The sequence below is a fragment of the Undibacterium sp. JH2W genome (genome assembly GCF_049340425.1).
Taxonomy (GTDB): domain Bacteria; phylum Pseudomonadota; class Gammaproteobacteria; order Burkholderiales; family Burkholderiaceae_D; genus Undibacterium.
The window spans coordinates 83,558-167,567 of the sequence record NZ_JBMPOT010000015.1; the positions used below are offsets into that span (position 1 = coordinate 83,558).

Genomic DNA, 84,010 nt, shown 5'->3' on the forward strand with positions numbered 1-84,010 from the left:
TATTATATTCAACCACCTTCTTGGCCCAGCCCTGACCCGTGAGCAATGAGCTGAGAGAAAAGTGCCTGCCCTCATGCCAGTCCAGCGAACCAAACACGCCTATCACTTCTCCCGTATTGCGCCCCAGTGGCCCCAGGCCACCATTACCGCCCAGGCCATTCCACTGCACATAATCATGCTGGGCAATATCCCATAAGAAGGGATAGCTGACAGGTGCATCTGCCTTGATGAATAATTCCTGCCTGAGCTTGACGATATTCTTGGCCGAGGTCGCCACTCTTTCTATGATCTTGTCGCGATCGGCAGAACTGATGTCCTGGCCTATACCTGCCAGTGCCGTATTCATTTCATCCTCGGTCAATATTTTACCCAGCACTTCTTCGATTTGCTTGCGGTTCAGCAGATGTTCCAGCGTGCGGTTATAGATGCGGCCAAAAGCATCCAGCCGGGCATAGCCATAATCGACAGGACTGTGATTGATGACGTTATAACTGGTCAGGCGCAGGGTATAGGTTTTAATATCGGCAATGATATCCGCTTCGCTGCTGTAGGCACCCAGCGCCATGACAGCCTTCACGAAACGTTTTTGCACGTCCGGTTTGTCCCTGACAGCCACCATCGCCGCAGTCAGGCCATTGAGGAAACCCTGCATGTCAGCGCTGGCCGGGCCACCATCAATGCGCATGCCTGTACCCTTGAAATTGACTTGCGCAGTATGGCAAGCCGCACAGGTAAAACCCATGTAATTTTTGCTCAGGTAATTGTCTTTGACAAAGCCTACGGGCAAGGCATCAGGGTTGCTTGAGGTTTTTTTCTGAGGCAGGTAACGGTAGCGATTGATGTTTTCATCACTGCGAAACAACTCTGGCTTATCAGCCTGTTCCAGCACCAGGAAAAAATCATAAGGTAGTAAATCTGAGCCCTGGGTGGTGGTATAGAACCACAGGCTTTGCTCAGGTTTCCAGTTTTGTTTCAGGTACACAATCTTGCTGGCACTGTCGCCGAACACATCCTGCTTCACCGTCACTGCTCCGCGATCAGGATCGCTGTCAGACACTTCCCAGTGCTGGGTCAGCACGATGATCAAAGGTGGAAGGACGAACAACAAGATCAACAGCAAAAAGCCATGCCGTATTTTCAGTTTTATTTTTGGGATTTTCATTTAGCCCTCGCTAATCAGCAATGATTGTTGCTGTTGTCAGAATTCCGTCAATAAATTGCAAATTTGATATTTGTTGTCATTATAGATGCTTTCTTTGATGTGATTTGTATTTGTGTAAAATTAGCAACAATTTGATTGTTTACTTTCTCGCTCTGGATTTGCTCACGAATCAGGAGTAAACGATGGGCATGACAAACGCAAAACGTCGGCATGCCGAGAAGGGGATGCCCGGAACCAACCGGGTATCCCATACATTCTGTAGGAGCGGCTTCAGCCGCGAAAAAACGAGGGCAATATCTGCAACCTAGCCAAATACAGCTGCTGACACCTTAGGGTAAGCTAGTTGCCAAGCGCAATTACTCAATTACTCAGCTTGCACAGAGCCTTTCTTGCGCAGCCCATCTACATAGATTCCCAAACCCAGCAGGCTGCCACCCACCAGCAATAAATGGAAAAACCAGAGTGATAGACTTTTACTGACAAGGAACTGGAAGTAGAAGGTATATAAATTAATCATTAAAAAAGTGTAGGCATAGCCACGCAACAGTTGCAGATTGAAATGCAGGCTGGCCCATACCGAGCCGCCGGCCACTGCCGCCCACAAGACTGAAAACGCCAGGCGTTCGCCCTCGGTATCGTCCCAGCGCACATCATGGTTCTCGTAATAACCAAACACACTTAAAAACCATAAGGACAGATTAATCAGCAGCAAGCCATAATGAAAATATACCCGGGCAAACGGCACCAGACGGCCGCGCAAAAATTCCATATGTAGCCAGCCCAGGCCCAGCACGCCAGCGCCTATGGCAAGAAAACGTGTCGGATAGGTCATGCCCAGGTAATAAGCTCCCCAGCCAGAGATGTAGCCCGTTTCCGCCCCATAAAAGAAGAAGAACAGCGCGAGCGAATACCATAGCAGCAAGCGGTTGGCCAGTGCATAAGCCAGCGCCAACAACAGGGCCGCATCAACACCCAGCAGTGCAGGCCAGTTTTTGCTGCCACTGGAATGATGCAGGGCCAGCACGATACTCAAGCCCTGCAAGGCCATACCGCTTGCCAATTCCAGCGCTTCTGCCAGGATGGGCATATTGCGGTGGGTTTTAAGCCAGTACGCCAAAGCCAGCCCACCCACAAAAGCGCCTGCCAGGGTGGCCTCACCCAGCAGCCACCAGTTCATATGTTCACGCAGCAAAATGAGTATGCCAGCCACGCAGGTCAACACGCCCAGTACCGTGAATGAACGCACCAGTGCCAGCATATTCCAGGCTTCGGTCGGATAGCGCAGCTTGATTTGTTCTACTTGTTTTGCCTCAATGATCTTGAGTGCGACCAGATCATCGAGTTCATTGTGTACGGCACGGTTGAGGCTGCGCTGGTTCATGCCGCACCTCCGTCGGTGTTTTGAACACTGTTGCCAGTCTGGTTCAGGCTACGTGAAATGACTTCCATCAACGTACCGGTGACTAGCAGCAGCAAGCCGCCAGCAGCCAGATAACTGCCCAAATCAAGCTGGTTCCAGAAATGTTCATGAAAACGGGTAAACAGATTGATGCCGAAAAAAGTAATACCAAAGCCACGCAGCAAACCACTGTGCAGACGTGCACCTGCCACTATCTGGGCAACGGTAGCGATGCTGAACGCAAAGACCCAGAAGACAGTCTCAGCTTGATCGTGATGCCAGACCGATAAAATCAGCAGCGACATGTTCAGGTATATCAGCCCGACTGCCTGCCAGGCCTGATAAAACCGTCCCGTGGCGGGGTAAGCCGTGCGCTCATGCGCGTAACCTATGGCAATAGCGATGAGGGCGACCACACTCATCATCTTTGGATCCTGGATTTCCAGTGCATAAGTGGAACGACCAAACATGGCCGACCACGAGCCTACCCAGTGAAACAGCACCAGCAAGGCCTGAATCAGCAAATAGGTGTTGTGGCGCTGGTAAGCCAGGTAAAAGGCCAGTGGGATGGTCAGCAATCCGGTCAGTATCAGCACCACACCGTAGTCCAGGTGCAGCACTTCACTCAAAAACGCTCCCACTGTACTGGCCCAAAAAGCGATGCCCAGAGTGACGATAAACTTCGAGGAGGTGGCATAGCGTTGCTGCACATCGTCAGCCAGGCGCAAGCCACCCCAGCTTAAAGCGATGCTGATGGCTGCACCAAGCAAGGCCGCGAACGCCACTGATTGTGAGAGGGCACTGATTAAGCCCATCAAGCCAAGAAAAGCGCAAAATCCACCAAAAATGCCGCAATACTTCACTACCCCGACCAGGCCGAACTTGCTTACTTCATAGCGTAGGGAAAGGAGTTCATACGCAGATTTTTCAATCAGACCATCGGCACGCCAAAGCGCGAGGTCTTGCTGTAATTGTTGTTTGACTTGTTTGCTGGTCATAAATATTTTTTTGGGGGGATCTAAGGTCAAGTATTGGCGAACAGGCAGTGAATGAATTTTCCAGCCATCGCTGGCTTCCACCACACGTCCAGCCATGTGAACTCAATGAGATTTTTGTGCTTTAGACATGCAACTTCAAAAAACAAAGTATCGCACATTAGATCATGACAAATCGACACATTTCAATCGCAACAAATTGAATCGACTGAAAACCAGAAAATCAGGAGGCTGCAATATCGTCATGAACTATGCGTCAAGCGTGCTCCTGTGAGACCTTTATAAGCTGAGATTGGCAATGTTTTTGATCTTTAGGACTTACGCAAAACCGCCCCAACTGCGTTGCAGCTCCTGCATTTAGCAAATTAGGTACTAAAGTACTGTGTTCGTCGCTACGGTGTTTTGGGAGTTTCAGACAACATATTGTCTGCCAACGAAACAAACATCCCCTGCAAGGAATGTTTCCCACAGTGATAGCCTTGCTGGGACAATTTTGCGTAAGTCCTAATCTTGAAGATTATCCTGATTTTTAATGATCCTGATCCTGGCCTTGCAAACTTCTTGGATCTTGTGCTTGTCGTGATAAAGACACATGTCTATGTCACATGAGAAACATCAGGGATCGCTTTGCCCCACGAGTATGAAATTGTTAAATTCATATAAAAAAGCAATTGTTTGCCAAGTTTTTTTTAAAAAAATTGTCATAATGCGAAGGGCTTATTTTTATACTAACGAGTGATGCAAAATGAAAGAATTTAAATTAATTGGTTTGAGTGTAATGACTGCTGTGCTATTGGTTGCCTGTGGTGGTGGTTCGGGTGGTGGTAGCACGAGCGCAGTGACACCGGCTGACGCCAGTAGCGGCCCCCTGAGCAAATATGTGGGTGTCTGGAATCAAGGTTGCCAGAATCACGAAATTTTTACCACAACGATTAGCGCAACCAGTGCTGGCACAGCCTTATCTGTCTCTCAAAAAATGGAATACTATGAGAACGCCAATTGCACGGGTGCCATCGTCGCCACGGGCACTTACGCATCACCTTTCCTGGTCGCGCAACATGTCAGGACAGAAGCCAATGCCAGCGTCAAAATGCTGACCGGCGAAACCGTCGCCTCTTCAGTCGATGTCGTCAATGCGACTGCCAGTGGCGGCGCGATCAACTTTGTCGGTAGTGCCGTATCTTCCTCCGTGGTCAATGGTAAAACCGTATGGAAATTTGTCTTCAAGGACACTACCCTGACCCAGACCATAGACGTTTCATCCGGCAGCAGCCAGGGCGCCTTCATGCTGCGCAATGGTGAACTGTTCACCATACAAGCTATAGGCAGCTCATCCACCACCTTCGCAGTTGAGAGCAGATATGTGCGTGCCTGATTGCACATGCTTGTGACAGCTTTATCTGTAAATAAGCCACCATGAGGTGGCTTATTTTTTTGTGAAGTATTTTATTTGGCTGCGTATTTGGCTACTTAATTGTGTGATAAAGACTAATCTTTGTTCTCGCCGGATTGATTTTGACAAGCACTGGACTTATGGCTATCGTTCGAGGATATGCTGATTCAAACATGATCAATGCTTGATTTTTTGCAGCAAAAATCTTTATGGATCTGGAATAATTATGAAACATGTTTTCCTTTTACTCAGCCTGGCGACTGCTTGCTCAATGGTTTCCCATGCGCAGACCTTCAGCGCAAGCAGTAAAAATAATATGACGCCGGTTGCGGTAAACAACGCAGCCGCGACAAATTCTTTGACCATCACACTGACGGCAAAGGGTGAATATATACTCAGCTCTGAAAAGGATAAAAATCTCAAAAAATCAGGCAAGCTGGGTAGTTCAGGCGATGTCGATGCATTGAACAAAAAAATGCAGGAAATGAAGAGCGTGGCAAGTGAGATAAGAGTCAATATCAAAGCGGAGCAAGCTGCCAGATTCCAATATCTGGTAGACATTGCATCCACGCAGTTCATGCAAGCGCAGAATAAATTTACGATCACTACAGAAACGAGTCTGTGTACGGTACAGGCACCCACAGCCAGCTTGGCCACAAACGCTGCACACATCACCGTCCAGATTTCTACGACTGGCGATTATGCCTTGCAACTGAGTGATAAAGCGGGAAAGCCAAAGGGTGGGAGCGTAAGTTACAGGCGCGAAAAAAAGACCAACCTGGCTGAGGCAATTGTACTAGCCAAAAAGACCGATGCTGGTATCTATGCACTGATTGATGCTGACAAAGATGCACCAGTTCAAGCCTACGTAGATCTGGTCAATATACTCAACTCGGCATCTGTTGACAGGCAAATGATAATAGTCGAGAGTGCGGGAAAATCGACACAATCTGGACCAGAAAAAACATCGGCCAGGACACAACAAGTTCGCATTGAAGAGCTGGAGGCGCAGCAAAAGCAGATGCTGGAACAATTGAAGAAGGTGAAGTAATTCTTATTTTTTGCTTGTTTGACCTCAGGTTTTATTGCCAAGAAAAGACTGGGCAGCTTAGACGCAATTCCATGAAAATCAATGTATGCCTCGCTTCAGCGTTTTTCCAGGTGCTTATGGTTTTCTTTGATGCCATTATTTCTCTAAAGGGAGTTATTTTAGTCATGGCATATTAGTAGTGAAAAGCCTAACATCTGATGGCTGGCACCTGCCAGATATTATGGGAGCTGGCTGCGATTCCAAGGCTAGTCTTTTCTTGTCTACTATCACTGAAATGGTTTTAATTGGTCATGCATGCAAATGCATGGGGTAGAAGTCGTGCAGGCTTACATGATCCTGATTTTCTGAAATAAGTTTCTGGTCAACGCGAACGTCATCAACGAACACCTTGTTAAGGCATAGCTCATGTCACTCACACTATACGGTCACCCCTTTTCTTCCTACACCCAAAAGGTACTCATCGCACTGTACGAGAATGCCACGCCCTTTGAATTCCGCTGCATAGGGCCAGATACACCTGCCTACACAGCAGAGTGGCTGCAACGCTGGCCCCTGGGCAAATTCCCCCTGCTGGTCGATGGTGAGCGTAACGTCGTCGAGACCAGCATCATCATCGAGTACCTGCAACTAGCCCACCCTGACCCAGTGCGTCTTCTGCCCGCAGACCCCATGCAGGCACTGGACGTACGCTTTCTTGACCGCTACCTCGACCTGCACGTCATGACCCCGGTCCAGCATGCGGTTGGCGCCGCACTGACAGGTGACACCGTAAAAAGACAGGAAGGGCTGGCCCACGCCGCCAGCAAACTCGACCTCGCCTATGCATGGCTGGAGAGTCATCCCGACATCGGCACATGGGCAAGCGGCGAAAATTTCACACTGGCAGACTGCGCCGCCGCACCTTCACTTTTCTATGCAGACTGGACCCAGCAGATCACAGAAAAATATCCAAGACTGCGCGCCTACCGCAGCCGCCTGCTGACCCGCCCATCATTCGCAAGGGCAGTGGAAGAGGCACGGCCTTATCGGCAGTTATTTCCGCTTGGGACACCGGATAGGGATTAGTCTGGAATTGATTTTCTCGCAAATTGAATTGGTAGCCTGCAAGCTATTTGGATTTTACGGTGGATGCTAGGCAACAACATAACCCCAACAAACAGTTGGCGGTGCCTTCTTATCTTTCTTTAGCAATGGCAGAGCTGCTTGGGATTCGTCTTGTCAATTATGTTGATACCAGTTATGCAATTGATTGTTGTGTATATCTGTTGTCATTACGAGGAGCTTAGTCATGCGCGCTGCTGCAATTAATATCCTTGCTTTTCCAGAGCAAAGAGATCTCATTGATCAGGCTGCGAACTTGCTGGGTAAAAACCGTTCAGATTTTATACTTGAAGTTGCCTGCGAACGTGCCCAGGCTTTCTTGTTGAATCCGATTTTCTTCGATCTTGATGATGAAAAGTTCCACCAATTTAATGCCATGCTTGATGCTCCTTCAGGGCTTAATCCTGGATTGGAACGATTAATGGCAGTTGATGCGGTTTGGGGGAAGAAGGAATGAGTACATGCTGTTTGCGTGTTTGTCCTTTCTGCGAAATACATTAAGGTCGAGACATTCTTTTAAAATGTATGAATGTAAAATTTGACCCTGGCCTTTTTGTCGCTATCTCAACGAATCATCGTTATATGAACTGCGTGCACCATTTGCTTGATGTTGTTGTAAGAATGCAAAATGAGAAGTGCAAAGAGCGTCGACAGATAACTCGATTTTATTTGATTCGAAGCTCCGATGTGTCTAATGTGAATTCGTCGTCCATGCCAAGCTTCTTCATTATGGCGGGTAAGACCTGATGAATCATCCTCATGCCGCACAGGAGTTCATTCATGTAAATGTCGGGATGTAACCGTGAGGAGTTAAGCCCTAGACTTTCTGATTCCGCGTTATTGCCAAGTTCTTCATCGGTACCGTACACCATGCTCAAAAGTTCAGCTCGTAGTGGAACACCACCGCGGAATGCTCTTTCTTTAACGACGTTGAGCCATTCCTCATAGTTTTTTGTGGTGAGGTGTTTGAATTCTTGGAAATTAGTCGCTAACTCCTTAATCCCCTCAATATCAATTTTGGCGGCGGCAAGTTCCAGCAGACAGGAATCAATGTCACAACCTACTGCCTCCCATAGCTCTAGCTCGTCGTCAAAAACCACCTCATAAACGTATGCGATGTAGAAACCATACACATTCGTGAACGATTTGTAGATCTTGTAGATTAATGACGAATATGGATTTTTCTCAATCAGGTCCCACAGCTTATCTGGGTCTTCTTCGTAATCAATGTCCAAATCGTTGGGAAACGTTTTTGGCAAATCAACGCCCATCTTTCTTAGGGTATAGAAAGTATGCCAGCACAATAGGTCCAAGTCATCCCTTAATGGATCAGTGTTGTAACCAGTTTCTGCAGCGTCATCTGCGACTTCAGCCAGAAAGTGAATTAGCTTTTCCCATTTGATGGCTGCTTCGAGAGAGCCTGCCCACACCACGAATGAAGGGTCTTTATGACCTATGTTGGCTATCGCACTAATCTTGTCCGCCATGTCATAGGACATATGTTCGCCTTTTTTCCATTTGCTAATCTGAGTCGGTGATACTCCGAGGCGAATAGCGAGGTCCTTTTGACTGCACGATAAAGTTTCCAGCGCAAGTTGCACCAGAGCTTCACTATCCATGTTTAGTCTCCTTTATGGCTTCGGCAAGATTTATTTGGGAATGTGAATATAGCATATTCAGTAAAGTAAAATTTTATTTACTAAATTTTTTCTTGGAGGCTATTGTTGTGATTCCCCAGATCATCAAGATGATGAAGCGATCGGATTCAAACAGGAATTTATGCCTATATAAAGTTGGTAGGATGAGCGAGGACGGGTCATGATCCAGCGCAAACTAACAATTTAATACCATACTTAATACTCCTTCAGGGTTTAATCCTGGGTAGAGCGATTAATGGCAGTTGAAGCGGTTTGGGGTAAGAGTGAATGAATACAATCTTTTTTCACTTGAGCACTTAGCTATTACTTCCCATCATCCCATTCATTCAGAAAGTCGGCCAACACATCGCCGTGGCAGGCATCGGGTTTGCAAAAGCAACCCAGCCTTTTCCCTACCAATTTGAAAACTTCTGATTTACTTTTGTTGGGGAATTTTTCATAGTCGAAGTCGTATTTAAACTTGCGAATTACCTCCTCGCGCGTGTCCCCTTCTGCAAACATTGAATAGGGATTACCCCAATAAGAACCGCGTCCTATATATTCATATTCAGAGGTGCGGCGTAAATCCGCGTATTTTGTTTCCTTTTTAATATTTACTACGCGAGTGATATTTATCTCTATTAAGCGCATGGCGACATTTCGTTTTCGTAATTCGTCGCCTTCCTTAATAAATTCCTCTCCATCATCGAAAACAATGGAATGAGTAATTTCATGTATTCCCCAAGCTTTGTCTTCAATTAAAGGAGCTTGTAACGATCCCTCAAGAGATAATCCACCACGTCGACGTGTGCGAGGAGAGTTTTCCGTGCTTGGAATACGGCATCTGGTTTCGGTAACTGATCCAGAGATCGAAGAGTATTACCTTGCTCAACATAACGGCGATTATATCGTGGGAGAGGCAGTCCTTTGCATTAGCTTAGTTGAGCCTTGGAATGGATACGCGTTCCGCGTCATTGCCTCGGTCATTACGCCCAACCGCTTTACTACTTAAGTCGGGGGGGCAGAAGGTCCCGCTTAAGTGGTATAAACAAAAACAATGAGCTAATGCTCACCGTTTTCTTGCAGCTCGAAACCCTTGCTCTTACATCGCAGCTTGCAAGCTGCTTAGATTCGTGAGGCAGGTAACAGCACACAGGTGCTGTTACCTGTTGCACTAATCCACGCGGCCCTCGGATTCAATTCACGCAGATCGTTAAAATAAAAAAGCTGCCCAATAAATTGGATGGCTTTGTATTCTGGTGGAGTCGGCGGGAATCGGCCATCCTGGCCAGCCATATCGCTTGCAAGCGATATGTCGCTCGTGGGCTCGCTGCATGCAGCTCGAATTCCCCACTCTCCACTTCGCAGCTTGCAAGCTGCTCAGATTCGTGAGGCAGATGAAAGCACGCAGGTGCTTTCATCTGTCCACACTCATCCCCGCGTCCCGCGGGTTCAATTCCACAGATCGTCAAAATAAAAAAGCCACCCAATAAATTGGATGGCTTTTAATATTTTGGTGGAGACGGCGGGAATCGAACCCGCGTCCAGAAGCACTCTACAGACAGTTCTACATACTTAGTGCTGCCATTTGATTTAATCCTGACGACGCGGACGCACACGCTGCGGCAGGACGAGTTACCTATTATTTAATCAAGAGCCAAGTAACCCGGCTCAAGACGATTCCATATGAATGTCCTTACTGCTGTTGCCAGCCCACCCTATGGACGAAGTGGTGTAAGGTTAGCCGGTATTAAGCGGCTAATGCGTACGAGTTATCGTTTGCAGTTATATAGTTCAGATTGTATTTACGAGGTAGTCTGGCCTCGGTATGCCCTGCGCTGCTTTGCAACCCCTGTCGAAACCAGGTCGTCCCCAAAGTCGTATCAGTATACCCCATTTAGGGATGGTCTTGCATTAATCAAGAGCCAACGGCTTGTAAATGTTTGGCACGTACCAGTTCCAGCAGTTCCAGCGGGCTGTCGATGATGGCGTCGGCTTTCCAGTGTTTGGGTTCGGTCGCGCCGCAATAGCCCCAGGCGGCGGCGATGCTGGTCATGCCTGCTGCTTCGGCGGCTTGTATGTCGCGCAGGTCGTCGCCTACGTACCAGCAGTTTTCGGATCTTATGCCCAACTGCCTTGCTGCTTCCAGCAAGGGGGCAGGGTGGGGCTTGGCATGCGGGGTGGTGTCGCCAGCAATGACGCAACGCGCTTCTTGCAAATCTAATAAGGGGATCAGCGGGCGGGTAAAGCGCATGGCCTTGTTGGTGACGATGCCCCAGGAAACGCCCATGACATCCAGACCGCGCAAGAGGTCTGGCACTTGCTTGAACAATTTGCTTTGCTCGGCGATGGCGGATTCATACTGGTTCAGGAATTCAACACGCATGGCTTCGTAATCGGGGTGTTCTGGTGTGATGCCAAAACCTGCGCCGAGCAAGCCACGTGCCCCGGCGGATGCATGGGGGCGCAAGCTATGATAGTGAACAGGTGCCAGTTGGCGGTTGGTGCGCATGACATTGACTGCTGCCGCCAGGTCGGGGGCTGTGTCTGCCAGGGTGCCGTCCAAGTCAAACAGAATTGCTTGTGGAGTTTGCATAATAAAGGATCAAAGAGATCAAAAGCTGGCCTTCATGTTTGATGAAGGCGTGGTGTTGTTCAAGCTAAATCGTTATTCATATTGGGCGTGTACAGGCAACCATGTAGTTGACGCTGGTATCGGCATTCAGTGAATAGATTTGGGTGAGGGGGTTATAACTCAAGCCCTTCATCGCATGTAATTCTAGCCCTGCATTGCGTATATCTTGCGACAGTTCTGCCGGGGTAATGAACTTGGCATAGTCATGCGTGCCCTTGGGCAGCATTTGCAGCAGGTATTCTGCACCGATGACGGCGAACAGATAGGCCTTGGCATTGCGGTTCAGGGTGGAAAAGAAAACATGGCCACCGGGTTTGACCATCTTGGCGCAAGCCTTGATGATGGATGCCGGGTCAGGCACGTGTTCCAGCATTTCCATGCAGGTGACGACATCGAACTGTCCAGCTTCTGCTTCTGCCATATCTTCGGCGGCGATCTTTTTATAACGTACGCTCACGCCAGATTCCAGGCCATGCAAGTCGGCTACCTTGAGTGCTTTGTCGGACAAATCTATGCCGGTGACGGTTGCGCCTTTTTTTGCCATGGATTCAGCCAGGATGCCACCACCGCAACCAACGTCGATGACTTGCTTGCCTGCCAATGGTACACGCTGGTTGATCCATTCCAGGCGCAAAGGATTGATTTCATGCAGGGGCTTGAATTCGGAAGTCGGGTCCCACCAGCGATGGGCAAGTTCACTAAATTTCTGGATTTCTGCGGGGTCAGCGTTCAAGGTCGACATGATGTGGTTTGAAGTGCCGGGTCAGGGCATAAGCTGCAAAACCGCTATTGTAGGCGATTAAGGCTGATATCGCATTGGTGAAGAACAAACATGAAGTGGAAATGATCTAGGCTTGAATAGTGCCAGCACAAATAAAAAAACCCGCCGAAGCGGGTTTTTCAGAAGCCAGGCTTCAATTACAGAATTACTTAACGTTGCGTGTACCAACAACTTCGATTTCAACGCGACGGTTTTTGGCGCGACCATCAGCTGTTTTGTTGTCAGCTACTGGTTGTTTTTTGCCTTTGCCTTCGGTGTAAACACGGTTGGCTTCGATACCTTTGCTTACCAAGTAAGCTTTGACTGCTTCAGCGCGACGGATAGACAATTTTTGGTTGTATTCGTCAGAGCCTACAGAGTCAGTGTGACCAACAGCAATCACAACTTCCAGATTGATGGATTTCAATTTGGATGCCATGTCGTCGAGTTTGACTTTAGCTTCTGGTTTCAGAACTGCTTTGTCAAAATCAAAGAATGCATCAGCTGCGAACGTTACTTTTTCAGAAGTAGGTGCAGGAGCCGCAACTACTTTTGGTGGTTCAGGTTTAACTTCTGGCTTGGCTGGCTCTACTACAACTGCCGGTGCTGGTTGTACCAGTGGTGCATCGCAACCTGGAACTGCGTCAGCAGGTGTCCAGTAGCCAGTGCGCCAGCACAGACCAAATGGGTCACGTGCAATTACACCGCGGCCATCTTGTACATAGGCGCTGTATGGCTTGTTAGCCATGATGTCTGTGATTTGTTGTGCGGAAGCAGAAAAGGATGCTACTGCGGACGCTGCGATAACGAGCTTGACTAAATTTTTCATATTTCTCCTCTCGGGTGAGATTATTACCGCAGATGAACTGCGCGAAATTACTGCATAAAACCAGATATTAACACGGCGATGATGACATTACTATTTCGTCAAACATCATCAGGCCATTTATCAACATTGACGCTATTTTGCCATATTTAGCTAGTTTAAGACGAAAATTGTTAAATCGGCAAAGTTACACTTAGTTAAATATGTCTCATTTTGACAACGAAATACCTATGTGGCAAGCTAATACCAGTTCCATAAAAGAAATGTTTTGCTTTTATCCGTTCGTATGGAGCTTTTGCTTCAGGCTTACTTGGCGAGGCCCCGACCCTCTATGACAATGCGGCGATTGGGGGCCAGGCATTCTGCCAGTTTGGCTTTTGTTAACTTGTCGTCACAAGCCTTGATCTGTTGTGTTTTACCCATGCCCATGGTATCCATGGGAGCATCCAGGCCCTTGCTGCCCAGGTAGGCCACCACGGCATCTGCATTCTTTTCAGACAATTTCTGGGCTTGCTGGTGGTTGCCAGTCAAGTCAGTGTGGCCACTGACGACGATCAGATCGACTTTTGCGCAGTTGGCTAGCTTGGCCATGACTTCATTGTCTATGCGCTCTTTGCCTTTGCTATTAAGTGTAGATAACTGCGTTAATTTGCTGTGTTCAAAAATTTCATCACTTTGTAGCGTGAGTGCAAAGTCGCAGCGCTTGGGTGGGGCTGGAGGTGTTGGGGGTGCAGAGGGAGTCTGGGGTACTGCTGCTACGGAGGCGGGGGCTTCCGCATTTTGTGCTGCCGGTGCTGATGCGCTGGTTTGGGCTAATGCGAATGAGACAGGCAGGGTAAGGGCGGCAAGCACGCAAAGTGCTGTCAATTTTTTCAACATTGTTGTCTCCGTGGATTTTTAGGGTATTTTTTATTATGTTTTGATTAAATCATAAAAATTTGCCACGAAGCTGTCATTTAAATGACAGTGTTGTAGTCCACACTAGCGCTAATCACCGAGTTTGACTGACTTAATTGCTATAAATGGAATTCGGCATAGCAGGCATGTTAGAATCAAGAGTTAAACGTCAGTCTTTAATAGTCTTGATAAGATGTTATTGAGGACGTAGTTAAAGACTTTATTAAGACGTTATTAATTAACCAAGCTCTAATTCGCCGGCCGCCAATGGATCAATTCGCAAAAGAAACACTCCCGATTTCCCTTGAAGAAGAAATGCGCAAAAGCTATCTCGATTACGCGATGAGCGTTATCGTAGGTCGCGCTTTGCCGGATGTGCGTGATGGCTTAAAGCCTGTGCATCGTCGTGTATTGTTCGCGATGCACGAAATGAACAATGTCTATAACCGCCCCTTCGTCAAATGTGCACGTGTGGTGGGTGAAGTCATGGGTAAGTACCATCCCCATGGAGATGCCTCCATTTACGACACGCTGGTGCGTATGGCGCAAGACTTTTCCCTGCGTTATACCCTGGTCGATGGCCAGGGTAACTTCGGTTCCATCGACGGCGATAATGCTGCGGCGATGCGTTATACCGAGTGTCGCCTGGACAAGATCGCCAATGAAATCCTGGCGGATATCGAAAAAGAAACTGTCGATTTCGTCCCCAACTATGACGGTAAAGAGAAAGAACCTTCGGTTCTGCCTGCCCGCATCCCGAATCTGCTGATCAATGGCTCATCAGGTATTGCTGTGGGTATGGCGACGAATATCCCGCCTCATAATATTACCGAGACCATCAATGGCGCCCTGCACGTCTTGCGCAATCCCGAATGTACGATAGATGAACTGATAGAGATCATCCCTGCGCCAGATTTTCCTACCGGCGGCATTATCTATGGTGTATCAGGTGTGCGCGATGGTTACCGCACTGGCCGTGGCCGCGTTGTTATGCGCGCCAAGACCCACTTTGAAGAGTTTGGCAAAGAAAACCGCACGGCACTGATTGTTGACGAATTGCCTTTCCAGGTGAATAAGAAGTCCTTGCTGGAACGTATCGCCGAGCTGGTGCGTGATAAAAAGCTCGATGGTATTTCTGATATCCGCGATGAATCCGATAAGTCGGGCATGCGTGTGGTCATCGAACTCAAGCGCGGCGAAGTACCTGATGTGGTACTGAATAATCTGTATAAGCAGACGCAGTTGCAAGACACTTTCGGTATGAATATGGTGGCCCTGATGAATGGCCAGCCTAAATTATTGAACCTGAAGGAGATGCTGTCCTGCTTCCTGTCGCACCGCCGTGAAGTAGTGACACGCCGCACCCTGTTTGAACTGCGTAAAGCGCGTGAACGTGGCCATGTACTGGAAGGTCTGGCAGTTGCGCTGGCAAATATCGATGACTTTATCGCCATCATCCGTGCTGCGCCTACGCCACCGATTGCGAAACAGGAATTGATGACCCGTGCCTGGGATAGCTCCATGGTACGCGAGATGCTGACGCGTACTGCGGCTGATAATTCTGGTGGCATCGATGCTTTCCGCCCTGAGAATTTGCCCAAGCATTACGGCATACAGCCTGATGGCCTGTATAAATTGTCTGACGACCAGGCGCAAGAAATCCTGCAAATGCGTTTGCAACGATTGACTGGTCTGGAACAAGACAAGATCGTCAATGAATACAAAGACGTCATGGCTGAGATCGCCGATTTGCTCGACATCCTGTCTAAGCCAGAACGCGTCACCGTCATCATCACCGATGAACTGACCCTGGCCCGCAATGAATACGGCGAAGGCAATAAAGACGTACGCCGTTCAGAAATCACCCATAATGCCACTGACCTGGGTACAGAAGACCTGATCACACCGCAAGACATGGTCGTGACCCTGTCGCACACCGGCTATATGAAGTCGCAACCCCTGTCTGAATACCGTGCGCAAAAACGCGGTGGCCGCGGCAAACAGGCGACAGCGACCAAGGATGATGACTGGATCGAGCAACTCTTCGTGGCCAATACCCATGATTACATCCTGTGCTTCAGTAACCGTGGCCGCATGTACTGGCTGAAGGTATGGGAAGTGCCACAAGGCTCGCGTACTTCACGCGGCAAGCCTATCGTGAATATGTTCCCATTGCAGGACGGTGAAAAAATTACAGTCATCCTACCTTTGTCTGGCGATAACCGTACTTTCCCTGAAGACCATTATGTCTTCATGTCCACCAGCCTGGGCACAGTCAAGAAAACACCTTTGACTGACTTCAGCAACCCACGTAAAGCCGGCATTATCGCGGTTGATCTGGATGAAGGCGATTTCCTCATCGGCGCGGCACTGACCGATGGCAAGCATGATGTCATGCTGTTCTCTGATTCCGGCAAGGCAGTGCGCTTTGATGAAAACGATGTACGTCCTATGGGCCGTACAGCCCGTGGCGTACGTGGTATGAACCTGGATGAAGGCCAACAGGTCATTGCCTTGCTGGTAGCTGAAAATGAACAGCAATCTGTGTTGACAGCGACTGAAAACGGCTACGGCAAACGTACACCTATCACTGAATACACCCGTCATGGCCGTGGTACCAAGGGCATGATCGCGATCCAGACTTCCGAGCGTAACGGCAAGGTTGTAGCAGCTACCCTGGTAGAAACAACGGATGAAATCATGTTGATCACTACCGGTGGCATCCTGATACGTACCCGCGTTTCTGAAATCCGTGAAATGGGCCGTGCAACCCAGGGCGTGACCCTGATTGCAGTAGAAGACGGCACCAAGCTGTCTGGCCTGCAACGTATCGTGGAAACAGATGCAGACGTAGATGCAGCTCTGGAGGCTGGTGGTGCTGATACTGGTGCAAATGAAGCAGAAGGCAGCGCACCAGAAGCCGACGCAGCGGAGTAAACCATCTATGACGACGATCTACAATTTCTCTGCAGGCCCGGCAGTATTGCCGAAAGAGGTATTGCAGCAAGCCGCTGCCGAAATGCTGGACTGGCATGGCAGTGGCATGTCCGTCATGGAAATGAGTCACCGCGGGCCAGAGTTTATGTCCATCCTCGCTGCCGCGCAAAGCGATTTGCGCGAGCTGCTGGCGGTACCGGACAATTATAAAATCCTGTTCCTGCAAGGCGGTGGCCTGGGCGAAAACGCCATCGTCCCCATGAACCTCATGGGGCGCAAGCCGCAGCCTGCAACGGCAGATTTTGTGCATACCGGCTCCTGGACGGGCAAGTCCATCAAGGAAGCAAAAAAATACGGTAACGTCAATATCGCAGCCTCAGGTGAGGCCGGCGGCTATACCAGCGTGCCTGCACGCGATAGCTGGAAGCTGACACCAGATGCTGCCTATGTGCATCTGTGTACCAATGAAACCATCGATGGTGTTGAATACCATTTTGCCCCTGATGTAGCGGCAGAAACAGGTGATGCGCCGATTGTTGCCGACATGTCTTCGCACATTTTGTCGCGCGTCATTGATATCTCCAAATACGGCGTCATCTTTGGTGGTGCGCAAAAGAATATCGGCCCGGCAGGTTTGACCATCGTCATCGTGCGTGAAGATTTGCTCGGTCATGCCTTGCCCATCTGCCCATCGGCTTTTGACTGGAAAATCGTTGCCGACAATGATTCCATGTACAACACTCCGCCTACTTATGCGATTTATATCGCGGGTCTGGTGTTCCAGTGGCTCAAGCAACAAGGCGGCGTGGCGGCGATGGAGCAAAAGAATATTGCCAAGTCCAGCCTGCTGTATGACTACCTCGATTCCACAGATTTTTATGAAAACCGGGTAGAAAAAGGCAGCCGTTCACGTATGAATGTGCCTTTTTACCTGAAAGATGAAAACCTGAATGCTGCATTTTTGGCGGAAGCCAAGGCAAATGGTCTGTTGCAGTTGAAAGGCCATAAATCAGTAGGCGGCATGCGTGCCTCGATTTATAACGCCATGCCTATAGAAGGTGTACAGGCTTTGGTCAGCTTCATGCAAGAGTTTGCCCGCAATCATACGTAAATACTTGAGCCAGTGGCTTGAGCACATGGCGTCTGTTTTGTTTACACTATAGACAGACGCCGCTAATTATTTTCATCATCAGCCCTTTCTGAGCATGGCACTCACCATCACCTGGAAACCGTGGCGCTGATGAACCAGGTCAAAAGCCTGGCGAAAAAAGCATATCCGGCAAGGCAGCCATGCGCTACAGTATTGCTGCCTGCCCACACCCTATCAAACACGGTTTTTAGGTCATTATGAGCGACAATAAATTACTCCCCCTGCGCATCAAGATCGATGCCATCGATGCACAAATCCTGGATTTGCTGAACCAGCGCGCCCGCGTGGCCGAAGAAGTTGGTCATGTCAAGGCAGAAACCAATGCGCCCGTATTTCGCCCTGAACGTGAGGCGCAAGTCTTGCGTGGCGTGGCTGAACGCAATCCCGGCCCCCTGCTGAGTGACGATATACAACTGATCTTCCGTGAAATCATGTCGGCCTGCCGTGCGCTAGAGCGCCGCGTGGTCGTGGCTTTCCTGGGGCCGGTAGGGACTTTCAGTGAGCAGGCTGTCTATAAGCAGTTTGGTCATGCTATCCAGCCTTTGGCTTGTGTATCCATTGATGAAGTTTTCCGTGCGACCGAAGCTGGTACGGCCGATTTTGGTGTCGTGCCTATCGAGAATTCATCTGAAGGAGCGATCAACCGCACCCTTGATTTGCTGCTGCAAACCAGCCTGGCCATTAGTGGTGAGCTGGCAATCCCTGTGCAGCATAGCCTGATGAGCAAGTCTGGCAATATGGAAGGCATCAGCCGCATCTGCGCCCACTCACAAGCCTTGGCACAATGCCAGGCCTGGCTGAACCAGCATTTCCCGCATGTGGAAAGACATGCCGTGGCATCGAATGCAGAGGCAGCACGCATGGCCAGCGGTGACTATACTGTGGCGGCGATTGCCAGCGAGATTGCTGGTCATCAGTACAATCTGGGCATAGTCTCTGCACACATCCAGGATGATCCGCATAACCGTACGCGTTTTGCAGTCATAGGCCGCCTGCGCACCACACCTAGCGGCAAGGACCAGACTTCCATCGTGCTGGCTACGCCCAACAAGGCAGGTGCTGTCTACAACCTGCTGGCTCCGCTTGAAAAACATGGCGTCTCCATGACGCGTTTTGAGTCGCGTCCTGCAAGAACTGGCAATTGGGAATATTATTTCTATGTCGATGTAGAGGGCCATGTCATGGATACCAAAGTGGCAGATGCCATGGCGGAGTTGAATGACAAGGCGGCCTTCTTCAAAGTGCTGGGTTCTTACCCTTGTACGGTGTGAGTGCCTGATGCAAAAAGCTTTTCAACGCATAGCGATTTTTGGCGTAGGTTTGATAGGTGGCTCATTTGCCCTGGCTTTGAAAAAGACAGGGGTAGTTGAGCAGATAGTCGGGGTAGGGCGCAGCCAGGCTTCGCTGGAAAAAGCGAAGCAACTCGGCATCATTGATGAAATCGCCTTGAATGCTGAGCAGGCATTACGCAACTGTGACCTGGTGCTGATAGCTGCACCCGTGGCACAGACTGGCGCGATATTGACAGCGATTTATCCTCACTTGCAGCCAGGGACGATAGTCACGGATGCTGGTAGCACCAAGGCTGATGTGGTGGCAGCAGCACGCGAGAGCCTGGCTGAAAAGATCGCACAATTTGTACCTGCGCATCCTATAGCCGGGCGTGAATTGAATGGGCCTGAGGCAGCACTGGTGGATTTGTATGTCGGCAAAAAAGCCGTCATCACCCGCCTGCCAGAAAATAGCGATGCTGACGTTGCCAGAGTGGCATGGGCCTGGCAGCAATGCGGTGCCATCATCCATCATCTGGACCCGGCATCACATGACGCTGTGTTTGCCGCAGTCAGCCATTTGCCACATTTGCTGGCTTATGCCCTGGTCGATGATATCGCCCGCAAGCCGCATGCAGATACCTTGTTCCAGTATGCTGCCAGTGGCTTTCGCGACTTTACCCGCATTGCCGGTTCATCGCCAGAAATGTGGCGTGACATCAGTCTGGCGAACCGTGCCGCGATGTTGCAGGAACTGGATTCCTACACTGCCAGACTGTCCATCTTGCGCCAGCATCTGGTGGATGCCGACAGCGAAGGCATAGCGGGTATTTACGCCAATGCCCAGCGTGCGCGCCATAACTGGATCAGCGCGATTGAGGCAGCCGAAAAACAGCAGCGTGAAGGTGGGGATTGAAAGAGATTAGCTCTGCTCTACATCGACAAACTCAGAATTGAAAACGACCATGACACAAGCAAGCAAACATTATCCGCATTACCTTGATCTGCAACCCGTTATGCAGGTGCAGGGTACGGTCAAATTACCAGGTTCAAAAAGTATTTCCAACCGCACACTTTTGCTGGCAGCACTGGCTGAAGGCAAGACCCAGATCATGGACTTGCTGGCATCCGATGACACCCTAGTCATGCTGAACGCCCTGACGCAACTGGGCGTGCACTGGGAGCAGGATGGCGATAGCCAGAATTACACGGTAGAGGGCGTCAAAGGACAGTTCCCCAAACACCAGGCAGACCTGTTCATGGGTAATGCCGGTACGGCGATACGCCCGCTGGTGGGCGCATTGGCCGTATTGGGTGGTGACTATACCATCCACGGCGTGCACCGCATGCATGAGCGTCCTATCGGTGACCTGGTTGATGCTTTGAATGAAGCTGGTGCACAGATAGAATATACCGCCAACCCAGGTTACCCACCCCTGCATATACACCGTGGTCATATTCATGCCCAGAGATTGCAGGTCAAAGGCAATGTCTCCAGCCAGTTCTTGACGGCCTTGCTGATGGCCGCACCTTTGATGGCGCGTGAACATGATGTGACGATAGAAGTAGTCGGTGAGCTGATCTCCAAACCCTATATAGAGATCACCCTGAACCTCATGCAAAAATTTGGCGTGACGGTAGAGCGTGATGGCTGGCAGGCATTCACAGTCACAAAAGGCCAGCATTATGTGTCGCCCGGCGTTATTCATGTCGAAGGTGATGCCTCATCTGCCTCCTACTTCCTGGCTGCAGGTGCCATCGCTGGTGGCCCTATCCGTGTAGAAGGTGTAGGCAAGTCAAGCATACAGGGCGATGTGCGTTTTGCCGAGGCATTGGAAAAGATGGGGGCAAGCATCACTCGTGGTGATAACTGGATAGAAGCCACTTCGAAAGGTGTCTTGCAAGCCATAGACATGGACTTTAACCATATCCCCGATGCAGCCATGACGATCGCGGTAGCCGCTCTGTATGCCAATGGCACCACGACCCTGCGCAATATCGCCAGCTGGCGCGTCAAGGAAACCGACCGCCTGTCTGCCATGGCAACAGAATTGCGCAAACTGGGGGCGATAGTGGAAGAGGGCGCAGACTATATGACGGTGACGCCGCCCGAGCATATCCTGCCTGCGACTATCGACACCTATGACGATCACCGCATGGCCATGTGCTTCTCTTTGGCCAGCCTCGATGGTCGCGCCCGCAGAGGTGCTACTATGCGCATCAACGATCCAAAATGCGTGGCCAAGACTTTCCCTGATTATTTTGAAGTCTTTGCCAAGATTAATCACCAAGATTTGTTTTAAAGGTTTTTATAGTTATCTATGACTGTACCTAGTCCTGTTATCACGATAGACGGCCCTACCGCATCCGGTAAGGGTACGGTAGCGCACAGGGTCGCCAAGCATCTGGGTTTTCATTACCTGGATTCTGGTGCCCTGTACCGCCTGACTGCCCTGATGGCTACCCGCCATGGCATCGTGCTTGAAGATGAAGCCACCATTGCCAGCATGGCAAGAACCCTGCCTTGTCGTTTTGTTCACGGCCATGTGTTTCTGGAAGACGCCGATGTCACCGACGCCGTAAGAGCAGAAGAAGTCGGCGTGGCAGCTTCCCGTATTGCTGTTTTGCCAGCAGTACGCCAGGCCCTGGTTGATTTGCAGGTGGCTTTTCGCTATACGCCCGGCCTGGTGGCTGACGGGCGCGATATGGGGACGGTCATCTTCCCCGATGCCAGCTTAAAAGTTTTCTTAACAGCAAGTGCTGAGGCGCGCGCAAGCCGTCGATATAAGCAATTGATTGAAAAGGGAATTTCTGCTAATATGGAAAACTTGGTAAAAGATTTGATGGAACGTGATGCGAGAGATAGTGCCCGCAGCACAGCGCCGCTCAAGCCCGCGCCAGACGCGATCATCCTGGATACATCTGAATTAACTGCTGAAGAAGCGGTCAATAAAGTACTGGTCTGGTATGCGCAAACACAGGCAAACAACGCCATATAAGTAAGTATTTTAGTATCTGGTGAAGTTTGCAGGTGTCGTTTCAAGTGCCTTTATTGACGCAAGGTTAATAAAGGGATGTTCAACCTAACCCGGTAAATAGTGTCTTTTGCACCGTTCCGGCTAACTTGTAAATACTATGTCTACTGTTTTCATGTCCCAAGATTTCGCAACCGGTGCAGATAGCTTCGCAGCTTTGTTCGAAGAATCCCTGTCACGTCAGGATATGCGTTCCGGTGAAGTGATTTCTGCTGAAGTCGTCCGTATCGACCACAACTTCGTGATCGTTAACGCTGGCTTGAAGTCTGAAGCCTTTATCCCTGTTGAAGAATTCAAAAACGACCAGGGCGACCTGGAAGTTAATATCGGCGATTTCGTTTCCGTAGCGATTGATTCGCTGGAAAACGGTTTCGGCGACACAATTTTGTCCCGTGACAAAGCTAAACGTCTGGCCTCCTGGCTCGCGCTGGAAAAAGCGCTGGAGTCTGGCGAGATCGTTACTGGTACAGTAAATGGCAAAGTCAAAGGTGGTTTGACTGTTCTGACGAACGGCATCCGCGCTTTCTTGCCAGGTTCTTTGGTTGATACACGCCCAGTTAAGGATACAACTCCTTACGAAGGCAAAACCATGGAATTCAAAGTTATCAAGCTCGACCGCAAGCGTAACAACGTTGTGCTGTCCCGCCGCGCTGTTGTTGAAGCGTCCATGGGCGAAGAGCGTCAAAAACTGATGGAAACCCTGAAAGAAGGCACAGTGGTTACTGGTGTTGTTAAAAACATCACTGACTACGGCGCGTTCGTTGATCTGGGTGGCATCGATGGCTTGTTGCACATCACCGACCTGGCATGGCGTCGTGTACGTCACCCTTCCGAGGTGTTGACAGTTGGTCAGGAAATCACTGCAAAAGTATTGAAATTCGACCAAGAGAAAAACCGTGTTTCCCTGGGCGTAAAACAACTGGGCGACGACCCATGGACAGGTTTGTCCCGTCGTTACCCAGCGAACACACGTCTGTTCGGTAAAGTAACGAACCTGACTGACTACGGCGCGTTCGTTGAAGTCGAGCAAGGTATCGAAGGTCTGGTTCACGTTTCCGAAATGGACTGGACTAACAAAAACGTTGCACCAAACAAAGTTGTTCAATTGGGCGACGAAGTTGAAGTCATGGTTCTGGAAATCGACGAAGAACGTCGTCGTATCAGCCTGGGCATGAAACAGTGCAAAGCCAATCCTTGGGATGATTTCGCGATCAACCACAAGAAAGGGGACAAAGTTCGCGGCGCGATCAAGTCCATCACTGATTTCGGCGTATTTATCGGTTTGTCTGGCAACATCGACGGTCTGGTACATTTGTCTGATCTGTCCTGGAATGAAACAGGCGAAGAAGCAGTACGTCGCTTCAAGAAAGGTGACGAACTGGAAGCCATCGTTCTGGCAATCGACGTTGAGCGTGAGCGTGTTTCCCTGGGTGTTAAGCAACTGGAAGGCGACCCATTCAATAACTACTGCGCAATGAACGACAAAGGTGCAGTTGTTACTGGTACAGTTAAATCTGTTGAAGCCAAAGGCGCAGTAATCCAGTTGGCAGACGACGTTGAAGGCTACCTGCGTGCATCCGAAATCTCCCGCGACCGCGTGGAAGATGCTGGTACACACCTGAAAGTCGGCGACACAGTTGAAGCCCTGGTATTGAACATCGACCGCAAAGCTCGTGGTATCCAATTGTCTATCAAAGCTAAAGATAGCGTTGAAACACAAGAAGCTATGCAAAAAATGTCCGTTACTGATTCCAACGCAGCATCCGGCACAACCAGCCTGGGCGCTTTGTTGAAAGCCAAGCTCGACAATAAAAACTAAGCTTAAGTCATAAGGTTTTCACTATGACTAAGTCGGAGCTGATAGCTCGTCTGGCAGAGCGATATCCGCAGCTGGTAGCTAAAGATGTGGATATTGCTGTTAAAACCATACTGGATGCAATGTCGGATGCCCTGGCAACGGGGCAACGCATAGAAATTCGCGGTTTTGGCAGCTTTGCACTGAACAGTCGTCCACCACGGATAGGTCGTAACCCCAAGTCTGGTGACAAGGTGATGGTCCCTGAAAAACGGGTGCCGCACTTCAAGCCAGGTAAGGAATTGCGCGAACGTGTTGATGCCATGGTGGGGCAACCGATACACGATGACTAAGTCAGGTTGACTGGTCAAAGTTCGGGCTTCGACAGCGATGTAAAAATAAAAACGGCATATCGGTTTTCCGATATGCCGTTTTTTTTCAGTACAATGCTCTTTTCGGGATAAATTGCTTAATTAACGATTTTTCCGCTTATCCATCAAGGATGCATACATGAAATATATTTCAAGATTTTTAGCCATCGTGCTGTTTATCCTGTTCTTTGGCTTTGCCTTGAAAAACGACCAGATAGTCACGCTGCAATACTTTTGGGGCTACCATCAGTCTGCGCCGCTGGTCATCATGCTGCTGGCTTTTTTTGCCGGTGGCGCCACGCTGGGTGCGCTGGCCATGGTGCCCATGGTGTTCCGTCACAGACGCGACCTGCACAAGCATAAAAAGACTCTTGCAGAAATTGAAAAAGAACGTGAAGCAGCGCAAAGGGCCAGCACACAAGCCCCCCAGCCTGATAGCATTCGCAATACCTGAAAACACAATAAGAAAAAACGCACATGGAATTTGAAATCTGGTGGTTACTAGGTATCCCCCTATTCTTTACCTTGGGCTGGGCTGCTGCGCGCATAGATATACGCCAGTTGATCTCGGAATCCCGCAGCCTGCCGCGTGGCTATTTCAAGGGCTTGAATTTCTTGCTCAATGATCAACCGGACAAGGCCATTGATGCCTTCATCGACATCGTCAGGCTCGATCCTGAGGCAGTGGACCTGCATTTCGCCCTCGGTAACTTGTTTCGCCGCCGCGGTGAGACTGAGCGCGCGATCCGCGTCCATCAAAACCTGCTGGCCAGGCCAGACCTGCCTACCGAACAAAAAACCCAGGCCATGTATGAACTGGGCCAGGATTATCTGAAAGCCGGTTTGCTTGACCGTGCCGAAGAAACTTATAACCTGCTCGTCAACAGCCCGTTTGAAGCCCAGGCCAGGCGCGCCCTGCTGGAAATCTACCAGCGTGAAAAAGAATGGGCGCGCGCTATAGAAGCGGCCAATGCCCTGCAGGAATGCGGCGCTGGTGGCCGTCAAAAAGAAATTGCCCAGTTCTATTGTGAAATTGCCCAGGATGAACTGGTGCATACCAATGCCGACGCAGCCCTGGCTAACCTGGAAAAAGCACTGGCAGCAGACCGCAATAATGTCCGTGCCATTATCCTCATGGGTGATGTGTATATGGCCAATGGCGATACTGAGAAAGCCCTGGCTACCTGGCGCAGAGTGGAGCAGCAAAGCGTGCCCCATGTGGCACTGGTGGCGCAGCGCCTCATGGATGCTTACCGCAAGCTCGATAAGCCACAAGAGGGCTTGAATTTGCTCAAAAATTATCTGGCGGATGCGCCATCCATCGACTTACTGGAAGTCGCCTTCAAGGCCACGCTGGAGCTGGAGGGTGTGGAAGCCGTCAATAGCCTGGTCAGCGAAGAATTGCGCCGCACACCGACACTGCTGGGTCTGGATAAATTGCTGGATGGCCGCATCATGGTAGTGCCGCCAGAAGTCCGGCCTGAGCTGGCCATTATCAAGAACCTGGTACATGGTTATGCGCAAAAACTCGCGCGCTATCAATGTTCCAATTGCGGTTTCAAGGCCAGGCAGTTTTATTGGCATTGCCCAGGCTGCAGTAAATGGGAAACTTACCCGCCGCGTCGTACAGAAGAACTCAATGTTATGAACTAGATCCGCATTCATCCAGCCTTGAACAGGATATATGTTCCCAAGCTAGCCCAGATATGGCAAGCAGTGTCAGGTTTGATGTCGCGTCTTCTTATTAAATTTGGTGATCAAAAAATGAAAATCACAATTATTGGTACAGGTTATGTCGGTCTTGTCACAGGTGCCTGCCTGGCTGAATTGGGCAATGATGTATTTTGCCTGGACGTCGATCAGCGCAAGATTGATATCCTCAATAATGGCGGCATCCCTATCCATGAGCCTGGCCTGGAAGAAATCGTCGCACGCAACCGCGCTGCAGGTCGCATACAGTTTTCTACCGATGTCGAAGCCAGCGTCAAGCACGGTGATGTGCAGTTTATCGCTGTCGGCACGCCACCGGATGAAGATGGTTCTGCTGATTTGCAATACGTTGTGGCTGCGGCAAAAAACATAGGCAAGTACATGACGAACTTCAAGGTCGTCGTTGATAAATCTACTGTGCCTGTTGGTACGGCTGACCGTGTCAGCGCCGCCATCTCGGCTGAATTGGCAACGCGCTCTGCAACTGTGGAATTCTCGGTAGTTTCCAATCCAGAATTCTTGAAAGAAGGTGCAGCAGTAGAAGATTTCATGCGCCCTGACCGCATCGTCATTGGTTGCGACCAGACACCGCAAGGCGAAAAAGCACGCAGCCAGATGAAGAAGCTGTATGCGCCTTTCAACCGCAATCATGAGCGTACTTACTGGATGGATGTACGCTCGGCAGAGTTCACCAAATATGCCGCGAACGCCATGCTGGCGACCCGTATCTCTTTCATGAATGAGCTGGCCAATCTGGCTGACCATGTCGGTGCCGATATTGAAGCCGTGCGTCATGGCATAGGTTCTGACCCGCGCATAGGCCACAGCTTTTTGTATGCCGGTTGCGGCTATGGTGGTTCCTGCTTCCCCAAAGATGTACAGGCGCTGGAACGCACAGCCCAGGACTATGGCTTGAATCTCCTGATCCTGCAGGCAGTGGAAGCCGTCAATGCGCGGCAAAAGCAAGTACTGGGTAACAAAATACAGCAGCGCTTTGGTGAAAACCTTAGTGGCCGTCATTTCGCCATCTGGGGCCTGGCATTCAAACCCAATACCGATGATATGCGTGCGGCGTCTTCACGTGTCTTGCTGGGCGAGCTATTGCGCGCAGGTGCGACTGTAGCTGTATATGATCCGGTCTCCATGCAAGAAGCCAAACGCGTGCTGGAACTGGATTTCTATGATGCGCCAGAATTGCTGGCATCCATACGCTATGCCGCTAACCCTATGGATGCGCTGGTTGAGGCGGATGCGCTGGCGATTGTCACCGAATGGAAGGCCTTCCGCAGCCCTGACTTTGATGAAGTCAAGGCCCGCCTGAGGCAGCCTGTGGTCTTTGATGGTCGCAACCTGTTTGAGCCCACGGTCATGACCGAACTGGGCATTGAATACCACGGCATAGGCCGCTCCGTATTAACGAGTAAATGACGAACAAATAATGCAGAATATGGATGCAAGGAAAGATGCAAGGAAAGATATAGCGGCGAAGCGTATTCTGGTCGCAGGCGATGTCATGCTCGACAGATACTGGTTTGGCGAAGTCAATCGCATATCGCCCGAAGCCCCGGTGCCTATCGTGCGTGTGGAAAAAAGTGAAGAGCGCCTTGGCGGTGCAGCCAATGTGGCACGCAATGCCGTCGCCCTGGGTGTGCAGGCTGCCTTGATGGGTGTCATCGGTGACGATGATGCTGGCAATAGCATGGAGCGTTTGTTGAAGTCTTCCGGGATAGAAGCTTACTTGAGTCGCGACCAGCAAATCTCCACCATCATCAAATTGCGCGTTATCGGCAGGCAGCAGCAATTGCTGCGCATCGATTTTGAAGAACGCCCGACGGAACATGTCCTGCGTGACAAGCTGAATCGCTTCAATTCCTTGCTGACTGGCTATGATGTCGTGGTTTTATCCGACTATGCCAAGGGTAGCCTGGTGAACGTCAGCGCCATGATCGCTGCGGCAAAGGCGGCGGGTAAGATCGTGCTGGTCGACCCCAAGGGCAGCGACTTCAAACGCTATGCCGGTGCCAGCCTGCTGACACCGAATAAATCAGAATTAAAGCAAATCATCGGTGACTGGCCAAATGAAGAAGAGCTGACATCCAGAGCCCAGCAGTTACGCACAGATTTACAGATCGATGGCTTGCTGCTGACCCGCTCAGAAGAAGGCATGACCCTGTTCACGGCCGAAGGCGTGACCCATGTGCCAGCTATGGCAAGGGAAGTATTTGATGTCTCTGGTGCTGGTGACACTGTCATTGCTACCATGGCCGTCATGCTGGCGCAGGGCAAGTCCATGCAAGAGGCCGTTGTCATCGCCAATCGTGCCGGTGGTATTGTGGTTGGCAAGCTGGGTACGGCGACTGTGACAAGGGAAGAGCTCTTCCCGGAGTTCTTCCCCATTAAGTAATAAGTAATAAGTAATAAGTAATGCTTGTGCTGGCTTAAAGGAATCAAGCCAGCATTCTCATTCCTACAGTGTCAGGCAATTGCCCCAAAACGAAAGCTCGAAGCCACCACGCCGCCAAAGATGTTTTCTTCATGATAAACACAACTGGCGACTTCATCTGCTGCAGCACCGACTGCGACCATCAGCGGCAATAAATGCTCTTCTCTGGGATGGGCTACCCGTGCTGCCGGAGCATCTTCCCAATTGATCAGGCGGGCGACTCTTTCCGTCGTGCTGCTGGCGATCAGGCTGTCCTGCAGCCAGTCATCAAAACTTGACGATGGCTCCTTGGCCAGCGGGCCAAAGCGACGCAGGTTGTGGTAGCTGAGGCCGCTGCCTATGATGAGCACACCTTCGGCACGCAAGGGGAGGAGGGCGCGTCCCAGCGCCAGATGTTCGGCCGGGTCCAGTCCTGCGCGCAGTGATAATTGCACTACAGGCATATCAGCTTGGGGATACATCACGGCCAATGGTACAAATGCGCCATGGTCAAAACCACGCTGCTCATCAGCCAGGACTGGCAAGCCTGCGTCCTGTATCAAGCCTGTGACCCGTGCTGCCAGTTCGGGCGAACCCGGGGCCGGATAGCGTACTTTATAGGTATGCTCAGGGAAGCCGCCATAGTCATACAACATGCCAGGTGCTGGATTGCTCATGACACGGAAAACAGTGTCTTCCCAGTGTGCCGAGATCATGAGGATGGCCTTGGGCTTATATGGCAGTTGCCTGGGTATGTCGACCAGCGATGCTTCCAGCACATGCATGGCTTTGCGCATGTCTTCCATATATGGCCAGGGGCCGCCGCCATGCGAGATAAAGTAGGTGGGCAAGTTCATATATACATTTCCTTGATAGTCATTCCATGCCTGGGCTTATCCCCTGCAAATCATAGGGGCTTGATGTTATTCATCATAATGTTTCCCGTTACGGAAATCGATGGTGGTAAAGTAATTGTATTGTTTCCAAAAGTGGAAACATTGCACAAAAGGCAGATCATGGATGAACTTGATATCAACGGCATCAGGGTGTTTCGCGAAATCGTTGAGTCTGGCAGTTTTACTGCTGCGGCAGATCGTCTTGGCATGGCAGCGCCCATGGTCAGCAAGCATATCGCCAGGCTGGAGCGCAAGCTCGGGGCGCGGCTCTTGAACCGCAGCAGCCGCAGCATGAGCCTGACGGAAGCAGGCAAGGATTTTTTTGCGCAAGGCAGGCAGGCGCTGGATATTCTCGATGCTGCGGTTGCTTCAGTCGCCCAAGCCAGTGGGCCACCTCGCGGTGAATTAAAAATCAGCGCCCCTGTCTGGTGTGCCAACTCCGGCTTTGCCCGCTTGCTGGCAGATTTTCGGCTAGACTATCCCGAAATCAGGCTGGACCTGCATCTTGATAATCATATGGTGGACCTGGTGGCGGATGGTTTTGACCTGGCCTTGCGGGCAACCGATGAGCCTTCTGCTGCCTTGATCGCCAGGCGTCTGTGCAAGGTCGAATTTCATCTGGTGGCCACGCCCGCTTATTTGCACGAGCTGACATTGGGCATAAAAGCAGGCCAGGGCGTAGAGCAACACTCCATGGCAGTCATCTTGCCCAATTATGTGCAATCAGAACGCTTCCGCTTGCCCCTGCAAACAGTAGACCCACCATTGAAACTCGATGCCATCATGAAATGCAGCGATACCACGCTCAGTTATCACTGTGTGCTGGCTGGCATGGGAGCCGCATTTTTGCCAGCCTGGCTGGTGGATGGTGATCTTGCTTCGGGCCGCTTGCAACTGGTTGCTGGTAATGAGCCGGGTTTTGCCGGTAATTTATATGCAGTCTATGCCAGCAGGCGGCAGATGCCACCCAAGCTGCGTTGCTTCATTGATTTTTTGATAGACAGATTAGGTGATTAAATAAAGTTGACATATATCTACAGGGATTTTGTGGAATACTTGTCAACGGAATCATGTTTGGTTCCGTTGATAGCGATATAGAACAGTGAGAAACAAAAAAACTGAACTATACCGCTGAGAAAATGTTCACTTATTGAGGGAGTATTCGCATGTTGAAGAAATTAGTGTTTGGCTTGATGGCTTTGTTGGCTGCTACAGGATTTGCATTTGCTGATGTCGATGTCAATAAGGGCGACCAGGCTGCATTGGATGGTATCAAGGGTATAGGTCCAGCTAAATCCAAGGCCATCATAGAAGAGCGCACCAAGAATGGTGCCTTCAAGGATTGGGCTGATTTTGAAAGTCGCGTCAAAGGCGTTGGTGCCAAGAGTGCGGTGAAGTTGTCTGAGGCAGGTTTGACTGTCAATGGCGAGGCGAAGCCAGGTGCTGCTGCTAAGCCAGCTGCCAGCGCACCTGCCAAGGCAGAGAAAGCAGAAAAGCCAGCTAAAGCTGAAAAACCTGCTCCTGCCGCATCAGCGGCGCCGGCAGCCCCGGCAGCTGCCAAGGCTCCAGCGGCTGCATCTGCTGCATCTGCTGCATCGGCGGCTTCCAAGGCCAGCGCCAAATAAGCACATTTGCGATTGGCTTCAGGCGCAAAACAAGAACCTCAGGATCCGTCCTGAGGTTTTTTATTAGCTTATTCAAAATCTGTATAAGCCTCAAGAGGGGGCGATAACAGATGAGGAAGTTCTTGATCTGTCTGGGAAATCTGGCATTTCTTTACAAGGAAAGCCGCTTTCTGCTGTGAGGCAACTAGCTTATGCGGCAAGCGTCTAAGGGTAACTGCGATTAGAATGAGAGTTTGTCTTTTTCAAGCTGCTTACCATGACTTATCTGACCATCGAAGATACCATAGGCAATACCCCGCTCGTTAGATTGCAGCGCATACCTGGTGTTGAAAATCTGCGCCGTAATAATGTCATCCTGGGGAAATTGGAAGGGAATAATCCAGCTGGTTCAGTGAAGGACAGGCCCGCCTTGTCCATGATAAAAAGGGCAGAAGAGCGAGGTCAGATCAAGCCGGGCGATACGCTGATTGAGGCCACCAGCGGCAACACCGGCATTGCTCTGGCCATGGCAGCTGCCATGCGTGGTTACAAAATGGTGTTGCTGATGCCGGAAAACCTCAGCATAGAACGTCGCCAAAGCATGGCAGCCTATGGTGCCCAAATCATGCTGACCCCTAAAACTGGCGGCATGGAATATGCGCGTGACCTGGCTGAGCAAATGCAGGCAGAGGGGCGTGGTGTGATACTCGACCAGTTCGCCAACCCGGATAATCCTCTGGCGCATTATGAAGGTACAGGGCCAGAAATCTGGCGCGATACCAGGGGGCAGGTGACGCACTTCGTCAGCGCCATGGGAACTACCGGCACCATCATGGGGGTGTCTGCTTATCTGAAAGAACAGAACCCGCAGATACACATCATCGGTGCGCAACCTGAAGAAGGTTCGCAAATCCCCGGCATACGTAAATGGCCAGAGGCATATATGCCCAGGATTTATGACAAGGCCAGGGTAGACCAGGTCGAATCTGTGACACAGGCAGATGCCGAACATATGGCCCGCAGGCTGGCAGTGGAGGAAGGTATATTCTGTGGTATTTCTGCCGCAGGTGCTTGTGAAATTGCTTTGCGCATCGCGCAAACGCTAGAAAACGCCACTATCGTCTTTATTGTTTGCGACCGTGGTGACCGTTATTTATCGACCGGCGTCTTTCCCGCCTGAACATCAAACTGAGGTGAGCGCAAGCAAGGCGCTCGCTGGGTTTGCATCTCCCTGACAGTTTTGCAGCATCATCATCCTGTCATAAATCCAGAGCACAATAAATATACAAAAAAGCGCTGAAAAAACGCGATAAAGCAGCGCAAAAATTCAAACAAAAAAATACCGAAATCACGCTTGTGGCGTGTTTTCGGTATTTTTCAAAGAAGCAGTCTTCCTGAAAATCTGCAGATTTACCAGGTAGCGAGCAACGATCAAATAAAAGACTTATGCTGCGTCTTTTGGTTTGAATTGTTTGTCGCTGATGCGGAACTTTGCACGACGGTCGCCCATCAATTCGCGCAGTTCTTTAATGCTGACATCGCTGATTTCATGCATGCGTATCAGCAGTGAAGCGCCGACAGGCAGGCGACGATGCCTGATTTTACTAATTACTGGTGGTGCCACTTCCAATGCTCTGGAGAGTGCTGCATCATTTTTCAAATGCAATTGCTTGATCAGAGTATCCAACAGATTGTTTGGATCATAGTCGATTTCATCGGATTCAAGCTGGGTCAGGTTTGCCATAATTACCTCGCTGTTTAGTTTATTGATGCTAAATTTTGTTGCTTCAATAAAAAATTAATCAAACGGTAATATTGTATCTTTAAAATATAATTTGCTTGTCAGAAAAATAGCAAACCATTGTTAAATCTCTTGACACATTGCTTACTTCATACGCAAATGTGTCAACTAGATAACAACACTTTAGTTTAGAAAATACTGAATGGCAATGTTTATTCCAGTAATTAGTTACTAGAATAACATAAATTAACAATTTTATTTGGTTCTATAAAATCTGTTAAATCCTTTACTTCCCCTTGCTACATGCTTCAACAGTGTTTAACCCTAATTATTTTTGCCTGGCGATTGCAATTGCTCTACCCAGGTCAAAGACCGACATTGCGTAAAAATAGCTACGGTTGTACAAGGTGATGGCAAAAAAGTTTTCTGTTGCAAACCAGTACTCTGTTGCATCGTTGCCATTTTGCAGATCGACAAGACCATATTGAATATTTGTTGGCGCTTCGCTACTAGCTGTTGTCGCTATGGCTTTTAAATCCTGCAATTGATAACTGGCTTGTAAACCTTTCCCCAGAACAGCAGGTAGCTGCTCACTTTTTTCAGAAACGACCAGGGTGGCCGGAAAGGCAATGGGTAGGTTGCGCTTCCAGCCATGCATGGCCAGATAATGGGCGACACTGCCTATGGCGTCGACAGGTGAATCGGTCAGGTTGATCTTGCCATCGCCATCAAAGTCCACCGCATATTTCCTGATACTGCCAGGCATGAATTGCGGCCAGCCTATGGCGCCGGCATAAGAACCCTTGAATAGAAATGGGTCTAGCGAAGCTTCCTTGGCCATCAACAACATATTTTCCAGTTCAGCACGGAAAAATTGCATGCGCACTTCACGGGTAGGGGTATCGGGATAATCAAAGGCTAGTGTGGTCAACACATCCATGACGCGGAAACCACCGGTTTGTTTGCCGAAGATGGTTTCGACACCGATCAGACCAACGATGATTTCTGGTGGCACGCCATATTCCTGCTCGGCCCTGGCCAGTGCATCAGCATATTTGTCCCAGAAGGCGATACCTGCTTCTATGCGGTAAGGTTCGACAAAGCGGGCGCGATAGGCTTTCCAGTTCTTGGGTTTTCCTGGAGGTGCCGGGCGCATCAATTGCCTGGCGGACTCTATGTATTTGACTTGCTTGAAAATGGTTTTTAGTTCAGCTTCGCTAAAACCATGCTTGCTCACCATGCTGGAGATAAAGCTGGATACTTCCCTGGACTGTTCAAAATGGCCCTCGGCTTTCTGGGCTTTGACAGTGCTGGCGTTGGCGGCGGGCTTTTTTACATGTTTTTTCTCTACAGCATTTGCTTGCCCCGTTGTGAGCAGGGCAGTGGCGATGATGAGGGAGGAAATGCAGCTCAGCAGTGAGCCTGGCTGGTTTGTTGCGGTTGTCGTGAAAGAGATCAAAATACGTCAATAAAAAATTAGCGGCATGCAGCCAACAAGGTTTTTAAACGCCGGATCAGCGTGCTTTCCGGACCTGGGTCTTTGCCATAGCGGGCACTTGCATACAGTGTCAGAAAACGCTCGGCGTCTTCAAACTCAGCTGTGGGCAGGCTGGTACGCAATCTTTCCAGATAGGCTTTGGGCCCCTCATGCAAGGCGCGCGCTGCGGTCTTTTTTTCCATCTTGCGACAGAAAGAAAAGTATACCTTATCGAGCGCAGTAATACGTGGCCGGTTGCGTATCAGGGGCAGGGCCATCAAGCCGATGACCAGGCTGGCGACGATAAAAAACAGCAAGGCAATTTGCGCCCAGTCCACCTTCATGAAACCCAGGGAATTCAAGAAACTTCTTTGTGCACTAGGGCTGTAATTCAAAACCCATTGATTCCATGAGTTATTGACGGCGCTCCATTGCATGCGTACTTGATGGAAAAAAGAAACGCTGGCCGGGCTCAGGTTCATCAGTCCTGCCAGACCCTGGCGCGGTACGGCATAGTTTAGTGAACGTTCTACCCGTTCTGGTGCAACAGCGGCAGTGGGGTCTACCCTGAGCCAGCCTTTGCCTTCCAGCCAGACTTCCGTCCAGGCATGGGCATCGGATTGCCGTATTTCCAGAAAACCGTCTACGGAATTCAATTCCCCCCCCTGGTAACCAGTGACGACGCGCGCCGGGATGCCCGCCGCCCGCATCAACAATACAAAGGCGCTGGCGTAGTGTTCGCAAAAGCCCGCCTTGGTATCGAACAGGAATTCATCGGCACTATTCCGGCCCAGTCGCGGTGGTTCCAGTGTGTATACATAGGACTCGCGCCGGAAATACTTCAATACGGCCAGGATCAGTTGCTGATCATCCTGGTATTGCGCACGCAAACTATTGGCAAAGGCTTGCGTGCGCGGATTATAGCTTTCCGGCAGGGCCAGTGAGCTGGCCTGTGCTTCTTTGCTGCTATCGGCATCGAGGCTGTAGTTGGTGTAAGAAGCGACGCTGTATTTGATTCGTTCATTGGTGGCCTGATCGCGTCGGGTTTCCATCAGCCTGCTAATGAAGGCCGCACTTCCTGCTGCCCCTTCGATTTCAGGATTGCTACCCGGCATGTCCAGTGCGAATAGCCAGTTTTGGCCATTTGCTTCCAGGGTAATTTCCTGGCGTATGGGCTGGCCGCGATATGTGATCCTGTCGGCATTTTGTGCGGAACTATAGGCTGAGCGCCTTTCTTCCTGAGACCAGTTGCGGCCATCAAATTGATTCATGACAATACCGCGCCAATACAACAAGGACTTGGCAGGTATCGCCTGGTCAAATCTGACGCGAAAGGCAATTTCCTCAGACTGGGCCAGTTCACTGATATTACCTGGCGACATGGAGCCTGAGAGCCCGCTGCGACCGGATTGTGCATCTCCCGGCAAGCCCCAGAGTGGTCCCTGTATGCGCGGGAACAACAGGAAGGCGATAATGGTCAGGGGGATCGCCATACCCAGTATGCCAGCACCGAATTTCAACCTTTGCCAAAGAGGGGGAACAACACCGGTGTAATGAAAGGATAATTGCGCCGTCAGCAGCAGACACAGACCCGTCAGTGTGAGTATCGCAGCAAAGATGGTTTGCTGATAAAAGAAACTGGTGAGCAATAAAAAGAAACCCAGGAAAATCACCACGAACAGGTCACGTTTGGCGTGCATTTCCAGCAGCTTGCAAGTCAGCAGCAACACCAGCATGGTGACGCCGGCTTCCCTGCCTAAAAAAGTCCTGTGTGTCAGGTATACCCCTGCCATCATCAGTATTGCTACTGGTAGTAATAACAGCGCAGGAGGCAAGCGGCGGCCACTCAGGGTCAACCAGCCTCGCCATGTCAGCAGCAAGACACAGGATGTGTTGACCCACCATTTGACGTGCTCTGCATGCGGCAGTAGTACAAATAAGCAGGCAAAGATCAGCAGCAGGGTGTCTGCCTTGTCACGCGAAAGTATGGTGCGAAATAGTGGCATTCTCATTTGGCGCATGGCTGGTTCACAGGTCGTAGAGGGCTAAGGCACGCAGGCAGGCATGGCAATGTTCAGGCCCGCTGGCTGGATCATATTCCGTTTGCCCCAGGCGAAACCCATAGGTGAGCCCACGCTGATCGGCTTCCAGCACCCAACTGGTCATGCGTGACAATTTAAATTCCGTGTCCATATTTCCTGACATGGTCCGAAAGTCCAGCATCACATCGCTGCCAGAGCCGCCAGCAAACTGTTTGGTGACCAGATTTCCCCCCAGCGAGGGATCGACTTTGGCGATCTGTTTCCAGGCCAGGTGCTTCATCGCATCCCCCGCCTGGTAGGCGCGCACACCAGCAAAGTCTTCGTCGCCCGCATGTCCTGGAACTTCTGTTTTTTTTCCTTGCCCAGACAAGGGCAAGGGTGGCGGATTTGCTTCCGGCTGGGGATAGACCAGGGCAAGGCTATCTGGCAGCCAGGTGCTCCACGCACGCAACAGGCCCAGAGGGTAATGGGTTTGCAAGCGTATTCTGGGTATGGCCTGCAAGCCCCTGGTTGTCGTGGGGTAGCTGAGTAGCACCGCCACGCGGCTATCGGCGGCAACATCGACAAATTTTTCAGGGTGGCCTTTTTCAGCAAAGCCCACACTGATGGCATAACGGGCATACGCACGGCGATTGATCAGATAGACCGTATACTCAGTTTCTTCACCGGCAAAGACCGCCCTGGCTGAGCCAGGTAATAGATGCAGATAAGCCAGATTGCGGAAGGCATAAAATACATTGACCAGGGCAACGCCGCCGAGTACATAAGTCAGGCCAAAGCCCAGGTTCAGGCTGTAATTGGTGGCGGCCAAAAACATCAGTAACAAGAGTACGACGAATACCAGGCCGGGTTTGCTGGGCAGGGTGAATACCCGCCTCTGGTTGAGGAATACTTCACCGCTTTCTGGCTTGTGTTCCAGAAAAACGATCTTGCGCAGTCTTTTCTTCATTGATGTGAACATGCCGTTTTTACTTTGTGGCCGCAGCTTCAGACGCTGACGCGTTTCATCAATTGCGCCAGCAATTCACTGCTGGCACTGACTTTGCCTGTCATGGATTTCAATGGGCGCATCCTGTGCGCAATGACGGGTATCAAGACTGCTTGCACATCTTCAGGCAAGACATGGTCACGGCCTTCCATGGCGGCCCAGGCTCGGGCCGCTTGCAGCAAGGCGATAGAGGCGCGCGGGCTCATGCCTTCGGCAAATAAATCTCCCTGGCGTGTGGCATGGGCCAGTGCCTGCACATAGTCTATCAGTGAAGCCGAGGTATGGATTTTCTTGAGTTGCTGCTGGGCTTCCATCAATTCTTCGGCCTGCATGACGGCTGGCAGTTGTGCCAGCAGGCTGCGCCGGTCTTCGCCCATTAACAGCGCACGTTCAGCTGCAGCATCCGGATAACCCAGTGACAGGCACATCAAAAACCGGTCCAGTTGCGATTCAGGCAAGGCGAAGGTGCCGACTTGATGGGCAGGGTTTTGGGTGGCGATGACGAAGAAAGGCCGGGGCAGGTTGCGTGTCTGCCCTTCCACGGAAACTTGCCTTTCCTCCATCGCTTCCAGCAGGGACGACTGGGTCTTTGGGGTGGCACGGTTGATTTCATCGGCCAGCAAGACTTGGGCAAAGATGGGGCCGGGATGGAAAATAAATTGTGACTTTTCCCTGTCAAAAATCGAGATGCCAACCACGTCTGCAGGCAGCAAGTCACTGGTAAATTGCAGGCGATTGAACTTCAGCCCCAGTGAAATTGCCAGGGCATGCGCCAGCGTGGTCTTGCCCACGCCTGGCAAGTCTTCTATCAACAAATGCCCGCCTGCCAGCAAACAGACCAGAGCCTGCCGGATTTGCTGCTCCTTGCCTATGATGACACTATTGACCTGTTTAGCTACTTTGTGTACTTTGGAAAACATGTTTTTCCTTGCTTATCAATGTGGGTGCTTGCCTGAAATTCATGGCGCAGGGGATAGTTCATCAAACTGGCCCGGCACAGGAATTGTCAAATCTCTGTGTTCACAGTGTAAACCGAAATATCAAAAACTGTTGCCCATAGTGAAAAGTTTCAGACAGACGGATTTGCAAAACCGGGCAAATAGGGTGAAACTAATTCATTTTATTAATAAGACAGATAAGCAGAACAGGTTTCATAAGCCCTGAGCAGGTGTGCACCTGACTAGCAGGGTTTGTGGCGGTTCTGGCACAGAGACATGACAACTGCGTACTATACCCATGCTGACTGCAAACGCCATGAAATGGGCTCATGGCACCCTGAATCACCAGATCGCCTGCAGGCCATCGATGATCAATTGATCGCCAGTCGCATCAGCACCTTGCTTGATCATCGTGATGCGCCACTAGCCGCAGAGGCCGATCTGGCCAGGGTACATACTGCCGATGCCATCTACAGAATAAGAGAAAATTGCCCATCCGAAAAGTCGGAATACAGCCATTTTCCACTGGATGCCGACACCTCCCTGAATGCCTATACCTGGCGTGCCTCGCTGCGTGCCGCCGGTGCTGCCGTGGCAGCGACCGATGCCGTGCTCGATGGTGAAGTGGAAAATGCCTTTTGCGCCATACGCCCGCCTGGCCACCATGCCACCCCAAGCGAAGCCATGGGTTTTTGCATGTTCAATAATATTGCCGTGGCGGCCAAACATGCGCTGGAAGTGCGCGGTTTGCACCGCATTGCCATCGTTGACTTTGACGTTCATCATGGCAATGGCACGGAAGAAGCCTTTCGCGATGATGAGAGGGTGCTGATGGTCAGCTTCTTCCAGCATCCATATTATCCCTATACGGGTACCGAGCATCCGGCCAATAATATGGTGAATATCCCCGTGCCGGCACATAGCTATGGCGACGTGGTGCGCCAACTGATTACCGAACAATGGTTGCCTGCCCTGTGCAAGTTTGCGCCAGAAATGATTTTCATCTCCGCCGGTTTTGATGCTCACCGCGAAGATGACATGGGGCAGTTGGGTCTGGTTGAGGCTGACTATGCCTGGATCACCAGGGAAATCATGAAGATAGCCCAAGAATTTTCCCAAAAGCGCATCGTCAGTTGCCTGGAGGGTGGCTATAACCTGTCTGCACTGGGGCGTAGCGTGGTGGCCCATCTCAAAGTTTTGGCTGACCTGGATTGAGCATGATTAGTTACAGCAGCCTTAGTCCGCTAAAGACGGAACGCCTATTATTACGCAAGCTGGAACGCAGCGATCTCGACAGTGCAGCCCTCATCCATGGCGACCCTGCAACGAATATCTACAACCCTACCGGGCCCAGGTCACGTGAAACCACCCGCACTTTGCTGGATGCCTGGGCCGGTGCCTGGGAATGCCAGCATTTCGGTTATTGGACAGTTTGCCCCATTGATGACCCCGATCAGGTATTGGGCTTTGGCGGTGTCATGCGCAAGCAGATAGGTGACTTCAGCGGTTTGAATATGTATTTTCGCTTTGCCGCCCATACCTGGGGCAAGGGCTATGCGACAGAAATGGCCAGGGCCGCCTTGCATGCTGCATTTGTGATTTTGCAAGAAGATGCCGTGTATGGTCTGGTGCGTCCGGGAAATGCTGCTTCGCGCCGTACCCTGGAAAAAATCGGCATGCAATTGTGGTCTGACGTCGATGATGTACCGGGCGAGGCTGCCAGCCTGATTTATCGTATTACACAAGATGAATACCTGCACCGTAAGAGCTAATCCTTCATCAAACAGGATATGGACATGAAAAAAATACTGACCACTTTATTGGCGGCACTGGCAATGCAAGCCACTCAGGCCCATGCCGGTGATGATGTGGCTGCCGTCGCAAGTAAGGTCGCTCAATTCATTGATGAATGGCATGACGATGCCGCCCATGCACGCCTTCAATATTTTGACAAGATGGCAAAAGACGGCATCTACATAGGTACGGACAAGACTGAACGCTGGAGCAGGGACGAATTCAAAATCTGGGCCAGGCGTTTTTTTGAGCGACCATCGGCCTGGGCGTTCACGTCCTTTAACCGCCACATCAATATGTCGGACGACCGTCAGTGGATATGGTTCGATGAGCAACTGCAAACCCAGATGGGTATTTGCCAGGCAACAGGTGTGATACGCCAGACCGCGCAAGGTTTTGAAATCAAGCACTATCAGTTGTCCTTGACAGTCCCGAATGAATTGACGGATTACCTGGCAGCGGGCGTCAAAAAATTGGATGAAAAACAGGCTGAACAAGTACCAAAAAAATAGCCAGAGGGAATGAGGGCGTCGTCAGGTCAGGCTCAAGGCGACTCTAGTGGCAACTTTACATTGACATAAAACCAGTCTATTTTGGACCATTCCTGCCTTTGCCTGATCAAGTTTTCACCTGTCCCCATGCTGATGCTGTAATTGAATTCAGTATCGCTGTTTAGCTGGCCTTTACCACTGTGCAGAGGGCGATGGCGGTTTTCCCAGATGCAGCATACCCGCTGTAGTGGTGACATCCTGGTCTGTCTTATCAGGTAGCGCTCTATTTGTGCTGCCTCACTCCCCCTGACTTTGTAACTTGCCAGCAGGGTGTGGATTTGTGCATCCATGGCCGGTTTGCATTCTATAAAAATCAGGGCACCTGGCTTTTTACCAAGTTTTTGTAAGAAGTCAGCGCATTCTGGCGCATTGCTGCTTACATGGGACGCCAGCTCTCCCGCCTGGATTGAGCTTGTCACTAATGTAGTCAGGGCAGTCAGCAAGAAGCGTTTGTACAAAATTTTGTTCATTCTATGTATTCCAAGGCTAGTCTGCATAGTAAGCTGGAGCTTGTCATCCAATTATCTATGTTGATTAAAATCATCGTTAACTGCAATACGCAGGATGCCAATTTGGCAAAATAGACGCTTAAATGGGCTGGTTTTAAGCTGTAGAAAGCAAAATCCGGCGCAAGCAGGGCAGAGTTCCGTACAATATCGCTTTGTTTTTGCTAAAAAGAAGAATAAGCATGTCCATACAATGGTTCCCCGGCCACATGAACGCCGCCCGCAAGAAGGCGGCGGAAACCATGGAAAACACCGATCTGGTGATAGAAGTGCAAGATGCCCGCATTCCACAAGCCTCTTGCAACCCCATGGTAGAGTCGCTGCGCACCTTCCGCCAACGTCCTTGCCTGAAGATCTTGAACAAGGCTGATCTGGCCGACCCAAATGCCACCAAGGCCTGGCTGGATTTTTATAATGCCCAAAAAGGCGTGTTCGCCGTCGCCCTGAGTTGCAAAAAACCATCTGATGTTGCCAAAGTACCTGGCCTGGCCCTGAAGCTGGCACCGCATCGCGGCGTGCCGACCAAGCCTTTGCGCATGATGATCATGGGCATACCCAACGTCGGTAAATCGACCTTGATGAATGCCTTGCTCAAAAAGCGTGTCGCCAATGTGGGTGATGAGCCTGCCGTGACCAAGACCCAGCAACGCCTGTACCTGGGCAAGAACATGATCCTGACTGACACCCCAGGCATGCTGTGGCCCAAGATAGAACATCCTACTGACGGTCTGATGCTGGCAGCCAGCCATGCGGTAGGCGTGAACGCGCTGATCGAAGAAGAAATCGCAACTTTCCTGGCTGAGCAATTGCTGATTCATTATCCAAAATTCATCACAGCACGCTATGGCTTTCCAGTCGAAGGCATAGATGCTGTTTCTGTCATAGAAGGCGTGGCCAAGAAACGTGGTTATAAGCTCAAAGGCGGTGACTGGGATTATGAGAAAGCCTCGCATACCCTGTTGCTCGATTATCGCAGCGGTGCCCTGGGACGTGTCAGCCTGGAAACCCCGGCCAGCCGCGAACATTTGTTGGCGACCTATGTGCCCCCTATCTTGCTGGGGCAGGGCAAGAGCGTGCAAACCGGCATGGAACCAGAAGAAGCGGACGACATAGAATGAGTGTAGTGGCACAAGCACCTTTTGTCTTGCGCAGCGATGCAGCCGGTGTCACCACCCTGACGCTGAACCGTGGTGAGCGCTTCAACCCACTTTCAGAGGAAATGCTGGCGGCCTTGCAGGCTGAATTCAAAGCCATCGCGCTGGATGAAGCTGTACGTGTCGTCGTACTGGCTGCCGCTGGCAAGGCGTTTTGTGCTGGACATGACCTCAGGCAAATGCAGGCCAGTCCCTCAGAGGCGTATTACAAGAACTTGTTCCAGCAATGCAGCAAGCTCATGCTGGCTATCCAGAAATTGCCTCAGCCTGTCATCGCCCGTGTACAGGGCCTGACGACGGCGGCAGGTTGCCAGCTGGTGGGCATGTGTGATCTGGCGGTTGCCAGCGATAATGCCAGTTTTGCGGTATCAGGAGTCAACGTGGGTCTGTTTTGTTCGACGCCTGCAGTCGCCTTGTCGCGCAATGTCTCGCGCAAACAAGCCATGGAAATGCTGCTGACGGGGGACTTTATTGATGCCCAAACAGCCATGCAGCGCGGCCTCATCAATCGTGTCGTTAGCGCTGAACAACTCGATGCCTGCGTGGCAGAACTGGCAGCCAGCATCATTGCCAAGCCTGCACTGGCGATCAGCATGGGCAAGCAATTATTCTACAAGCAACTGGAAATGGGTGTCGAAGCGGCCTATCAACTGGCAGGACAAACCATGGCATGCAATATGCTGGATGATACTGCACAAGAAGGTGTGCAGGCTTTTCTGGAAAAGCGCAGGCCCAGCTGGTCCTGATTATTCTTCCGTTTCCTGATTGCTGACATGGTCGGCGATGACCGCACCAAGTGAGCACCAGACACCTGCCACGAAGCAGGTATACAAGATGGTATAAGAGCTGGGCAACTGCGCAGGCGTGTCGCTATAGGCAAAACTGGCATAGGCATACACCATGACTGTGGTAGCAATGCCTAACAGGTAGCCATGCATCATCGGCGATTTTTTTGCCAGATAACCCACCAGTAATCCTGGCAATACATATTGCGCAAGACCGCAAATGGTCATGAAAAATCGATTACTCCAAAGCCCGCTGTCCATCATCACCAAAGTAGGCTGGGGCATGGATGCTCTCAGCGTGGCAATAAAAATCATATACAGCAAGCCATAGACCACAGTGGCCAGGGCTACTGCCTGGATATTGGGTTTGGAAATAAAAGGTTGGAATGCCATAGGGGCAAGATTATACCCTTAGCTGCTGAAGAATTGGGCACAATTGAAAGTGTTTTTATTCCATACTTTTGGGGATATTTAAGAGGATGGCTTGCGACTGCTGAGTCCAACATGGCCGGCAGTCTTAGTAACGTTGTTCCAACATGCTTTTGGCTGGAATCCACCGGGCTGGCGCTCCAGTGGCGTTCTTGGCATATCGTTAAGCACATTAACTTCTGAATCATAGTGTTTTGGACGATTTGATTTTCCAATACTTGCGCTCGCAATTTACGATTGCAGGCCGGTGGTAGACCGGCGGCTACCCACCTTTTTGCTTCGCCAAAAAGGTGGGCCAAAAAGGCGACCCAGGCGTCGCTGCCCCCTAAAGGGGGTTCCCTTTGCTGCAAAGCAAAAAATGGGAAAGCCCGAAAACTCGCTACGCTCAGACATCGGTCTTTCTTTTTCCATTTTCTGCTTTGCATCAAAGGCATCGACACATGGGAACTGCGGAAAGTCAAAATCAACTGAAACGTCAAAATCAACCCCAGCGTTGCTGCGGCCTTGAGTGAGCATACTTCGGTTAAATGGGGTTTGCTAAACTCCAAACATAGCTACCCAATCACCTTACGCGCAAACGACTCCAGGTAATCCATCAAGCCATCAGCAGCTTTGGCGGCCTGTTCTTCATTACCTTTGGCAATTGCCTTGGCGACCAGCATGTGGCAGCGGGCGCCTTCTTCTATGTCGCCTTCGTGCTGGAAGGCATACCAGAAGCGGCGGCATTTGATGATGAGGGGAATGACGGCGGCCACGGCAGAGGGGTTGCGGCAGGATTCGTGGACGACGTGGTCCAGGGCCTGGTCGGCAGCCATGTAGTCGTTAAGGTCATTGCGCTTGGCGGCGACCAGCATTTTATCGGCGCATTCGACGATGTCTTTGCGATGCTGGGGCGTGGCGCGGCGGGCGGCGCTGGAGGCGATCAGTCTTTCGATGACACGGCGGGTTTCTATCAGCGTCATGTGCTCGGCGGCTTCGATGTCGCTGATGATCAGGCCACGCCTGGGCATTTGCTGTATCAGGCCATTTGAGGACATACGCATCAGGGCTTCACGCAATGGGGTGCGGCCCAGGCCGGTTCTTTCCACCAGTTCAGATTCGACGACTGGTGAGCCAGGCTTTAACTGCAGCGTGACTATCATGCTTTCTATGGCGTCATAAGCGACGTCAGCAGCCCGCAGTTTTGGGGTGAAGGTGAGTATTTTTTCAGGAGTAGCAAGCATCAGATATCCATGTTCTGTATTTTGTATGGATTTTACCTATTCGTGTACGAATTTTACCTTGTAAAAGTACGTACTTATCAAATTCTACGTGTTTTTCTATCGTTATCGCTGTTTTTTGACTTAAAGCAATATATTCCTCTGTACGATTTTGCCATGGACTGTCCTTATTTGCTGATGATTTACGCAGAAATCGGCATAGGTGTAGATTTTAAACCGGATTTTAAGTTAAGCTAGGCATTATAAATATAATTTAAATATATTTATAAATTACCTTATTTGCAACAATTATTTGCAATGATTAATTGCAATACTTATTTCTGGATTGCCACTTGCTTACGGAGTTGATCAATTGACCTTACCCTCATCCCCTTTCCCTGCTCAGGAAAAACGCCAGCAAATGGCCAGCCAGATGGCCAATGTATTTTTTTCTGAAAGCTTGTTCGATGCCATGTCGGACATCGTTTTTTTCGTCAAGGATCACGAGGGGCGCTATCTGGTAGTCAATCACACCCTGGTCCGCCGCTGCGGTGCCAGGGACAAGGATGCGCTGTTAGGTAAAAAGGCAGAGGAGGTATTCCCCACTTCGCTGGCGACCAGTTATGCCGCACAGGATGCCCTGGTCTTGAGTGGAAAAAAAGAAATCCATGATCAGCTGGAATTGCATCTCTATCCCAATCGCTCCCCCGGCTGGTGCCTGACGCAAAAAATCCCTTTGCGTGATACCCGTCATCACATCATAGGCATGGCTGGTATCTCACGTGACCTGGCCATGCCAGACCAGCGCCACCCTGTGTATGCCAAGATTGCGGCTGCCGTAAAACATCTGCATCAGAACTACACACAAACCATCGCCATGGCAGACCTGGTCAAATTGACTGGGCTCTCGGTGGCGCAACTGGAACGTAACTTCCACAAGATATTTTCCCTGACCCCGCGGCAGATGATGGTCAAAATCCGGCTTGATGCAGCTTCTTCGCTGTTGGCGGAGTCGCAACTAAGCATCACCGATATTGCCGTTGCCTGTGGCTATCAAGACCACAGCGCGTTTTCCCGTATCTTTAAGGCCACAGTCGGTATGACGCCGAGTGAATACCGTGACGCAGTAGTGCGCAGTTGAAAAGCAGGGGAAATATATTTTTGGAAACAAGATAGTCATTCAGATGACAATCTTTAACAAAGATGTGTTTTATTCTTTGTTCAATGCCTTGGGGAAATAATTCCGGAAGCAGAAAGCTAAAACACCGTCTGGCATCTTGCACGGACGGGAAGAAAAACTGGAGACAATATGTTTGTAAAATTGAATCGCTGTAAAGCGATGGCTAGGCTTTTGCTCGTCAATTTGATGTTGTGCTGTAGTGTCAGTGCCCATGCAGAGGCAAATGACATTGTGATCGGTCAGTCCACTGCATTGACTGGCATACTGGCTGAACTAGGTGTTGCTCACTCCACCGGGGCGAAAGCGTATTTCGACTACGTCAATTCCCAGGGCGGCGTGAATGGCCGCAAGATAAGGCTGGTGATCCTTGATGATGCTTATGATGCGACCAAGTCCATCGCCAATGCGAAACAATTAATAGAAAAAGAAAAAGCGATTGCCCTGTTTGGCATGCTGGGCACACCAGCCAATACCGCGTTGACCCCTTTGCTGGATGAGGCGGGCATACTCAGTTTTGCACCAGTTACCGGGGCCGAGGTGGTGCGCAAGCCTTTTAATCGTCGTATCTTTAATATCCGTGCCGGTTATGTCATGGAGACAGAAAAAATCATCGACCACCTGAACGTGCGCGGTATCAAGAAGGTCGGAGTGGTGGTTCAGAATAATGCTTTTGGCAAGGAAGGTCTGGCAGGCATAGAACAGGCAGCCGCCAGGCGTCAGTTGAAACTGGCGAATGTCGTCAGCATCAATAGCGATTCATCGGATCTGGACAAGGCAGTCAGTGCCATGGAAGCCGCCGATGTGCAATCCATCATCCTGATTACGGCAGGTAAGGCCTCCAGTGATTTTATACAGGCCTATAACAAGAAGGTCAAAGGCATGCAGTACTTTGCCTTGTCTGTGTTAGCTTCGCAGGCTGGCATCAATGCGCTGGGCAAGGATGGTGTGGGAGTGATTATTTCCCAGGTCTTGCCTTTCCCGTTTTCTGCCACCACGACACTGGTGCGCGAATACCAGAAAGTCATGAGCAAGATGGGCATCAAGGAGTATTCTTACCTGGGCATAGAAGGCTTTTTGGATGCCAAGGTGTTTGTCGAAGCCATCAAGCGGGCCGGTAAGGATGTCAATAGTGAACGCCTCATCACCGCACTGGAAGGCATGGGCCGCACCGACTTTGATGGCTTCATCGTCACCTTTGGCAAGAACAATCACCAGGGTTCTGATTATGCCGAGCTGACCGTGGTATCGAAAGACGGTCGCTTTTTGCGTTAATTTGCATTAATTTGCGTTAGTCTTTGCTAAGCCGGTTGATATGAAGGACGATCAACCGGCTACGCTTTAGCGTATGCCCCAGATAAAAGGATCATCTTCATCCAGCAATAACTGCGCGACTGCATTCACAAAGGCACTGCCCCGCAAGCTGGGCAAGACCTTGCCATCTTCTGTATGGCGATAACTGGCTACAAAGACACTGCCCAGTATGCTTTCTTGCCGCCAGTCCTGGCCTTCTGCCAGCTTGCCATCCGCTGCCAGGCAAGCCAGTTTGGCACTGGTGCCTGTACCGCAAGGCGATCTGTCATAGGCTTTGCCTGGGCACAGCACAAAATTCTGGCTATGGTTATCGGTGGACATCGGTGCGCCAAATAATTCCACATGATCGATCAGTGCGCCGTCTTCACCGGTAAGGCCTTGCTCCTCAAGGGCCTTTCTGACACGCCAGCTAAAATCGGTCAATTGCTCTACATTCGACAAGCGTAAATCCTGCCCATGCTGGTTAATCAAAAAGAACCAGTTACCACCCCAGGCAATATCGCCAATGACTTGTCCATGTCCGGCGACATCAATTTGCACGGCCTGGCGATAGCGGTAGGAGGGGACATTGTGCACAGTCACTGTGTTGTCGGCATGCAGCTCTGCTTCTACGACGCCTACCGGGGTTTCTATTCGGTGTTTGCCTGCCGTGATCCTGCCCTGATAGGCGAGGGTGACAATGAAACCTATCATGCCATGACCACACATACCGAGGTAGCCTACATTATTGAAAAAAATCACACCGGCTGTGCAGCTTGGGTCATGCGGAGTGCAAGCCAGCGCGCCGACGATGACATCCGAGCCACGTGGTTCGCAGACGGTGGCAGAGCGGTAGTGGTCGAATTTGTCACGAAACACTTGCAAGCGCGTGGCCAGGTCACCAGTGCCCAGGTTGGGGCCGCCATCAATAATAATACGCGTAGGTTCACCACCAGTATGTGAATCAATAACCGAGATTTTTTTCATGTTTTTGCCAGTGTGGGATTAGTTTGCTGCATCAGACAGACCAGTTCCTGGTGCCGCCTGCTACATCGTCAATACAATACTGGCGCTAGCTTAGGTAAAACCGTCGTTTTTGTCTTGACACAAATTTTGCTGGCATGCGACGAAATCAGCATAGCAATACTGGCAATGCTGTTCTGCATTCAGAGTCTGAAACAGGCTTTAATCGACCTTGCCGGTATTCGCCAGGTTTTTGTAGCGCGTGATTTGCTCCGCTAGCATGGCATTGACCATGGGAGCCATTTTCTCAAAACCACCGGGCATATAACCACCAACGCTATAGGTCAGCACCAGCTTGCTCAGGGCCTGATTATTATCTGCCGGTTTTTGCGCAATGAAATCCCAGCCCATGCTGCCAGCCAGTCCATGAGCCTGCAAAGGGCCCAGTGCACCTGTCATGCGCAAGGCTTTGCCTGGCGCCGCATGCACTACACTCATGTGCTGGACACCGCCACCATGCGGATATTTCTCGCAAAAACAGCCACCTGGCCTGGCATCAATACTCAGGTTTTTGGTATTCAAGGTATAAGTATGAGAAGGATTCCACCAACTGCTGACATTGACCAGCAATTCATAGGCTTCTTCTGGCGGGATATTCAGTTGCACTTCATGCCTGACCTGAAAGCCATTGCTGGTGACATTGATAATTTCTGCCATGGCTGGCGTGCCCAGACAAAGCAGGGGGAATACGAGACTGATGCTCAGGCGGCTTAGTCTACTGCTTAATTGGCTGCTGCGGTATGGGCGCATATATCGCTCCTTTTTAATGACTCATTAAGTGTAGGCGATGAATTTCTTAGCTTGAAGCACTTTTTTGATGCATACAGATGGTAAAGTACGTTTCGCATTTTGGCCATGCGATAATATTTGCAATGAGTTATTGTAATGCGTCATTGCAATATGTCACTGCCATATGCCATCGCAAGACCTGAGGAACCATTAAACCTGTTGCATGAATTTGTATCCAAACCAAACTGAACATGAAATACCCAAAGAGATCAAGCAACGTCTGATTGGCGGCTTGCTCATCTCTATCGCAGTGCATGCATTTATTCTTTGCTTGCAGTTTGGTTTGCCCGGCCTGGGTGTGCCTGGCCTGGAGGCCCCATGGGCCAAGCGCCGTGCCGAATCGCCACAAATCAGCATACAGATTGCCAATGCAACATCGGCCAGTGGTGCCAGTAATGCAAGCTCAGCCAGCGCTGCTGCGGCGAGCGACTCGTCTGCACCCATTACACCAGTCAAAGAAGTCACACCCAAACCGGATGCTACACCTGCCTCAGTACCTGTCTCGACAGCAGCGTCAGCCAGGTTGACACCAAAAACCGCCGCCACCGAGCGCAATGAGAGCAAGGCGGCCAATGCTGGCATACGCCTGGTGGCGCCGCAAAAGGCGGCACCGGTACCTGCACCGCAACTGGCTAAGTCCCTCAGCAAACCACGTGCAGCACACAAAGCCAAGCAAGATGCGACCCCACCTGCTGCTCAGCAACGCAAGACGCAAGCTCCCGACGTGACCAGAGTGATTGCCCAGGACATGCCACGTGACGATAGTTTTTCCATGGCAGTGCCCAATCCTGACGATATACCCAAAAAAGCCGAGACTGAGCCTGATCCCAAGAAGCAATATGACACTGTGACACAGGAAGGTGTAGAGCAAGAGACTCCACAGGAGCAGGCCGCCAAAGCCCAGGAAAAAGAACAAAAGCGTAAAAAACGTGAAGAACTGATGCGCAAGCAAGCCGAAGAACTGGCGCAACAGGCCAGCACTGATGGTAAGGCCCAGCTCAAACAAATGAGCAAGCAACTCGATGAAGAAAATCGCAAGGATGCCGATGAAGCCAATCGCAAACAAGCGGCAGCATTAGCCCTGCAAAAACAACTGGAAGCCGAAGAACAAAACCGCCGCGCCCAGCGCGAAGCAGCGCAAGCTGAAGAAGTCAAACTGGCCGAGCAAAAACGCCAGGATGAAAGCAAGCGCCAGGAAGAAGAAAAACAACGCGCCCAGCAACTGGCCCAGGCACAACAGCAAGCAAAAGAGCAACAGGCGAAAGAACAGCAAATCGCAGTTGAGGCAGAAAAACGCAAACAGGAAGAGCAGCGCCAGCAAGCAGCAGCAAAGCAAAAGCAGCAAGAAGAATTAGTCGCCAAACAAAAGAATGAAGAACTGTTGGCGAAACAAAAGTCCGAAGAACTGGCGTCCAGGCAAAAAGCGGAAGAACAGGCAGCACGCCAGCGCGCAGAACAAGTCGCGGCTGAGCAACGTGCACAAGCACAAGCCTCTGCCAAAGCTGCTGCAGCGCAGGCCGCTGCCAACAACCAGACTGCCAACACGGGCGTTAACCCTGGCCAGAGCAACGGGCAACAAAATAATACAGGTGCCAATACACCAGGTAATGGCAGCAGCCAGGGTAACAAATCTGATCCCTTTGCTTTGCCTAAAAATACCCTGGGCGGTGACCTGGCCAGCAAGGCCAGAGATCAGGCACGTGGCCTGGATTTATTGCGCGGCACACCGCCCGTGGTGCGTAGCGATACGGAAGAAAAACCGCGTCGTCGCAGCCTGTTTGGCAGCCAGGACAAGGATGTACCTTTGCGCCTCTATATCGATAGCTGGAAACAAAAAATCGAGCGCAATGGCAGCCTGAATTATTCGCAGCTGGCCAAAGACCGGGCGCGTGGCGATCCTGTCGTCGTGGTTTCCATACGTAGCGATGGCAGTGTAGAAGATATCACCATCGTGCGTTCCAGCGGCCGTGCTGACATCGATGAGGCAGTACGCCGCATCGTGCGCATCAATGCCAAATACTCAGCCTTCCCGCCCAATATCGCGGCACAGTACGACGTCATAGAAATACGCCGTATCTGGAACTTTGAAGATAATCTGCGATTGGTTGAAGAGCTGCATTAATCCAGTTATTACCCATACATATCTTGCAGGAGCGGCTTCAGCCGCGAATGCCGTACGCAAACGAGAGGCAGTCACGCAAAGCGTTCGCGGCTGAAGCCGCTCCTACGAAAGGATGCAGGCTTTGCTTGAATCCTGTATGTAAAACTGATGAGTTTCGCTGCATCATAGATACCCTGATAATCACCAATGAGAAAATTAAAACCATATTCCTATGTGTCCATCGCGTTGATCGCATTGAGTGCCCTGGTCGCCTTGCTCTCCAGCTTTGGCACATCCATGCAAGAATTGCGCCCCCTGTTCATTTCAGACCCGGATCAAACCGGGTTTACCAGCATCTTGTCAGGCCAGATCTGGCGGGCAGTGACGCCAGCTTTCATCCATTTCGGTCCCATGCATCTGATCTTCAATCTGCTGTGGGTATGGGATCTTGGAGTCGTGATCGAAAACAGGAAGGGTCCGGGTTTTTATCTGGGGTTTTTCCTGGTCGCAGCAGTGATCTCCAATATTTTTCAATACCTGTTGTCGGGCAACCTTTATTTTGGCGGCATGTCTGGCGTTGTCTACGGCTTGTTTGCCTATGTGTGGATACGTGGCCGCTACGACCCCGCTTTCAAAGGCATCATGCGCCAGGCAACTGTCAACATGATGTTGATCTGGTTTGTCCTGTGCTGGACAGGTTTGCTCGGCCCCATCGCCAATTGGGCGCACAGCATGGGCTTGCTGGTAGGCGCTGTCTGGGCCTACCTGGAATGCAAGAATTTACGTCCCGATCAGTTATCCGGGCCGCTACCGGCCAACAAGATGCAAAACCTGCAGTACTTTTCTACCGCAGATATCTTGAAAGCCGAAGCACAAAGGAGCTGGGTCAGGGAGCAATACCTGCCAGAAGCAAGAGAGCAGTTTGTCAGCATAGAAGGTAAGTTAAAAATCATTGCTGCGATACTGCAGCAAAAAGGTTTGGAGGGACGATCATTGCATGAAGTGCAAGCACTGGAGATCGTATTTGCTGATGCTTTGGTGTTGGAGACAGGTTTGAAATGGGCAGTGGTGGATGACGACGATCAAAGGGTGCCAGTACTACTTAAACAGGAAACGTCAAGCAAGGTTTTTAGTCTGGTTCCTGCCAGCATCATCATGCAGGCCGTGACGAATGGCAAACTCCATGAATTATTTGATGGCAGTGTGCTAGCCATACGCGAAAACCAGTCTGGGCAACATGGGTAGTTTGTGAGAGGACTGAGTAACATATCTTTCAAGTCTCTTGTATCAAGAAAAAATGCCAGCTAAGTTCAGTAGTTGGCATTTTTTATTTCAGGGCAAGGCCACCGGCTTAGCCAGATAACTGGATGAATATGTCTTGAACTGTCCACCATCGGTATTGATGGAAGTCTGGTTCACTTCGCCTGTGCTGAACACTGCACCCAAGCCACCTACGGCCACCATTTCCGAGGCATGCGTGAGGAAATAACGGACCTTGTTATCGCGGTATTTACCGGTTGAGCCTATTTGTGTTGAAGGTACGCCCAGCGGGGTTTGCCACCACAAGACAGGTAATTGCAGACCCTGGTAATAGGTCTTGGCCAACGCAAAATGGTCTTTGAAATTAGGTGAAGTCAGATTCGATTCATCCCAGTACCAGCCTGTGCCTGCACGTGTACAGTAAGACACTTGCGGTACGGTTTCAAAACAGCCAGCATCCCTGTCCAGGGTTTGCATGACGATAAAATCTGCCTTGTCCGCACCCAGCTTTAACATGTAAGACATGGCAGTTGAGTGCAGGTCTTCAAACAGGGCAGGGGGGAAGCCTACATAGGCATTTGGCGCTATGGCCCTCGCCATTTGCATCAGACACTGGCTGATACCAGCAACGCTGTTGGACTGGTTGCTGCAATCGGGGTTGCTGTTGACTTGGGCGGGCACAGTGGCAGGGTCGGCATTATTTGAGATCCTTTGCGTATAGCCCCAAAAGTCTGGCTCAAAATTGACCAGCACGGGTTTGCCATAGGCTTTGATTTGCTGGAACATCAGGCGCACATTGTCCCAATAGCCTTTCATAAAAGTCGTATTGGTCAAGCCACTCAAATTACCATCACCATTGCTGGCCATCTGGTACAGGGTGAACATCGGTACTGCACCCAGTTTGTCGGCATTCTGCGCAACGATTTGCACATAGGCACCGGAAGGGCTATTCCAGGTTGGCCACGAGCCTGCGCCTACGCCAACCAGGTATTGATCATAAATGTCAGGGGTAATGCCCTGTTTTTGGACATCGGCCAGATCGGCACTGCCCAGGCCAACTAAAAAGCGGCTGGACTTGCCCAGCTTGGCGGCCAGTGCAGCAGCTTTTTTCTCCAGCGTGACAACGGTACTCCCGGTCCCGGTGCCCGTCCCCGTCGTGGTGCCTGTGCCAGTACCAGTAGTTGTTCCGGTTCCTGTTCCTGTAGTTGTTCCAGTAGTCGTACCCGTCCCTGTGCCGGTAGTGGTGCCTGTTCCCGTCGTTGTCCCAGTGCTGGTTCCTGTACCAGTCCCCGTGCCTGTTGTTGTACCCGTAGTTGTACCAATGGTAGTGCCCGTCGTTGTGCCAGTGGTAGTTGCAGCAGTGGAGCCACCACCGCCACCACAGGCACTGGTTGCCAGCAGCAGGCTAGTCGCAAGGATAGTCGGAAGTTTCATAAGACAAATTGAGGCGTGAAAGTATCTGTTCATGATAGACGATGCCGCCTGCGCTTGCTCATTCACAGGCAAAGCTTGCCGCTTAAATAACAATCCTTCACAATGTCGGCATGTCAGATCCCAAACCCAAAAGAACATCCTGCCCACTATGTCAGCGCCCATCCACTGCATGTATTTGTCGCTGGGTAAACAATGTCGACAATGCAACTGAGGTAGTGGTCTTGCAACACCCCTTGGAAGTGAATAATGCCAAGGGCAGCGCACGCCTGCTGGACTTGTGCCTGCAAACTTCACAGCTCGTTGAAGGCGAACAGTTTGACCCGCAATGCTTGCTCAGTCTGCTGCAAGCCGATGGCAAGCAAGCCATATTGCTCTATCCGGCGACGACGCAAAATGAAGCTGCTGACCTGCAATTCCAGCCACCAGAATTTGTGGTGCAAGACCATGCCCTGGCGAATATACGTCTGGTGATTATCGACGCCACCTGGCGCAAAAGCCGCAAGATGCTTTACCTGAATCCTGCCTTGCAACAACTGCCACGTCTGAATCTGCAAAACATGCCAGCCTCCCACTACCGCATACGCAAAGCCCATGCGCCTGACCAGCTATCAACTCTGGAAGCGGCTTGCTATGCACTCATGCAGCTAGAGCAGGATGAGGAAAAATATTTACCCTTGTTGCAGGCCTTTGATGCGTTTGTGAGGCAGCAGATGGGGTTTAGGCCTGTATAAATAAAGTACACTTTGTGCAGTATGTTGGTTTAAAGACGATTGGAGTGATATGGGAACCTGGGGAGCTGCGCTATACGATGATGATGTTGCCAGTGATTTGAAAAATACACTGGCACTGCTTTGCAAGGTTCCAGCAGATGGCGATGGCTTGCTGAAATATCTCAAGCAGTTGCATGGCGAACCTGACCCTGCCGAGGGTGATGAAGCGTATTTCTGGCTTGTTACGGCGGATCAATTTGAAAAGCGTGGCATAGCCTGTGTCGAGGTGAGTACGAATGCCCTGGCTATCATTGAAAATGATGTGGACCTGGAAAGTGCGAGAGACAAAGGTGCGGACGAAAAATTTCTCAAGAAGCGCGCTGCCGTATTGGATGAACTGGCCAGCAGATTGAATGCTCCGCGCCCTGTACGCGACAGGAAAACTGCAGCAAAACCACCCGATATGATGCTGCAAACGGGTGAGGTTTATGCATTTCCGACCATGCAAGGACTGGGCTGGAATCCTTACAGTCATTTGGGCCCCGAATCATTTGTCCCGGATGGATGGGGTGCCCTGATAGTGCTGGAAACGGGCAGGATGTTTGACTGGCTGCCATGGTGTGCGCTGGCTTCACTTGCCGTCAATCCTGTAGTCAAGCCTACACTGCTTGATGCTATGCATGGGCAAATGATTTTTCACTTGCAAACGCAGGGAGCGGGCCGATTTGTTCCAAAGAAAAAACATGTACAAGGGCTGGGACTGGAGCTGCTTGGCCATGTCACGCTAGACCCGGCGCTGGTCGCGCCGCATTTGTCCAAATGGCCTGTTGCTGCTGCGATTGAATGTGATTGGACTATATCTTACGCGGCATATTCAGGGAGCTACAAAGGCCTTCCCAGAGCTTGCGAACTTGAAGCATTACTCAAGATCAATTGAGCGAAAGCATAAAAGAAGACGATATAAGATAAAAAAAGCCCCGCACAAAAGCGGGGCCAGTCGTTTCGGTGTATATCAAATCAAGACATTAATAATCGCATTACCTATCCCTATCAAAGCCGCCCCAGAAATCAAGCCGGCGCAGATAGGTTCGCAGCCTTCCACCCAGAAATCATGGCCTTTGCTGCCAGGCTGGCTGTGGCGATTACCCATCCACCAGAATATCGCTGCACCTATCCACATCGCCAGGCAAGACTCGGGTGGCAGGATCACGCCCAGGCCTATGGAAACGGCGGACAAGGGGAAGCGACCCTTGGTGAAGATGCGTGCGCATTCAATCAGGGTGGCGGCAACTGCGGCCACGATGATGGCGGTGATGGCGGATGATGGCAGGCTGCCAAAGCCCTTGGCGATCAGCTCGGCTACGCCTTTCCATTGCATGGCACCGGGGAAGGCGAATTTGTCGGAGACTATAGTCGCGGTAGAGCGCACGCCATTGGCATCCGGAGGCAGGAACAGCAGGAAGTACAGCGGCACGCAAGCCAGTGCGCCAGAGAAAATGCCGATGATATGGCCTATCGCCTGCTGTCTTGGTTTTGCACCCAGCATATAGCCAGGTTTGATGTCGGACAGCAGATTGGATGCATTCGATGCCACTTCAGCCGTCATGCCAGCTGGTATCAAATTATTGGCTGGATTGGCACTATCAATCGCACCCATGCTGAACTGGGTGATTTTTGACAAGGTACTGGTCGGTGTCCATGAGGTCAGTGCCATCGCATTGGCGCAGATGATAGTCAGTATGAAGACCAGGGGCAGGGTGATGATGGACATCAACCAGGGAACACCAAAGAATTCATGGGTAGTCCAGGCTGCCAGGATACTGAAGATAGGGATGCCTATGTAGGAAATGATCAACGGTACTTCAATATGGTCAAGTATCGTGCTGGTCTTGTCGGCGGCTTTATTTTTATCTGCTTTCTTGAAGATGCTGGTGAACAGTTCTGGTTTTGCTGCCAGGCTGATGAAAGATGCCACCACCATCATGGATACCGCCCACCACAGGCTCCATTGATTGACGATCTCTGTGCGTGAGATAGGCACGATCTTGCCGCTGGGGGCTATCCGTTCGACGATATCGCCACGCTGTATCATCCACGGTGCCAGGAAGACGAAGTTGATGATAGCACCCAGCAAGACACTGCTGGCAACGCGTATTCCCATCAGGCCGCCTACACCCAGCATGGCGGCATCGAGGGTAAACCGCAGGCCCAGTGCACGGAAATCAGTGCCCAGGATTTTGGGGATCAGCAAATCATATTTGACGGCGGCAGTATAATAATAATGATCGACACGCTCCTGGAAATGCCAGGCTTCTGTCATGTCTGCCCATTTATCCATGCGCAGGATCTTGAACTGTATGAGCTTCATCCAGCCATCGCTGGTGATCATCTGGTAAATCGCTGTCCACATGGCGGTAAAGGCCATCAGGCGTGCCTTGTACATGCCGCTGGCAGCTTCGCCGGTATAGACCGCATCGAGCACCACGCCGCAGGCGCGGCCTTCGGGGAAGGGCAGTTGGTCTTCATTGATGAAGCGACGTTTCATGGGGAAGGCCACCAGCACACCGAGGATGGAACAAATACTCATCCACACCACCAGATGCCACCAGGTCACGACCGCACCGCTGATCAGCATATAGGCCGACAGCACGGTGTTGAGCGGCATGGTCATGTAACCGGCGGCGGTCGCGATGGATTGAGTACAATTGTTTTCGAGTATGGTGAAGTCTTTGGCAATACCCAGGTTGGCGAGTATCTTGAAAATCGCAAATGCCAGGATGACCGAGGTCAGACCGACACCAATAGTGATACCGGTCTTGGCACCTATATACAAAGCAGTGGCCGATAAAATGCCACCCAGCAAAAAGCCGGTAAATGCCGAGCGTATGGTCAGCTGTGCCATGTCGCCACGGTAGATATTGGCAAACCACCACTCGTCCTTTTGGGCACGGGTCCAGGTTCGTATTTGCTCGTCGCTTAATTGTTGCAGCGCCATATTTTCTCCAACGCGGGTTGTCTTGCTTGATGGTGATGATCAGCGGGTTTTAGATTGGCAAGATCATTGCAAATATGAAACATGTCGCTGGAAATATGAAAATTTTCTTTCAAGTGCGGCAGTATCCAAGCGAGGGATGTTTTCTGTCAAGCGGGCTGATGGAAAAAAACCACCTGCTGACACTCTACTTGCTTTACATCGTCCTGATCGACATGAGCTGGACGATGCTCCTGGCATGCAAGCAGGCTATTGCGAGTGCAGGTTCAAATCGAGTGCCGCCTTGCGAACAGCCGCAGCGATATCCTTGCTGATGGCGGGATCATTGACTGCCCTGGCAAGAGTGACGCCGCCAACCATGAGCGCCAGCAGGGCAATTGCTTCTTCGCGTTTGGCATCAGCTTGTCCATCCAGGCCAGCAGCCACTGTTTCTATGATGGCTTGCAATTCGGTTTCATAGGCTATACGCGTATCTTCTGTGGCCCGTGCCACTTCAGCCGAAAGACTTTGCAATGCGCAGCTATCGGCTAAGTCGCAAGTGCGACGCTCGCCCAGGTAAAAATCGATAAATGCCGTGCGCCAGTTGTTCCCTAATTGCTCGCGTGCCTGGCTGACACCCAGTTTCAGGTCTTGCAGGCCAGCTACGACCGCCTCGCGGAAAGCATCTGCCTTCGACTTGAAGTGGGCATAGAAGGCACCCGAAGTCACTTCTGCATCTTTTGCCAACCCGTCAACACCTGAGCCACCAAAGCCCCGGCTGCGAAATCCACGGCCTGCGCTTTTGAGTATCTTTGCTTTGCTTTCTTCTTTTTGTCCTGCCCGGTGTGCCATGTAAAAAATCTCCAAAATAAAAATGCTATTAAAACTTTACAAAATAACGATCGTTATGTAATGATGCTCAACATCACGACCGTTATATAACGTCCGTGATGCGGGAGTCAAGAGCTAGTCTTTGACTCGGCCATTCATTTTGATCAAGGAGTTATTGCCATGCCTATCTCAGTTCAAGTCACTACCGGTCTTCTCACTATTGACGGCGAGCGTGAAGTGCTGCCTCTCGTCGCAGATGCCTTGTTACGCGTGCACGGTTTGACTGGCAACAAGTTCATGACGCCTAATGTCGTCGGCCACCTGGTCGTCAGCCCGGAGGCGCACAGCTATGTTGGCGGCCAGCAGCAATCGCTGGCAGTTATTGAAGTGAAGGTTCCTTCAGTCACTTTCCCGAATGCCGAAGTCAAGCAGGCTTTTGTCAGCGAGGCCACGGACATCATAGACAGGCTCAAGCAGGGCCAGCATCCGCGGGAGAGAACGTATGTCAACGGTAAACCGATTCAGGAGTCAGCACTATGCAGCAATCAAATTACCTGTTTTTTACGACGCAATGCGAGCAGGCGCTGGATTTTTATACGCAATGTGGTTTGGGACGTGTGACCGACATCCTGCGTCATGGCGAGGGCGGGACGCCGCTGAAGAACGAAGCCATGCGTGGCAAGATCATGCATGCCAGATTTGAGGGGCTAGGTGTGCTTTTTTATGCTTCCGACAATGATGATGCAGAGCCTATGCGGGGTTCAGCCCACATCATGATGATGGATAGCCGTGAGCAAACCGATCAACTGTTTGCGCTCATGAGCCATGGGGCAAATGTGACTACGCCGCTGGCAGTGCAAATCTGGGGGGATTATTTTGGCAAGCTGACTGACCAGTTTGGTGTGCAATGGATGTTCAACTGCGCTGCCTGAATGAAATGCTGCCGAGGTGGGTAAATGGTGAGGCACAACAAAAAACCCCGCAACTTGCGTTGCGGGGTTTTTTTGAGCAATGCTACTTTCAGTGAGTTCAATGAGCTCAGTGATAGTCGCTTAGCAGCTATTACATCATGCCGCCCATACCACCCATGCCGCCCATACCACCCATATCACCACCACCCATGCCGCCTGCTTTGTCATCAGACAATTCAGCAACCAGCGCATCAGTAGTCAGGATCAGGCCAGCAACAGACGCTGCATTTTGCAATGCAGAGCGAGTTACTTTAGCTGGGTCCAGGATACCCATTTCTATCATGTCGCCATATGTGTCATTGGCAGCATTGAAACCATAGTTGCCTTTGCCATTGATGATGGCGTTCACAACAACGCTAGGCTCGCCACCGGCGTTAGCAACGATTTCACGCAGAGGTGCTTCGATAGCTTTCAGAACCAGTTTGATACCTGCTTCTTGATCTGGATTGTCGCCTTTGATGTCGCCAGCAGCTTGACGTGCGCGCAGCAGGGCAACGCCACCGCCAGGAACAACGCCTTCTTCTACGGCAGCGCGAGTTGCGTGCAGAGCATCTTCAACGCGTGCTTTTTTCTCTTTCATTTCAACTTCAGTTGCAGCACCAACCTTGATCACAGCAACGCCGCCTGCCAGTTTGGCAACGCGTTCTTGCAGTTTTTCACGGTCGTAGTCAGAAGTTGCTTCTTCGATTTGCGCGCGGATTTGTTTAACGCGTGCTTCGATACCTACAGCCTGGCCAGCGCCATCGATAACGGTGGTGTTTTCTTTACCGATTTCGATACGTTTAGCTTGACCCAGATCAGCCAGAGTTGCTTTTTCCAGTGTCAGACCAACTTCTTCAGCAATCACTTGACCACCGGTCAGGATAGCGATGTCTTCCAGCATGGCTTTGCGACGGTCACCGAAGCCTGGCGCTTTAACAGCTGCAGTTTTCAGGATGCCACGGATGTTGTTCACAACCAGAGTTGCCAGCGCTTCGCCATCGACATCTTCAGCGATGATCAGCAGTGGGCGGCCGGATTTTGCAACTTGTTCCAGTACTGGCAGCAGGTCACGGATGTTCGAGATTTTTTTGTCGAACAACAGGATGAACGGGTTTTCCAGGATAACGGATTGTTTTTCTGGATTGTTGATGAAGTAGGGTGACAGGTAGCCACGGTCAAACTGCATACCTTCAACGATGTCGAGTTCGTTGTCCAGGGATTTGCCGTCTTCAACAGTGATCACGCCTTCTTTGCCGACTTTGTCCATTGCTTTGGCAATGATGTCGCCGATGTTTGCATCGGAGTTAGCAGAGATGGAACCAACTTGAGCGATTTCTTTGTTGGTTGTTGTAGGCTTGGACAGAGTTTTGATTTCAGCAACGATAGCTGTAACCGCTTTGTCGATACCGCGTTTCAAGTCAGTTGGGTTGAAGCCAGCTGCTACATATTTGAAGCCTTCGCGAACGATGGCTTGTGCCAGAACTGTCGCTGTCGTTGTACCGTCACCAGCGTTGTCAGAAGTGCGGGAAGCCACTTCTTTCACCAGTTGTGCACCCATGTTTTCCAGCTTGTCTTTCAATTCGATTTCTTTAGCAACAGAAACACCGTCTTTAGTAACGGTAGGAGCGCCGAAAGAGCGTTCCAGGACTACGTTACGGCCTTTAGGGCCCAGTGTTACTTTAACTGCGTTCGCCAGGATGTTGACGCCATTAACGATCTTCGCACGTGCGTCATCGCCAAAAATTACTTGTTTAGCTGCCATATTAATTCTCCGAATTCTTTAATTGATATCGTGGATGCCGATTACTTCTGTACGACCGCGAAGATATCTTCTTCACGCATCACCAGAACTTCGTTGCCGTCAACTTTGACAGCCTGACCAGAATATTTACCGAACAAAACGCGGTCGCCAACTTTAACGTCCAGGGCGCGAACTGTACCGTTGTCCAGCAATTTGCCAGGACCAACTGCCAGTACTTCACCTTGATCTGGCTTTTCAGCAGCAGCGTCAGGCAGAACGATACCGGATGCAGTTTTTGTTTCTTGATCCAGGCGTTTCACGATCAGGCGATCGTGCAGGGGACGAAGGTTCATACAAGCTCCTTTAAATTTGCGAGTAATTACTATTGGAATTCAATTAAGCTGGAGAGGGACTTGTTAGCACTCTCTCTCAACGAGTGCTAAGTATATGGGCGAGGGATATGCTTTTCAAGAGCTAAAAAATGAGTAAACTAATATTTCTTTAATAATCAGTGACTTAGTTGTGGTTTTGTATTGATGTTTGAACGATTTTTTTAAGCATGGCCCAGTTTTGTGTTGTTTGAAATGCATTTATTTTGATGTCGCGGTGAGAAACTGAGTAAGTCTTATAAATATCAATTTACTCAGTTTCTCACTATCAAACATGGTTGAATGCTACACAATCGTTAACGCCACTGGCCCCGCCAGAACTGAGTAGCTGTCATTGTACAAATACCAGAGCGCATAATTGCCTGCCGCCAGGCTGGCAGTATTGAGCGCCACGCTACCCTGAGGATTGCCAGCGTATTGCCACGTCAGCGAATTTACTGTGCCTGGTACGGCACCAGCAGCGTAGACACCTATCCAGTTTTTGGCATTGACTTGTGCCGGTAAGGCTGAATAAGAGGCCACGACATTACTGCCACGCGATATGCTGGGTGTAGTGGTACTCAGGCGGGCATCGTTACGTTTGCCGCCTATCAAGGGGTCGGTGCGATTGTTGTTGCTATTGCTGGCCGTTGCTTCCACATGGCCCGCTATCCTGCGCAAAAATTGCGTGTCGACATTGCTGGTGATGCTAAAGTCATACCAGCCAAAGCTGCTGATCAAGGGATATTCTAGGCGCAAACTCTGTCCACCTGCCAGCGCATAAGTGCTTGCCAGGCTGCCATAGGCATTGTCGCTGACAGTGAAATTGCAGGGCTGGACATTGTCGACATTGGACAGGGTCAGCACCAGTTTGCCACTGCTGCTATCGTGGACTGCCTGCACTTCAGGCTTGACGGTGGCTGCGGTGCTGCCGCGCCACTCACGCAAATAGCCATTCGGGCCATAGGCGCTGAGCTGGTAAGTATCGCCACTCCAGTTCCAGATTTCTTTCTGGATTTGCTTGCCAGCTTCGACGGTGTAATACCAGGGGCCGTCAGTGCGAACGTTGGAATACACAATAAAAGCAGCCCCGGCCGTGCCGGTGTTGCTGAAGCTGACTTCCAGTTGCTTGCTGATGTTGAGCCTGGCTTGCGCCATCAGCAGGTAGGGCAGGCAGCAGGCAGGGCGCGGGCCCTGTGCCTGCAAATAAGCTTCCTGGCGGGGCAGGCTCTGGTTGAGTGGTGGTACGGGATAGGGCTTGCCACTGACAGGGACGTAAGAAGCAGTTTTTGGGACAGTGCCTGGCCAGTTTTGATCCGGGGATTTGAAATCAAATGCCGAAGTCAAATCACCGCAGACCGTACGTCGCCATGGCGATATCTGCTTGCAACTAACGGCGGCCCTGTCCTTGCCCAGGCCATTGACCAGCCATTCTTCAAGAAAGCGCAATTTCGAAGTATGGTCAAAAACCTGGGAACATACCTTGCCGCCTTTGCTCCATGGCGAGATCACCAGCATGGGGACGCGCGGCCCCAGACCGACAGGTTCACTGCCGTACTTTTCATAAGCTCCATTATCGGCCAGGGTAGAGCGGCCCATGGCGGAGGTGATAGGCGGGATATTTGGAGGAACATGATCGAAGAAACCATCGTTTTCATCATACATCAGCAAAAACACAGTCTTTGCCCAGACTTCAGGTTCAGCCACCAGGGTGGCCAGCAATCTTGCTGTCAGGTTTTCACCTGCATTGGGCGAATTGGGCGCATGTTCGGTGTAATCGTTTGGTGCGCATATCCAGGATACTTGTGGCAGGCGTTTGTTACGCACATCATTGGCAAAGGCACTGACGAGGCCATCGCCCTTGCTGCCGCCCACACTGGCACCTGGTGCCAGGCTGCGCGCTTTCTGGTAGAGCGGCGAGCTGCTGCTTAATTTGCTACCATCGGCATTGACACGGAAGTTCTTGAAGTAGGCGAGATAATTGTCACCGTAATTATCCCATTCCTGATAAACCTTCCAGCTGACCTGATTGGCTTCCAGTACTTCTGCATAAGTTTGCCAGTTGGGCGCACTCGCTGTGACAGTCGCAGTGACATTGTCATTGGCCGGGTCAGCATTGTAATACCCCTTGGCATCAATGTTATACAAGCTACCCATTGCGCCTAGCCAGCCCTGGCTGGTGCCGGTTAACGAATACATGCGGTTGGGGTCGGTCGCGCCAAAGACTGAGCAATGATAGGCATCGCAAATAGTGAATGCATCTGCCAGCGCGTAGTAAAACGGCAGGTCACCACGGTCAAAATAACCCATGGTTTGCACGGTTTTTTGACTGACCCAGACATTCCAGCCTTGCCAGGTTTGTTGCGAACCTTTCCAGGAATGATTGGTGCCTACTGATAATGCACTGGTATTCCTGGCATCAAAATGGAAGGGTAAAACACTGCCACCTGCGGGATTGGGTTGCTGCCAGACGGGAGCGCCATTTGGCAAGCTAATCGCACGCGGATCATCAAAGCCACGCACGCCAGCCAGGGTACCAAAGTAATGATCGAAAGAGCGATTTTCTTGCATGAAGATGACCACATGACCCACATCTGCCAGTGTGCCGGTGACATTATTCGCCGGTACGGCGAGCGCCTGTTGTATAACGCCAGGCAAGAGGCTGGCACCAGCACTCGCGGCTGAAAATTGCAAAAACTTTCTCCGGCTATCAGAGATCATGGCTTATCCTTTTTTTGTGTGAAATAGAGGGCGGTTGGCAATACATTCACATTCATAATATATTTTAAATATGTCAATGACATGACGGTGACGCGCCAATCCGGCTCCGGATAAGTTGCTGCAGTATTCCCCAAGACTAGCCTGGTTTGCGTCCTATTTTTGCTTGCTTCCAAATTATTTGGTTGATTAACCAAAATAATCTTGAGATTTGCGATTGAATTTGCTAAGCTTTGTATATTGGTTGATTGACCAAATATGATTGTCTGATATTGAAAGCTTAAAATGTTCCCTATATCTGCCTCACTAGCAAGCACCAGGCATGCTCGCGTGGTGTTGTTGACGGGCGGCATAGGTAGCGGCAAGTCACAGGCAGCAGCCGGGTTTTCCCGTCTGGGTGTGCCTGTGATTGGGGTTGACATGGTGGCGCGGGCTATTCATCAAGACAATCAGCATCCGGCAATGACAGAAATTGACCGGGTACTGCCACAATTGATGACGGCAGATGGATGCCTGCGGCGCGGTATTTTGCATACTGTCCTGGCCAGTGATATACAAAGCAATCGCCGCTTGCGGCATTTGCTCAAACCCTATGTGCTGCAAGCCATGTGGCAATGGACAAGGCAACAAACTGCCAATTATGTAATATGGGAGTCAGCATTGTTGCCGGATGAAGAGAGTAGCTTCATGTACGATAGCGTTTTATGGATGCATGCAGATGATGCGACGCGTTTGCAGCGACTGCGCCTGCGTAATCCCGACTGGACAGAGGCTGAAGTCAGGCAGATTTTCCAAATGCAGGCATCAGAAAATGTTTTCCGGGAACAAGACTATGTATTGATGGTCAATCAAGGCAGCATCATGGTGCTGGAACAGCAAGTTTTGCAGCAACATCTTATTTACATGTCACACTGGGGTAATGAATGAAAAAAATCGCTTTCTCTGGCACGCTTGATCCTATTACCAATGGCCACCTGTGGGTCATACAAGAGGCACGCGCCCTGGCCGATGAAGTCGTGGTTTTCATTTCTGAAAACCCGGTCAAGAAGCCGCAGTTTGGCGCACTGGAGCGCAAGGACATCATCGAGCGCAGCGTGGCAGAATGTGGCTGGGATAATGTCAGCGTCGTCATCGTCAAGGGTGACTATACGGCCCGTGCCGCCAAGCGCCATGGCATAGAGTATCTGGTGCGTGGCATACGCAATACCTCGGACTTTGATTACGAAAACCTGATACAGCAAACCAATGTGGATGTGCTGGGTGGTGCCAAGACCATATTCGTGATGCCACCGCGCGACCTCGGTTCTGTCAGTTCCAGTTTTGTGCGCGCCTTGCAGGGGCCGGTGGGCTGGCACTGGACAGTCAAAAAATTCATGCCCATGCCTGCCTATATCGCCTGGATCAAAAGCTGGTTGCGCAGTGACTGGCAAAAGTTGTGGGAAACTGAGGCAGGTATTGATAGCGCCAAACTTGATCACTGGTTTGATTACCTTACTGGTGAAGATGCTTATGGCGCGGCACGTCGCCCTTATCATAATCTTGATCACCTGGTGCATGGTCTCAGTGAAATCTCGGCCTGGGCCAGCAATACCGGGGCCAGCAATACGGACGTAGCGATACTGAAAAAAGCTTTCTGGTTCCATGATGCAGTGTACGGCGGCAAGGCGGCAGATATCTCGAACGAAGAACAGAGTGCGCGCATGTGGCTGGCTGCCGGTTTGGGGTCACAACATTTGCAGGAAGTGGCAGACCTGATACGGGTGACAGACCACTTCCAGAGTGCCAGCCTGGTGCATCCCTTGAAAGATGCCATGTTGAGCGTGGACCTGGCCATTCTGGGGCAGGCGGCAGATACCTATGATGCCTATGCTGCAGCGGTACGCATGGAATACCGTGATGTCGATGATGCAGCTTATCGTGCAGGCCGGGGCCGGGTACTGGATTATTTTCAGGGTCTGGCAGATACCGGTAAGTTATACGCTGATGCCTGGTTTGCCGATCTCTACACCAGCCAGGCCATCATTAACCTCAAGCGTGAAAAAAGCAAAGAGGAAACTTCTGTCTAAGTGTGGACGGCTGCGCTGCCCTGATTTTGTAGGAGCGGCTTTAGCCGCGAAAATTTCACCGTGTAGTCTGTTTCTGCTTGGGCTGAACATTCGCGGCTGAAGCCGCTCCTACAAGACCCAGATGGCCCGCTCTTTTCATTTCAAGCCCATGCTCATAAATGTGAGTTTTTGTGAATGAGCAACTTTTTTTCCTGAAAACAGCCAAAATAGAGTCTGAATAAAAACCTGCTTTGTCCGCAAATTCCTTGATTTGCCGGCAGGCCAGGACTTGTGCGATCTGCGTTGTTCACTGCGGCATGATCGAATGCCCGGAGGCGGATATGTGGATTTATCGTTTCACCCTAAGCTTGTTGGCAGGCTGCTTCTTGCTCGTGCCTGCCGCAGTGATGGCCATGACTGTCACCTTCCTCAATCCTGGTAAATCGGATGAAGTTTATTGGGTCACGGCCAGTAATTGCATGATGACCGCTGCCCGCAATCTGGGTGTGCAACTAGAAGTCATCTATGCTGAGCGCGATCATTTAAAAACCCTGGAACTAGCCAGACAAATTGCCGCCCGGCCCGTGAGTGCCCGACCCGATTATGTGATCCTGTCTAACGATTACGCCGTCGGTGCCGAGGCCCTGCGCATACTCGATGGCGCGCACATCAAAACTTTTTTTGCCTATAGCGGGTTTAGTGATGCTGGCGAGCGCGAAAAAGTTGGTGCGCCCAGGCAGCTATACAAGGGCTGGCTGGGTGGTCTGGAACCACGTGCAGAGGATGCTGGTTATCTGACTGCAAGCGCTCTGATACAGCGTGGCAGGGCAGAGAAACTGATCGGTACTGACGGTAAACTGCATATGCTGGCAATCGCCGGCGACAGATCAACTACCACTTCCTACAAACGCAATGAAGGTATGCGCAAAGCTGTAGCTGAAGCAAAAAATGTCGTGCTTGACCAGGTCATCTATGGCGACTGGAATCGCGCCAAGGCGCAAGAACAAAGTGCCTGGTTATACCAACGCTATCCACATACCAGGCTGATCTGGACAGGCAATGACTTAATGGCCTTTGGTGCCATGGAGAGCTGGCGTGCCCGTGGCGGCAAGCCGGGGCGCGATGCTTTTTTCAGTGCCATCAATACCTCGGCCGAAGCCTTCACTGCACTGGAGTCGGGCAGCCTGAGCGCCCTGGCGGGTGGCCACTTTATTGCTGGTGCATTCAGCCTGGTGATGCTGTATGACTATCATCATGGCCGGGACTTTATTGATGAGGGACTGGAGTTGGACAGGTCCATGTTTATCTTGTTTACGCCGGAAGAAAGCAGGAACTTCCAATCATTATTTGGCGCACAGAATTTTAACAGGCTAGACTTCAGGAAATTCAGCAAAGTCCTCCATCCCGCTATCAAAAAATATGATTTTAGTTTTCGTCAAATATTGAACCAGGCAGAAGTGCGAAAATGAATAAGCAGGCTTTACAATCCATCGCCAGTTTGCTGATACGCCGTGTCTTCAAATGGGTCATCTTGTGCGTGGTCTGCATCAGCAGCTTGCAAGCCTGGCTGAATTACCGCGCCATAGAAGAAAACTTTGAGATGACAGTGAATGATGTGGCCCATGCGCATCTTCCCTTATTATCGGTGGCGATATGGGACATAGAAGCACAAACCATACAAAAGCAAATCAGCCTGATGTTGAAAAACCCCAGTATTGCCTATGTCTCCATCAAGGCCAGTACCGGGCAGCAATTTACCGGTGGGAATATCAATCATCTGTCTGGTGGCCAGCACATGGTATTTGATATACCTGCCCCGGCAGATGCCCGGATGTCCATAGGAAAAGTTGAATTCGTGGTCGACAAGACCGTCTTGCGCAAGGAGTTGTTGCGCAGCTTTGTCATTGTCATTATCGAAGTCGTGGTCTTGTCAGTGTTTATCTTTGTAGCGGTGGTGGCGATCTTGCGGCAGGATCTGGAAAGACCCATGCGTGAACTGGCAGACTTTGTCAAAAACCTGCAAGCCAACCAGTTATCCAGCAAGCTCGAATTAAGGCGCAAACCAGGCAACGGCTATAACGAAATTGACCTGGTTGTCGATGGCTTTCACACTATGCAAGACAGCCTGCAAAAGCATATCGCCAACCAGGATGCCCTGGTCGCAGAAAGAACCAGCCAGCTGGAAGCGGCTATGAAAAGCCTGAAGCAACTGTCCATTACCGATAGCCTGACTGCCTGCTATAACCGCTTATTGTTCAACGAGCGCATGCCTGCAGAAATACAAAGGGCAGCGCGCTATCAGCGCCATTTGTCCCTGGTGTTTTGCGATATCGATTTTTTCAAAAAAGTGAATGATGAATATGGTCATGCCATAGGTGACCATGTACTGCTTGCCTTTGCCCAAAGTCTGGCAAAAGAATTGCGTGTCGATGTCGATTGGGTGGTCCGTTATGGTGGCGAGGAATTCATCCTGGTCTTGCCTGAGACGAATCTGCATGCTGCATGGGAGGTGGCAGAAAGAATACGTCAACAAGTGGCGCAACATCTCTACATCCGCATGCAGGATGGCAACATATTACGTGTCACCGCCAGTTTTGGCGTAGCCGAATTGCAAGTGACAGATACCATGGAAAGTCTGGTGCAACGTGCCGATGAATGGCTGTATTTTGCCAAGTCACATGGCCGCAATCAGGTGCAACCGATTGTTGATTCGACTACCTAACTTAAGGTTTGACTTGTCGTAAGCTGGCGCGTGCTTGTTTCACCAGGGTGTTCGTCAAGCGCGCCAGTCTGGGTGTCTGCACTTTCCAGTGATGCCAGTATAGGGGCACATCGACAGGGTGGTCTGGCATGATCATGAGCAGCTTGTCTTTTTCCAGATGATCCAGCATCAGATCAGGAATCACCCCCCAGCCCAGGCCCAGCAAAATCGCGCGATTATAAGGTGTGGTTGCCGGGACATGGTGGGTGGGATAGGCATGCTCAGGCAAGCCAAAGTGTTCCAGCAAGATTTGCGCTTGCAATTTGTCTTTGCGATTGAAGGTCAGTACCGGTGCCAGCCTGGCTGCCTCACGCGTCATGCCTTGCGGGAACCAGCGCTGGCAATAGGCCAGGCTGGCAACCGGGTGGTAACGCATGAAGCCTAGCGGCACAGCCTGGCAACCACGCATGGCATTTTTTTCCGCAGAGAGACAGCCCAGCACCATGCCGCTTTCCAGCAAATCATGGGTGTGATCCTGATCGTCGATGGCGACGTCAAGCAGGATATTTTCAGCGATCAGGAATTCTGCCAGCGCAGGTAGCAACCAGCTGTCCAGGCTATCGGCATTGACACCGATGGCGATACGGATGGCAGCACTTTGCTGGCCTGCAAACTCACTCTGTAAATCCTGTTCAAGTTCTGCCACGCGACGCAAATGCTGCACCAGTTTTTGCCCGGCGGTTGTGGCACGGCAGGGGCGGCTGCGTATCAGCAGGGTATTGCCCAATTCCATTTCCAGTGCTTTGATGCGCTGGGAAATGGCTGAGCTGGTCAGGTTCAGGGCTTGCGCAGCCTGTTCCAGGCTGCCATGGTCTATGACACTGAGGAAGGCTTCGCATTGGCGGCTATCTAGTCTGGTTTGCATATTGGGTCGCTGGATATTTCCTTAGCCTGGCTTGTTTTGGGTAAAGACCTCTCAACACAGAGGCACAGAGACACAGAGGTTTAAAAGAAAAAGAGAAAATTGTTGATAAAACATTGCTTTGGAAAACAAAAGAGTTTATTAAGAAATTTTAATGAGTTCGTAAATATTTTAATTTAACTTCATATTAAACCCTTTTTTGCCCAAAATCCCTCTATCGACAAACGGGAGACAGATGATGTTGGCTTTTATACTTAAGGGCATGGGCATGAGTGCGGGTTTGATAGTGGCGATTGGTTCGCAGAATGCGCATGTCTTGCGCATGGGTTTGCGCAAGCAACATGTGGCATTGACGGTGATGATCTGTATCGCTTGTGAAATGCTGCTGATACTGGCTGGTGTCGCAGGTGTAGGCGGTGCGATTAATAGCCAGCCAGCCTTGCTGGCAGTTGCCCGTTGGGGCGGGGCGGCGTTTTTGATCTGGTATGGCTTGCGTTCTTTACGTGCCGCTTTCGGCCAGCAGAGTCTGCAGGCCACTGCAGGAGATTTGGGTTTGAGCGCTGGCAAAGCGGCTCTGGCAGTGTTGGGGGCGACTTTGCTCAATCCCCATACTTATCTGGATACCGTGGTCTTGCTGGGTGCCATAGGTGGGCAGCAACCCGGTGACGGCAAATACTGGTTTGCTTTGGGTGCTGTCTTGAATGCCACCATCTGGTTTGCGGCTTTGGGCTTTGGTGCGCGCTTGCTGGCCCCCTGGTTTGCCAAGCCCATGGCCTGGCGCATACTGGATAGCCTGGTGGGCCTGGTGATGCTCATGCTGGCGCTGAACTTGCTGCTAGGCTGATCTTGTCTGATGCGCGGGTTTGTTGAAAAGCCTGAATTGTGATAAGTTCAGCGCATGAAAAAATCCTGGCGTTTCCTGATTGCTTGCTGTTTGCTGGTACTGCTGCCCTTGCAGGGCTTTGCAGTCGCCGGTAAACTGGGTTGCGTCATGGAGATGCCTGCTCAGGCTGATGTTTCTGCTGGCAGTAGCAATGAACACTGCCAGCCAGCCGCTGAAGTTGACGATGCCAGCGCCGATGCTGTTAAGGCTAAAGTGGGCGGTCACTGCAAGTCTTCTTCCCCTTGCTGCATGGGCATCGCCCTGATGCCTGCTGCCTCAATTTCTACATTTACTCCCATACATGATGAAGCCCAGGTGTTGTCGGTCTTGCTGCCAGCATCCGTGCCTGCGCGCATGCTGGAGCGTCCTCCCAGGGCTGTGTTCGCCTGAATCGGTTTAAAGTCGTAGGTTGGGTTGGGGTTGTAGGTTGGGCTACGCTTTACCAGCCCAACACTGGGCGGTTAAATGACGTTTACATTTGTTGAGGCCGAGTGTTGGGCTGGTAAGACGTAGCCCAACCTACGGACCGACTCAACCTACGAGATAGCCCAAGCTACGACAATTGCATGTCCCCAAATTTGGTGGAATCACACTTCATATCGCGAGGACTTCATGTCGCACATTCATTACCGATATCTGTTGCCAGCATTGCTGGCGCTGACTGGTTGTGCCAGTTTTGATATCGGTCAAAGTACGCAAAAAATCAATCAGGAATATCCGGCTTATACCCAGGGGAAACTGGCGCTGGCCAGCACGCCAGCACAGCAAAAAGACATGCAGGCCAAGGCTGCTGTCCTATTAAAAGAGCCCTTGTCGCAAGACGCCGCCGTGCAAATTGCCTTGCTCAATAGTCCGGCCTTGCAAGCCATGCTGGCGCAACACCAGGCGGATGGGGCGAATACTGCACAAGAGGCGCGCATCCAGAATCCGCTCTTTAATTTTGAACGCAACCGTCAATCCGGCGAGCTGGAAATTGCTCGCATGCTGAGCTTTGGTCTGCTCGATTTGCTGAGCCTGCCACAACGCCAGACCATGGCGCAACATGGTTTGGCACGAGGGCAGACGCAATTAAGCCTGGATGTCATAGACAGTATCAGCCAGGTGAGGGGGGCCTGGGTCAAGGCAGTCGCCGCACAACAAAGCCTGGAATATGCAGGGCAAGTCAGTGAAGCTGCTGACGCCAGTGCCATATTGGCAGAGCGCATGCAAAAAGCTGGCAATTTCAATAAATTGCAGGCAGCACGCCAGCAGGCTTTCAAGGCTGATGCGGTGGCACAACTGAGCTTTGCCCGGCATGCCAGTCTGGCCACGCGGGAAGAGCTGGTACGTTTACTGGGCTTGAATGAGGAGCAGGAAAAAATCCTCAACTTACCAGCACGTCTGCCGGATTTGCCAGACACACCCATGACGGCAGAAAGCATAGGCCCGCAAGCCACAAAAAATCGTCTCGACATACAACTGGCAAAGCAGGAACTGGATGCTGCGGCAGCGCGCCAGGGTTTGAGCCTGGTCAGCAGTTTTACGGATATAGAGCTGGGTATCAGACACGATACTAATTTTGATGCAGCAGGACATAGTGACATCAAGCGTGGCTTTGAAGTCAGTCTCAGGTTACCTGTTTTTGATTGGGGTGATGCACAAAGAACCGCCATGAATGCCCGTACCCTGGCCGCCAGCTATCGCCTGCAAGCGACGTTGAACAATGCAGGCTCGCACCTGCGCACCAGTTATTCTGCTTATCGCAGCATGTACGATATTGCCAGGCAATACCGGGACGAGATACTGCCACTGCGCAAACGCATCTCCGCAGAAAACCAGTTACGTTATAACGGCATGTTCATCAGCGTATTTGAATTACTGGCCGATAGCCGTGAGCAAATCAATAGTGTGCTGGCGGCTATCAATGCAGAGCAACAGTTCTGGCTGGCAGATGCTGCCTTGCAGGCTGAACTGCTGGGACGTCCATCAACAAATAATCTGTATCCCGTTAAATCAACTACCACGGCAGATGCCGCGCATTGATCACCAGATTTGTGAAAGAAATACGATGAGTACAAGAAGAGATTTTTTTAAACTGGCAGGCATAGCAAGCGGCGCACTGGCAGCCAGCACGGTCAGCAAAGTGGCGCTGGCAGCCTTGCCAGAAGCAGTCATGCAAGTCAGCCCGGATACCATGCCACCGCTGCTGCCACAAAATGGCCGCCCGTATAATCCGGTGGTCACCCTGAATGGCTGGACCCTGCCATGGCGCATGAATAATGGCGTCAAGGAATTCCACCTTGTGGCCGAGCCGGTAGTGCGTGAAATGGCCCCTGGCATGAAAGCCCATCTGTGGGGTTATAACGGCCAAAGCCCGGGGCCGACGATAGAAGTGGTGGAAGGTGACCGCGTGCGCATCTTCGTTACCAACCGTTTGCCAGAACACACCAGCATGCACTGGCACGGCCAGCGTTTGCCAAATGGCATGGATGGCGTCTCTGGCCTGACCCAGCCAGCGATACAGCCGGGCAAGACCTTTGTCTATGAATTCGCGGCACGTCGCCCAGGCACCTTCATGTACCACCCGCATGCCGATGAAATGACGCAAATGGCCATGGGAATGATGGGTTCATGGGTTACCCATCCAAAAAACAGGCATCCACAGATAGATGAAGTAGACAGGGATTTTATTTTTTTGCTCAATGCCTATGACATAGAACCGGGTGCCTATAAACCGAATATCATGACCATGACAGACTTTAATTTATGGTCATGGAATAGCCGCATCTTCCCCGGCATTGATACCCTGAATGTGCGCAAGAATGACAGGGTCAGGATACGCGTGGGTAATCTGACGATGACCAACCACCCCATCCATATCCACGGTCATGAATTTACAGTGACAGGCACCGATGGTGGCCCGGTGCCGAGAACTGCGCGCTGGCCTGAGGTGACCGTGGATATTGCCGTCGGTCAGATGCGCCAGCTGGAATTTGCCGCCGATGAAGAAGGTGACTGGTCCTTCCATTGCCACAAGAGCCATCACACCATGAATGCCATGGGCCACAATGTCCCGTCCATGATAGGTGTCGATCATAAGGATGTGGCTGACAAGATCAATAAGCTTATCCCTGCTTATATGAGCATGGGTGACAAGGGCATGGCCGACATGGGGGCGATGGAAATGCCGCTACCAGATAACACCTTACCCATGATGATGGGAGAAGGGCCTTATGGCGGGCTGGAAATGGGCGGCATGTTCAGCGTCGTCAAAGTGCGCAAAGACCAGAAGCCTGGCGATTATAAAGACCCGGGCTGGTACAGACAGCCCAAAGGCACGCAAGCTTATGAATATACCGGGCCTGCTGTCGATACCTCGGGGGCCGCTGCCTCGCGCCAGACTCAAGATGCGCATGCTGGCATGCAGCACCATGGGCATGTAATTCCCGAAGTTGAAGTGCAAGTCAGGAAGCCGCAAGGGCACGGTGGACATTAAAATTTTGTAGCAAAAAAAAAGAGGCGGGATCATCTCATTGATACCGCCTCTTTTACTTCTTTCTTTATTTTACTTATTTCGCATTAATGGTGATTGGCACATTGGCCGTGGCAGTCCTGCCCGCATTGTCGGTGACCGTGATTTTCAGCGTATAGCTGCCAGTTACCGGGCTGGCCCAACTGGTGCTGATATTCAAGCCATTCATGGCAAAGCCCAGGCCCAGAGGTGCACCGGCAATGGTAACTGATACCGAAGTCGCACCAGGATCGCTGATACTGATAGAACCGCTCAATGCTTTGCCAGCTACACCTGTCATTGCCGGTGCATTGATGCTGATGCCCGAGGCCGTGATAGTGATGCCTATCGTTGCTTGCCCGCTCAAGCCTGTCTTGCTGTCTTTGGCGACGACGCTGACAGAATAATTACCTGCAACTGGGCTGGCCCAGTTGATCGTACCCGCAGCATTGATGCTCATGCCTGCAGGAGCACCGGTCAAGGTATAAGTGACCGGATTGGATGCCTTGACAGTGACTGTGTAAGACAATGCTGTGCCTACCAGGCCATTGATGTTGGCGGCAGTCAGGGCAGGTGCAGGTTGCTGGGCGATGACGACGGTATAAGTAGCTTTGCCAGTCAATCCAGTTTTACTGTCAGTGGCATTGACGCTCACCAGGTAAGTACCAATGACGGGTGAGGCCCAGGTGACGACACCGCTGCTGCTGATGCTCATACCGGATGGTGCACCTGCCAGGTTAAAGCTCATCGCATTGGCCGATGTTGCCGTTACATTGAAAGACAGGGCAGTGCCTACGATGCCATTGATCGTGCTGGCTGTGACGACAGGTGGCACGGGAGCGGCAATGATCACGGTATATACACCCTTGCCACTCAAGCCGGTTTTCGCGTCAAGCGCGGTGACAGTCACGGCGTAAGTTCCTGCCAGCGGCGCGGTCCATGTCACGATGCCTATGTTGCTGATACTCATGCCTGCAGGATTGCCGCTCAGGGTATACGTCAAAGGATTATTTGCCGTGGCTGACACCGTAAAACTCAGGGCGGTACCAACCTGGCCATTAATGGTGGCGGGGCTGACGACAGGTTCAGTTGCGACGATGGTGCCACTCAGGGTGCTGAGCAAGTTGCTGACATTCGGTGTGCCCAGGCCGGTGAGTTGATCATATCCGGTTTTTGCTGCGCAGTTAGTGCATGTGCCATTGCTGCCTTTGGCGATATCTGCAAAGTTGGCAGCATAGGTGCCAGGTACGCTGGCGATTTTGTTATACAGCGTTGCATGTGGCGCGCCTAATACAGGTTTGCCTGCTTGCACCAGGGTCGCATTGGCGACTGCAATAATGCCAGCCCATTGTGGCGTTGCCAGACTGGTGCCGCCGGCACTGACCCAGTTCACGGTACTGCTACCTGGCGTCATGACGGCGACATACTGGCCGGTATTGGGATCGGCATTCAAAGACACATCAGCAACCACCCTGTGAGCAGGTGTACCCAGGCCAGGTATGCTATTGGTTTGATAGCTGGGTGTTGCGGTATAAGCGCTGACGCCACCACCAGTACTCGACCAGGCAGTCTCTGTTCTGCTGCCGCCAGTGTATGTCAGGCTGGTGCCGCCTACAGCCAGCACATTCGGTGAAACTGCGGGCCATTCCACCTCCGGACCAGAGTCACCGGAAGCAGCAAGATAAGTCATTTTGGCCGTTGTGAAAGTGCTTTCCACGCCTGCGGTCCAGCTACCCTCGGTAGAGCCAAAACTCATAGACACCACACCTGGTCCCATGGCATTTGCCAACTTGATGCCGCCTACCATATTGCTCATGGAAGAATCAAAGGCTTCAATCAAAATGAGGCGAGCCAACGGTGCCGTTGCATGGGCCCACTGCACATCGAGCGCGATTTCTGTCGCCCAGCCCGAATCAAATGCTGGCGCCGTAGCGTTCATGCCACCGCTGCTAGTGCTATACACTACGTAGAACTCGCAGGCGTTGGCAGATGCTGCAGCCAATGGCAATGTCGTTGTTGCTGGAATACTTTTTACTGTACATGCAGGCAGGCCAAATTTCGTATTGAAGGCATTCAACTCTGCAGCGATGTTGGGATCATGTTTGGCATTGACGAGGTAGATAGTCTGGCCTGCACCCAATTGGGCAGCCTGGCTGGCTGTCAGGCTGCTCATATTGGCAGGCAGCGCAGGCAAACCATAGGCTGCCCGGATTTGCGCCGGTGTATAGGTCGATACAGCACTCGTTCCTGCCAGGGGTTGTGCATTTTCTCCAGCTGGTGGTGGTGCGACATGTTCATGTGGCAGAGAACGAATTGCCGAAACGGTCAGGCCATGGCCACGCACGCCCAGCAAGTCGCGGGGTATGGCTTGCATTGCCGCAGGCATATGAGCAGATCTGCTACCACCCATGACATCTATGTCTGCTGGTGCATCCAGTAAAACCGGTGCTAGATGAAAGGTGGGGCGAGTCATTTGCGCAGCTACTTCAGGTGGCAAATCAATGGCCTGGGCAGGTAAGGTCACACTCAGCGTGGTTGTGCTGCCAGCCACTTCAGCCGGTGGCAAGGCGATGCTGGATTGACTGAGCTGGGGGCTGTCGCCACCGCATGCACTGAGCACGCATGTGCTGATAATGAGGCTCAGCCAGGTACGTGGCTTGAGGGCGGGGAAAGAACTCTTTTTTGTCATCACTATGCACTCCGATGTGGGCAGAGGGCGGTGATCTGACAGTTAATGATATCTGCAAGCGCTACTATGCTTTTGCAATAACGTCACCGGCAACCCCGCTGCCATGGCGCGTTAGCGCTGTAGGCCGGTGGCTTTGCGTCGCCGTCTTTCAACGGGTTTGCCCTCAAGTTTTGGAAATTAAAAATTACAGTTTTAGGGTACGAATAATTCTCTTCAAAATAAAGCAGAAAAATGTCAAGAATTGTTGAAAGCATGCAGCTAAAACAAGCTTCGATTTCGCTTTGATAACAGAAGCTGGTGAAAGTTGTTTTGATGGCTTTTGAATAAAACAAAAGTGTTAATTTGTAAAATCATTTCCCCTATTATTTTCGTCATGGCAGCATGGCCGCAATTGAGATTGGGCTCAGCCTTGTATTTTTTATTGAAAGAAACAAACTATTTATGAAAATTTCTCCAAAAATTTCGCAACTCGGTTTTCTGATTTGTATGGTGCTCAATAGTGCAAGTTCGCAAGCTGCCAAAATCAGTCTCGATGATTGTGATTTGATTACCGCAAAACCTTTGCGCGCAGATTTCCAGACGTGGCTGAACAAGAACCGCAAACTGGCAGGTGAAGGCAATGTGGAAGCATTGACCATGGTCGCTGCTGAAGCCAATAATCGTCTGGCCTGCCTGGAAGAAAAAGTGACTGAAAAATCAGGCTGGTCGATGACCATGACCAGTGCTGACGGCACGAGTGAAACTACGTCGAATCCTGGTATTCCCAATATCAAAAAAAATCCCGATGCCTATGCTGCATTGAAGGACGCTGTCAAATACACACATCTGGCAGGTGCGAGTGATCCTGCTTACCGCGGCATGTCGGCACAATTGGTATTGCGTTATCAAACGACCCTGCCAGAAGCCCTGGAAACTGCTTACGAAGACGTGGCTGGTGCCAATCAGCTTGAATGTGTACTCAAGCGTAAATTCGGCAAGCGTGATGCCCAATATGCCTGCGCATCTCACAGAAGCACATTGGCACAATTGACCACAAAGATTCCGGCAGAGCGCCGCGCAGCACTGGATCAAAAGGCGCAGCAATGGGCAGCAGATTTCCCGGCCAAGTGATTGCCAGGCTGCGCATTCTAGTTCGAGAAAATACATGCTGTGCTGAGGGAGTTGACTATTCATGGAATTGAAAAATATCAATTGTTTGCCCTGGGACCGGATTGCTCATTGGTATGGTCGTGGCGGGAACTTACCCGAGATAATCCGTGATTTAGGTAATGGTAACCATGCGTGGGCTGTCCGCGAGCTCGAGCTGAAACTTGAGCATCAGGATGGTTTACATCAGGCAACGCCATTTGCCGTGTTTTTCATCATTGAAATGCTGCAGAAAAATACTGTGCGGGATCATGCAGCAGTTTGGGAAATATTGTGCAAATTTGATGAAACCGCAGCTTTTCAAATGCGTAGTGATAAACCCGTCCCTGTATTGCTTGACTGGAATCAATTGCTGGAAGAGCGTAGACTTTTGCCAGTTTATATTGATGAATACAACGATGAAATTCTATGGGAAGAATGGGATCCCTCTTACGAGGAGTGGTACTCATGGTGTGCACTCACACGACAATTAATTCGTAGCGCATACCCTGATTTTCCTGAAAAACAAAGTGCCTGACGATATGCTTTGATATGACAGACATGGTTTTTGTGTTGGCTAACGCACAGAACCTTTACGCTTGAGCGGCTAGAATATTTTCAACTGAAGTCAACAGATAGGCCGTACAAACGTTATAGATGGTAAGCACAGTAAGTGATTCTGTGAGTGAGTATCAAAAGGAGTAGGCAATGAAAACCATGACATGCAGCAAAGTATTGCTGGCAGGCGCTGCTTGTGCAGCAATATTCATGACGACCCAGGCGCAGGCGCAAAATGTGGGCGTCTCTGTACAATTTGGGCAGCCAGGTTTTTATGGCCATGTGGATATAGGAAATTTTCCGCAACCTCAGGTAATTTATAGTGAACCGCGCATCGTGCAAAGGGTGAACATAGTTCAGCCTCCTGTGTATCTGGTCGTGCCACCAGGACACAGAAATAAATGGGAAAAGCATTGCTATCGCTATAATGCCTGTGACCGTCAGGTGTATTTTGTCCAGGAAAGCTGGTATAACACGCAGGTAGTGCCACGTTATCAAGATGGCTATTACCGTGATCATGATTACAGACATGATCCTTATCGACGCGACGAGTATCAACGTGATGGCAGACGTAACGAACGCGCTTATGATGACCATGACCATGATCGTCATGGACATGGGCGTGGCAGGGAATATTCCGAGCGCTAGTTGCCAGGCAGACTTGATAGACAAAGCAACAAAGGCTGCATGGCAGCCTTTGTTTTTTTACGGTCAGGGCAATGTTGAAAATCCCGCAAGCATAAACGTTCAGGAATGAATGATCTTTACTCATAGGCTCATATTTTGAGCCATGAATCTTATAAGTGATCTCTTATCCAATCTCCACCAGGCAAGCGCTGGCGCTTGCTATCAAGACGCCACTCATTTTTTTTAAAGATGACAATGTAGCTAAATTCGCGATCCAGCTCACGGGTTTGCAATTCTTTTTTCTGCTTGCTGAGGTCGGTGATACTGAGCAAGCTTTCAGTTGGCTGGTAGCCAGGTGGCACGCTGAAGCTCCCACCATTCCTGCCATAAGGTCGATCTTTTAATGTGCAGTAACGTTCAAAGATAATGCTCATCTCCGCTTGCATGGCTGGCCAGTCATGCTCTTTGTTGCCGTTGATGACTTTGGCGTGTTTGCTTGCAGCATCTTTTTCCCATTGATGCATGGCCAGTATGAAGTGATGCAGCACGGATGCTGCATTGCTGCTATCTGCCTCCCCGTCACTGGTGCCGGCTGGCCATGGCAAAAATACTGGCCTTACTGGTGGCGGGGGTAAAGCTGCTCCTGCATGCGCAAGTACGTCGGCAATATGTTGATGCCTGTTTTTTAAGGCCATGTCGTAGGCATTGCGACTGTCGCTGCTGAGTGCGCCAATATCGAGCCCCAGAGCTAAAAGGAATTGCACGACTTCTATATGTGCATTTGCTGCAGCCAGCATCAAAGCCGTCCAGCCATGTGGTTTGCTGGCAAATTTGACATTGGCACCATGCTCTGCGAGCAGACGCGCCACGGACAAGTGTCCTTGTGCACATGCCCATAAAAATGGCGTGTAGCCCAAGGCTTTGTCAGGTTCGTCGAATTTTGCACCCAGCGTCAACAAATGCCCGACGATTTCTGCATGGCCATTCAACGCGGCTTCTGCCAATGCCGATCTGCCCGTGCCTTTGTGCAGGGTTTCTAAATCGTCGCCCTGTTCCAGGCGGGTAATCAGCTTATCGAATTTGCCTGCACTGGCAGCATTAATGAGGTGATGTGACATGCGTATGAATTTATTTTTTCGTGTTGTCGAGTTAGTTTTTCCATGCCAGAGTTGCCCTGGTCCAAAACTCTTCTTTGCTGATGATGCTTCCTGTCAGTTGTAAACCTAAAAATCTTGCAGCTGGTATCAAGGCATCGTGCAATATATCATTATCACCTTGATCAAATGCCAGTGCCCCGGTTTGTTTGGACAGTTTTTCACCATTTGCATTGGTCACTACCGGTACATGCAGATAATGCGGTGTGGGCAAGTCCAGCAATTCTTGCAGATAGATCTGCCTTGCCGTGGAATCTAACAAATCAGCACCACGCACTACATGGGTGATGCCTTGTGCTGCATCATCGACTACCACCGCCAATTGATAGGCCCAGAAACCATCAGCGCGCTTCAATACAAAGTCTCCAACCTCGGTTGCCAGGTTTTGCTGCTGCATGCCAGCCAGTCTGTCTTCAAAGCGATAGATTTGATCTGGCACGCGCAAACGCCAGGCACGCGCTGTCTTGCCTGCTGCCAGGCCATGACGGCAAGTGCCCGGGTAAATCTGGCTGGCTGTGTCACCCAGGCGCAGGCGAGAATCTGCGATCTCCTTGCGTGAACAGGCGCAGGGGTAGAGATGGGCGCCCAGTTCTTGCAAAGCAGCTTCATACAGATGCTGGCGCTGGCTTTGCCAAGTGATGTCGCCATCCCAGAGCATGCCGCAACGTTGCAGCGAATTGATGATATGCTGGTCTGCACCTTTGACATTGCGGTCAAAATCCAGGTCTTCCATACGCAATAGCCATAGCCCATCATGGGCTTGGGCATCGAGATAGCTGGCCATGGCGGCCACTAGTGAACCCATATGCAGGGGGCCAGTCGGCGAGGGGGCGAAACGTCCTATATATTTTTGCGTCATCTGTTTTGTTGGCGTGGATGTTCTTCAATTACCTAATTACCTATCAACATGCGTTGCACGACAGGGTCTTGCAACTTTTGTAAAAACCACAGCAAAGCCTTGCCCTTGTTGGCATTGCGCCAGACCAGGCGGTTATCTTCTGGCGGGCGGTGGGCACTGGTCTTCTTTTCTATCAGCGCACCGCTGCGCAAATGTGCTAGCGCCAGGCGACGTGGCAAATGGCCGCAACCCAGGCCTGCCAGTTGTGCCGCCAGCTTGGCCTGCATGGTTGGCACGGTCAGAGTGTCCTGGCCGCTCAGTAAGCCTGCTGTCATGGATGGCAGGGTCAGGCCAGTGTCACCGATGGCGATAGCCCTGTGGGCCTGCAAAATCGCCGGTGTCAGCGGTTCTGCCGCCTGTGCCAGCGGGTGTTGTGGTGCTACCGCAAACACCCATTCCACACTGCCTAGCAAACGGGTCTGGAATTCACCCTGCATGCGTATGGCGTCCGGCCCATAATAGGCAGCGCCTATGGCCAGGTCGGCGCGGCCAGATACCATGGTTTCCCAGACGCCTGACAAAATCTCCTGGCTGATACGTATGCGTGTGCCGCAAGCCTGTTGTTCAAATTCCTTGATCAAGGGGATGATATCGTCGAATTGTATAATGCCATCAATGACAATGCGTAGCTCCGCCTCCCAGCCGCTGGCGGCGCGTTTCACGCGGTTTTCCAGCTCCTGGGCGGCATTCAGCAAATGCCTGCCCTGCATCAATAACTCTTCCCCGGCGATAGTCAGCTTGGCCCTGTGGCCACGCCTGTCATAGAGCAGCACATCGAGGTCTTCTTCCAGCTTGCGTATGCTGTAAGTGATGGCCGAGGGCACTTTATCCAGGGCCGCAGCCGCCGCAGCAAAGCTGCCTTTGCGGTCTATGGCATCGAGGATTTGCAGGGCTTCCAGAGTCAGGTTCACGATTGTTCAAATAATTTGAATGAGTTGTATGAAATTCTACCCTTATGTCAAAGAATTTGCATGTATATAGTGTGTACATCGCCTGAACACATTCTTCAGGAAATTTGAAAGGGACTTATATGATTACGCTCAGACCATCACAAGAACGCGGCCATGCCGAGCACGGCTGGCTGAAATCACATCACAGCTTTTCATTTGCAGAATATTATGATCCACAACACATGGGTTTTGGCCCCCTGCGTGTGATTAATGATGACTGGATCGCGCCTGCCATGGGTTTTGGTACGCATCCGCACCAGAACATGGAGATTATTACTTATGTGCTCGAAGGTGCGATTGCGCACAAAGACAGCATGGGTAATGGCAGTACGATACGTCCAGGCAATGTGCAATATATGAGTGCAGGTACTGGTGTGCGCCATTCGGAATTCAATCCTGCGAATAACGAGCACACACGTTTGCTGCAAATCTGGATACAGCCAGACCAACTGGGTGGCGAGCCGCTCTACGGCGAAAAAGAATTTAGCCGCGAAGAAAAACAGGGCCGCCTGCGTTTGGTGATCTCTGGTGACGGTGCCGATGGCTCCATCAAAATCCGCCAGAATGCAAGGCTGCAAATTGGTTTGTTTGATGCAGAAGAAAGGCAGGAAGTGGCTCTGGCAGCAGACCGCCTGACCTATGTCCATGTAGCACGTGGTGAATTGCAGGTAAATGGCATGTCCCTCAAAGAGGGCGATGCCGTGATGATGTCAGCCGAAGAAAAACTCGTGCTGGAGCAGGGAAAACAGGCAGAAGTACTGGTATTTGATCTGCCACATTGAGCTGGAAAGACAGGCAAATCACCGACGAAAAACACGTCAGTGATTTGTCTTTTTGCGTAGAAACTCAAATCCACACTGGAGTAAAACATGTCTAAAGTCGCGATTATTTATCACTCAGGTTATGGCCACACTACCAAGGCCGCAGAAGCAGTACACGCAGGTGCCGCCGCTGCCGGTGCAGATGCAGAACTCATCAAGATTGATGCCGAAGGCAATATCACCGATGCCCAATGGGAAACTTTGGCTGCCGCTGACGCCATCGTCTTTGGTTCACCAACCTATATGGGCACAGTCTCATGGCAATTCAAAAAATTCGCCGATGCTTCTTCCAAACCCTGGTATAGCCAGGTCTGGAAAGACAAGATCGCCGCAGGTTTCACCAATTCTGCCACCATGAACGGTGACAAATTGTCGACCCTGCATTACCTGTTCACGCTGTCCCAGCAACACTCCATGATCTGGGTAGGCACAGGCCTGATGCCAGCCAACAGCAAGGCTGCAACGCGCAATGACATCAACTATGTCGGCAGCTTCAGCGGCCTGATGACACAATCCCCATCTGATTCTTCACCAGAAGAAGGCCCATTGCCAGGTGATCTGGAAACGGCAAAATTGTTTGGTAAGCGGATTGCGGAAGTGGCTAAGAAGTTTAAGTGAGATGAGTTGTTGAAGGAAACAGACCCGTCAGATTGGCGGGTTTTTTTCGTGATTCCGGAATCTTGATTAGTCACGAGCTTAAAGAATATGACGGCAGGTCGTGTTGACGTTGCGGTTGTTTTTGACTTTCTGCCGTTCCCATGTGTAGACGCCGTTTGTGCTGTACAGAAAATGGATTAAGAAGAGCCGCTGTCTGAGGTGTAGCTGGGGTTTCGAGATGCATGCATCTCGCCAGCGTAACGGCAATCGCTTGCAAGCGATTGTGCGCCCTGCAAGGGAAGCGAGTTTCGGATCTTCCCATTTTTTGTACTGCACAAACGGGAACCCCTTTAGGGGCGGCTATGCCTGGGTCGCCTTCTTTGGCATACCTTTCTTGGCGACGTGTATAGAACAGAGACATGGGTAACACCTGTATCAGGACATAGGTAACACCTTTAGGTGATCATAAAGATACCTAAAGGGAGTCGCCAACATGACTTGGAAAACAGTAAATATCATGGATCTACGCT

78 protein-coding genes, 1 other RNA gene and 1 riboswitch (1 of these 80 only partly in view) are annotated in these 84,010 nt (G+C 50.9%); of the genes, 46 read left to right on the forward strand and 33 right to left on the reverse strand.

From position 1 onward, the window contains the following. The 3 genes from ACO0LC_RS21640 to ACO0LC_RS21650 all read right to left on the reverse strand — a co-directional run. Positions 1-1,162, reverse strand: the 5' portion of a protein-coding gene (locus tag ACO0LC_RS21640; RefSeq protein ID WP_423006976.1) for a di-heme-cytochrome C peroxidase. It extends 875 nt beyond the left edge of the window; only the first 1,162 of its 2,037 coding nucleotides appear in the window; it begins with the start codon at positions 1,160-1,162; the stop codon falls past the left edge of the window. 364 nt (positions 1,163-1,526) lie between these two features. Next, positions 1,527-2,543 (reverse strand): hypothetical protein, encoded by a 1,017-nt coding sequence (locus ACO0LC_RS21645; RefSeq protein ID WP_423006978.1) that lies wholly within the window; start codon positions 2,541-2,543, stop codon positions 1,527-1,529. Next, on the reverse strand, positions 2,540-3,559 hold the full coding sequence (locus ACO0LC_RS21650; RefSeq protein ID WP_423006980.1) for a hypothetical protein: 1,020 nt from the start codon (positions 3,557-3,559) through the stop codon (positions 2,540-2,542). The genes ACO0LC_RS21645 and ACO0LC_RS21650 overlap by 4 nt, the downstream gene beginning before the upstream one ends. A 742-nt stretch (positions 3,560-4,301) precedes the next feature. On the opposite strand from ACO0LC_RS21650, the gene ACO0LC_RS21655 reads away from it, so the two are divergent. The 4 genes from ACO0LC_RS21655 to ACO0LC_RS21670 all read left to right on the forward strand — a co-directional run bounded on the left by ACO0LC_RS21655 (position 4,302) and on the right by ACO0LC_RS21670 (position 7,558). Continuing rightward, positions 4,302-4,931, forward strand: coding sequence for a hypothetical protein (locus tag ACO0LC_RS21655; RefSeq protein WP_423006982.1), 630 nt, complete (start codon positions 4,302-4,304; stop codon positions 4,929-4,931). Between the two features lie 202 nt (positions 4,932-5,133). After that, on the forward strand, positions 5,134-6,000 hold the full coding sequence (locus tag ACO0LC_RS21660) for a hypothetical protein (protein WP_423006984.1): 867 nt from the start codon (positions 5,134-5,136) through the stop codon (positions 5,998-6,000). Positions 6,001-6,405: 405 nt separating this feature from the next. Further along, positions 6,406-7,065 carry a glutathione S-transferase family protein gene (locus tag ACO0LC_RS21665; protein WP_423006986.1) on the forward strand — a complete coding sequence of 220 codons (660 nt, stop codon included), beginning with the start codon at positions 6,406-6,408 and terminating at the stop codon, positions 7,063-7,065. A gap of 223 nt (positions 7,066-7,288) precedes the next feature. Beyond that, complete coding sequence (locus ACO0LC_RS21670) at positions 7,289-7,558, forward strand: DUF1778 domain-containing protein (RefSeq protein ID WP_423006988.1); 270 nt, start codon at positions 7,289-7,291, stop codon at positions 7,556-7,558. Between the two features lie 208 nt (positions 7,559-7,766). Here ACO0LC_RS21670 and ACO0LC_RS21675 read toward each other — a convergent pair whose 3' ends face one another. Both ACO0LC_RS21675 and ACO0LC_RS21680 read right to left on the reverse strand, forming a co-directional pair. Further along, positions 7,767-8,720 carry a helix-turn-helix domain-containing protein gene (locus tag ACO0LC_RS21675; RefSeq protein ID WP_423006990.1) on the reverse strand — a complete coding sequence of 318 codons (954 nt, stop codon included), beginning with the start codon at positions 8,718-8,720 and terminating at the stop codon, positions 7,767-7,769. Between the two features lie 342 nt (positions 8,721-9,062). Beyond that, entirely contained in the window at positions 9,063-9,575 is a 513-nt protein-coding gene (locus ACO0LC_RS21680) for a DUF4326 domain-containing protein (protein ID WP_423007124.1), read from the reverse strand. On the opposite strand from ACO0LC_RS21680, the gene ACO0LC_RS21685 reads away from it, so the two are divergent. Next, positions 9,487-9,750, forward strand: coding sequence for a dual OB domain-containing protein (locus tag ACO0LC_RS21685; RefSeq protein ID WP_423006992.1), 264 nt, complete (start codon positions 9,487-9,489; stop codon positions 9,748-9,750). The genes ACO0LC_RS21680 and ACO0LC_RS21685 overlap by 89 nt on opposite strands. Before the next feature lie 502 nt (positions 9,751-10,252). Here ACO0LC_RS21685 and ssrA read toward each other — a convergent pair. The 5 genes from ssrA to ACO0LC_RS21710 all read right to left on the reverse strand — a co-directional run bounded on the left by ssrA (position 10,253) and on the right by ACO0LC_RS21710 (position 13,838). Further along, positions 10,253-10,612: a transfer-messenger RNA gene (gene ssrA / locus ACO0LC_RS21690) on the reverse strand. 44 nt (positions 10,613-10,656) lie between these two features. After that, positions 10,657-11,334 (reverse strand): HAD family hydrolase, encoded by a 678-nt coding sequence (locus ACO0LC_RS21695; RefSeq protein ID WP_423006994.1) that lies wholly within the window; start codon positions 11,332-11,334, stop codon positions 10,657-10,659. A 76-nt stretch (positions 11,335-11,410) separates the two neighbouring features. Next, positions 11,411-12,115 carry a bifunctional 2-polyprenyl-6-hydroxyphenol methylase/3-demethylubiquinol 3-O-methyltransferase UbiG gene (ubiG, locus tag ACO0LC_RS21700; protein ID WP_423006996.1) on the reverse strand — a complete coding sequence of 235 codons (705 nt, stop codon included), beginning with the start codon at positions 12,113-12,115 and terminating at the stop codon, positions 11,411-11,413. Positions 12,116-12,299: 184 nt separating this feature from the next. After that, positions 12,300-12,962: an outer membrane protein OmpA gene (ompA, locus tag ACO0LC_RS21705; RefSeq protein ID WP_423006998.1), complete on the reverse strand. Its 663-nt coding sequence runs from the start codon at positions 12,960-12,962 to the stop codon at positions 12,300-12,302. Positions 12,963-13,265: 303 nt separating this feature from the next. Beyond that, complete coding sequence (locus ACO0LC_RS21710; RefSeq protein WP_423007000.1) at positions 13,266-13,838, reverse strand: OmpA family protein; 573 nt, start codon at positions 13,836-13,838, stop codon at positions 13,266-13,268. Positions 13,839-14,123: 285 nt separating this feature from the next. Between ACO0LC_RS21710 and gyrA the strand changes: the two genes are divergently transcribed. From gyrA to rfaE1, 12 genes are all read left to right on the forward strand, one after another. Then, the gene (gene gyrA, locus ACO0LC_RS21715) at positions 14,124-16,793 is read left to right on the forward strand and encodes a DNA gyrase subunit A (RefSeq protein ID WP_423007002.1); all 2,670 of its coding nucleotides are present in this window, start codon (positions 14,124-14,126) and stop codon (positions 16,791-16,793) included. Positions 16,794-16,800: 7 nt separating this feature from the next. Further along, positions 16,801-17,904: a 3-phosphoserine/phosphohydroxythreonine transaminase gene (gene serC / locus ACO0LC_RS21720; protein WP_423007004.1), complete on the forward strand. Its 1,104-nt coding sequence runs from the start codon at positions 16,801-16,803 to the stop codon at positions 17,902-17,904. A gap of 236 nt (positions 17,905-18,140) precedes the next feature. After that, positions 18,141-19,214, forward strand: coding sequence for a prephenate dehydratase (pheA, locus tag ACO0LC_RS21725; RefSeq protein WP_423007006.1), 1,074 nt, complete (start codon positions 18,141-18,143; stop codon positions 19,212-19,214). 7 nt (positions 19,215-19,221) lie between these two features. After that, positions 19,222-20,130 (forward strand): prephenate dehydrogenase, encoded by a 909-nt coding sequence (locus tag ACO0LC_RS21730; RefSeq protein ID WP_423007008.1) that lies wholly within the window; start codon positions 19,222-19,224, stop codon positions 20,128-20,130. A gap of 49 nt (positions 20,131-20,179) precedes the next feature. Then, complete coding sequence (gene aroA / locus ACO0LC_RS21735) at positions 20,180-21,517, forward strand: 3-phosphoshikimate 1-carboxyvinyltransferase (protein WP_423007010.1); 1,338 nt, start codon at positions 20,180-20,182, stop codon at positions 21,515-21,517. Between the two features lie 18 nt (positions 21,518-21,535). Further along, positions 21,536-22,213: a (d)CMP kinase gene (gene cmk / locus ACO0LC_RS21740; protein WP_423007012.1), complete on the forward strand. Its 678-nt coding sequence runs from the start codon at positions 21,536-21,538 to the stop codon at positions 22,211-22,213. A 151-nt stretch (positions 22,214-22,364) separates the two neighbouring features. Then, positions 22,365-24,068 carry a 30S ribosomal protein S1 gene (gene rpsA, locus ACO0LC_RS21745; RefSeq protein ID WP_423007014.1) on the forward strand — a complete coding sequence of 568 codons (1,704 nt, stop codon included), beginning with the start codon at positions 22,365-22,367 and terminating at the stop codon, positions 24,066-24,068. A 23-nt stretch (positions 24,069-24,091) separates the two neighbouring features. After that, positions 24,092-24,397, forward strand: a complete 306-nt coding sequence (locus ACO0LC_RS21750) for an integration host factor subunit beta (RefSeq protein WP_110256992.1) — start codon at positions 24,092-24,094, stop codon at positions 24,395-24,397. 157 nt (positions 24,398-24,554) lie between these two features. Beyond that, the gene (locus tag ACO0LC_RS21755; RefSeq protein ID WP_423007016.1) at positions 24,555-24,869 is read left to right on the forward strand and encodes a LapA family protein; all 315 of its coding nucleotides are present in this window, start codon (positions 24,555-24,557) and stop codon (positions 24,867-24,869) included. Between the two features lie 23 nt (positions 24,870-24,892). Continuing rightward, positions 24,893-26,068, forward strand: a complete 1,176-nt coding sequence (lapB, locus tag ACO0LC_RS21760) for a lipopolysaccharide assembly protein LapB (RefSeq protein WP_423007018.1) — start codon at positions 24,893-24,895, stop codon at positions 26,066-26,068. A gap of 111 nt (positions 26,069-26,179) precedes the next feature. Further along, a complete protein-coding gene (locus tag ACO0LC_RS21765) occupies positions 26,180-27,553 on the forward strand; it encodes a UDP-glucose dehydrogenase family protein (RefSeq protein WP_423007020.1) in 1,374 nt (457 codons plus the stop codon). 19 nt (positions 27,554-27,572) lie between these two features. Continuing rightward, on the forward strand, positions 27,573-28,529 hold the full coding sequence (gene rfaE1, locus ACO0LC_RS21770; RefSeq protein ID WP_423007022.1) for a D-glycero-beta-D-manno-heptose-7-phosphate kinase: 957 nt from the start codon (positions 27,573-27,575) through the stop codon (positions 28,527-28,529). 71 nt (positions 28,530-28,600) lie between these two features. Here rfaE1 and ACO0LC_RS21775 read toward each other — a convergent pair whose 3' ends face one another. Beyond that, positions 28,601-29,404 (reverse strand): DODA-type extradiol aromatic ring-opening family dioxygenase, encoded by an 804-nt coding sequence (locus ACO0LC_RS21775; RefSeq protein ID WP_423007024.1) that lies wholly within the window; start codon positions 29,402-29,404, stop codon positions 28,601-28,603. A gap of 159 nt (positions 29,405-29,563) precedes the next feature. On the opposite strand from ACO0LC_RS21775, the gene ACO0LC_RS21780 reads away from it, so the two are divergent. The 3 genes from ACO0LC_RS21780 to cysM all read left to right on the forward strand — a co-directional run bounded on the left by ACO0LC_RS21780 (position 29,564) and on the right by cysM (position 32,227). Beyond that, a complete protein-coding gene (locus ACO0LC_RS21780) occupies positions 29,564-30,460 on the forward strand; it encodes a LysR family transcriptional regulator (protein WP_423007026.1) in 897 nt (298 codons plus the stop codon). Between the two features lie 149 nt (positions 30,461-30,609). Continuing rightward, complete coding sequence (locus ACO0LC_RS21785) at positions 30,610-31,068, forward strand: ComEA family DNA-binding protein (protein WP_423007028.1); 459 nt, start codon at positions 30,610-30,612, stop codon at positions 31,066-31,068. A gap of 256 nt (positions 31,069-31,324) precedes the next feature. Further along, a complete protein-coding gene (gene cysM, locus ACO0LC_RS21790) occupies positions 31,325-32,227 on the forward strand; it encodes a cysteine synthase CysM (protein ID WP_423007030.1) in 903 nt (300 codons plus the stop codon). Positions 32,228-32,491: 264 nt separating this feature from the next. Here cysM and ACO0LC_RS21795 read toward each other — a convergent pair whose 3' ends face one another. From ACO0LC_RS21795 to ACO0LC_RS21815, 5 genes are all read right to left on the reverse strand, one after another. Continuing rightward, positions 32,492-32,791 carry a hypothetical protein gene (locus ACO0LC_RS21795; RefSeq protein ID WP_110257001.1) on the reverse strand — a complete coding sequence of 100 codons (300 nt, stop codon included), beginning with the start codon at positions 32,789-32,791 and terminating at the stop codon, positions 32,492-32,494. A gap of 325 nt (positions 32,792-33,116) precedes the next feature. After that, a complete protein-coding gene (gene mltB / locus ACO0LC_RS21800) occupies positions 33,117-34,244 on the reverse strand; it encodes a lytic murein transglycosylase B (protein WP_423007126.1) in 1,128 nt (375 codons plus the stop codon). A gap of 20 nt (positions 34,245-34,264) precedes the next feature. Continuing rightward, positions 34,265-36,286 carry a transglutaminase TgpA family protein gene (locus ACO0LC_RS21805; RefSeq protein WP_423007032.1) on the reverse strand — a complete coding sequence of 674 codons (2,022 nt, stop codon included), beginning with the start codon at positions 36,284-36,286 and terminating at the stop codon, positions 34,265-34,267. 7 nt (positions 36,287-36,293) lie between these two features. Next, positions 36,294-37,268 carry a DUF58 domain-containing protein gene (locus ACO0LC_RS21810; RefSeq protein ID WP_423007034.1) on the reverse strand — a complete coding sequence of 325 codons (975 nt, stop codon included), beginning with the start codon at positions 37,266-37,268 and terminating at the stop codon, positions 36,294-36,296. A gap of 26 nt (positions 37,269-37,294) precedes the next feature. Next, positions 37,295-38,215: an AAA family ATPase gene (locus ACO0LC_RS21815; RefSeq protein WP_423007036.1), complete on the reverse strand. Its 921-nt coding sequence runs from the start codon at positions 38,213-38,215 to the stop codon at positions 37,295-37,297. A 294-nt stretch (positions 38,216-38,509) separates the two neighbouring features. Between ACO0LC_RS21815 and ACO0LC_RS21820 the strand changes: the two genes are divergently transcribed. From ACO0LC_RS21820 to ACO0LC_RS21830, 3 genes are read left to right on the forward strand one after another with little or no spacing between them, the layout of a single operon-like run. Then, positions 38,510-39,448, forward strand: coding sequence for a histone deacetylase family protein (locus ACO0LC_RS21820; RefSeq protein ID WP_423007038.1), 939 nt, complete (start codon positions 38,510-38,512; stop codon positions 39,446-39,448). Between the two features lie 2 nt (positions 39,449-39,450). Further along, positions 39,451-40,005, forward strand: coding sequence for a GNAT family N-acetyltransferase (locus tag ACO0LC_RS21825; protein WP_423007040.1), 555 nt, complete (start codon positions 39,451-39,453; stop codon positions 40,003-40,005). Positions 40,006-40,029: 24 nt separating this feature from the next. Further along, a complete protein-coding gene (locus tag ACO0LC_RS21830) occupies positions 40,030-40,539 on the forward strand; it encodes a nuclear transport factor 2 family protein (protein WP_423007042.1) in 510 nt (169 codons plus the stop codon). A gap of 32 nt (positions 40,540-40,571) precedes the next feature. Here ACO0LC_RS21830 and ACO0LC_RS21835 read toward each other — a convergent pair whose 3' ends face one another. Further along, positions 40,572-41,048: a DUF4952 domain-containing protein gene (locus ACO0LC_RS21835; RefSeq protein WP_423007044.1), complete on the reverse strand. Its 477-nt coding sequence runs from the start codon at positions 41,046-41,048 to the stop codon at positions 40,572-40,574. Positions 41,049-41,266: 218 nt separating this feature from the next. On the opposite strand from ACO0LC_RS21835, the gene ylqF reads away from it, so the two are divergent. Both ylqF and ACO0LC_RS21845 read left to right on the forward strand, forming a co-directional pair. Beyond that, a complete protein-coding gene (gene ylqF / locus ACO0LC_RS21840; RefSeq protein WP_423007046.1) occupies positions 41,267-42,202 on the forward strand; it encodes a ribosome biogenesis GTPase YlqF in 936 nt (311 codons plus the stop codon). Further along, a complete protein-coding gene (locus ACO0LC_RS21845; protein WP_423007048.1) occupies positions 42,199-42,984 on the forward strand; it encodes an enoyl-CoA hydratase in 786 nt (261 codons plus the stop codon). Before ylqF ends, ACO0LC_RS21845 begins: the two co-directional genes overlap by 4 nt. On the opposite strand, the gene ACO0LC_RS21850 is transcribed toward ACO0LC_RS21845, so the two are convergent. The 3 genes from ACO0LC_RS21850 to ACO0LC_RS21860 form a co-directional block, all read right to left on the reverse strand. Further along, entirely contained in the window at positions 42,985-43,416 is a 432-nt protein-coding gene (locus ACO0LC_RS21850; RefSeq protein ID WP_423007050.1) for a hypothetical protein, read from the reverse strand. Positions 43,417-43,683: 267 nt separating this feature from the next. Further along, on the reverse strand, positions 43,684-43,968 hold the full coding sequence (locus ACO0LC_RS21855) for a hypothetical protein (protein WP_423007052.1): 285 nt from the start codon (positions 43,966-43,968) through the stop codon (positions 43,684-43,686). Positions 43,969-44,006: 38 nt separating this feature from the next. Next, on the reverse strand, positions 44,007-44,675 hold the full coding sequence (locus ACO0LC_RS21860) for a GntR family transcriptional regulator (RefSeq protein WP_423007054.1): 669 nt from the start codon (positions 44,673-44,675) through the stop codon (positions 44,007-44,009). A 349-nt stretch (positions 44,676-45,024) separates the two neighbouring features. On the opposite strand from ACO0LC_RS21860, the gene ACO0LC_RS21865 reads away from it, so the two are divergent. Next, complete coding sequence (locus tag ACO0LC_RS21865) at positions 45,025-45,792, forward strand: helix-turn-helix domain-containing protein (RefSeq protein WP_423007056.1); 768 nt, start codon at positions 45,025-45,027, stop codon at positions 45,790-45,792. A 168-nt stretch (positions 45,793-45,960) separates the two neighbouring features. Next, positions 45,961-47,103 (forward strand): ABC transporter substrate-binding protein, encoded by a 1,143-nt coding sequence (locus tag ACO0LC_RS21870; protein WP_423007058.1) that lies wholly within the window; start codon positions 45,961-45,963, stop codon positions 47,101-47,103. A gap of 66 nt (positions 47,104-47,169) precedes the next feature. Here ACO0LC_RS21870 and ACO0LC_RS21875 read toward each other — a convergent pair whose 3' ends face one another. Together ACO0LC_RS21875 and ACO0LC_RS21880 are read right to left on the reverse strand one after the other, a co-directional pair. After that, on the reverse strand, positions 47,170-48,108 hold the full coding sequence (locus ACO0LC_RS21875) for a 4-hydroxyproline epimerase (protein ID WP_423007060.1): 939 nt from the start codon (positions 48,106-48,108) through the stop codon (positions 47,170-47,172). A gap of 198 nt (positions 48,109-48,306) precedes the next feature. After that, positions 48,307-48,894: an SRPBCC family protein gene (locus ACO0LC_RS21880; protein WP_423007062.1), complete on the reverse strand. Its 588-nt coding sequence runs from the start codon at positions 48,892-48,894 to the stop codon at positions 48,307-48,309. Positions 48,895-49,096: 202 nt separating this feature from the next. Between ACO0LC_RS21880 and ACO0LC_RS21885 the strand changes: the two genes are divergently transcribed. After that, positions 49,097-51,055, forward strand: a complete 1,959-nt coding sequence (locus ACO0LC_RS21885; RefSeq protein ID WP_423007064.1) for a TonB family protein — start codon at positions 49,097-49,099, stop codon at positions 51,053-51,055. A 186-nt stretch (positions 51,056-51,241) separates the two neighbouring features. Further along, a complete protein-coding gene (locus tag ACO0LC_RS21890) occupies positions 51,242-52,279 on the forward strand; it encodes a rhomboid family intramembrane serine protease (RefSeq protein WP_423007066.1) in 1,038 nt (345 codons plus the stop codon). A gap of 87 nt (positions 52,280-52,366) precedes the next feature. Here ACO0LC_RS21890 and ACO0LC_RS21895 read toward each other — a convergent pair whose 3' ends face one another. Beyond that, positions 52,367-53,728 carry a hypothetical protein gene (locus ACO0LC_RS21895; RefSeq protein WP_423007068.1) on the reverse strand — a complete coding sequence of 454 codons (1,362 nt, stop codon included), beginning with the start codon at positions 53,726-53,728 and terminating at the stop codon, positions 52,367-52,369. Between the two features lie 110 nt (positions 53,729-53,838). Between ACO0LC_RS21895 and ACO0LC_RS21900 the strand changes: the two genes are divergently transcribed. Both ACO0LC_RS21900 and ACO0LC_RS21905 read left to right on the forward strand, forming a co-directional pair. Further along, on the forward strand, positions 53,839-54,459 hold the full coding sequence (locus ACO0LC_RS21900; RefSeq protein ID WP_423007070.1) for a tRNA-uridine aminocarboxypropyltransferase: 621 nt from the start codon (positions 53,839-53,841) through the stop codon (positions 54,457-54,459). Positions 54,460-54,508: 49 nt separating this feature from the next. Beyond that, entirely contained in the window at positions 54,509-55,375 is an 867-nt protein-coding gene (locus ACO0LC_RS21905; RefSeq protein WP_423007072.1) for a hypothetical protein, read from the forward strand. Positions 55,376-55,450: 75 nt separating this feature from the next. Here the strand turns inward: ACO0LC_RS21905 and ACO0LC_RS21910 are convergent, their stop codons facing one another. Next, positions 55,451-57,433, reverse strand: a complete 1,983-nt coding sequence (locus ACO0LC_RS21910) for an OPT family oligopeptide transporter (protein WP_423007074.1) — start codon at positions 57,431-57,433, stop codon at positions 55,451-55,453. Between the two features lie 246 nt (positions 57,434-57,679). Further along, positions 57,680-58,261 carry a TetR/AcrR family transcriptional regulator gene (locus tag ACO0LC_RS21915; protein ID WP_423007076.1) on the reverse strand — a complete coding sequence of 194 codons (582 nt, stop codon included), beginning with the start codon at positions 58,259-58,261 and terminating at the stop codon, positions 57,680-57,682. Between the two features lie 159 nt (positions 58,262-58,420). Here ACO0LC_RS21915 and ACO0LC_RS21920 point away from each other — a divergent pair, with 159 nt between their 5' ends. Together ACO0LC_RS21920 and ACO0LC_RS21925 are read left to right on the forward strand one after the other, a co-directional pair. After that, entirely contained in the window at positions 58,421-58,861 is a 441-nt protein-coding gene (locus tag ACO0LC_RS21920) for a 4-oxalocrotonate tautomerase (RefSeq protein WP_423007078.1), read from the forward strand. Further along, entirely contained in the window at positions 58,849-59,172 is a 324-nt protein-coding gene (locus ACO0LC_RS21925; protein WP_423007080.1) for a VOC family protein, read from the forward strand. Before ACO0LC_RS21920 ends, ACO0LC_RS21925 begins: the two co-directional genes overlap by 13 nt. 130 nt (positions 59,173-59,302) lie before the next feature. Here the strand turns inward: ACO0LC_RS21925 and groL are convergent, their stop codons facing one another. The 3 genes from groL to ACO0LC_RS21940 form a co-directional block, all read right to left on the reverse strand. Further along, complete coding sequence (groL, locus tag ACO0LC_RS21930; RefSeq protein ID WP_423007082.1) at positions 59,303-60,955, reverse strand: chaperonin GroEL; 1,653 nt, start codon at positions 60,953-60,955, stop codon at positions 59,303-59,305. Positions 60,956-60,996: 41 nt separating this feature from the next. Beyond that, positions 60,997-61,287: a co-chaperone GroES gene (groES, locus tag ACO0LC_RS21935; RefSeq protein WP_110257032.1), complete on the reverse strand. Its 291-nt coding sequence runs from the start codon at positions 61,285-61,287 to the stop codon at positions 60,997-60,999. Positions 61,288-61,608: 321 nt separating this feature from the next. Next, positions 61,609-64,023, reverse strand: a complete 2,415-nt coding sequence (locus ACO0LC_RS21940) for a phosphocholine-specific phospholipase C (RefSeq protein ID WP_423007084.1) — start codon at positions 64,021-64,023, stop codon at positions 61,609-61,611. A gap of 282 nt (positions 64,024-64,305) precedes the next feature. On the opposite strand from ACO0LC_RS21940, the gene coaE reads away from it, so the two are divergent. The 4 genes from coaE (at position 64,306) to ACO0LC_RS21960 (ending at position 68,787) form a co-directional block, all read left to right on the forward strand. Further along, the gene (coaE, locus tag ACO0LC_RS21945; RefSeq protein ID WP_423007086.1) at positions 64,306-64,947 is read left to right on the forward strand and encodes a dephospho-CoA kinase; all 642 of its coding nucleotides are present in this window, start codon (positions 64,306-64,308) and stop codon (positions 64,945-64,947) included. Then, the gene (gene coaD / locus ACO0LC_RS21950) at positions 64,944-66,086 is read left to right on the forward strand and encodes a pantetheine-phosphate adenylyltransferase (RefSeq protein ID WP_423007088.1); all 1,143 of its coding nucleotides are present in this window, start codon (positions 64,944-64,946) and stop codon (positions 66,084-66,086) included. Before coaE ends, coaD begins: the two co-directional genes overlap by 4 nt. A gap of 320 nt (positions 66,087-66,406) precedes the next feature. Next, positions 66,407-67,534 carry an ABC transporter substrate-binding protein gene (locus ACO0LC_RS21955; RefSeq protein WP_423007090.1) on the forward strand — a complete coding sequence of 376 codons (1,128 nt, stop codon included), beginning with the start codon at positions 66,407-66,409 and terminating at the stop codon, positions 67,532-67,534. Continuing rightward, positions 67,531-68,787 (forward strand): diguanylate cyclase, encoded by a 1,257-nt coding sequence (locus tag ACO0LC_RS21960; RefSeq protein ID WP_423007092.1) that lies wholly within the window; start codon positions 67,531-67,533, stop codon positions 68,785-68,787. The genes ACO0LC_RS21955 and ACO0LC_RS21960 overlap by 4 nt, the downstream gene beginning before the upstream one ends. Before the next feature lies 1 nt (position 68,788). Here ACO0LC_RS21960 and ACO0LC_RS21965 read toward each other — a convergent pair whose 3' ends face one another. Continuing rightward, positions 68,789-69,691 (reverse strand): LysR family transcriptional regulator ArgP, encoded by a 903-nt coding sequence (locus ACO0LC_RS21965; RefSeq protein WP_423007094.1) that lies wholly within the window; start codon positions 69,689-69,691, stop codon positions 68,789-68,791. A gap of 235 nt (positions 69,692-69,926) precedes the next feature. Here ACO0LC_RS21965 and ACO0LC_RS21970 point away from each other — a divergent pair, with 235 nt between their 5' ends. The 4 genes from ACO0LC_RS21970 to ACO0LC_RS21985 all read left to right on the forward strand — a co-directional run bounded on the left by ACO0LC_RS21970 (position 69,927) and on the right by ACO0LC_RS21985 (position 74,046). Continuing rightward, on the forward strand, positions 69,927-70,532 hold the full coding sequence (locus tag ACO0LC_RS21970; protein ID WP_423007096.1) for a LysE/ArgO family amino acid transporter: 606 nt from the start codon (positions 69,927-69,929) through the stop codon (positions 70,530-70,532). A gap of 54 nt (positions 70,533-70,586) precedes the next feature. Continuing rightward, positions 70,587-70,961, forward strand: coding sequence for a hypothetical protein (locus ACO0LC_RS21975; RefSeq protein ID WP_423007098.1), 375 nt, complete (start codon positions 70,587-70,589; stop codon positions 70,959-70,961). 222 nt (positions 70,962-71,183) lie between these two features. Beyond that, positions 71,184-72,593 (forward strand): TolC family protein, encoded by a 1,410-nt coding sequence (locus ACO0LC_RS21980; protein WP_423007100.1) that lies wholly within the window; start codon positions 71,184-71,186, stop codon positions 72,591-72,593. A 25-nt stretch (positions 72,594-72,618) separates the two neighbouring features. After that, complete coding sequence (locus ACO0LC_RS21985; protein ID WP_423007102.1) at positions 72,619-74,046, forward strand: multicopper oxidase family protein; 1,428 nt, start codon at positions 72,619-72,621, stop codon at positions 74,044-74,046. 73 nt (positions 74,047-74,119) lie between these two features. Here ACO0LC_RS21985 and ACO0LC_RS21990 read toward each other — a convergent pair whose 3' ends face one another. Next, positions 74,120-76,750, reverse strand: coding sequence for a putative Ig domain-containing protein (locus ACO0LC_RS21990; RefSeq protein WP_423007104.1), 2,631 nt, complete (start codon positions 76,748-76,750; stop codon positions 74,120-74,122). Between the two features lie 85 nt (positions 76,751-76,835). After that, positions 76,836-76,922, reverse strand: a riboswitch (cyclic di-GMP riboswitch). Positions 76,923-77,191: 269 nt separating this feature from the next. Between ACO0LC_RS21990 and ACO0LC_RS21995 the strand changes: the two genes are divergently transcribed. The 3 genes from ACO0LC_RS21995 (at position 77,192) to ACO0LC_RS22005 (ending at position 79,081) form a co-directional block, all read left to right on the forward strand. Further along, positions 77,192-77,860: a hypothetical protein gene (locus ACO0LC_RS21995; protein ID WP_423007106.1), complete on the forward strand. Its 669-nt coding sequence runs from the start codon at positions 77,192-77,194 to the stop codon at positions 77,858-77,860. 61 nt (positions 77,861-77,921) lie between these two features. Then, the gene (locus ACO0LC_RS22000; RefSeq protein ID WP_423007108.1) at positions 77,922-78,413 is read left to right on the forward strand and encodes a hypothetical protein; all 492 of its coding nucleotides are present in this window, start codon (positions 77,922-77,924) and stop codon (positions 78,411-78,413) included. A gap of 170 nt (positions 78,414-78,583) precedes the next feature. After that, positions 78,584-79,081 carry a hypothetical protein gene (locus ACO0LC_RS22005; protein WP_423007110.1) on the forward strand — a complete coding sequence of 166 codons (498 nt, stop codon included), beginning with the start codon at positions 78,584-78,586 and terminating at the stop codon, positions 79,079-79,081. 149 nt (positions 79,082-79,230) lie between these two features. Here ACO0LC_RS22005 and ACO0LC_RS22010 read toward each other — a convergent pair whose 3' ends face one another. Genes ACO0LC_RS22010 through ACO0LC_RS22020 form a run of 3 tightly spaced genes read right to left on the reverse strand, consistent with a single transcriptional unit; the run spans position 79,231 to position 82,023 of the window. Beyond that, entirely contained in the window at positions 79,231-80,178 is a 948-nt protein-coding gene (locus ACO0LC_RS22010; protein WP_423007112.1) for an ankyrin repeat domain-containing protein, read from the reverse strand. 31 nt (positions 80,179-80,209) lie between these two features. Then, on the reverse strand, positions 80,210-81,073 hold the full coding sequence (gluQRS, locus tag ACO0LC_RS22015; RefSeq protein WP_423007114.1) for a tRNA glutamyl-Q(34) synthetase GluQRS: 864 nt from the start codon (positions 81,071-81,073) through the stop codon (positions 80,210-80,212). Between the two features lie 32 nt (positions 81,074-81,105). After that, positions 81,106-82,023 carry a LysR family transcriptional regulator gene (locus ACO0LC_RS22020; RefSeq protein WP_423007116.1) on the reverse strand — a complete coding sequence of 306 codons (918 nt, stop codon included), beginning with the start codon at positions 82,021-82,023 and terminating at the stop codon, positions 81,106-81,108. Positions 82,024-82,142: 119 nt separating this feature from the next. On the opposite strand from ACO0LC_RS22020, the gene ACO0LC_RS22025 reads away from it, so the two are divergent. Further along, entirely contained in the window at positions 82,143-82,844 is a 702-nt protein-coding gene (locus tag ACO0LC_RS22025) for a pirin family protein (RefSeq protein ID WP_423007118.1), read from the forward strand. Between the two features lie 87 nt (positions 82,845-82,931). Further along, positions 82,932-83,501 (forward strand): NAD(P)H-dependent oxidoreductase, encoded by a 570-nt coding sequence (locus tag ACO0LC_RS22030; RefSeq protein WP_423007120.1) that lies wholly within the window; start codon positions 82,932-82,934, stop codon positions 83,499-83,501. The last annotated feature ends 509 nt before the right edge of the window (positions 83,502-84,010 follow it).

What these genes read in the sequence shown, in the direction of transcription:
- ACO0LC_RS21645 (WP_423006978.1), bottom strand. Translation starts at nt 2,543, where the DNA reads ATGAACCAGCGCAGCCTCAACCGTGCCGTACACAATGAACTCGATGAT.
- ACO0LC_RS21650 (WP_423006980.1), bottom strand. Translation starts at nt 3,559, where the DNA reads ATGACCAGCAAACAAGTCAAACAACAATTACAGCAAGACCTCGCGCTT.
- ACO0LC_RS21655 (WP_423006982.1), top strand. Translation starts at nt 4,302, where the DNA reads ATGAAAGAATTTAAATTAATTGGTTTGAGTGTAATGACTGCTGTGCTA.
- ACO0LC_RS21665 (WP_423006986.1), top strand. Translation starts at nt 6,406, where the DNA reads ATGTCACTCACACTATACGGTCACCCCTTTTCTTCCTACACCCAAAAG.
- ACO0LC_RS21670 (WP_423006988.1), top strand. Translation starts at nt 7,289, where the DNA reads ATGCGCGCTGCTGCAATTAATATCCTTGCTTTTCCAGAGCAAAGAGAT.
- ACO0LC_RS21675 (WP_423006990.1), bottom strand. Translation starts at nt 8,720, where the DNA reads ATGGATAGTGAAGCTCTGGTGCAACTTGCGCTGGAAACTTTATCGTGC.
- ACO0LC_RS21695 (WP_423006994.1), bottom strand. Translation starts at nt 11,334, where the DNA reads ATGCAAACTCCACAAGCAATTCTGTTTGACTTGGACGGCACCCTGGCA.
- ubiG (WP_423006996.1), bottom strand. Translation starts at nt 12,115, where the DNA reads ATGTCGACCTTGAACGCTGACCCCGCAGAAATCCAGAAATTTAGTGAA.
- ompA (WP_423006998.1), bottom strand. Translation starts at nt 12,962, where the DNA reads ATGAAAAATTTAGTCAAGCTCGTTATCGCAGCGTCCGCAGTAGCATCC.
- ACO0LC_RS21710 (WP_423007000.1), bottom strand. Translation starts at nt 13,838, where the DNA reads ATGTTGAAAAAATTGACAGCACTTTGCGTGCTTGCCGCCCTTACCCTG.
- gyrA (WP_423007002.1), top strand. Translation starts at nt 14,124, where the DNA reads ATGGATCAATTCGCAAAAGAAACACTCCCGATTTCCCTTGAAGAAGAA.
- serC (WP_423007004.1), top strand. Translation starts at nt 16,801, where the DNA reads ATGACGACGATCTACAATTTCTCTGCAGGCCCGGCAGTATTGCCGAAA.
- pheA (WP_423007006.1), top strand. Translation starts at nt 18,141, where the DNA reads ATGAGCGACAATAAATTACTCCCCCTGCGCATCAAGATCGATGCCATC.
- ACO0LC_RS21730 (WP_423007008.1), top strand. Translation starts at nt 19,222, where the DNA reads ATGCAAAAAGCTTTTCAACGCATAGCGATTTTTGGCGTAGGTTTGATA.
- aroA (WP_423007010.1), top strand. Translation starts at nt 20,180, where the DNA reads ATGACACAAGCAAGCAAACATTATCCGCATTACCTTGATCTGCAACCC.
- cmk (WP_423007012.1), top strand. Translation starts at nt 21,536, where the DNA reads ATGACTGTACCTAGTCCTGTTATCACGATAGACGGCCCTACCGCATCC.
- rpsA (WP_423007014.1), top strand. Translation starts at nt 22,365, where the DNA reads ATGTCCCAAGATTTCGCAACCGGTGCAGATAGCTTCGCAGCTTTGTTC.
- ACO0LC_RS21750 (WP_110256992.1), top strand. Translation starts at nt 24,092, where the DNA reads ATGACTAAGTCGGAGCTGATAGCTCGTCTGGCAGAGCGATATCCGCAG.
- ACO0LC_RS21755 (WP_423007016.1), top strand. Translation starts at nt 24,555, where the DNA reads ATGAAATATATTTCAAGATTTTTAGCCATCGTGCTGTTTATCCTGTTC.
- lapB (WP_423007018.1), top strand. Translation starts at nt 24,893, where the DNA reads ATGGAATTTGAAATCTGGTGGTTACTAGGTATCCCCCTATTCTTTACC.
- ACO0LC_RS21765 (WP_423007020.1), top strand. Translation starts at nt 26,180, where the DNA reads ATGAAAATCACAATTATTGGTACAGGTTATGTCGGTCTTGTCACAGGT.
- rfaE1 (WP_423007022.1), top strand. Translation starts at nt 27,573, where the DNA reads ATGGATGCAAGGAAAGATGCAAGGAAAGATATAGCGGCGAAGCGTATT.
- ACO0LC_RS21775 (WP_423007024.1), bottom strand. Translation starts at nt 29,404, where the DNA reads ATGAACTTGCCCACCTACTTTATCTCGCATGGCGGCGGCCCCTGGCCA.
- ACO0LC_RS21780 (WP_423007026.1), top strand. Translation starts at nt 29,564, where the DNA reads ATGGATGAACTTGATATCAACGGCATCAGGGTGTTTCGCGAAATCGTT.
- ACO0LC_RS21785 (WP_423007028.1), top strand. Translation starts at nt 30,610, where the DNA reads ATGTTGAAGAAATTAGTGTTTGGCTTGATGGCTTTGTTGGCTGCTACA.
- cysM (WP_423007030.1), top strand. Translation starts at nt 31,325, where the DNA reads ATGACTTATCTGACCATCGAAGATACCATAGGCAATACCCCGCTCGTT.
- ACO0LC_RS21795 (WP_110257001.1), bottom strand. Translation starts at nt 32,791, where the DNA reads ATGGCAAACCTGACCCAGCTTGAATCCGATGAAATCGACTATGATCCA.
- ACO0LC_RS21805 (WP_423007032.1), bottom strand. Translation starts at nt 36,286, where the DNA reads ATGCGCCAAATGAGAATGCCACTATTTCGCACCATACTTTCGCGTGAC.
- ACO0LC_RS21810 (WP_423007034.1), bottom strand. Translation starts at nt 37,268, where the DNA reads ATGTTCACATCAATGAAGAAAAGACTGCGCAAGATCGTTTTTCTGGAA.
- ACO0LC_RS21815 (WP_423007036.1), bottom strand. Translation starts at nt 38,215, where the DNA reads ATGTTTTCCAAAGTACACAAAGTAGCTAAACAGGTCAATAGTGTCATC.
- ACO0LC_RS21820 (WP_423007038.1), top strand. Translation starts at nt 38,510, where the DNA reads ATGACAACTGCGTACTATACCCATGCTGACTGCAAACGCCATGAAATG.
- ACO0LC_RS21825 (WP_423007040.1), top strand. Translation starts at nt 39,451, where the DNA reads ATGATTAGTTACAGCAGCCTTAGTCCGCTAAAGACGGAACGCCTATTA.
- ACO0LC_RS21830 (WP_423007042.1), top strand. Translation starts at nt 40,030, where the DNA reads ATGAAAAAAATACTGACCACTTTATTGGCGGCACTGGCAATGCAAGCC.
- ACO0LC_RS21835 (WP_423007044.1), bottom strand. Translation starts at nt 41,048, where the DNA reads ATGAACAAAATTTTGTACAAACGCTTCTTGCTGACTGCCCTGACTACA.
- ylqF (WP_423007046.1), top strand. Translation starts at nt 41,267, where the DNA reads ATGTCCATACAATGGTTCCCCGGCCACATGAACGCCGCCCGCAAGAAG.
- ACO0LC_RS21845 (WP_423007048.1), top strand. Translation starts at nt 42,199, where the DNA reads ATGAGTGTAGTGGCACAAGCACCTTTTGTCTTGCGCAGCGATGCAGCC.
- ACO0LC_RS21850 (WP_423007050.1), bottom strand. Translation starts at nt 43,416, where the DNA reads ATGGCATTCCAACCTTTTATTTCCAAACCCAATATCCAGGCAGTAGCC.
- ACO0LC_RS21855 (WP_423007052.1), bottom strand. Translation starts at nt 43,968, where the DNA reads ATGCTCACTCAAGGCCGCAGCAACGCTGGGGTTGATTTTGACGTTTCA.
- ACO0LC_RS21860 (WP_423007054.1), bottom strand. Translation starts at nt 44,675, where the DNA reads ATGCTTGCTACTCCTGAAAAAATACTCACCTTCACCCCAAAACTGCGG.
- ACO0LC_RS21870 (WP_423007058.1), top strand. Translation starts at nt 45,961, where the DNA reads ATGTTTGTAAAATTGAATCGCTGTAAAGCGATGGCTAGGCTTTTGCTC.
- ACO0LC_RS21875 (WP_423007060.1), bottom strand. Translation starts at nt 48,108, where the DNA reads ATGAAAAAAATCTCGGTTATTGATTCACATACTGGTGGTGAACCTACG.
- ACO0LC_RS21880 (WP_423007062.1), bottom strand. Translation starts at nt 48,894, where the DNA reads ATGCGCCCATACCGCAGCAGCCAATTAAGCAGTAGACTAAGCCGCCTG.
- ACO0LC_RS21885 (WP_423007064.1), top strand. Translation starts at nt 49,097, where the DNA reads ATGAATTTGTATCCAAACCAAACTGAACATGAAATACCCAAAGAGATC.
- ACO0LC_RS21890 (WP_423007066.1), top strand. Translation starts at nt 51,242, where the DNA reads ATGAGAAAATTAAAACCATATTCCTATGTGTCCATCGCGTTGATCGCA.
- ACO0LC_RS21895 (WP_423007068.1), bottom strand. Translation starts at nt 53,728, where the DNA reads ATGAAACTTCCGACTATCCTTGCGACTAGCCTGCTGCTGGCAACCAGT.
- ACO0LC_RS21900 (WP_423007070.1), top strand. Translation starts at nt 53,839, where the DNA reads ATGTCAGATCCCAAACCCAAAAGAACATCCTGCCCACTATGTCAGCGC.
- ACO0LC_RS21905 (WP_423007072.1), top strand. Translation starts at nt 54,509, where the DNA reads ATGGGAACCTGGGGAGCTGCGCTATACGATGATGATGTTGCCAGTGAT.
- ACO0LC_RS21910 (WP_423007074.1), bottom strand. Translation starts at nt 57,433, where the DNA reads ATGGCGCTGCAACAATTAAGCGACGAGCAAATACGAACCTGGACCCGT.
- ACO0LC_RS21915 (WP_423007076.1), bottom strand. Translation starts at nt 58,261, where the DNA reads ATGGCACACCGGGCAGGACAAAAAGAAGAAAGCAAAGCAAAGATACTC.
- ACO0LC_RS21920 (WP_423007078.1), top strand. Translation starts at nt 58,421, where the DNA reads ATGCCTATCTCAGTTCAAGTCACTACCGGTCTTCTCACTATTGACGGC.
- groL (WP_423007082.1), bottom strand. Translation starts at nt 60,955, where the DNA reads ATGGCAGCTAAACAAGTAATTTTTGGCGATGACGCACGTGCGAAGATC.
- groES (WP_110257032.1), bottom strand. Translation starts at nt 61,287, where the DNA reads ATGAACCTTCGTCCCCTGCACGATCGCCTGATCGTGAAACGCCTGGAT.
- ACO0LC_RS21940 (WP_423007084.1), bottom strand. Translation starts at nt 64,023, where the DNA reads ATGATCTCTGATAGCCGGAGAAAGTTTTTGCAATTTTCAGCCGCGAGT.
- coaE (WP_423007086.1), top strand. Translation starts at nt 64,306, where the DNA reads ATGTTCCCTATATCTGCCTCACTAGCAAGCACCAGGCATGCTCGCGTG.
- coaD (WP_423007088.1), top strand. Translation starts at nt 64,944, where the DNA reads ATGAAAAAAATCGCTTTCTCTGGCACGCTTGATCCTATTACCAATGGC.
- ACO0LC_RS21955 (WP_423007090.1), top strand. Translation starts at nt 66,407, where the DNA reads ATGTGGATTTATCGTTTCACCCTAAGCTTGTTGGCAGGCTGCTTCTTG.
- ACO0LC_RS21960 (WP_423007092.1), top strand. Translation starts at nt 67,531, where the DNA reads ATGAATAAGCAGGCTTTACAATCCATCGCCAGTTTGCTGATACGCCGT.
- ACO0LC_RS21965 (WP_423007094.1), bottom strand. Translation starts at nt 69,691, where the DNA reads ATGCAAACCAGACTAGATAGCCGCCAATGCGAAGCCTTCCTCAGTGTC.
- ACO0LC_RS21970 (WP_423007096.1), top strand. Translation starts at nt 69,927, where the DNA reads ATGTTGGCTTTTATACTTAAGGGCATGGGCATGAGTGCGGGTTTGATA.
- ACO0LC_RS21975 (WP_423007098.1), top strand. Translation starts at nt 70,587, where the DNA reads ATGAAAAAATCCTGGCGTTTCCTGATTGCTTGCTGTTTGCTGGTACTG.
- ACO0LC_RS21980 (WP_423007100.1), top strand. Translation starts at nt 71,184, where the DNA reads ATGTCGCACATTCATTACCGATATCTGTTGCCAGCATTGCTGGCGCTG.
- ACO0LC_RS21985 (WP_423007102.1), top strand. Translation starts at nt 72,619, where the DNA reads ATGAGTACAAGAAGAGATTTTTTTAAACTGGCAGGCATAGCAAGCGGC.
- ACO0LC_RS21990 (WP_423007104.1), bottom strand. Translation starts at nt 76,750, where the DNA reads ATGACAAAAAAGAGTTCTTTCCCCGCCCTCAAGCCACGTACCTGGCTG.
- ACO0LC_RS21995 (WP_423007106.1), top strand. Translation starts at nt 77,192, where the DNA reads ATGAAAATTTCTCCAAAAATTTCGCAACTCGGTTTTCTGATTTGTATG.
- ACO0LC_RS22000 (WP_423007108.1), top strand. Translation starts at nt 77,922, where the DNA reads ATGGAATTGAAAAATATCAATTGTTTGCCCTGGGACCGGATTGCTCAT.
- ACO0LC_RS22005 (WP_423007110.1), top strand. Translation starts at nt 78,584, where the DNA reads ATGAAAACCATGACATGCAGCAAAGTATTGCTGGCAGGCGCTGCTTGT.
- ACO0LC_RS22010 (WP_423007112.1), bottom strand. Translation starts at nt 80,178, where the DNA reads ATGTCACATCACCTCATTAATGCTGCCAGTGCAGGCAAATTCGATAAG.
- gluQRS (WP_423007114.1), bottom strand. Translation starts at nt 81,073, where the DNA reads ATGACGCAAAAATATATAGGACGTTTCGCCCCCTCGCCGACTGGCCCC.
- ACO0LC_RS22025 (WP_423007118.1), top strand. Translation starts at nt 82,143, where the DNA reads ATGATTACGCTCAGACCATCACAAGAACGCGGCCATGCCGAGCACGGC.
- ACO0LC_RS22030 (WP_423007120.1), top strand. Translation starts at nt 82,932, where the DNA reads ATGTCTAAAGTCGCGATTATTTATCACTCAGGTTATGGCCACACTACC.